This window comes from Mycobacterium sp. Aquia_213 (genome assembly GCF_026625985.1).
In the GTDB taxonomy this organism is placed as follows: domain Bacteria; phylum Actinomycetota; class Actinomycetes; order Mycobacteriales; family Mycobacteriaceae; genus Mycobacterium.
On sequence record NZ_CP113116.1, the window covers coordinates 3312426 to 3427768 of the forward strand.

92 protein-coding genes, 1 pseudogene and 1 riboswitch (2 of these 94 cut by a window edge) are annotated in these 115343 nt (G+C 66.1%); of the genes and pseudogenes, 36 read left to right on the forward strand and 57 right to left on the reverse strand.

The window, feature by feature from the left end:
* From pyk to LMQ14_RS15505, 9 genes are all read right to left on the reverse strand, one after another.
* On the reverse strand, positions 1 to 264 hold the 5' portion of the coding sequence (gene pyk / locus LMQ14_RS15465) for a pyruvate kinase (RefSeq protein ID WP_267730453.1). It extends 1155 nt beyond the left edge of the window; 264 of the gene's 1419 nt are visible here — the first part of the coding sequence; it begins with the start codon at positions 262 to 264; its stop codon lies off the left edge, out of view.
* Positions 265 to 372: 108 nt separating this feature from the next.
* Positions 373 to 801 (reverse strand): DUF2752 domain-containing protein, encoded by a 429-nt coding sequence (locus tag LMQ14_RS15470; RefSeq protein ID WP_267730454.1) that lies wholly within the window; start codon positions 799 to 801, stop codon positions 373 to 375.
* On the reverse strand, positions 791 to 1180 hold the full coding sequence (locus tag LMQ14_RS15475) for a TM2 domain-containing protein (protein WP_267730455.1): 390 nt from the start codon (positions 1178 to 1180) through the stop codon (positions 791 to 793). Before LMQ14_RS15475 ends, LMQ14_RS15470 begins: the two co-directional genes overlap by 11 nt.
* Before the next feature lie 53 nt (positions 1181 to 1233).
* The gene (locus LMQ14_RS15480; RefSeq protein WP_267730456.1) at positions 1234 to 2925 is read right to left on the reverse strand and encodes a prolipoprotein diacylglyceryl transferase; all 1692 of its coding nucleotides are present in this window, start codon (positions 2923 to 2925) and stop codon (positions 1234 to 1236) included.
* Positions 2922 to 3728, reverse strand: a complete 807-nt coding sequence (gene trpA / locus LMQ14_RS15485; RefSeq protein ID WP_267730457.1) for a tryptophan synthase subunit alpha — start codon at positions 3726 to 3728, stop codon at positions 2922 to 2924. Before trpA ends, LMQ14_RS15480 begins: the two co-directional genes overlap by 4 nt.
* Positions 3725 to 4990, reverse strand: a complete 1266-nt coding sequence (gene trpB, locus LMQ14_RS15490; RefSeq protein ID WP_420714517.1) for a tryptophan synthase subunit beta — start codon at positions 4988 to 4990, stop codon at positions 3725 to 3727. The genes trpA and trpB overlap by 4 nt, the downstream gene beginning before the upstream one ends.
* Positions 4991 to 5028: 38 nt before the next feature.
* Complete coding sequence (trpC, locus tag LMQ14_RS15495; RefSeq protein WP_267730459.1) at positions 5029 to 5847, reverse strand: indole-3-glycerol phosphate synthase TrpC; 819 nt, start codon at positions 5845 to 5847, stop codon at positions 5029 to 5031.
* A gap of 103 nt (positions 5848 to 5950) precedes the next feature.
* Positions 5951 to 6619: a TIGR02234 family membrane protein gene (locus tag LMQ14_RS15500; RefSeq protein WP_267730460.1), complete on the reverse strand. Its 669-nt coding sequence runs from the start codon at positions 6617 to 6619 to the stop codon at positions 5951 to 5953.
* On the reverse strand, positions 6612 to 8150 hold the full coding sequence (locus LMQ14_RS15505; RefSeq protein WP_267730461.1) for an anthranilate synthase component I: 1539 nt from the start codon (positions 8148 to 8150) through the stop codon (positions 6612 to 6614). Before LMQ14_RS15505 ends, LMQ14_RS15500 begins: the two co-directional genes overlap by 8 nt.
* A 51-nt stretch (positions 8151 to 8201) precedes the next feature.
* On the opposite strand from LMQ14_RS15505, the gene LMQ14_RS15510 reads away from it, so the two are divergent.
* Entirely contained in the window at positions 8202 to 8666 is a 465-nt protein-coding gene (locus tag LMQ14_RS15510; RefSeq protein WP_267730462.1) for a peroxiredoxin, read from the forward strand.
* Positions 8667 to 8685: 19 nt separating this feature from the next.
* Here the strand turns inward: LMQ14_RS15510 and LMQ14_RS15515 are convergent, their stop codons facing one another.
* Positions 8686 to 9780: a calcium:proton antiporter gene (locus LMQ14_RS15515; protein WP_267730463.1), complete on the reverse strand. Its 1095-nt coding sequence runs from the start codon at positions 9778 to 9780 to the stop codon at positions 8686 to 8688.
* Positions 9781 to 9899: 119 nt separating this feature from the next.
* Here LMQ14_RS15515 and LMQ14_RS15520 point away from each other — a divergent pair, with 119 nt between their 5' ends.
* Complete coding sequence (locus LMQ14_RS15520) at positions 9900 to 11408, forward strand: serine/threonine-protein kinase (protein ID WP_267730464.1); 1509 nt, start codon at positions 9900 to 9902, stop codon at positions 11406 to 11408.
* Here the strand turns inward: LMQ14_RS15520 and hisI are convergent.
* Genes hisI through hisD form a run of 8 tightly spaced genes read right to left on the reverse strand, consistent with a single transcriptional unit; the run spans position 11405 to position 17822 of the window.
* Positions 11405 to 11752: a phosphoribosyl-AMP cyclohydrolase gene (gene hisI / locus LMQ14_RS15525; protein ID WP_267730465.1), complete on the reverse strand. Its 348-nt coding sequence runs from the start codon at positions 11750 to 11752 to the stop codon at positions 11405 to 11407. The two genes, LMQ14_RS15520 and hisI, sit on opposite strands and share 4 nt — an antisense overlap.
* Entirely contained in the window at positions 11749 to 12534 is a 786-nt protein-coding gene (gene hisF, locus LMQ14_RS15530) for an imidazole glycerol phosphate synthase subunit HisF (RefSeq protein WP_267730466.1), read from the reverse strand. The genes hisI and hisF overlap by 4 nt, the downstream gene beginning before the upstream one ends.
* Before the next feature lies 1 nt (position 12535).
* Complete coding sequence (locus tag LMQ14_RS15535) at positions 12536 to 13336, reverse strand: inositol monophosphatase family protein (RefSeq protein ID WP_267730467.1); 801 nt, start codon at positions 13334 to 13336, stop codon at positions 12536 to 12538.
* 4 nt (positions 13337 to 13340) lie between these two features.
* A complete protein-coding gene (priA, locus tag LMQ14_RS15540) occupies positions 13341 to 14075 on the reverse strand; it encodes a bifunctional 1-(5-phosphoribosyl)-5-((5-phosphoribosylamino)methylideneamino)imidazole-4-carboxamide isomerase/phosphoribosylanthranilate isomerase PriA (RefSeq protein ID WP_267730468.1) in 735 nt (244 codons plus the stop codon).
* The gene (hisH, locus tag LMQ14_RS15545) at positions 14076 to 14696 is read right to left on the reverse strand and encodes an imidazole glycerol phosphate synthase subunit HisH (protein WP_267730469.1); all 621 of its coding nucleotides are present in this window, start codon (positions 14694 to 14696) and stop codon (positions 14076 to 14078) included.
* Positions 14693 to 15313, reverse strand: coding sequence for an imidazoleglycerol-phosphate dehydratase HisB (hisB, locus tag LMQ14_RS15550; RefSeq protein ID WP_267730470.1), 621 nt, complete (start codon positions 15311 to 15313; stop codon positions 14693 to 14695). Before hisB ends, hisH begins: the two co-directional genes overlap by 4 nt.
* A complete protein-coding gene (locus LMQ14_RS15555) occupies positions 15310 to 16509 on the reverse strand; it encodes a histidinol-phosphate transaminase (protein ID WP_267730471.1) in 1200 nt (399 codons plus the stop codon). Before LMQ14_RS15555 ends, hisB begins: the two co-directional genes overlap by 4 nt.
* Entirely contained in the window at positions 16506 to 17822 is a 1317-nt protein-coding gene (gene hisD, locus LMQ14_RS15560) for a histidinol dehydrogenase (RefSeq protein ID WP_267735533.1), read from the reverse strand. Before hisD ends, LMQ14_RS15555 begins: the two co-directional genes overlap by 4 nt.
* Positions 17823 to 17932: 110 nt before the next feature.
* On the opposite strand from hisD, the gene LMQ14_RS15565 reads away from it, so the two are divergent.
* The gene (locus LMQ14_RS15565) at positions 17933 to 18343 is read left to right on the forward strand and encodes a nitroreductase family deazaflavin-dependent oxidoreductase (RefSeq protein WP_267730472.1); all 411 of its coding nucleotides are present in this window, start codon (positions 17933 to 17935) and stop codon (positions 18341 to 18343) included.
* 89 nt (positions 18344 to 18432) lie between these two features.
* Here LMQ14_RS15565 and LMQ14_RS15570 read toward each other — a convergent pair whose 3' ends face one another.
* Genes LMQ14_RS15570 through nadA form a run of 4 tightly spaced genes read right to left on the reverse strand, consistent with a single transcriptional unit; the run spans position 18433 to position 22936 of the window.
* On the reverse strand, positions 18433 to 19461 hold the full coding sequence (locus tag LMQ14_RS15570; RefSeq protein WP_267730473.1) for an alcohol dehydrogenase catalytic domain-containing protein: 1029 nt from the start codon (positions 19459 to 19461) through the stop codon (positions 18433 to 18435).
* 6 nt (positions 19462 to 19467) lie between these two features.
* On the reverse strand, positions 19468 to 20322 hold the full coding sequence (gene nadC, locus LMQ14_RS15575; protein WP_267730474.1) for a carboxylating nicotinate-nucleotide diphosphorylase: 855 nt from the start codon (positions 20320 to 20322) through the stop codon (positions 19468 to 19470).
* Positions 20322 to 21887 carry an L-aspartate oxidase gene (locus LMQ14_RS15580; protein WP_267730475.1) on the reverse strand — a complete coding sequence of 522 codons (1566 nt, stop codon included), beginning with the start codon at positions 21885 to 21887 and terminating at the stop codon, positions 20322 to 20324. The genes nadC and LMQ14_RS15580 overlap by 1 nt, the downstream gene beginning before the upstream one ends.
* Positions 21887 to 22936: a quinolinate synthase NadA gene (gene nadA, locus LMQ14_RS15585; protein ID WP_267730476.1), complete on the reverse strand. Its 1050-nt coding sequence runs from the start codon at positions 22934 to 22936 to the stop codon at positions 21887 to 21889. Before nadA ends, LMQ14_RS15580 begins: the two co-directional genes overlap by 1 nt.
* A 46-nt stretch (positions 22937 to 22982) precedes the next feature.
* On the opposite strand from nadA, the gene LMQ14_RS15590 reads away from it, so the two are divergent.
* Both LMQ14_RS15590 and LMQ14_RS15595 read left to right on the forward strand, forming a co-directional pair.
* The gene (locus LMQ14_RS15590; RefSeq protein ID WP_267730477.1) at positions 22983 to 23705 is read left to right on the forward strand and encodes an NUDIX hydrolase; all 723 of its coding nucleotides are present in this window, start codon (positions 22983 to 22985) and stop codon (positions 23703 to 23705) included.
* Positions 23706 to 23818: 113 nt separating this feature from the next.
* Positions 23819 to 25159 (forward strand): lipase family protein, encoded by a 1341-nt coding sequence (locus LMQ14_RS15595; protein ID WP_267735534.1) that lies wholly within the window; start codon positions 23819 to 23821, stop codon positions 25157 to 25159.
* Here the strand turns inward: LMQ14_RS15595 and LMQ14_RS15600 are convergent.
* The 7 genes from LMQ14_RS15600 to LMQ14_RS15630 form a co-directional block, all read right to left on the reverse strand.
* The gene (locus LMQ14_RS15600) at positions 25154 to 25804 is read right to left on the reverse strand and encodes a DUF2567 domain-containing protein (RefSeq protein ID WP_420714518.1); all 651 of its coding nucleotides are present in this window, start codon (positions 25802 to 25804) and stop codon (positions 25154 to 25156) included. The two genes, LMQ14_RS15595 and LMQ14_RS15600, sit on opposite strands and share 6 nt — an antisense overlap.
* Entirely contained in the window at positions 25801 to 26028 is a 228-nt protein-coding gene (locus tag LMQ14_RS15605) for a hypothetical protein (RefSeq protein ID WP_267730478.1), read from the reverse strand. Before LMQ14_RS15605 ends, LMQ14_RS15600 begins: the two co-directional genes overlap by 4 nt.
* A 30-nt stretch (positions 26029 to 26058) precedes the next feature.
* Positions 26059 to 27096, reverse strand: a complete 1038-nt coding sequence (gene bioB / locus LMQ14_RS15610) for a biotin synthase BioB (protein ID WP_267730479.1) — start codon at positions 27094 to 27096, stop codon at positions 26059 to 26061.
* 185 nt (positions 27097 to 27281) lie between these two features.
* Positions 27282 to 27788, reverse strand: a complete 507-nt coding sequence (locus LMQ14_RS15615; protein ID WP_267730480.1) for a 2'-5' RNA ligase family protein — start codon at positions 27786 to 27788, stop codon at positions 27282 to 27284.
* A complete protein-coding gene (gene bioD, locus LMQ14_RS15620; RefSeq protein ID WP_267730481.1) occupies positions 27788 to 28468 on the reverse strand; it encodes a dethiobiotin synthase in 681 nt (226 codons plus the stop codon). The genes LMQ14_RS15615 and bioD overlap by 1 nt, the downstream gene beginning before the upstream one ends.
* On the reverse strand, positions 28465 to 29613 hold the full coding sequence (locus tag LMQ14_RS15625) for an 8-amino-7-oxononanoate synthase (protein ID WP_267730482.1): 1149 nt from the start codon (positions 29611 to 29613) through the stop codon (positions 28465 to 28467). Before LMQ14_RS15625 ends, bioD begins: the two co-directional genes overlap by 4 nt.
* 6 nt (positions 29614 to 29619) lie before the next feature.
* The gene (locus LMQ14_RS15630; RefSeq protein ID WP_267730483.1) at positions 29620 to 30924 is read right to left on the reverse strand and encodes an adenosylmethionine--8-amino-7-oxononanoate transaminase; all 1305 of its coding nucleotides are present in this window, start codon (positions 30922 to 30924) and stop codon (positions 29620 to 29622) included.
* A 62-nt stretch (positions 30925 to 30986) separates the two neighbouring features.
* Here LMQ14_RS15630 and LMQ14_RS15635 point away from each other — a divergent pair, with 62 nt between their 5' ends.
* The 8 genes and pseudogenes from LMQ14_RS15635 (at position 30987) to LMQ14_RS15670 (ending at position 43129) form a co-directional block, all read left to right on the forward strand.
* Positions 30987 to 31481 (forward strand): hypothetical protein, encoded by a 495-nt coding sequence (locus LMQ14_RS15635; RefSeq protein WP_420714519.1) that lies wholly within the window; start codon positions 30987 to 30989, stop codon positions 31479 to 31481.
* Between the two features lie 346 nt (positions 31482 to 31827).
* Positions 31828 to 32481: pseudogene (gene ripD / locus LMQ14_RS15640) on the forward strand (NlpC/P60 family peptidoglycan-binding protein RipD); the annotation flags it as partial.
* 281 nt (positions 32482 to 32762) lie between these two features.
* Positions 32763 to 34931, forward strand: coding sequence for an acyltransferase family protein (locus LMQ14_RS15645; protein ID WP_267735537.1), 2169 nt, complete (start codon positions 32763 to 32765; stop codon positions 34929 to 34931).
* An 85-nt stretch (positions 34932 to 35016) separates the two neighbouring features.
* On the forward strand, positions 35017 to 37182 hold the full coding sequence (gene glgX / locus LMQ14_RS15650) for a glycogen debranching protein GlgX (protein ID WP_267730484.1): 2166 nt from the start codon (positions 35017 to 35019) through the stop codon (positions 37180 to 37182).
* 3 nt (positions 37183 to 37185) lie between these two features.
* Positions 37186 to 39486, forward strand: a complete 2301-nt coding sequence (treY, locus tag LMQ14_RS15655) for a malto-oligosyltrehalose synthase (protein WP_267730485.1) — start codon at positions 37186 to 37188, stop codon at positions 39484 to 39486.
* Positions 39479 to 41200: a malto-oligosyltrehalose trehalohydrolase gene (treZ, locus tag LMQ14_RS15660; RefSeq protein ID WP_267730486.1), complete on the forward strand. Its 1722-nt coding sequence runs from the start codon at positions 39479 to 39481 to the stop codon at positions 41198 to 41200. Before treY ends, treZ begins: the two co-directional genes overlap by 8 nt.
* Positions 41201 to 41209: 9 nt before the next feature.
* On the forward strand, positions 41210 to 41860 hold the full coding sequence (locus LMQ14_RS15665; protein ID WP_267730487.1) for a class I SAM-dependent methyltransferase: 651 nt from the start codon (positions 41210 to 41212) through the stop codon (positions 41858 to 41860).
* Between the two features lie 39 nt (positions 41861 to 41899).
* On the forward strand, positions 41900 to 43129 hold the full coding sequence (locus LMQ14_RS15670) for a serine hydrolase domain-containing protein (RefSeq protein WP_267730488.1): 1230 nt from the start codon (positions 41900 to 41902) through the stop codon (positions 43127 to 43129).
* Between the two features lies 1 nt (position 43130).
* Here the strand turns inward: LMQ14_RS15670 and LMQ14_RS15675 are convergent, their stop codons facing one another.
* Positions 43131 to 44456: an aminotransferase class I/II-fold pyridoxal phosphate-dependent enzyme gene (locus tag LMQ14_RS15675; RefSeq protein WP_267730489.1), complete on the reverse strand. Its 1326-nt coding sequence runs from the start codon at positions 44454 to 44456 to the stop codon at positions 43131 to 43133.
* Positions 44457 to 44496: 40 nt separating this feature from the next.
* On the opposite strand from LMQ14_RS15675, the gene LMQ14_RS15680 reads away from it, so the two are divergent.
* A complete protein-coding gene (locus LMQ14_RS15680; RefSeq protein ID WP_267735538.1) occupies positions 44497 to 45141 on the forward strand; it encodes a pyridoxamine 5'-phosphate oxidase family protein in 645 nt (214 codons plus the stop codon).
* On the opposite strand, the gene ilvA is transcribed toward LMQ14_RS15680, so the two are convergent.
* The 3 genes from ilvA to LMQ14_RS15695 form a co-directional block, all read right to left on the reverse strand.
* On the reverse strand, positions 45142 to 46449 hold the full coding sequence (ilvA, locus tag LMQ14_RS15685; protein WP_267730490.1) for a threonine ammonia-lyase: 1308 nt from the start codon (positions 46447 to 46449) through the stop codon (positions 45142 to 45144).
* Positions 46450 to 46492: 43 nt separating this feature from the next.
* Complete coding sequence (locus LMQ14_RS15690; protein WP_267730491.1) at positions 46493 to 46930, reverse strand: nitroreductase family deazaflavin-dependent oxidoreductase; 438 nt, start codon at positions 46928 to 46930, stop codon at positions 46493 to 46495.
* 65 nt (positions 46931 to 46995) lie between these two features.
* Positions 46996 to 48846, reverse strand: coding sequence for a lysophospholipid acyltransferase (locus LMQ14_RS15695; protein ID WP_267730492.1), 1851 nt, complete (start codon positions 48844 to 48846; stop codon positions 46996 to 46998).
* Positions 48847 to 49043: 197 nt separating this feature from the next.
* Here LMQ14_RS15695 and LMQ14_RS15700 point away from each other — a divergent pair, with 197 nt between their 5' ends.
* Positions 49044 to 49889: a class I SAM-dependent methyltransferase gene (locus LMQ14_RS15700; RefSeq protein WP_267730493.1), complete on the forward strand. Its 846-nt coding sequence runs from the start codon at positions 49044 to 49046 to the stop codon at positions 49887 to 49889.
* Between the two features lie 6 nt (positions 49890 to 49895).
* Here the strand turns inward: LMQ14_RS15700 and LMQ14_RS15705 are convergent, their stop codons facing one another.
* On the reverse strand, positions 49896 to 50300 hold the full coding sequence (locus LMQ14_RS15705; protein WP_267730494.1) for a MerR family transcriptional regulator: 405 nt from the start codon (positions 50298 to 50300) through the stop codon (positions 49896 to 49898).
* Between the two features lie 60 nt (positions 50301 to 50360).
* On the opposite strand from LMQ14_RS15705, the gene LMQ14_RS15710 reads away from it, so the two are divergent.
* Positions 50361 to 50795, forward strand: coding sequence for a PPOX class F420-dependent oxidoreductase (locus LMQ14_RS15710; protein ID WP_267730495.1), 435 nt, complete (start codon positions 50361 to 50363; stop codon positions 50793 to 50795).
* 14 nt (positions 50796 to 50809) lie between these two features.
* Here the strand turns inward: LMQ14_RS15710 and dnaE are convergent, their stop codons facing one another.
* From dnaE to LMQ14_RS15730, 4 genes are all read right to left on the reverse strand, one after another.
* Positions 50810 to 54343: a DNA polymerase III subunit alpha gene (gene dnaE, locus LMQ14_RS15715; protein WP_267730496.1), complete on the reverse strand. Its 3534-nt coding sequence runs from the start codon at positions 54341 to 54343 to the stop codon at positions 50810 to 50812.
* Between the two features lie 65 nt (positions 54344 to 54408).
* Positions 54409 to 54840, reverse strand: coding sequence for an SRPBCC family protein (locus tag LMQ14_RS15720; protein ID WP_267730497.1), 432 nt, complete (start codon positions 54838 to 54840; stop codon positions 54409 to 54411).
* A 122-nt stretch (positions 54841 to 54962) separates the two neighbouring features.
* A complete protein-coding gene (locus LMQ14_RS15725; protein ID WP_267730498.1) occupies positions 54963 to 55766 on the reverse strand; it encodes an SDR family NAD(P)-dependent oxidoreductase in 804 nt (267 codons plus the stop codon).
* A gap of 4 nt (positions 55767 to 55770) precedes the next feature.
* A complete protein-coding gene (locus tag LMQ14_RS15730; RefSeq protein WP_267730499.1) occupies positions 55771 to 56790 on the reverse strand; it encodes an SDR family NAD(P)-dependent oxidoreductase in 1020 nt (339 codons plus the stop codon).
* A gap of 223 nt (positions 56791 to 57013) precedes the next feature.
* On the opposite strand from LMQ14_RS15730, the gene LMQ14_RS15735 reads away from it, so the two are divergent.
* The 4 genes from LMQ14_RS15735 (at position 57014) to LMQ14_RS15750 (ending at position 59682) form a co-directional block, all read left to right on the forward strand.
* Entirely contained in the window at positions 57014 to 57424 is a 411-nt protein-coding gene (locus tag LMQ14_RS15735; RefSeq protein WP_267730500.1) for a group I truncated hemoglobin, read from the forward strand.
* A 79-nt stretch (positions 57425 to 57503) separates the two neighbouring features.
* Complete coding sequence (locus tag LMQ14_RS15740; protein WP_267730501.1) at positions 57504 to 58136, forward strand: MliC family protein; 633 nt, start codon at positions 57504 to 57506, stop codon at positions 58134 to 58136.
* A gap of 18 nt (positions 58137 to 58154) precedes the next feature.
* Positions 58155 to 58919 (forward strand): class I SAM-dependent methyltransferase, encoded by a 765-nt coding sequence (locus LMQ14_RS15745; RefSeq protein ID WP_267730502.1) that lies wholly within the window; start codon positions 58155 to 58157, stop codon positions 58917 to 58919.
* A 4-nt stretch (positions 58920 to 58923) separates the two neighbouring features.
* The gene (locus tag LMQ14_RS15750; protein ID WP_267730503.1) at positions 58924 to 59682 is read left to right on the forward strand and encodes a methyltransferase domain-containing protein; all 759 of its coding nucleotides are present in this window, start codon (positions 58924 to 58926) and stop codon (positions 59680 to 59682) included.
* Here LMQ14_RS15750 and LMQ14_RS15755 read toward each other — a convergent pair whose 3' ends face one another.
* Positions 59683 to 60609: an RluA family pseudouridine synthase gene (locus tag LMQ14_RS15755; RefSeq protein ID WP_267730504.1), complete on the reverse strand. Its 927-nt coding sequence runs from the start codon at positions 60607 to 60609 to the stop codon at positions 59683 to 59685.
* Positions 60606 to 61262, reverse strand: a complete 657-nt coding sequence (gene lspA, locus LMQ14_RS15760; protein ID WP_267730505.1) for a signal peptidase II — start codon at positions 61260 to 61262, stop codon at positions 60606 to 60608. Before lspA ends, LMQ14_RS15755 begins: the two co-directional genes overlap by 4 nt.
* Positions 61263 to 61337: 75 nt before the next feature.
* On the opposite strand from lspA, the gene LMQ14_RS15765 reads away from it, so the two are divergent.
* The gene (locus LMQ14_RS15765; RefSeq protein ID WP_267730506.1) at positions 61338 to 62264 is read left to right on the forward strand and encodes an asparaginase; all 927 of its coding nucleotides are present in this window, start codon (positions 61338 to 61340) and stop codon (positions 62262 to 62264) included.
* Here the strand turns inward: LMQ14_RS15765 and LMQ14_RS15770 are convergent.
* Positions 62229 to 63644 (reverse strand): DNA polymerase IV, encoded by a 1416-nt coding sequence (locus LMQ14_RS15770; RefSeq protein ID WP_267730507.1) that lies wholly within the window; start codon positions 63642 to 63644, stop codon positions 62229 to 62231. The genes LMQ14_RS15765 and LMQ14_RS15770 overlap by 36 nt on opposite strands.
* Positions 63645 to 63684: 40 nt before the next feature.
* Here LMQ14_RS15770 and LMQ14_RS15775 point away from each other — a divergent pair, with 40 nt between their 5' ends.
* Positions 63685 to 64257, forward strand: a complete 573-nt coding sequence (locus LMQ14_RS15775) for a class I SAM-dependent methyltransferase (protein WP_267730508.1) — start codon at positions 63685 to 63687, stop codon at positions 64255 to 64257.
* Here the strand turns inward: LMQ14_RS15775 and LMQ14_RS15780 are convergent.
* Positions 64254 to 65204, reverse strand: a complete 951-nt coding sequence (locus tag LMQ14_RS15780; RefSeq protein ID WP_267730509.1) for a dTDP-glucose 4,6-dehydratase — start codon at positions 65202 to 65204, stop codon at positions 64254 to 64256. The genes LMQ14_RS15775 and LMQ14_RS15780 overlap by 4 nt on opposite strands.
* Positions 65205 to 65317: 113 nt before the next feature.
* Here LMQ14_RS15780 and LMQ14_RS15785 point away from each other — a divergent pair, with 113 nt between their 5' ends.
* The gene (locus LMQ14_RS15785) at positions 65318 to 66319 is read left to right on the forward strand and encodes a hypothetical protein (protein WP_267730510.1); all 1002 of its coding nucleotides are present in this window, start codon (positions 65318 to 65320) and stop codon (positions 66317 to 66319) included.
* On the opposite strand, the gene LMQ14_RS15790 is transcribed toward LMQ14_RS15785, so the two are convergent.
* Complete coding sequence (locus LMQ14_RS15790) at positions 66309 to 67529, reverse strand: peptidoglycan DD-metalloendopeptidase family protein (protein WP_267730511.1); 1221 nt, start codon at positions 67527 to 67529, stop codon at positions 66309 to 66311. The two genes, LMQ14_RS15785 and LMQ14_RS15790, sit on opposite strands and share 11 nt — an antisense overlap.
* Positions 67530 to 67617: 88 nt before the next feature.
* On the opposite strand from LMQ14_RS15790, the gene LMQ14_RS15795 reads away from it, so the two are divergent.
* On the forward strand, positions 67618 to 68421 hold the full coding sequence (locus LMQ14_RS15795; protein ID WP_267730512.1) for a class I SAM-dependent methyltransferase: 804 nt from the start codon (positions 67618 to 67620) through the stop codon (positions 68419 to 68421).
* An 11-nt stretch (positions 68422 to 68432) separates the two neighbouring features.
* Here the strand turns inward: LMQ14_RS15795 and ileS are convergent, their stop codons facing one another.
* The 4 genes from ileS to LMQ14_RS15815 form a co-directional block, all read right to left on the reverse strand.
* Entirely contained in the window at positions 68433 to 71558 is a 3126-nt protein-coding gene (gene ileS / locus LMQ14_RS15800; protein WP_267730513.1) for an isoleucine--tRNA ligase, read from the reverse strand.
* 282 nt (positions 71559 to 71840) lie between these two features.
* Positions 71841 to 72080, reverse strand: a complete 240-nt coding sequence (locus LMQ14_RS15805) for an Rv1535 family protein (protein WP_267730514.1) — start codon at positions 72078 to 72080, stop codon at positions 71841 to 71843.
* Positions 72081 to 72358: 278 nt separating this feature from the next.
* A riboswitch (M-box (ykoK) riboswitch) is annotated at positions 72359 to 72528 on the reverse strand.
* A 160-nt stretch (positions 72529 to 72688) separates the two neighbouring features.
* Positions 72689 to 73813 (reverse strand): NAD(P)H-dependent flavin oxidoreductase, encoded by a 1125-nt coding sequence (locus tag LMQ14_RS15810; RefSeq protein WP_267730515.1) that lies wholly within the window; start codon positions 73811 to 73813, stop codon positions 72689 to 72691.
* Positions 73814 to 73848: 35 nt separating this feature from the next.
* The gene (locus LMQ14_RS15815; protein WP_267730516.1) at positions 73849 to 74418 is read right to left on the reverse strand and encodes a carboxymuconolactone decarboxylase family protein; all 570 of its coding nucleotides are present in this window, start codon (positions 74416 to 74418) and stop codon (positions 73849 to 73851) included.
* A gap of 317 nt (positions 74419 to 74735) precedes the next feature.
* On the opposite strand from LMQ14_RS15815, the gene LMQ14_RS15820 reads away from it, so the two are divergent.
* Positions 74736 to 75659: a glycosyltransferase gene (locus tag LMQ14_RS15820; RefSeq protein ID WP_267730517.1), complete on the forward strand. Its 924-nt coding sequence runs from the start codon at positions 74736 to 74738 to the stop codon at positions 75657 to 75659.
* 34 nt (positions 75660 to 75693) lie between these two features.
* On the opposite strand, the gene LMQ14_RS15825 is transcribed toward LMQ14_RS15820, so the two are convergent.
* The 3 genes from LMQ14_RS15825 to LMQ14_RS15835 are packed head-to-tail and all read right to left on the reverse strand — an operon-like array spanning position 75694 to position 93904.
* Positions 75694 to 83358, reverse strand: a complete 7665-nt coding sequence (locus LMQ14_RS15825; RefSeq protein WP_267730518.1) for a non-ribosomal peptide synthetase — start codon at positions 83356 to 83358, stop codon at positions 75694 to 75696.
* A complete protein-coding gene (locus tag LMQ14_RS15830; protein ID WP_267730519.1) occupies positions 83358 to 93629 on the reverse strand; it encodes a non-ribosomal peptide synthetase in 10272 nt (3423 codons plus the stop codon). Before LMQ14_RS15830 ends, LMQ14_RS15825 begins: the two co-directional genes overlap by 1 nt.
* Before the next feature lie 44 nt (positions 93630 to 93673).
* On the reverse strand, positions 93674 to 93904 hold the full coding sequence (locus LMQ14_RS15835; RefSeq protein ID WP_085221865.1) for an MbtH family protein: 231 nt from the start codon (positions 93902 to 93904) through the stop codon (positions 93674 to 93676).
* Between the two features lie 1035 nt (positions 93905 to 94939).
* On the opposite strand from LMQ14_RS15835, the gene LMQ14_RS15840 reads away from it, so the two are divergent.
* From LMQ14_RS15840 to LMQ14_RS15865, 6 genes are all read left to right on the forward strand, one after another.
* On the forward strand, positions 94940 to 95350 hold the full coding sequence (locus LMQ14_RS15840; RefSeq protein ID WP_267735539.1) for an MmpS family protein: 411 nt from the start codon (positions 94940 to 94942) through the stop codon (positions 95348 to 95350).
* Positions 95347 to 98241: an RND family transporter gene (locus LMQ14_RS15845; protein WP_267730520.1), complete on the forward strand. Its 2895-nt coding sequence runs from the start codon at positions 95347 to 95349 to the stop codon at positions 98239 to 98241. Before LMQ14_RS15840 ends, LMQ14_RS15845 begins: the two co-directional genes overlap by 4 nt.
* A gap of 7 nt (positions 98242 to 98248) precedes the next feature.
* Positions 98249 to 101185, forward strand: a complete 2937-nt coding sequence (locus LMQ14_RS15850; RefSeq protein WP_267730521.1) for an RND family transporter — start codon at positions 98249 to 98251, stop codon at positions 101183 to 101185.
* A 161-nt stretch (positions 101186 to 101346) separates the two neighbouring features.
* Positions 101347 to 102294, forward strand: coding sequence for an ATP-binding cassette domain-containing protein (locus LMQ14_RS15855; protein ID WP_267730522.1), 948 nt, complete (start codon positions 101347 to 101349; stop codon positions 102292 to 102294).
* Positions 102291 to 103034 carry an ABC transporter permease gene (locus tag LMQ14_RS15860; RefSeq protein WP_267730523.1) on the forward strand — a complete coding sequence of 248 codons (744 nt, stop codon included), beginning with the start codon at positions 102291 to 102293 and terminating at the stop codon, positions 103032 to 103034. The genes LMQ14_RS15855 and LMQ14_RS15860 overlap by 4 nt, the downstream gene beginning before the upstream one ends.
* A 14-nt stretch (positions 103035 to 103048) precedes the next feature.
* Positions 103049 to 103822: an ABC transporter permease gene (locus tag LMQ14_RS15865; RefSeq protein WP_420714520.1), complete on the forward strand. Its 774-nt coding sequence runs from the start codon at positions 103049 to 103051 to the stop codon at positions 103820 to 103822.
* Between the two features lie 15 nt (positions 103823 to 103837).
* On the opposite strand, the gene LMQ14_RS15870 is transcribed toward LMQ14_RS15865, so the two are convergent.
* The 5 genes from LMQ14_RS15870 to LMQ14_RS15890 form a co-directional block, all read right to left on the reverse strand.
* Positions 103838 to 104611 carry a glycosyltransferase family 2 protein gene (locus tag LMQ14_RS15870; RefSeq protein ID WP_267730524.1) on the reverse strand — a complete coding sequence of 258 codons (774 nt, stop codon included), beginning with the start codon at positions 104609 to 104611 and terminating at the stop codon, positions 103838 to 103840.
* Positions 104612 to 104665: 54 nt separating this feature from the next.
* Positions 104666 to 105397 carry an FkbM family methyltransferase gene (locus tag LMQ14_RS15875; protein ID WP_267730525.1) on the reverse strand — a complete coding sequence of 244 codons (732 nt, stop codon included), beginning with the start codon at positions 105395 to 105397 and terminating at the stop codon, positions 104666 to 104668.
* A gap of 131 nt (positions 105398 to 105528) precedes the next feature.
* On the reverse strand, positions 105529 to 106491 hold the full coding sequence (locus tag LMQ14_RS15880; RefSeq protein WP_267730526.1) for a GDP-L-fucose synthase family protein: 963 nt from the start codon (positions 106489 to 106491) through the stop codon (positions 105529 to 105531).
* Between the two features lie 8 nt (positions 106492 to 106499).
* Complete coding sequence (gene gmd, locus LMQ14_RS15885) at positions 106500 to 107522, reverse strand: GDP-mannose 4,6-dehydratase (RefSeq protein ID WP_267730527.1); 1023 nt, start codon at positions 107520 to 107522, stop codon at positions 106500 to 106502.
* A 196-nt stretch (positions 107523 to 107718) separates the two neighbouring features.
* Positions 107719 to 108609: an FkbM family methyltransferase gene (locus LMQ14_RS15890; protein ID WP_267730528.1), complete on the reverse strand. Its 891-nt coding sequence runs from the start codon at positions 108607 to 108609 to the stop codon at positions 107719 to 107721.
* Positions 108610 to 109393: 784 nt separating this feature from the next.
* On the opposite strand from LMQ14_RS15890, the gene LMQ14_RS15895 reads away from it, so the two are divergent.
* The 5 genes from LMQ14_RS15895 (at position 109394) to LMQ14_RS15915 (ending at position 113832) form a co-directional block, all read left to right on the forward strand.
* On the forward strand, positions 109394 to 110359 hold the full coding sequence (locus tag LMQ14_RS15895) for a GDP-mannose 4,6-dehydratase (RefSeq protein WP_267730529.1): 966 nt from the start codon (positions 109394 to 109396) through the stop codon (positions 110357 to 110359).
* A complete protein-coding gene (locus LMQ14_RS15900; RefSeq protein WP_267730530.1) occupies positions 110356 to 111462 on the forward strand; it encodes a glycosyltransferase family 4 protein in 1107 nt (368 codons plus the stop codon). The genes LMQ14_RS15895 and LMQ14_RS15900 overlap by 4 nt, the downstream gene beginning before the upstream one ends.
* A gap of 242 nt (positions 111463 to 111704) precedes the next feature.
* On the forward strand, positions 111705 to 112478 hold the full coding sequence (rfbF, locus tag LMQ14_RS15905; protein WP_267730531.1) for a glucose-1-phosphate cytidylyltransferase: 774 nt from the start codon (positions 111705 to 111707) through the stop codon (positions 112476 to 112478).
* Positions 112466 to 113554, forward strand: a complete 1089-nt coding sequence (gene rfbG, locus LMQ14_RS15910; protein WP_267730532.1) for a CDP-glucose 4,6-dehydratase — start codon at positions 112466 to 112468, stop codon at positions 113552 to 113554. Before rfbF ends, rfbG begins: the two co-directional genes overlap by 13 nt.
* Entirely contained in the window at positions 113551 to 113832 is a 282-nt protein-coding gene (locus LMQ14_RS15915) for a dTDP-4-dehydrorhamnose 3,5-epimerase family protein (protein ID WP_267730533.1), read from the forward strand. The genes rfbG and LMQ14_RS15915 overlap by 4 nt, the downstream gene beginning before the upstream one ends.
* Here LMQ14_RS15915 and LMQ14_RS15920 read toward each other — a convergent pair.
* Together LMQ14_RS15920 and LMQ14_RS15925 are read right to left on the reverse strand one after the other, a co-directional pair.
* The gene (locus LMQ14_RS15920) at positions 113819 to 114766 is read right to left on the reverse strand and encodes an NAD-dependent epimerase/dehydratase family protein (protein ID WP_267730534.1); all 948 of its coding nucleotides are present in this window, start codon (positions 114764 to 114766) and stop codon (positions 113819 to 113821) included. The two genes, LMQ14_RS15915 and LMQ14_RS15920, sit on opposite strands and share 14 nt — an antisense overlap.
* A gap of 2 nt (positions 114767 to 114768) precedes the next feature.
* Positions 114769 to 115343, reverse strand: the 3' portion of a protein-coding gene (locus LMQ14_RS15925) for an NAD-dependent epimerase/dehydratase family protein (protein ID WP_267730535.1). The gene runs 388 nt beyond the window's last position; the window shows 575 of its 963 coding nt (coding positions 389-963); the start codon falls outside the window, past its right edge; the stop codon is at positions 114769 to 114771.

The following is a 115343-nucleotide window of genomic DNA, read 5'->3' on the forward strand; positions in this document are numbered from 1 at the left end:
CCCGTCGGCCCAGTAGGTGGACCCCGTGGCGAAGCGCCCGAGCCGGATCTTCGGGCCTTGCAGGTCGGCGAGCACACCCACGGCACGCCCGGTGGCGTCCGAGGCGGCACGCACCCGCTCGTACGCGGCTTTGTGGTCGGCGTAGTCGCCGTGGCTGAAGTTCATTCGGGCGACGTCCATTCCGGCCTCGACCAGGGCCAGAATCAGTTCGTCCGATTGGGTTGCAGGGCCAAGGGTGCAGACGATCTTTCCGCGTCTACTCACGCCGAACAGCTTAGTCGTGCCATCGGTTGTGGGGGTGACTCCAAGGTGGACGCGCATTGAGCCATCGGGAAATCACGACGGCGGGCGGCCATGCGATTTCGGGCCCGATTACCCACTGAGCATCGACGGAACCAGCGGAAAGCCCGGCATATTGCGCAGCACTGTCCACGCGATCGCCGCGACAGTGATGGTGATCACCGCCGGTATCGGTAGTGCGCGCCGGCCCTGCCGCCACCGCACCAGCAACCACACGGCCAGGACCGGGAGACCGGCCAGCAGAAAGACGTTGTCGTAGACGCTGGCCGTCAGGTGGCCGTGCAGCAGGTCATGTGTCATGCGAAGGCCGCCACAGAAGGGGCAGTTCCAGCCGGTGAGCCATTTGAACGGACAGTATGGGTAGGCCGAGTTCGCATTGTGCGGGTCTACGGATCCGACATAGCCGAGCGCTCCGGCCAGCAGCACGCCGGTACCGGCGGCGATGTAGCGACCGTGACGGTGACGCTGGTCTGCCGTACGGGAGTCAGAGTCAGGTTCCATCGCGCAGTGGGCGACCCTGCGGGTCGTTGACCTTGTCGGTCAGTATCAGCACGGCGTCGATGATGCTCCAGATCAATCCGATTCCGCAGGTGAGCAGACCCACGAGCAGTTGCGCGACGCCCAGTCCGATGTCACCGATGTAGAAGCGGCCGACACCGCCGATGCCGACCAGGCTGAGTAGCTGCAGCAGGCCGGCGATGGTCTTCGACTTGTCCGAATACGGCAGCCCCGACACCGGGTGACGGCCGTAGGGTGCCGCGGGGTCGTATCCGACGGCACCCGGGTACGGCTGGTATTGCGGGTATGGCGGTGGATATCCCGACGGCTGCGGTGGTGGTGCGCCTGGGTTTGGGGCATCGCTCCACGACGGTTCGGTCACCGTTTCAGCATGCCAGATGAACTGGGCGTACCCCAGCCCCGACGAAACGCTGGCTAGCGGCCCGAACGCCGGCTGCGCAGCCGCAACGGCCAGCGGCGCCGAGTCTCCGTGTCGTCCCCGGTGGTCGTTGTCTCGACTGCGGCCTTTTCAGGTGTGGGTTCTTCGGATTTCGGCTCGTCGGCCGAGGCGGACTCCGGCTCGGCTTCTTCGGCTTCTTCGGCCGCTTTTTCCGGTTCGCTGGACTCGGCCTCGGGCTCTTCCGTCTCGGGCTCCTCGGGCTCAGCCTCCGCTTCCTCGGCCCCAGCCTCTTCGACTTCGGGCTCCTCAGCTTCCGGCTCGGCGGCCTCGGGCTCCTCGGCTACTGCCTCTTCGGCTTCGGGCTCCTCAGCTACAGCCTCCTCGGCTTCCGGCTCTTCGGCTTCCGGTTCCTCCGCCTCAGCCTCGGGCTCCTCAGCTACAGCCTCCTCGGCTTCCGGCTCTTCCGCTTCGGGTTCCGCAGCCTCGGGCTCTTCTGCCTCAGCCTCAGCCTCTTCGGCTTCCGGCTCTTCGACTTCCGGTTCTTCAACCTCAGCCTCGGGCTCCTCAACTACAGCCTCTTCGACTTCCAGCACGTCGGCTTCCGGCACGTCGGCTTCAGGCGCTTCAGCTTCAGGCTCCTCGGCTTCAGGCGCTTCGGCTTCAGGCTCGTCAGCTGCTGCAGCCTCTTCGGCCGCAGGCTCCTCGACCTCCGCCGTTTCGACCGACTTCGCCGAAACCGCCGGGCCAGCGTCATCGTCCGCACTTGCCGCGGTCGCGGCCGTTGCCGCGGCAGCCGCAGCAACACTGGCGAGTTCCTCTGCCGGCTCGACTTCGGGCTCGGATTCCGCGTCGGCCACCTCGTCCTTGCCGTGCAAACTCTCGGGATCCTCGCGGCCCTTCGGTGCCAGCATGATGTAGACGACGGCACCGATGAACACGAAAGTTGATGTAAACGAGTTGATCCGGATACCGGCGATGTGCGTGGCGGTGTCGTCACGCATCAGCTCAACCCAGAAGCGCCCCACACAGTAGAGCGCGACATAAGCGCCGAAGAGCCGTCCGTGACCGATCGCGTACCGCCGATCGATGTAGATCAGTATCACGAAAACCAGGACGTTCCAGAGCAATTCATACAGAAACGTCGGCTGCACGACGACCGCGAGTTGCCCGGTCGATACGCCGTCCAGCGAATGCGGGTCGATGTATCCCGAGGGATCGCGACGATAGAAGATTTCCAGGCCCCACGGCAGCGTCGTCTCCCGGCCGTAGAGCTCCTGGTTGAAGTAGTTCCCGAGCCGACCGATGGCCTGCGCCAAGATGATTCCCGGCGCAATCGCGTCGAGGAAGGCGGGCAACGGGATTCCGCGCCGGCGGCAACCAATCCACGCTCCGAGCACGCCGAGGGCCACCGCGCCCCAGATGCCCAACCCGCCGTCCCAGATTCGGAACGCCCCGCCGAACCCCGCACCGCCCGGGCCCCAATACGTCCGCCAATCGGTGGCCAGATGATAGAGCCGGCCGCCAATCAGACCGAACGGCACCACCCACAGCGCGATGTCGTAAATCACCCCGCGCTCCCCACCGCGAGCTGCCCAGCGCCGGTCGCCAATCATCAGCGCGACCACGATCCCGGCGATGATGAACAGCGCGTACGCGCGAATCGGCAACGGCCCAAGGTGCCAGACACCTTGCGGTGGGCTAGGGAAATAGGTGGGCAACATCGTCATGACGTCGACACTCGCACACCTTCGGCCAATTCCTGGGTCAAGGCACGCAAGCTCGGCAGACCGTCGGCGAGTGCCGATACCAAGGCCGAACCGACAATCACGCCGTCGGCGTAGCCGCCGATCTGCGCGGCCTGCTCGCGCGAACGCACGCCGAGGCCCACGCCAACGGGAATGTCGGACACGGCTTTGACCCTGCTCACCAATTCGGGTGCGGCATTCGACACTGCGTCGCGTGCCCCAGTCACGCCCATCGTCGAGGCCGCATAGACGAATCCGCGCGACGCCTCGACGGTGGTCACCAGACGCTGCGGTGTCGACGAGGGCGCGACCAGAAAGATGCGATCCAGCCGATGCTCGTCGGACGCGGCCAGCCACTCGTCAGCCTCATCGGGGATCAGATCCGGAGTGATGAGCCCGTGTCCGCCGGCCGATGCCAGGTCGCGCGCGAACGCGTCAACCCCGTAGCGCAGCACCGGGTTCCAATACGTCATGACCACCGCACGACCGCCGGCCAGGCTGATCGCTTCGACGGTGGCCAACGTGTCTCGGACACGCACTCCCCCGCGCAACGCGGCCTCGGTGGCGCGGGCGATCGTCGGGCCGTCCATACCGGGATCGGAATACGGCACCCCGACTTCGATGAGGTCGCAACCCGATTCGACCAGGGCGACCATCGCGTCCACCGAGGTCCGCACGTCGGGGTAACCCGTGGGCAGGTAGCCGATCAGCGCGGCGCGGTTTTCGGCCCGGCACGCATCGAAAAGCGGCGCCAGCCTGCTCGCGTGGCTTTGCTCTACCGTCATTGCTTGTCCTGGGACTCCATCAGGCCGAACCATTTCGCGGCCGTTTCGACGTCCTTGTCGCCGCGGCCCGATAGGTTCACCACAATGACTGCGCCGCTGCCTAATTCATTGCCGAGCTGAAGGGCACCGGCGACGGCGTGCGCGGATTCGATGGCCGGGATGATGCCTTCGGTCCGGCACAGCAAGCCAAACGCATCCATCGCCTCGGCGTCGGTGATCGGCCGGTATTCGGCGCGCCCGGTCTCCCTGAGCCACGCGTGCTCCGGACCCACTCCGGGGTAATCCAAACCCGCTGAGATCGAATGAGATTCGATCGTCTGGCCGTCTTCGTCCTGCAGCAGATAGGAGAACGACCCCTGAAAGGCCCCGGGTGAACCGCCGGCGAATGTCGCCGCATGCCTGCCGGTCTCGACGCCGTCCCCGGCTGCCTCGTAGCCGACCAGCCGCACGCCGGGGTCGTCGATGAACGCGTGGAAGATTCCGATGGCGTTGGATCCGCCGCCGACGCAGGCCGTGATGGCGTCGGGCAGCCGGCCCGCCTGCGCCTGGATCTGAACGCGCGCCTCCAGCCCGATGATGCGCTGGAAATCGCGCACCATCGTCGGGAAGGGGTGGGGTCCTGCCGCGGTGCCGAAGCAGTAGTACGTGTTGTCGGCGTTGGTGACCCAATCCCGGAACGCCTCGTTGATGGCGTCCTTCAACGTCTGCGAACCCGTGTCGACCGAGACGACCTCGGCGCCCAACAGCCGCATCCGCGCCACGTTGAGCGCTTGGCGCGCGGTGTCGACCGCTCCCATGTAGATCACGCAGTCGAGGCCGAGCAACGCGCAGGCGGTGGCCGTGGCCACACCGTGCTGCCCGGCACCGGTCTCGGCGATCACCCGGGTCTTGCCCATTCTCTTGGCCAGCAACGCCTGACCGAGCACGTTGTTGATCTTGTGAGAACCGGTGTGGTTCAGGTCTTCTCGTTTGAGGAAGAGGCGTGCGGAACCGGCGTGTTCGCTCAGGCGGGTGGCCTCATAGAGCGGCGACGGCCGACCCGCGTAGTTGGCCAGCAAGTCGTCCAGCAGACCCAGAAAATCCGGGTTGACGCGTTCCTTCTCGTAGGCGGCGGTCACTTCTTCGATCACCGCCATCAGCGCCTCGGCGACGTAGCGGCCGCCGTACACACCGAAATGCCCGCCCGAGTCGGGGTCGTGTCGGGTGGGTTCGGAGATGGCCGCGCTCGAAAGCGGAAGGGCGGGGCGAGTTAAATCCACCATCACCAATGCTCAACGCGGGGATGGTTCATGAGGTTCAACTAGCGGGACGGTTTCGGACAGGACGGATGGGTGCCCGCCGTCACCAGATCGGCAACTGCGGCACGCGGGTCGCCGCTTTTGACCAGACCCTCACCGACGAGCACGGCGTCAGCGCCGGCGCCGGCATAGGCCAACAGGTCCGCCGTGCCGCGAACCCCGGACTCGGCGATCCTGATCACGTTGCTGGGCAGCCCGGGGGCGATCCGCGAGAAGCTATCCCGGTCCACTTCCAGCGTCTTGAGATCGCGGGCGTTGACCCCGATCACGTTGGCCCCGGCCTTCAGCGCCCGGTCGGCCTCTTCTTCGGTGTGGACCTCGACAAGCGCTGTCATACCAAGCGATTCGGTGCGGTCGAGCATTGCCGCCAGCGCCGACTGCTCCAGGGCGGCGACGATCAGCAGCAACATGTCGGCGCCGTGCGCACGCGCCTCGTGAATCTGATAGGGCTGCACCACAAAGTCTTTGCGCAAGACCGGAATCGACACGGCGGCCCGAACCGCATCCAGGTCGTCGAGCGAGCCGTTAAAGCGCCGCTCCTCGGTCAAGACACTGATGATCCGGGCCCCGCCGTCTTCGTAGGCACGGGCCAACTTCGCCGGATCGGCAATGGGCGCCAACGAACCCGCCGACGGACTGGCGCGCTTGACCTCGGCGATGACGCCGATCCCAGGCTCGCGCAGGGCGGCCATCACGTCGAGAGGGGGCGGCGCCGCAGCGGCGGCCGCTTTGATCTCGGAAAGCGAGATACGGGCTTCGCGCGCGGCAACATCGGCCCGGACTCCCTCGAGGATGGAGTCAAGGACTGTCGCCGGACTCATACCTGTCGTTTCCCTTCCCAGATGTCACTCACGGTCACCTAACCGGTTTCGAGCCGATTTCGACGACGTCAATGAAGGGTAGCGACCGTCGGCTCGCGACCCGTCACCGACCCTCGGTGTCAGACTCGCGGGGCCGATCGGTCGGGTCGTGCCCCTCATCGAGTGCGTCCCAGATCATCCGCTCCGACATCTCTGGGGCCCCCGACTCCTCCAGCATCGCCCCGTCGGCGCCTTCGCGTCTCGCATTTGAGCGGCGGGTCGCCGGCGCGGCGTATTTTTTTGCCCCGGCGCGTGCCGTCATCGCCGACCGCATCAACAGCACCGCGGCGATCAACGTGCACACCGCGGCGCCCACGGCGACGCCCGCGCCGGCGTAACGGCGCTCGCTGCCCACCAGCGTCACCAGCGAAATGTGGGCAAGTTCGGCTCCTCGCACCGCCACGTCCGGCAGCACCCACAGGCTCACACCCAGATAGCCGATCGCCAGGCTGATCACGGCCAGCAGCCCCGCCAGCGCCCGCAGCGCCCAGCCGCGCACCGCGAGCGCCGCGACGGCCGTGGCCAGCATCAGCAGCGCCGACGGCAGCAGGGCCGTCGACCACGACGAGCCGGCCAGAATGACTTCCTTGGGCGGTCCCAGCCCGTCGAACGATCGGATGACCACCCACGGCAGTCGCGAAGCCGTCCACAGCAGACCCGCGGCGATGACCAGCAGCAGCTGGGCGATGCCGATCGTCAGCCGGGCCCGCCGGTCCGGCCGGGCATCAGCCATTGCGGGTGGCGTCCGGCGCGCTCAGCGTCTGGGCGGCGGCGATGGCATTGAGCACCGCGCGCGCCTTGTTGCTCGCCTCGTTGTGCTCATAGGGGCCATTGGAGTCGGCGACCACCCCGCCGCCGGCCTGGACGTACGCGGTGCCGTTGCGCATCAGCGCGGTGCGAATGGCGATCGCGAAGTCGGCGTTGCCGGCGAAATCGAGGTACCCGAGCACACCGCCGTAGACGCCGCGGCGGGTCTTCTCCACCTCTTCGATCAGCTCCATGGCCCGCACCTTGGGCGCTCCGGACAGCGTGCCGGCTGGGAAACACGCCGTGACCGCGTCCAAGGCGGTACGGCCCTCGCCGAGCACGCCCGTCACCGTGGAGACCAGGTGCATCACGTGGCTGTAGCGCTCGATGTGGCTGTAATCCTCGACGCGAACCGTGCCGGGCGTGCAGACCCGGCCGAGGTCGTTGCGGCCGAGATCGACCAGCATCAGGTGCTCGGCGCGTTCCTTGTCATCAGACAGCAGCTCCTTTTCCAGCAGCTGATCTTCTTCCTCGTTGGCTCCCCGCCACCGGGTACCGGCGATCGGATGCGTGGTGGCGCGCCCGTCGACGACGGTGACGAGTGCCTCCGGGCTGGATCCGACGATCGAAAAGTCCGTCACACCAGCACTATTCGGCACATGCAGCAGATACATGTACGGGCTCGGATTGGTCACCCGCAGAATGCGGTAAACCTCGAACGGGTCGACGTCGGTGTCCATCTCGAAGCGCTGCGAGGGCACCACCTGGAAAGCCTCGCCGGCCGCGATCTGGTCGACGAGGTAGTCGACGATCTTCCCGTATTCCTCGACCGTGCGCTGCGCCCGGTATTCGGGCTCGGGCTTGCTGAAGGTGGCCACGGTCGACGGCAGCGGCTGGCCCAGCGCCTCGGTCATCACATCCAGGCGCGCGACGGCATCCTCGTAGGCCTCATCGACCCGCTCGTCGGTGCCGTTCCAGTTCACGGCGTTGGCGATCAGCGTGATCGTGCCCTCGTGGTGGTCGACCGCCGCCACATCCGTGGCCAGCAGCATCAGCATGTCCGGCAGCTGCAGATCGTCGACGGCCATTTCCGGCAGGCGTTCCAGGCGCCGCACCATGTCGTAGGCGAAGAACCCCACCAGGCCACCCGACAGCGGCGGTAGGCCCGGCACCGCGGCGGTGGCCAGCAGTTCGAGGGTGGCCTGCAGCGCCTCGAGCGGGTCGCCGCCGGTGGGCGCGTCCTGCGGAACCGCACCCAGCCAGACCGCTTCGCCGTCGCGCACGGTCAACGCTGAGGGTGCTCCAGCCCCGATGAACGACCATCGCGACCACGATCGGCCGTTCTCCGCGGACTCCAGCAGGAAAGTCCCGGGTCGATTGGCTGCGAGCTTGCGGTAGGCGGAGAGCGGCGTCTCGCTGTCGGCCAAGACCTTCCGGGTCACCGGAACAAAGCGGTGCCCGGCCGCAAGCAGGCGAAATTCCTCCCGTGAGGTCGTGTCGGCGAGGTGAGGATGCACCAAACCATCCTCGCAGATCCGTGTGCTCGGCTCGGGCGTAGCCTGACGGCCATGAAAACTGGTGACACAGTGGCCGACTTCGAACTTCCCGATCAGACCGGAACGCCCCGCAAGCTCAGCGCCCTGCTTGCCGACGGCCCCGTGGTGCTGTTCTTCTACCCCGCGGCGATGACCCCTGGGTGCACCAAGGAAGCCTGCCATTTCCGGGACCTGGCCTCCGAATTCGCGGCGGTCGGCGCCAACCGCGTCGGCATCAGCACCGATGCCGTGCAAAAGCAGGCCAAGTTCGCCGATAAGGAGAACTTCGACTACCCGCTGCTGTCGGACAACGAGGGCACGGTCGCCACCGCGTTCGGCGTCAAACGCGGTCTGCTCGGCAAGCTGATGCCGGTCAAGCGCACGACGTTCGTGATCGACACCGACCGCAAGCTGCTCAATGTGATTTCCAGCGAGTTCAGCATGGACACCCACGCCGACCAGGCGCTGCAGACGCTACGGGCCCGTTCTTCGGCGTAATCGCTTGCGCTGCTTGCCGTTACGGGATGATCGCCAGGAACACGTAGGCCGCGAGCAACACCAGATGCACCTCGCCCTGTAGCCGGGTCGCGCGGCCGGGCACCACGGTGAGCATGCTGATCACCACGGTCAATGCGAACAGCACCAGCTGGGTGGGGCCAAGACCGAGGATCAGCGGCCCCTTCAGCCAGATCGACGCCAGCGCGATGCCCGGGATGGTGAGCCCGATGCTGGCCATCGCCGAGCCGTACGCGAGGTTGAGGCTGGTCTGGATGCGGCCCTTCCGCGCCGCCCGCACCGCCGCCAGCGTCTCCGGCAGCAGCACCAGCGCCGCGATCACCACACCGACGAAGGTGTGCGGAAATCCCGCGGCGGCCACCAGATGCTCGACGGTCGGCGACTCCTGTTCGGCCAAACCCACCACCGCGACGAGCGCCGCCACCAGCAGTCCCAGGCTGCGCAGCGCCGCGGCGTTGCTCGGCGGCTCGGCATGGCTTTCCTCGTCAAAGAAGCTCTGCTGACCTTTCTGCGTGATCGGCAAAAAGAAGTCGCGGTGCCGCACGGTTTGAGTGAAGACAAACATCAGGTAGAGCAGCAACGAGGCGACGGCCGCAAACTCGAGTTGCCCGGGCGAGAACTCCTGACCCCCGCGAGTGGTGGTGAAGGTGGGCAACACCAGGCTCAGCGTCGCCAGCGTGGTGAGCGTGGCCAGCGCCGCGCCGCTGCCCTGCGGGTTGAACAACGTCACGCCATAGCGGTGCGAACCCATCAGCAGCGACAACCCGGCAATGCCATTGGTGGTGATCATCAGGGCCGCGAACGCGGTGTCTCGGGCCAGCGTCGCCGCCTCGTTGCCGCCCGACGCCATCAGTTCGATGATCAGGGCCAGCTCGATCACGGTCACCGCCGCGGCCAGCACCAGCGACCCGAACGGCTCCCCGGCCCGGTGTGCGACCACCTCCGCGTGGTGCACCGCGGCCAACACGGCGCCGATCAGAAGGATCGCCTCGATCGACGCCAGGGTCGGCCCAGGGTTCGCGCCGCCCCAGGTGACTGCCAGCGTGATGAGGGCGATCAGCGGCACCACGACGTTCCAGGACATCCGTTCGCGCATCGCCGCCCATTCTCACCGAAATCGCCGCCGAGTGCCCGCTCGAATCGCGGTGCACCGCTGTGGCCGCACCGTCGGCGATTAGCCGGCCGTCGGGGTCATCGCCTCAGTAGCATGCTCACATGCTGCAAAGCGAGGGGTTACCCGAAGGCGCGGCGTTCGCTGGATACACGATTGTTCGGCGGCTAGGGGTCGGGGGAATGGGCGAGGTATATCTGGCGCAGCACCCGCGGCTGCCTCGCCGTGACGCGGTGAAGATCCTGCCCGGCGAGCTCACCGGCAACCTCGAGTTCCGGGAACGCTTCAACCGGGAGGCCGACCTCGCCGCAAGCCTGTACAACGAGCACATCGTCGGCATCCACGATCGCGGCGAATACGAAGGGCAACTGTGGATTTCGATGGATTACGTCGAAGGCACCGATGCCGCACAGCTGCTGCGCCAGTACCCGTCGGGAATGCCGAAAGCCGATGTTGTCGAGATCATCACGGCCATGGCCGACGCGCTGGACTACGCGCATTCGCGCGGCCTGCTGCACCGCGACGTCAAGCCGGCCAACATCCTGCTCACCGACGCCACGCCCCGACGGCGCATCCTGCTGGCCGATTTCGGCATCGCGCGTGAGCTGGGTGAAATCAGCGGCCTGACAGCGACAAACATGATGATGGGCACCACCGCCTACTGCGCACCAGAGCAGTTGCAGGGTTTGGATCTCGACGGACGCGCCGACCAATACGCGCTGGGATGCACCGCGTTCAACCTATTGACCGGGTCCGCCCCCTTTCACGGCTCCAATCCGGCGGTGGTCATCACACAGCACTTGTCCGCGCCGCCACCGCCGATCAGTGAGCGCCGGCCCGAGTTGGCGGACCTCGACGGCGCGCTCGCCAAAGCGCTCGCCAAAAACCCCGCCGACCGCTATGCGACCTGTGCAGATTTCGCGGCCGCGTTGGGCAGCCAGCTCAGCGCGGCGGTGGCCGAAGCCGTGGCTCCGACCCAAGCGGCCCCGATTGCGACGGAAGTGATCGCTACACCGCAAACCACCTCGGCCACAACGCCGCCCGCGCGCAGTAACCGGCGCACGGCCGTGGCGGTCGCGGCAATCGTCGGTGTCGCGCTGGTCGGTCTCGCGGTACTCGTCGGCGTCCGACTGCTCGGCGACTCAAACCAATCCGGTAACAGCCGAGCCGCCTCGCAATCGGTTGCCCCGCCGAGCTCGGCTCCGTCGAAGCCGGCGATGCCGGCGATCAAGCTGGCCGGCCAAATCACCGACCCTGCGCATGTGCTTGGCCCCCTCGAGTACGACGCGGTGAACCGGGCGATCAGGAAGCTCTACGACACGCGCGGCACCCGGCTGTGGGTGGTGTACGTCAAGAACTTCGACGGCCTCAAACCGTTTCGATGGGCCGAGGACACCATGCGTGCCAACAACTTCAAGGACAATGACGCCATCCTGGCCGTGGCCACCGAGGAGCCGGCGTACGCGTTCCGGGTGCCGAACGCGGTGATCAACGGAAGGGCTATCGATCTCGAAGTCATTCGCCGCGACCGCATCTCGCCGGCAATCTTCCGGCACGAATGGCCCCGTGCGGCGATAGCCGCGGCCAACAGTTTGGACGTAGGTCCGAACTAATTCTCGGGTGCCAGCAGCACGTCGGCGTCGAAGCAGCTGTGGTCTCCGGTGTGGCAGGCGGCGCCGACCTGATCGACTGTCAACAGCACGGTGTCGCCGTCGCAGTCCAGGCGCACCGAGTGCACATGCTGGGTGTGGCCCGACGTCGCGCCCTTGATCCACTGCTCACCGCGGGATCGCGAAAAGTAGGTGGCCTCACGGGTTTCTAGAGTGCGGGCCAACGCCTCGTCGTCCATCCAGGCGACCATCAGCACGTCTCCGCTGCCCCGCTCCTGCACGACGGCGGTGAACAGTCCGTCGGCGTTGCGCTTGAGGCGCGTGGCGATGTTCGGGTCCAGCATCATCGCACCGTGATCCCCGCTGCGGCCATCGCGGCCTTCACCTGCCCGATGGTCAGCTCGCGGAAGTGAAAGACGCTGGCCGCCAACACCGCATCGGCACCGGCATCGACCGCGGGGGCGAAATGGTCCACCGCGCCCGCGCCGCCGCTGGCGATCACCGGAACCGTGACCGCGGCACGCACCGCGCGCAGCATCGCCAAATCGAACCCGGCCTTGGTCCCGTCGGCGTCCATCGAGTTGAGCAGAATCTCCCCCACCCCGAGGTCGGCGCCGCGGGCCGCCCATTCGACGGCGTCGATACCCGTTCCGCGACGGCCGCCGTGCGTGGTGACCTCCCAGCCGGACCGCGTGGGCGCCGAACCGGGCGGCACCGTGCGGGCGTCGACGGACAGCACGATGCATTGGGAGCCGAATTGCCTTGACATCTCGGCCAATAGGTCGGGACGGGCGATCGCGGCGGTATTCACCGAAACCTTGTCCGCGCCGGCCCGCAGCAACACATCGACGTCGGCCACGGCCCGCACGCCCCCGCCGACCGTCAGCGGGATGAACACCTGCTCGGCGGTGTGGCGCACCACGTCGAGCATCGTGGCCCGGCCCGACGAGGACGCGGTCACGTCGAGAAAGGTCAGCTCGTCGGCGCCTTCGGCGTCGTACGCCGCGGCCAGTTCGACGGGGTCGCCCGCGTCGCGCAGGTTTTCGAAATTGACTCCCTTGACGACTCGCCCGTCATCGACGTCCAGGCACGGAATCACCCGCACGGCAAGGTCGGTACCCGCATACATTTCAGTAGTCCTCCGGTCGGCCGGCACTGCGCAGAATCTCGAGGATCTCCCCGTAGGCGCCGGGGGCCGCGGCCAGCACCGACCGCGACGCGGGGGTCCAGGGTTGGCCGGCCAGATCGGTGACGGTGCCTCCGGCGGCCCGAACGTGCGCGACGCCCGCGGCGTGATCCCAGACACTTCCCCCGAACACAACTGCGCCGGTAAGTATTCCATCGGCCACGTAGACGAGGTCGATGCCGGTCGACCCGTGCATGCGCAATCGCGAGGACACGGTGCTCAGCTTCTCCAGCACCGCGACGCGATAACGTCCCGGGAATCGGCCCCGCGAATCGGCGTTGAACGTGCCGACACCGATGAGGCCGTCGGCCAACTGCGTGTGACTCAATGCAGGTTGTGCCACACCGTTTTTCATCAGCGGCCCCTCGGCGACGGCCGTGTAACGGTCGTCGGTGAATGGGATCCAGGTCAGACCGGCCACCGGCTCACCCTCGTGCAGCAAGCCGAGCAGAATCGCCGCCATCGGTGATCCGGCGGCGTAGTTGAAGGTGCCGTCGATGGGGTCCAGCACCCACACCCAGGGCGAATCGATCGGTGCGCCACCGAACTCCTCGCCGTGCACGCCGATTCCGGTGGCGGCTTCCAACGCGGCGACGACCTGCCGCTCGATCGCAAGGTCGACCTGAGTGGCGAAGTCGTCGCCCTTCTTCCGAACGGCTGAGTCGGCGCGATGGCCGGCCACGAATGGCTCTACTGCCGTGTCAAGGATTGTCGACGCCTCGGCCAGCAGTGCGTGCAGATCCATCGGTCTAGGCCCGTACCGCGTCCAGCGCCTGCGGCAACGTGAACCGCCCGGCGTAGAGCGCCTTACCCACAATGGCGCCCTCGACGCCGCGGTCGGTCAGAGTGGCGATGGCCCGCAAGTCGTCGAGGCTCGACACGCCGCCCGATGCGATGACCGGGGCGTCGGTGCGTTCGGTGACGCGGGCCAGCAGGTCGAGATTGGGCCCGCCCAGCGTCCCGTCCTTGGTGACATCGGTGACGACGAACCGCGAACATCCTTCGCCGTCAAGACGTTCCAACACATCCCAAAGGTCGCCGCCATCGGTTTCCCAGCCGCGCCCGCGCAGCCGGTGCTCGCCGTCCACGATCTGGACGTCCAACCCGACGGCGACCAAGTCGGCGTGCTCGGTGATCGCGCGTGCGCACCACTGCGGATTCTCCAGCGCCGCGGTGCCCAGGTTGACCCGGGCGCAGCCGGTGGCCAACGCCGCGGCCAGCGAGTCGTCGTCACGGATCCCGCCGGACAGCTCCACTTTCACGTCGAGCTTGCCCACCACCTCGGCAAGCAGTTCGCGGTTGGAACCGCGGCCGAACGCGGCGTCCAGGTCCACCAGATGGATCCAGTCGGCGCCGTCGCGCTGCCAGTTCAGCGCCGCATCCAGCGCCGAGCCGTACTCGGTTTCGCTGCCGGCCTTGCCCTGCACCAAGCGCACGGCACGACCTTCGACGACGTCGACGGCGGGTAACAAAATCAGTGGCATCTACAGTCCCTCAACCCAGTTGCTCAATACGGCCGCACCGGCATCCCCACTCTTCTCCGGGTGGAATTGAGTGGCGGCCAGCGGTCCGTCCTCGACCGCCGCCAAAAACGGCACCTGATGGGTGGCCCACGTCAGCACGGCCTCCGACGAACCCTCCCACCGCTGCGCGGCGTAGGAATGCACGAAGTAGAACCGGGCGGACGTGTCCAACCCCTTGAAAAGTCCACTGCCCGAACCGGATTGCACGACATTCCAGCCCATGTGCGGGATCACCGGGGCATCCAGCCGGGTCACGGCTCCCGGCCACTGCCCACAGCCTGTCGTCTCGACCCCGAATTCCACGCCGCGCGCGAACAGGATCTGCATCCCGACACAAACCCCCAGCACCGGGCGCCCGGCGGCCACCCGCTCGGCGATGATCCGCTCCCCCGCGATCTTGCGCAGACCGGTCATACACGCCTCGAAAGCGCCGACACCGGGTACCACCAGCCCGTCGGCGGCTGCTGCCGCACGCGCGTCGGCGGTGACTTCCACCGTCGCGCCCACCCGCTGCAGCGCACGCTGGGCAGACCGGAGATTGCCTGAGCCGTAGTCCAGCACCACGACCGATCGTGTTGTCACAAAACACCTTTGGTGGACGGCACACCCGAAACGCGCGGGTCGGGCTCGACCGCCTGGCGCAACGCGCGAGCCACCGCCTTGTACTGCGCTTCGGTGATGTGGTGCGGGTCGCGCCCGTACAGCACCCGCACGTGCAGGGCGATCCGGGCGTTCATGGCCAGCGATTCGAAGACGTGCCGGTTGATCACGGTGTGATAGGGCACCGAGTTTCCGGCGATCGTGGTGTGCTGCAGGTGATCCGGCTCGCCGGTGTGCACACAGTACGGCCGGCCCGACACATCGACGGCGGCGTGGGCCAGCGTCTCGTCCATCGGAATGAAGGCGTCCCCGAACCGGCGGATGCCCTTCTTGTCGCCGAGGGCCTGACCGAGCGCCTGCCCCAGCGCGATCGCGGTGTCCTCGATCGTGTGGTGTCCTTCGATCTCCACGTCGCCCTTGGTCCGCACAGTCAGGTCGAAACTGGCATGACTGCCCAACGCGGTCAGCATGTGATCGTAGAACGGCACACCGGTATCGATGTCCACCTGACCGGTGCCATCGAGGTCGAGCTCGATGACGATGTCGGATTCCTTGGTGCGGCGCTCAATTCGTGCGCGGCGAGTCGCAATTGTGGTCACGGGGCTCCTAATACATGGTCGCGACCCGCTGCACGCGGCGCCGCCGCGCTTGCGATCGCTCCTACGGGGCTGGAATTGGCTGGGGCCAGCTCGGTGGCGGCGATCTGGGCGCTCGCCTTGAGGAATGCGTCGTTCTCGTCGGCAAGTCCGATGGTGGTGCGCAGGTAGCCGGGAATGCCGACATCGCGGATCAGGACGCCGACGTCCAGGTAACGCTGCCACGCCGCGGGCGCGTCGGCGAATTCGCCGAACAGCACGAAGTTCGCGTCGCTGGGGATTACCCGAAAGCCCAAGCGGCCCAAGCCCGTCATGACCCGTTCACGTTCGGCGATCAGCGTGGCCACGCTGCCCAGAGTGTCGTCGGCGTGTCGCAGCGCGGCCCGGGCGGCGGCCTGCGTGACCGATGACAGGTGATAAGGCAACCGCACCAACAGCATCGCGTCGATCATCGCCGGCGTGGCGACCAGATAGCCCAGCCTGCCGCCGGCGAACGCGAACGCCTTGCTCATCGTGCGGCTGACCACCAGCCGGGTCGGGTACTCCTCGACCAGCTCCACCGCGCTGGGCTGCGGCGAGAACTCACCGTACGCCTCGTCCACAATCAGGATGCCGGGCGTCACTTCGAGCAGCCGGCGCAGGTCCGCCAGCGGAATGCTTTGTCCGGAAGGGTTGTTCGGGCTGGTGACGAACACCACGTCGGGTTTGCGTTCGGTGATGGCGGCGACGGCCGCATCGACGTCGAGGCTGAAGTCGTCGGCGCGTGCGGCCGTGAGCCATTCGGTGCGGGTGCTGCCGGAGATGATCGGGTGCATCGAGTAGGACGGGACAAACCCGATCGCGCTGCGTCCCGGCCCACCGAACGCCTGCAGCAGCTGCTGCAGGATCTCGTTAGAACCATTGGCGGCCCAGAGGTTTTCGACACCCAGCCGGGTGCCGGTTTGCGCGGTGAGGTAACTCGCCAGATCGGTGCGCAGCGCCACCGCGTCGCGGTCGGGGTAGCGGTGCAGGTCCGCGGCGGCCTCCTGCACGGAACGGACCACATCGTCGACCAGTGCCTTGCTGGGCGGGTGCGGGTTCTCGTTGGTGTTCAGCCGCACCGGGACCGCCAATTGCGGTGCGCCGTAAGGTGATTTGCCCCGCAAGTCGTCGCGCAGCGGCAGATCGTCGAGGGTGACCTGCCGTTCGGATGCGGTCATCGTTCGAACCTCCGCCGGACCGCCTCGCCATGTGCGGGCAGGTCTTCGGCTTTCGCGAGCGTAACCACATGTCCGGAGACGTCCTTGAGGGCCGACTCGGTGTAGTCCACGACGTGGATGCCGCGCAAGAAGGTCTGTACCGAGAGGCCGCTGGAGTGCCGGGCACTGCCCGCGGTCGGCAACACGTGATTGGACCCGGCGCAGTAGTCGCCGAGGCTTACCGGCGACCAGGGCCCGACGAAAATGGCTCCGGCCGAACGTATTCGGCCGGCGACCCGCGGCGCGTCGGCGGTCTGGATCTCGAGGTGCTCGGCGGCATAAGCATTGACGACCTTGACACCGGCGTCCAGGTCGTCGACCAGGATGATCGCCGACTGCGGGCCGCTGAGCGCCGTCGTCACCCGTTCGCGGTGGACCGTGGTCTGCAGCTGGGCCGCGACTTCGGTGTCGGTGGCCGCGGCCAGGTCCTCGCTCGCCGTCACCAGCACGCTGCCGGCCAGCTCGTCGTGTTCGGCCTGGCTGATCAGGTCGGCGGCCACATGCGCCGGATCGGCGGTGTGGTCGGCGAGGATGGCGATCTCGGTCGGCCCGGCTTCGGCGTCGATGCCCACCAGCGAGCGGCAGAGCCGCTTGGCGGCGGTGACATATACGTTGCCGGGCCCGGTGATCAGGTCGACCGGCGCCAGTTCGGCGCCATCGGTGTCCACGCCGCCGTACGCCAGCAATGCCACCGCCTGCGCACCACCGACGGCCCAGACCTCGTCGACGCCGAGCAGCCGGGCCGCGGCCAGGATCGTCGGGTGCGGCAGGCCGTCGAAGCGGGCCTGCGGCGGACTGGCCACCACCAGCGACTCGACCCCCGCGGCCTGCGCGGGCACCACATTCATCACCACGCTCGACGGATACACCGCGTTGCCGCCGGGCACGTACAGGCCGACCCGCTCGACGGGGACCCACCGCTCCGTGACCGTCGCACCCGGCCCGAGCACCGTGGTGGTGTCGGTGCGGCGCTGATCGGCGTGTACCGCGCGGGTCCGCTCGATCATCACCTGCAGCGCGTCGCGGACGTCGGCGTCCAGCTCGTCCAGCGCGGCCTGCAACGCGGCCTCGGGTACTCGGACGGCCGCGGGCCGCACGCCGTCGAACGTCGCGCCATATTCCAGCGCCGCCTCGGCCCCGCGCTCGGCGACGGCCTGCACGATCGGGCGCACCTGTGACAACACGGTCTCCACATCGGCCCCACCACGCGGCAAGGCCGCCCGAAGCCGAGCAGCCGTCAGCTCGGCGCCCCGCAGGTCGATGCGGGCCAGCACAGATGGGGGTGTGGCAGTCACAGCGTCCATTGTCCCAGAGGAACTCAAATCAATATCCGACCGGTACAGTGCGCGTATTCAGGCAACAGACGTACCGCCAAGGGAGCCGCATGTCCACAAAGGATCACCCGAACAACGCCCCGGGCATCCCGATGGTGTATCCGACGTGGTTTGAGAACTTCCAGGTCAAATACGTCAACCCGGCGCTGAAGCCGATCGCGCGCTTCCTGCCCGGAACGGGCACTATCGAGCACCGCGGCCGCACGTCGGGCAAGCCGTACAAAACCATCGTGACGGCCTACCGCAACGGCAACGTGTTGGCGATCGCGCTGGGCCACGGCAAGACCGACTGGGTGAAGAACGTACTGGCCGCCGGGCAGGCTGACCTGCACTTTGCCCGTAGCGTCGTGCACCTCACCAATCCCCGGATCCTGCCCGCCGGTTCCGATGGGACGGGCCTGCCCCGGCTGGTGCGCCTGCAGCTGCGCCGCATGGCGGTATTGGTCAGCGATATCGCCTGAGCCCCTTCGGCGGCCTCGAGTGTGCACTCAGGGTGGCGAATGCGCACTCACGCCGACCAGGATGCACACTCGACGCGAAGTGCTGCGGGCTACGCCCTGGTGAAGACGGTCTTGCCGGTCATCGTCGGCCATATCGACGGCGCTTCCGCCCAGGGCACCACGCGGTCGACGGCGGGAGACAGGTCACATCCGCCGGCCAGCAGTTCCAGCACCGCAGGGATGGCAGAGCGCGCGTTGACCCGCCCGGTGACGAACCTCACCCCGCGGGTGTACATCGGCAGCAGCGGCATCTCGACGACCGGCTGGTAGTAGATGCCGGTGTCGGTGCACACACCGTCCGGCCAGGTCGCCCGCAGCGCGGCGGCCAGCAGCGACGGATCGGCGGAGGTGTGCACGGTGACCGGATACGGCTCCCAGGACTTGTCCGGCTTGACCCGATCGTGGACCACCGCGCCGAGCTTTTCGGCGGCCGCCAGCCGGCGCACATCGTGGTCGACATAGTCGACACGAGCCCCCAGCGCGGCCGCGAAGGCCGCCGCGTACAGCCCGATAGACAGCTTGCCGATCACCAGCACGCGACGGTCCGCCGGATCGAGTGCGGCGAGTTCGGCCGCGTACGGGCCGACCGCCCGCCAGCCGTCGGGGATGTTGTCCGACAGTGAGGCAATGGCATTGGGCTGCACGCCATCCGGGACGGGGATCAGCATCGCGTCGGCGTAGGGCACCAACACCTCGTCCGACATGAATCCCCCGCCGTTCAGACCGGCGAGCGGGCCGAGACCGTACATCGCCATCAACGGCACCGAGGCGCATGAGCCGGTCACGCCGCGACGACAGTGCGCGCAGTTCCCGCAGCTGATCTGGAACGGCACCACCACCCAGTCGCCCGGCCGGACGGTGCGCACGGCGTCGCCGACGGCCACCACCTCGGCCAACCCCTCATGCCCGACGGCGTATCCGGGCGGCAGCGGCGCCTGGCCGCGTGCGACCGCGATGTCGAGGTCGCAGCAGGCCACCACCAGCGGCCTGACCAGCGCTTGTTCGGGTGCGGTGAGTTCCGGCTCGGGCACATCGCGCCACGCGTACCGGTCGACTTCTTCAAACGTCAGCTGCCGCATCTCGGCCTACATATCCAGGCCGATATCGAGCACCCGCACCGAGTGCGTCAACGCGCCGACGGCCAGGTAGTCCACCCCGGTGCCGGCATATTCGGCCGCGGTGTCCAGGCTGAGCCCGCCGGAGGACTCCAGCAGCACGGCGGGTGCGCGGGAGTCACGACGCTGCACGGCGATCTGCGTCTGCCACACCGGGAAATTGTCCAGCAGGATCAGCTCCGGCTTCTCCGGCAGCACCTCGTCGAGTTGCTCGAGCGAGTCGACTTCGACCTCGCACGGCAGATTCGGTGCGGCCTCGCGCACCGCCCGTAGGGCTTCGACGACCGATCCCGCGGCCGCGACGTGGTTGTCCTTGATCAACGCGGCGTCACCCAGGCCGAGGCGGTGGTTGACCCCGCCGCCGATCCGCACCGCGTACTTCTGCAGGGCCCGCAGGCCGGGCAGCGTCTTGCGGGTGTCGCGGACCTGGGCCTTGGTACCGCTCACGGCGTCCACCCAGGCGGCCGTCGCGGTGGCGATCCCGGACAGGTGGCAGATCAGGTTCAGCATCGTCCGCTCGGCGGTCAACAGCCCGCTGTTCTCCGCCCGCACGGTCAAGACCGGCTGGCCCGGCTGCACGCGGGCACCATCGGAGACGCGGTCGAGCACCTGATAGCCGTCGGCGCCGAGCACCTCGTCGAGCACCAGCAGGCCGACGTCCAGCCCGGCGATCACGCCCGCCTCCCGGGGCACCAACGTCGCAGTCGCCGCGCCGGCGGGCACCGTCGCGACCGTGGTGATGTCGGGCCCGTAGCGCAGATCCTCGTCCAGACCACGTCGAACGGTGTCTTGCGCGGCGGCGAGTTCGGCGTCGGACAGCGTCATCAAGACACCGCCGCCAGGTTGTCGGCGTCGACCGTGTCGGCCGACCGGACCGTGATGCTGCGGGCCTTTTCCGGCGCGGCGGCCGGGTACTCCGCCCGGTGGTGGCAGCCCCGGCTTTCGTTGCGGGCCAACGCCGCAGCCGCTACCGCGCGGGCGGTCAGCGTCAACGCGACGTCCTCGAAATCGCGACGGCCCTCGACGGCGCGAATCCGCGCCCGCGACAGCGTCTCGGACAGGCGCTGCAGCCCCGCCGCGTCGCGTACCACCGACGCGTCCCGGGTCATCGCCGTTTGCAGTTCGCGGCGCTTCGAAGCGGTGTGGGCGATCGGCTCGGGCGCGGTCGCGCGCACCCGACCCGCCGCCAGCGCATGTGTCGCCGCGGCCGTACCGGCGCGACCACCCACCACCAGGCCCTCCAGTAAGCTGTTGGACGCCAAGCGATTTGCGCCGTGCATCCCGGTGCGGGCCACCTCGCCCGCGGCGAACAGCCCGGGCAGTTCGGTCTGACCGTGCACGTCGGTGACCACGCCGCCGCAGCTGTAGTGCGCGCCGGGCACCACCGGGATGGGTTGGCGGACCGGGTCGACGCCGGCGGCCCGGCACGCGGCGGTGACATTGGGGAATCGGGCTTCAAAGCCCTCGATGCCGCGCGCGTCCAGGAAGACGCATTCGTCGCCGGTGGCCCGCAGCCGCGCGTCGATGGCCCCCGCGACGACATCGCGCGGCGCCAGATCGCCCATCGGGTGCACGCCGGCGGTGACCGAATTACCTTGCCGGTCAATCAATACCGCGCCCTCGCCGCGGATGGCCTCGGTGATCAGCGGCCGGCGACCGCCGGCTTGGCCACCGAACAGCATGGTGGGGTGGAACTGGATGAACTCGAGATCGCTGACCGCGACGCCGGCCCACAACGCCAAAGCTATTCCGTCGCCGGTGGATCCGTCGGGGTTGGTGGTCGCGCTGTAGAGATGCCCGAGGCCGCCGGAGGCCAGGATCACCGAAGGCGCGCTGACGATCCCGACTCCGTCCGGATTGCCCACGGCCACCCCGGTCACCGCCGTACCGTCGTGCAGCACGCGCAGCGCCACATGGCTGCTGCGGATGTCCAGCATCCGGGCGGCGTGGTCGAGTGCTCGCTGGACCTCGGCGCCGGTGGCGTCGCCGCCGGCGTGCACGATGCGCCGTCGCGAGTGCCCGCCCTCGCGGGTCAGCGCCCACTGGCCCGGCACGGCTTCGTCGAATCGCGCGCCATCGCCGACCAATTCGCTGACCGCGCGATAGCCGTCGGCGACGATCGAGTACACCGCTTGGGGATCGCACATGCCCGCGCCCGCGGCCAGGGTGTCCGCGACGTGGGCCTCGACGGAGTCGTCGTGGTCCGGCAGCACGACCGCGATCCCGCCCTGCGCGTAGTGCGTGGCGGTGACCCCGTGGGTTTCGTCGGCCTTGCTGAGGACGACGACGTTGCGCCCGGCACGATGGGCCGCCAGCGCGGCGGCCAATCCCCCGACACCCGTGCCGATCACGACGACGTCGGCGCTAGCGGTCCAAGCGGGACCGGTCATCATTCGCCGCCGCCCGGCCGGCCGATCTCGATCATGCGTTGCACGCTGCGCCGGCCCGCCGCCGCGACTTCCGGATCGACGTGAACCTCGTCCGCGCCCTCGACCAGGCAGCGCAGCAGCGCCCCGGGGGTGATCATCTTCATGTACTTGCAGGACGCGCGGTCGTTGACCGCGCGGAATTCGACTTCCGGTGCGGCCCGGCGCAATTGGTGCAGCATGCCGACTTCGGTGGCGACCAGGACCTTGCGGGCCCGGGTCTCGCGCGCCGCGTCGAGCATGCCGCCAGTGGAAAGAATCTTCACCCGATCGGCCGGGAACGCTCCCTCGCCGGCGAGGTACAACGCCGAAGTGGCACAACCGCATTCGGGGTGCACATACAGCTCGGCATCGGGATTGGCGCGGGCCTGCTCGGTGAGCTCGTCGCCGTTGATTCCGGCGTGCACGTGGCATTCACCGGCCCACACGTGGACGTTCTTGCGGCCGGTCACCCGGCGGACGTGGGCGCCGAGGAATTGGTCCGGGCAGAACAGCACCTCGCGGTCGGGGTCGATCGACTCGACCACGTCGACCGCGTTGGACGAGGTGCAGCAGATGTCGGTGAGCGCCTTCACGGCCGCGGTGGTGTTGACGTAGGAGACGACGACGGCACCGGGGTGCTCGTCTTTCCAGGCGCGCAGCTCGTCGGGCGTGATCGAATCGGCCAGCGAGCAACCGGCCCGCTGATCCGGAATGAGCACGGTCTTCTCCGGGCTCAGAATCTTGGCCGTCTCGGCCATGAAGTGCACGCCGCAGAACACGATGGTGTCCTCCGGCGCTTCGGCCGCGATCCGCGACAGCGCCAGCGAGTCCCCGACGTGGTCGGCGACGTCCTGGATCGCGGGCAGCTGGTAATTGTGCGCGAGCACGGTGGCCCCGCGCAGTTGCGCCAGACGGCGAATCTCGTTGGCCCACTGCTCATCACCGTCGACGCCGCCGTAACCGGCGGCGGAATTGGTAATGCTGGCAACCATGTCTTCGGCGAGCGTGTCCATGCGATTCATGACCGTCACGGCGGCTCCTTTCGACTTAGGAGGTTTTCGACTTATAATCGAAAACATGCCCAATGGTAGCACCGCCCACGAAGTGCTCGCGGTCGTGTTCCAGGTTCGGCAGGCCACCGAGCAGGTTAAGGGAGCCTCCCGAAAGGGAAAACCGCAGCTTAACGTGCTGTTATGGCAGCGTGCGCGCGATCCGCAACGGGGCTTCTGGTCGCTGCCGGGCGGGCGGGTGCGCAACGACGAGGACATGATCACCTCCGTGCGGCGTCAGCTGGCCGAAAAGGTGGATCTGCAAGAGCTGGCTCACCTGGAGCAGCTCGCCGTGTTCTCCGACCCACGCCGCGTCCCAGGCGCACGGGTGATCGCGTCGACCTTCCTGGGCCTGGTGCCCTCCCCCGCGACTCCGGAGCTGCCGCCGGACACCCGTTGGCACCCGGTGAGTGCGCTGCCGCCGATGGCGTTCGATCACGGCCCGATGGTGACGCACGCGCACGCCCGGCTGATCGCCAAGATGTCCTACACCAACATCGGATTCGCCTTGGCACCAAAGGAATTCGCACTGTCCACGCTGCGCGACATCTATAGCGCAACGCTGGGTCATCAAGTGGATGCGACGAATCTGCAGCGGGTGTTGGCCCGGCGCGGCGTAATCACGCAAACCGGCACCATCGCGCAGTCGGGTCGCAGCGGCGGGCGACCGGCAGCGTTGTACCACTTCACCGACTCGCAGCTGCGGGTCACCGACGAATTCGCCGCGCTGCGGCCGCCCGGCCAGCCTTAATCTGCATCACCCCCGGCCGGTGGGCGAGAAATGGCTCACAACCTGGCCATTACATTTTGGTTACCGCATGTTCATGCGCGAAAATGCCCGGTGGCCTAGAAGGGATCGGCGAATTGGTTGAACTCGGCAATTTGGCAGGCACCGACGGTGCGGAATGGATCGGTCGGCCGCCACATGAGCAACTGCGGCCCAAAGCGCGCCCGCTGCTGCCCGCAGACGACCCGTTCTACCAGCCACCTTCGGGCTTCCAACACGCCGAGCCCGGCACGGTACTGCGCTCCCGCGACGTCGAACTGGCCTTCCTCGGCCTGATTCCACAGGCGGTTGCGGCCATCCAGCTGCTCTACCGGACGACGGACATGAACGGCGCCCCGGAGGCCTGCGTCACCACGGTGCTCGTTCCCGCCGACCGTGTCGTCGGGCAGAACTGCCCGCTGCTGTCGTATCAATGCGCGATCGACGCGATGGCGTCGCGCTGCTTTCCGTCGTATGCACTGCGCAGAAGGGCGAAGGCGCTGGGTTCAATCGCCCAGTTGGAACTCGTCATGGTGGCCGCCGCGCTCGCCGAAGGCTGGGCGGTTTCGGTCCCCGACCACGAAGGCCTGCAAGGGATCTGGGGCGCACCCTACGCACCCGGCTATCGCGTCCTGGACGGCATCCGGGCCGCCCTGAACTCAGAGCGGGTCGCGTTGTCGCCGTCCGCCCCGATCGGGCTGTGGGGATACTCCGGCGGTGGGCTGGCCAGCGCCTGGGCCGCCGAGATGTGTGCCGACTATGCGCCCGAGCTCAACATTGTCGGCGCGGTGCTGGGATCGCCCGTCGGCGACCTGGGCCACACCTTCCGACGCCTCAACGGTGGTGTGTTCGCGGGTTTGCCCGCGCTGGTGGTGGCCGCGCTCGCGCACATCTACCCCGAGTTGGACCGGGTGATCAAGGAACACACCAACGCCGAGGGCCGCGCCCTGCTGGACCGGCTGGAAAACATGACCACGGTCGGCGCGATCCTGCGGATGGCCGGCAAGAACATGGGCAGCTACCTCGACGAACCCCTCGAGGACATCCTGTCCTCGCCCGAGGTGTCCTACGTCTTCGACAGCATCAAGCTGGGCGTCGCGACGCCCGCGCCGCCGGTCCTGATCGTGCAGGCCGTGTACGACTACCTGATCGACGTCCACGACATCGACGCGCTGGCCGATGCCTATTCGGCCGGTGGCGCCGACGTCAGCTACCACCGCGACGCGTTCAACGAACACGCACTGTTGCACCCGTTGTCGGCGCCGATGACGCTGCGCTGGCTCACCGACCGCTTCGCCGGCCGGCCGTTGAAGGACCATCTGATCAGGACCGCCTGGCCGACTGCCTTCAACCCGATCACCTACACCGGCATGCTTCGGCTCGGCGTGATCGCGGCCAAGGTCATCACCGGACGAAAGATTCGCCGCCGTCCGCTATGAGACGGACGCTTCCGGCTCCATCGGAAGCGAGTGCGTCGGCCGGCCGGCAAGCCCCGAGCTGCCCAAGTCGTCGTGGGCGCTTCCGGCCGCCAGCAGGGCATAGACCAGCGCGGCGATGGCGGCGGGCCATAACAGCGTGATGGCTATCTGCAACGGCCCGGGCCCGAAGAACACCGGCGGCGCCTGGACGACGTAGGACACCGCGGGGCTGCCCACCACCGGCACCTTGTCGACGTCCAGCGCGCCATAGCGCAGCAGAGCCAGCACCGCGCCCACCCCCGAGGCCACCCCGGCGGCGCCCACCATGCCGATCGTCAGCCCGATGACCATGCCCGGGCCGCGCAGCCGGCGCCACTGCCACGTCAACACCGGCGCCACGACCGCCAGCACCGTCAACAGACCCAGCAGCAGGCACGGCACGTCGAAGAAATGCTGGGACTCGGTGCCCAGGTAATCGTGCACCCGCTCGCCGGAGCGAGTCATCGCCACCACCAAATGAATCGGCGGGGCCAGCCACGCCCATAGGGCGCCGACCAATACTCCGGTCGCCGAAAGTCCAAGCGCCACAAGGATAATCGCGCGCAGGCGGGACGGGGCGACGCGACCGGTGGGCTCGGCGGGCGCGGCCACCCAGGGTTCGGTCACCGCTGGGTCTCCAGATCCGCCGAGTCGACCTCACCGTGCCGCGAACAGCGAGCGCGCCACCCGTCGGGGCGCACCTGCACGATCATCCGGCGCCCACATTCGGCGCAGAAGCGCGGGGGCTCAAGGCCGAGCCGGGCCGCGGTGGGCACTGTGGTACCCCCCAATTCCCCGGTGTAGACGTTGTAGACGCCGGCGCTGACCGGAGCTCCCAGATCTCCAACCACAAGACTCCAACCTAGCCGTTGACGGCTGGCTTAGAGAGTCGCATTGAGCGCCTTGATGGGCATCTGTAGATCCTCGAGCAGTTCCAGATCGGATTCGGCGGGACGGCCGAGTGTGGTCAGGTAATTCCCGACGATCACGGCGTTGATGCCGCCCAGGATGCCCTGCTTGGCGCCGAGGTCGCCCAGGGTGATCTCCCGGCCACCGGCGAAGCGCAGCATCGTGCGCGGCAACGCCAGCCGGAACGCGGCCACCGACTTCAGCGCTTCGCTGACCGGCATCACCTCGAGGTCGCCGAACGGCGTACCGGGCCGCGGGTTGAGGAAGTTCAGCGGCACCTCGTCGGGGTCGAGCTCGGCGAGGTCGGCGGCGAATTCCGCACGCTGCTCCAGCGTCTCCCCCATGCCGAGGATGCCGCCGCAGCACACCTCCATGCCCGCGTCGCGCACCATCGTCAGCGTCTGCCAGCGCTCTTCCCAGGTGTGCGTGGTGACGACATTGGTGAAGAACGACTTGGCGGTCTCCAGGTTGTGGTTGTAGCGGTGCACGCCCATCGCGGCGAGCTCGGAGACCTGCTCCGCGCTCAGCATGCCCAGCGAGCAGGCGACGTTGATCTCGACCTCGTTGCGAATCGCCTCGATACCGGCCGCGACCTGGGACATCAGCCGTTTGTCCGGACCACGCACCGCGGCCACGATGCAGAACTCGGTGGCACCGGACTTCGCGGTTTGCTTGGCCGCCTCGACCAGGCTCGGAATGTCCAGCCAGGCGCTGCGCACCGGCGAGGCGAACAGCCCGGACTGGGAACAGAAGTGGCAGTCCTCGGGACAGCCGCCGGTCTTGAGGCTGATGATGCCCTCGACCTCGACCTCGGGGCCACACCAGCGCATCCGCACCTCGTGGGCCAGCGCCAACAGCTCCTCGAGCCGCTCGTCGGGCAGCTGCAGCACCGCAAGGACCTGGTCCCGGCTCAATCCCTCGCCGCCCTCGAGCACCTGCCGGCGGGCTACCGCCAGGATGTCGTCGTCATGGCCGGCATCGGTGGTGGGTCGAGTTGCCGCTTGAGTCACCAAGTACTCCCCTGCATCTTTGTCGCGTCCGCGTCTGCGGTCACATCCGCCACAACGTCGTGGCAGCCTGAACGAAACGGTGTTCAAAGTAGGGTAACGGCCCGCGCGCACGCGCCCGCGACGTGGGCGAGCCCGGGCCGCGGATTCGGCTACCCGTTCACCGGCCTGTACCTGCTGTTCGGCGGTTAGAGCGGATGCTCGACGCGCTTGTTGCCGTCCCAGCGGCGCAGGCCCGCGAAGCTGCCCTCGATCTGCGCCGGCCGGCCCGCGATGCGCAGCGCCCGTCCCAGCTGCGCGCCACCGACCCGGCGGGCCAGCGTGACGTGTGCGGTCCACTGCCCGGGCAGGCTGTTGGCCATCGGCGCGGGCGCCAGATGCGGACGGCACAGCCGGTGCACCTCGGCGTGTAGCGCCAGCAGGTCGCTGGTCGGCACCAGCAGCCGGGCGAACACGGCGCTGGTCCGGCCGAACAGCACCGGCGCACCGATCAGGGCACCCAGCGGAAGCCGCTCGCGCACCGGACGCAGCAAGTCGTCGACGTCGGCCGAAATGCTTTCCGCGACGGCCAGCGTGACGTGCGGGCGGCTGGCCGGGGCCTGGCTGGGAATCCCGGCGCCGGCCAGCTCGTCCCAGATCCGCCGGATCGCGGCCTCGGTGTCGCGGTCGAAGACCAGCTCGATCGAATGCACCATCAGCGCACCAGCGAAGCCACCCAGTCACGATCGAACGCCGCGGCGCTCATCGACGCGAAGTCGTCGACGGCCAGCGCGCCGGACCCGGCGGGCAGCGCGGCCCGCACCGGCGCCAGCCGGTCCAGCGCGGACCGGTTCGAGGTCTCCACCGCTCCGGGATCCCGGGGCCAGCTGCCGATCACCACACCGGCGCACGAAAGTCCTTGTCCAGCAATTGATTCCAGAGTGAGCGCGGTGTGGTTCAACGTACCCAGCTCGGCGGTGACGGTGACCAGAACCGCCGCGCCCAGATCGACGGCGAGGTCGCGCAGGGTGACACCGGCGGCGCCGAGTTCGACCAGCAGCCCGCCGGCGCCTTCGACCAGGGTGAGCCGGGCCGGGCGATCCAGGTCGCGGATGAGCCGCAGCATCTGCTCGCCGGTGGGCAGCGGCAGCCCGGCCTGCTCGGCCGCGGCGACCGGCGCCAGTGGCTGCGGATAGCGCGCCAGCCCGGCAGTCTCGGTGACCCCGGACAACCGGGTGATCTCGGCGAGGTCGTCGTCACCGGAGTCGGTGCCGGTCTGTGCGGGTTTACACACCGCGACGTCGATCCCGGCCTGACGGGCGTGACAGGCCAGCGCGGCGACGGCGACCGTCTTGCCAACTCCCGTGCCGGTACCCGTGACAGCCAGGACGGTCAACGGCGCGCCACGGCAAGAACATCGGTCAGCACCCGGCGCGCGACCTCGAGCTCGGCGTCATCGAGCGACGCGCGCGCGGTCAGCCGCAGTCGCGACGTCCCGGCGGGCACGGTCGGGGGCCGGAAGCACCCCACCCGCACGCCGGCGTCCAGGCAGGCGGTCGCGGCGGCCACCGCCACCTCGGGGTCGCCCAGTATCACCGACACCACCGCCGACTGCGGTTCCTCGGGCACGCCGCAGATGTCGGCCAACTCGCGGGCGTGCCGCAGCACCGCGTCGGGCCGCCAGGCCTCGGCGCGCAGGACCTGCAGTGCGGCCATCGCAGCACCCACGGCGGCCGGCGCCAGGCCGGTGTCGAAGATGAACGGGCGGGCCGCATCGATCAGGTGGGCACGCACCTCGGGCGGCCCCAGCACCATGCCGCCCTGGCTGCCCAGCGCCTTGGACAGCGTGGTGGTCAGCACGACGTCGGGTGCGCCCGCGAGCCCGATCTCGTGCAGCAGTCCGCGCCCGCCGCCCCGCACGCCGAGCCCGTGCGCCTCGTCGACGATCAGCAGCGCCCGGTGGCGGCGGCACACGTCGTGCAGCTCGCGCAGCGGGGCCAGCACGCCGTCGGCGCTGAAGACCGATTCGGTGATGACGACGGCCCGCTCCTCGTCGCGGGCGCCCAGGGCCGCGTCGACGGCATCCACGTCCCGGTGCGGCGTCACCACCACCCGCGCGCGCGACAGCCGACAGGCGTCCACCAGCGACGCATGCGAACGGGCCTCCGAGACCAGCAGCGAACCCGGGCCGGACAGGCCGACCACGGCGCCGAGGTTGGCGGTGTATCCCGAGGAGAACAGCAACCCGGCGGCGGCGCCGACGTAGTCGGCGAGCTCGGTCTCGAACTGCTGATGCAGTTCGGTATCGCCGGTGACCAGGCGCGAACCGGTGGCGCCGGCACCCCAGAGCCGCAGCGCCGCGACGCCGCCTTCGATCACGTCGGGGTGTTGCGACAGACCGAGGTAGTCGTTGGACGCCAGGTCCAGTTCGGTGGCGACCGCCGGGCGCGGCCGCAACGAACGCCGCAGCCCGGCCTCGCGGCGCTGCTGCTCCACCGCCTCCAGCCAGGCCAGCGGGGAAACCTCGATCGGTGCCTTCATCGCCGTTCAGCCTACGAGCCGTGCGACCTCGACCATCGCGGAGGTGATCTGCGCGATCTCGTCGGGCCCGCAGATGTAGGGCGGCATCGCGTAGACCAGGTTGCGGAACGGGCGCAGCCAGATGCCGTGGTCCAGCGCGGCGGGGGTCGCCACGGCCAGGTCGACCGGCCCGGCGCATTCGATGACGCCGATGGCGCCGCACACCCGCACGTCGGCCACGCCGGGCAGGGCCCGGGCCGGCTCGAGTCCCGCCGCGAGCCCGGCCGCGATGTCGGCGACCCGCGACCGCCAATCCTGGCCCAGCAGCACCTCGACGCTGGCCACCGACACCGCACAGGCCAGCGGGTTGGCCATGAACGTGGGCCCGTGCATCAGCGCACCCGCCTCGCCGGAGCTGATCGTATGTGCGATGTCGGTGCTGCACAGCGTCGCGGCCAGGCTGAGGTATCCGCCGGTGAGCGCCTTGCCGACACACATGATGTCGGGGCTCACACCGGCGTGATCGGCGGCGAACAACTCGCCGGTGCGGCCGAACCCGGTGGCGATCTCGTCGAATATCAGCAGCACCTCGTGCCGGCGGCAGATGTCGCGCAGGTCGCGCAGATAGCGGGGATCGTGGACGCGCATGCCGCCGGCGCCCTGCACGACGGGCTCGACGATCACGGCCGCCAGCTCGGTGGCGTGTTGGGCGAGTTGCTGCTCGAACGCGGCGCTGTATGCGGCGTCGTAGTCGCGGGGCACCTGCGGGGCGAACACCTGGGCGGCCAGGATGTCGGTCCACAGCGAATGCATGCCGCCGTCGGGGTCGCAGACGCTCATCGGCGTGAAGGTGTCGCCGTGATAGCCGCCGCGCCAGGTCATCAGCCGGTGCTTGCCGGGCCGGCCGCGGCTGCGCCAGTACTGCAGCGCCATCTTGACCGCGACCTCGACGGATACCGAGCCGGAATCGCTGAAGAACACCGTCTCCAGACCGGCTGGGGTGATCTCCACCAGTAGCTGGGCCAACCGGGCCGCCGGTTCGTGGGTCAGTCCGCCGAACATGACGTGGTTCATCGAGCTGAGCTGCGCGGCCAGCGCCGCGTCCAGCACCGGGTGCCCGTGACCGTGGATCGCGGTCCACCAGGAACTCATCGCGTCCAGCACGTCGACCGGTTTGCCGTCTCTGACCAGCGTCAACCAGGCGCCGTGGGCCCCGACGGCCACCACGGGCGGGACGGATTCACTGCCGATCGTGCTGTAGGGATGCCACAGATGCGCGGCGTCGATCGCGCTGATTTGCTCGGGCGTCAACCCGGATCTCGCCGCAGGCATAGAGACCGAGCGTAAAGCAGCCGGCTCGCACAAAAGCCGACCATCGGGGAGCATCTATCGGCATGGCGTTGCCGTACCCGTTCGAGGACCCGCACCGCGACGACCGCGCCGGCTCCCCGCCGCCGCCCCAGGAGCCCCGCGAGCCGGCCGATTTCCGGCCAATGACATACGGCGACAACGACTCTGGCGACGAGAAGTCACACGTCATTCGCCTGAAGGTGGCGCCTTGGGACCTGGTCGCCACGGTCACGCTGGTGACCCTGCTCGTCGTGCTGGCCACGGCGACGACCTGGCCGACGCGGCTCTACGGCTTCCTCGGCGAGGTGTGCTCGGACGAGACGTGCGGACTGGTCCCCTTCCAGGTCGACATGTACATCTACCCGGTGGTGTGGGGCGGGATCGGGGCGGCGATCGCCGCGGCAGGCATCGGCCCGTTCGTTTCGCTCTTGAAGGGCTGGTACATGTCCTTCTGGCCGGTGCTGTCGCTCGCGATCATCATGGTGAGCTCCGTGGTCGGCGATTCGCTGACCGTCTTCAGCACGCGCTATTGGCACTGATTCTCGACTCCGCCGCCCACTGCGCGAAATATTGCGGCCGCGCAGCGGTGTGAGACCGAAATCACAACTGCCGATAAAGATTTGGGCTCGGCAGTCACCGTCCGGTCACGGTCCTACACCAAATCCTTCGTGGGCCTCACCAGCTATTTTCCGGGTGCAATTTCTGATGTAGAAGTTTCTGTAGTGACTGATGTGACTCAACGGGCCAACCGACTGATTCACGTCCCCGCAAGGAGGCGGCGTTCGACCCCGAACTCGAGGGTCGTCGCGAGTCATCGAACAGCGGCCGAGGCGCCCACCGCGCCGAGGCCCTAACCCGACAGAGTTCAGGAAGGTTGGAACTCCAATGAAGCGCATCTATTCGTTTGCTATCGGTCTCGCCATCTTGGCGGCCCCGATGGCCGCCGCCCCGGAGATCGCCGCCGCCGACCCCGGCGTCCGAGCGACCGACTACCAGCAGGCCACCGACGTGGTGATCGCCCGCGGTCTGTCGCAGCGCGGTGTGCCGTTCTCGTGGGCCGGCGGCGGCATCACCGGCCCCACGCGCGGCACCGGCACCGGCATCAACACCATCGGCTACGACGCCTCGGGCCTGATGCAGTACGCCTACGCCGGCGCCGGGATCAAGCTGCCGCGTTCGTCCGGTGCGATCTACCGGGTTGGCCAGAAGATCCTGCCGCAGCAGGCCCAGAAGGGCGACATGCTCTTCTACGGTCCCGAAGGCACCCAGAGCGTCGCGATGTACCTCGGCAACAACCAGATGCTCGAGGTCGGCGACGTCGTGCAGGTCTCGCCGGTGCGCACCAACGGCATGACGCCGTACCTGGTCCGGGTGATCGGCGCCCAGGCGCCGCTGCAGCAGGCTCCGCTGCAGCAGGTCCCGCAGCAAGCCCCCCTGCAGCAGGTCCCGGGGCAGCAGGCACCACTGCAGCAGCCGCCGACCCAGCAAGCGCCGCTGCAGCAGGTGCCCACGCAGCAAGCCCCGCTGCAGCAGGCTCCGTTGCAGCAGCTCCAGGGACAGGCACCGCTGCAGCAGGCACCGTTACAGCAGGTCCCGGCGCAGCAGGCACCCCTGCAGCAGGCACCACTGCAGCAACCGGCACCGGCGCAACCGGCCCTGCCGCAGCTGCCGAATCTCCAGACGCTGTTGCAGCCGGCTCAGCCGGGCGCCACGCGGTAGGTTTCGCGCGCGTTACAAAACGCCACTTGCTCCACTGAGCAGCATCGCCGGGCGGCGAGCGCTCAAGAGCAGGTGGCGTTTTTGGGTAAATTAACGTGACCATGCAGATCACGTCAGCGCCCCCGCCACCGGCCGCCACGGCGAATCCGGCTGGGTCAGGGGCGCGCGCGAACGGGTCTGCCGGGTTCTATCGCTACGATCTCGACGGCTTGCGCGGCATCGCGATCGCGCTGGTCGCGGTGTTCCACATCTGGTTTGGCCGCGTCTCCGGCGGTGTCGACGTGTTCCTGGCGCTGTCCGGGTTCTTCTTCGGCAGCAAGATCCTGCGCACCGCGCTCGACCCGGCCGTCACGCTGTCGCCCGTCGCGGAAGTGATCCGGCTGATCCGCCGTCTGGTGCCCGCTCTGGTCGTGGTGCTGGCCGCGAGTGCAGTGCTCACAATCCTGGTGCAGCCGCAGACTCGCTGGGAGACCTTCGCAGACCAGAGCCTGGCCAGCCTCGGCTACTACCAGAACTGGGAGCTGGCCAACAGCGCGTCGGACTACCTGCGGGCGGGCGAGGCCGTCAGCCCGTTGCAGCACATCTGGTCGATGTCGGTGCAGGGGCAGTTCTACGTCGCCTTCCTGCTGCTGGTCGCCGGCTGTGCCGTCCTGTTCCGGCGCGCGCTCAAGGCCCATCTGCGCACGATGTTCGTGGTGCTGCTCAGCGTCCTGACGGTCGCCTCGTTCGTCTACGCGGTCTTCGCTCACTCCGGCGACCAGTCGATCGCCTACTACGACAGCTTCGCGCGCGGGTGGGAGTTGCTGCTGGGCGCGCTGGTCGGTGCGGTGGTGGCCAACATCCGGTGGCCGATGTGGCTGCGCACCGCCGTCGCCTCCGTCGCACTGGCGGCGGTGGTGTCGTGCGGGGCCCTGATCGACGGCGTCGACGAGTTTCCGGGCCCGTGGGCCCTGGTACCCGTCGGGGCCACGATGCTGATGATCCTCGCCGGGGCCAACCTGCAGGGCTATCCCGGCGCCGACAGCCGGATGCCGCTGCCGAATCGGCTGCTGGCCACCCGGCCCCTGGTGGAGCTGGGCGCGATCGCGTACTCGCTGTACCTGTGGCACTGGCCGCTGCTCATCTTCTGGCTGTCCTACTCCGGCCACAAGCACGCCAACTTTTTCGAGGGCGCGGCGGTGCTGCTGATCTCGGGAGTGCTCGCGTACCTCACCACCCAGCTCGTCGAGGACCCGCTGCGCTACCGGGCGCCGCAGGGATCCGCCGCGGCCCCGGCGCTGCCGTGGTTGTCGCGGTTGCGCAGGCCGACGATGGCGCTGGGTGCGGTGGTCGTGTTGCTGGGCGTCACGCTGACGGCGACCTCGTTCACCTGGCGTCAGCATGTGACGGTGCTGCGCGCCGCGGGCAAGGAACTCAGCGTGCTCAACCCGCAGGACTATCCCGGCGCCCGCGCCCTGACCGAGCACGTGCGGGTGCCGACGCTGCCGATGCGGCCCAGCGTCCTGGAGGTCAAGAACGATCTGCCGGCGTCGACGGCAGACGGTTGCATCAGTGACTTCGTCAACCCGGCGGTGGTCAACTGCGTCTACGGCGACCTCGAAGCGACCCGGACCATCGCACTGGCCGGCGGGTCGCACGCCGAGCACTGGCTGCCGGCACTGGATGTCCTCGGACACGCCCATCACTTCAAAGTTGTGACATATCTCAAAATGGGCTGCCCGTTGTCCACCGAGCAGGTCCCGCTGATCATGGGTAACAACGCCCCGTATCCACAGTGCCGCGAGTGGGTGCAACGGACGACGGACAAGCTGGTCTCCGACCACCCCGACTACGTGTTCACCACCACGACCCGGCCCTGGAACATCAAGAGTGGTGACGTGATGCCCGCGACCTACATCGGGATCTGGCAGACGTTGTCCGACAACAACATTCCGATCCTGGGCATGCGTGACACCCCGTGGCTGGTCAAGAACGGCCAGCCGTTCGACCCCGCGGATTGCCTGGCCAAGAAGGGCGGCAACGCGACGTCGTGCGCGATCAAACGCTCCGACGTGCTGTCCGACCGCAACCAAACCCTGGATTTCGTTGAGCAATTCCCGCTGCTCAAGGTGCTTGATATGTCAGATGCCATCTGCCGCACCGATGTTTGTCGTCCCGTCGAAGGAAACGTGCTGATCTACCACGGTGCGCATCACCTGACCCCGACCTACATGCGGACCATGGCCCACGAGCTCGGCGTCCAGATCGCGGCTGCCACCGGCTGGTGGTAGCCCGGACAGGACCGTGCGCCGCGGATAAGGTCAACTGGTGCCGTCAACCAACCCGGCTTCCGGACCGGCCGCAGCATCGGGTGCTGTGAAACCGGACGAGGCCACGCCTACGCTGCCCACCGTTTGGCCAGGGGGCGCCTATCCCCTCGGGGCCACCTATGACGGGGCGGGCACTAACTTTTCGCTGTTCTCCGAGATCGCTGAACAGGTCGACTTGTGCCTGATCGACGAGCGCGGCAACGAATCGCGGATCCCGCTCGACGAGGTCGACGGCTATGTGTGGCACGCCTATCTGCCGAACATCACTCCTGGTCAGCGCTACGGATTCCGGGTGCACGGGCCGTTCGATCCGGCGGCCGGCCACCGGTGCGACCCGAGCAAGCTGCTGCTCGACCCGTACGGGAAGTCGTTCGACGGCGACTTCACCTGGGGTCAGGCGTTGTTCTCCTATGACCTGAAGGCCATCGACCCGAACGGCGACACCGCGATCACCGGCACTCCCCCGATGGTCGATTCCCTCGGCCACACGATGACCAGCGTGGTGATCAACCCGTTCTTCGACTGGGCTTTCGATCGCGCGCCGCTGACCCCATACCACGAGACGGTGATCTACGAAGGCCACGTCAAGGGCCTGACCAAAACCCATCCCGGCATCCCCGAGGGTCAGCGCGGCACCTACGCCGCGCTGGCCCATCCGGTGATCATCGATCACCTCAAGTCGCTCAACGTCACCGCGCTGGAACTCATGCCGGTACACCAGTTCATGCATGACGAACGGCTGATCGACCTCGGGTTGCGAAACTACTGGGGCTACAACACATTCGGGTTCTTCGCCCCGCACTACCAGTACGCATCCAACCGGCAGGCGGGCGGCGCGGTCGCCGAATTCAAGATGATGGTACGCAGCCTGCACGAAGCGGGCATCGAGGTCATTCTCGACGTCGTCTACAACCACACCGCCGAAGGCAACCACCTGGGGCCGACGATCAACTTCCGCGGCATCGACAACAGTGCCTACTACCGGCTGCTCGACACCGACCTACGGCTGTACAAGGACTACACCGGCACCGGTAACAGCCTCAACCCGCGCCACCCGCACGTCCTGCAGCTGATCATGGACTCGCTGCGCTATTGGGTGACCGAGATGCACGTCGACGGATTCCGCTTCGACCTGGCCGCCACCCTGGCCCGCGAGCTGCACGACGTGGACCGCCTGAGCGCGTTCTTCGATCTGGTGCAACAGGATCCGATCGTCAGCCAGGTCAAATTGATCGCCGAGCCGTGGGATGTCGGCGAGGGCGGTTATCAAGTCGGCAACTTCCCGGGTTTGTGGACCGAGTGGAACGGGAAGTATCGCGATACTGTGCGTGATTACTGGCGGGGCGAGCCCGCGACCCTAGGCGAGTTCGCTTCCCGGCTGACCGGGTCGTCGGACCTGTATGAGGCGAGCAGCCGGCGCCCAAGCGCCAGCATCAACTTCGTCACCGCGCACGACGGGTTCACCCTCAACGACCTGGTCTCCTACAACGAAAAGCACAACGAGGCCAACGGCGAGGACAACCGCGACGGGGAAAGCCACAACCGGTCCTGGAACTGCGGAGTCGAAGGGCCCACCGACGACCCGGAGATCGTCGAGCTGCGTTACCGGCAGATGCGAAACTTCTGGGCCACCCTGATGGTCAGCCAGGGCACGCCGATGATCGCGCACGGCGACGAGCTGGGGCGCACCCAGCAGGGCAACAACAACGCCTACTGCCAGGATTCCGAATTGGCTTGGATCGACTGGTCTTTGGTGGACAAGAATGCCGATCTGCTGGCGTTCGCTCGCAAGGTGACCAAACTGCGCAAGAAGCATCCGGTGTTTCGCCGGCGCCGGTTCTTCGACGGCGAGCCGATCCGCAGCGGGAACGAAGTCCGCGACATCGCCTGGCTGACGGCGACCGGCCGCGAGATGACGCATGACGATTGGAACCAGGGCTTGGACAAGTGCGTCGCGGTGTTCCTCAACGGCGAGGCCATCACCGCGCCCAACGCCCGTGGCGAACGCGTCGTCGACGATTCATTTCTGTTGTGCTTCAACGCGCACAAGCGTGAGGTGGAGTTCGTCACACCGCACGACGACTATGCCCGGGAATGGACCGTGGTGATCGATACCAACCATCCCGCCGGCAAGGGGGACCTCGTGGTGGCCGCCGAAGAAAAGGTTGCGATACCGGGCTGCTCGGTCCTGATCATGCGAAAGACCACCTGACATATGGGTTTTCCGGTGCACTCCACCTACCGGTTACAGTTGCGCGGACCCGCCAGCGGCAGCGCCTTCACCTTCGCCGACGCCGAGAATCTGGTGGACTACCTCGACGGGCTCGGGGTGTCGCATCTGTACCTGTCCCCGATCCTGACCGCGGTCAAAGGGTCGAGTCACGGATACGACGTCACCGATCCGACGACGGTGTCGCCGGAGCTCGGCGGTGCCGAGGGTTTGGCGCGATTGTCCGCGACGGCCAAGGCACGCGGCATGGGGCTGATCGTCGACATCGTGCCCAACCATGTCGGGGTAGATGCGCCCCAGCAGAACCCGTGGTGGTGGGATGTGTTGCGGCACGGCCGAACATCGGACTACGCAACGTTTTTCGACATCGACTGGGATCTCGACAAACAGGGCCGCATCGTGCTGCCGGTGCTGGGCTCCGACGACGACGCCGCCGATCTGACCGTCGACGGCGACCTGCTACGGCTCGGCGACCTGGCGCTGCCGATCGCCCCGGGCACCGGCGATGGCACCGGGCCGCAGGTGCACGAACGCCAGCACTACCGGCTGGTGGGCTGGCGCAGCGGCATCGTCGGCTATCGGCGATTCTTCTCGATCACCTCGCTGGCCGGGCTGCGTCAGGAGGATCGCGCGGTGTTCGACGCCAACCACGCGGAGATCGCGCGCTGGTTCCGCGACGGACTTGTCGACGGAGTACGCATCGACCATCCCGACGGATTGACCGACCCCAGTGGGTATTTGGCGTGGCTGCGCGAATTGCTCGGGCCCACGGCGTGGATCGTGATCGAGAAGATCCTGGCCGTCGACGAGGCACTGGAACCGACGTTGCCGATCGGGGGCACCACCGGCTACGAAGTATTGCGGGAACTGGGTGGCGTTTTCGTCGACCCCACCGGGGCGCCCGCGCTGACCGAGCTCGTCGAGTCCGCGGGTGTGGACTATCAAGGCATCCCGCAGGTGCTGGCCAACCTCAAGGTTGCGGTGGCCACCGAGGCCCTCGCCAGCGAGCTGGCCAGGCTGCGGCGGGCCATCGTGGCGGCCGCCGGTACCGATCACCCGCTGCTGCCCGAGGCGGTGGCCGCACTGCTCAGCCACATCGACGTCTACCGCAGCGACTACCTCGGGCTGGCCGCCATCCTGCCCAGCGCCCTCGCCGAAACCCAAGCCGCACAACCGGAACTGGGCCCGGCGCTGCAGGTGCTCACCGCGGCGCTGGCGCACGGTGGCGAACCCGCTGCGCGCCTGCAACAACTGTGCGGCGCGGTGACCGCCAAGGCCGTGGAGGACTGCTTGTTCTACCGCGACGCCCGGCTGATCTCGCTCAACGAGGTCGGCGGCGAACCGCACCGGTTCGGCGTCGGCGCCGCCGAGTTTCACCACAGCGCCGCCACCCGCGCCCGGCTGTGGCCGCACGCGATGACCACGTTGTCCACCCACGACACCAAGCGCGGCGAGGACGTGCGCGCTCGCATCGGGGTGCTGTCCCAGGTGCCCTCGCTCTGGACGGAGTTCGTCGCCCGCTGGGAAGCCGCGACGCCCTCCCCCGATGCCGCGACCGGACAGTTCCTGTGGCAGAACATCTTCGGGGTGTGGCCGCTGAATGGCGAGGTCACCGACGAGTTGCGGGCGCGGCTGCACGGATACGCCGAGAAGGCCATCCGGGAAGCCGCGCTGCACACCTCATGGAACGACCCGGACGCCGCGTTCGAGGACGCGATCCATCGCTGGCTGGACGCCGTGCTGGACGGGCCGGTGGCCGGCCAGCTGACCGAGCTTGTCGCCCAACTCAACCCGCACGCCGCCAGCGATGCGCTCGGCCAGAAGCTACTCGCGCTGACCGTGCCCGGCATTCCCGACGTCTACCAGGGCACCGAGCTCTGGGACGACAGCCTGGTCGATCCGGACAACCGGCGGGCGATAGACTATGCCGCGCGCAGAACCGCTCTCGCAGAACTACAACACCCGAAGCTGCGCGTCGTCACCACGGCACTGCGGCTGCGGCAATCGCGGCCGGACAGCTTCCGCAACGGCGGTTATGTGCCGGTGCTGGCCAGCGGCGAGGCCGGCGATCATGTCGTGGCTTTCCGGCGCGGCGACGACGTACTGGTCGCGGTCAGCCGGTGGACGGTACGACTGGCCGAAACGGGTTGGGGCAATACCGTATTGCCGTTACCCGAGGGCTCCTGGACCGATACGCTCACCGGCGCGATGGCGAGCGGACCGACGTCGACCGCCGAATTGTTCGCCAACCTCCCCGTCGTGCTATTGGAGCGAAACAATGGCTGAATTCCGGGTCTGGGCTCCCAAACCCGCTCTGGTCCGCCTCGACGTCGACGGCGCGGTGCATACGATGACGCGCGCGCAAGACGGCTGGTGGCACACAGAAGTCGATGCGCCGACAACTGCCCGCTACGGGTACCTGCTCGACGACGATCCGAAGGTGCTGCCCGACCCGCGATCGTCGCGCCAACCCGACGGGGTGCACGCCCGCTCGCAACTGTGGGACCCCAGCGACACCTGGACGGACGGTGACTGGGTCGGCCGATCGGTCGAAGGCGCGGTGATCTACGAACTGCACATCGGCACCTTCACCGCCGCGGGCACCTTCGACGCCGCCATCGAAAAGCTGGACTACCTGGCCGATCTCGGGATCGACTTTGTCGAGCTGATGCCGGTCAACTCCTTCGCCGGAACACACGGCTGGGGATACGACGGCGTGCTGTGGTACAGCGTGCACGAACCCTACGGCGGCCCGGACGGCTTGGTCCGGTTCGTCGATGCCTGCCACGCACGGGGTTTGGGCGTGCTGATCGACGCGGTGTTCAACCACTTCGGCCCATCGGGAAATTACCTGCCGCGGTTCGGCCCCTACTTGTCGTCGGGGAGCAACCCGTGGGGGGAAGGCGTCAACATCGCCGACGCCGACTCCGACGAGGTGCGCCGCTACATCATCGGCTGCGCGCTGCGCTGGATGCGCGACTTTCACGCCGACGGGCTGCGGCTGGACGCGGTGCATGCGCTGGTAGACACCACGGCCGTGCACATTCTCGAAGAGATGGCCACCGAAACCGATTGGCTGTCACAACAAGTGGGCCGGTCGCTATCGCTGGTCGCCGAGAGTGACCTCAACGACCCACGGCTGATCACCCCGCGCGATCACTACGGCTACGGGATCACCGCGCAGTGGGACGACGACATCCACCACGCCATCCACACCGCGGTGTCCGGTGAGCGCCAGGGCTACTACGCGGACTTCGGATCGCTGGCCACGCTGGCGGACACCCTGCGCCGCGGCTTCTTTCACGCCGGCACCTATTCGTCGTTCCGGCGGCGCCGACACGGCCGACCACTGGACACCAAAGCCATCCCGGCCGGCCGACTCGTTGCCTATACCTGCACGCACGACCAGGTCGGCAACCGCGCGCTCGGCGACCGGCCGTCTCAGTACCTGACCGGTGGCCAACTGGCCATCAAGGCCGCGCTGGCTCTCGGGTCGCCTTACACCGCAATGCTTTTCATGGGTGAGGAGTGGGGGGCGTCGACACCGTTCCAGTTCTTCAGTTCGCACCCCGAACCCGAGCTGGCCCGGGCCACCGCCGAGGGGCGCAAAGCCGAGTTCGCCGAACACGGCTGGGACGCCGACGACATCCCCGACCCGCAGGATCCCCAGACATTCGCGCGCTCGAAGCTGAACTGGGACGAGGTCGACGAAGGGGAGCATGCGCGGCTACTCGGTTTCTATCGGGACCTGATCGCCTTGCGGCACAGCGACCCCGACCTGGCCGACCCATGGCTCGAACACCTTGCCGTCGACTACGACGAGGAACAGCGCTGGATCACCCTGTCGCGCGGACAGTTACGCATTGCGTGCAACCTCGGCAGCGATCCGGTTACGGTACCGGTCGCGGGCGAGGTCGTCCTCGCGTGGGGCGAGCCGACCGCCAGCGGTGACGACACTGAGTTGGAAGGACATTCGGTCGCGATCCTGCGCCACGGATAGGCTCGGCGGATGGCCGAGCAACCCGCCAAGGACTTCGTGCCGGCGGCTCCGCAGTTGTGGACCTACGACGCACTGAGCTTTCTGCTGACGAGTACTCGGTGCTGGCGCCCGGCACTGCTCGCCCAACTGTCCCCGGCGCCCCGCGACGTGATCGCGGACGTCGGCTGCGGAACCGGAACCCAGCTGCGCCTGATCGCCCGCGCCTGCCCCGCGGCGACGCTGATCGGGATCGACCCGGATGCCGCGATTCGCGAGCGGGCCCGCGCCAAGCTTGCCGGGCTGCCGGTTGAGTTGCTGGCCGGATATGCGCGCGACGCCGCGCGGCTGTCGGCCGGACGCGGTGTCACAAAGGTGTTGTCGTCACTGGTGTTTCATCAAGTGCCGCTCGAGGAGAAGCGCGCCGGCCTCGCCGCGATCCGCGAGGCGCTGCCACCCGGCGGCAGCCTGCATGTCGCCGACTACGGTCTGCAGCGCACCGCGAAGATGCGCAGGCGATTTCGGCTCGTGCAGAAGGGGGACGGGTTCGAGAACACCGAACCCAACGCCCAGGGCGTACTGCCGGAGCTGATGACCGAAGTCGGTTTCGACCATGTCGAGGAAACACACGTATTCGAGACGATCAGCGGATCGATGTCGATCTACCGCGCCCTGCTCGACTAGCGCTACCATCACCGCACCGACGACTGCAACGGAGCAGAGATGGCGCAAAAGGTGCAGATTCCACCCGATCTGATCGGCGGCGACGTCGACGAGGGCTACGGCAAGGTCGCCGATGCGTTCCGTCGCAACCTGAACAGCGGCCAGGAGGTTGGCGCCGCAATCGCCGTTTATCGGGACGGCCGTAAGGTCGTCGACCTGTGGGGTGGCTATCGCAACGGGATCACCCGGGCGCCGTGGGAACAGGACACCCTGGTTAACGTCTTCTCCACCACCAAAGGCATTGCGTCGGTTGCCGTTGCGGTGGCCGTGTCCCGAGGCTATCTCTGCTATGACGCCAAGGTCACCGACTACTGGCCCGAATTCGCACAATCCGGCAAGGAAGCGGTGACGGTGCGGCAGCTGCTCGCGCATCAGGCCGGATTGCCCGTCGTCAAACCGCCGTTGACGTTGCAGGAACTGGCCGACCCACCGAGCATGGCGGCCAAGCTCGCGGCGCAGGCACCGGCGTGGACGCCCGGGACGCGACACGGCTACCACGGCATCACTCTTGGCTGGTACGAGGGAGAACTGATCCGCCGAACCGATCCCGCGGGGCGGACACTGGGCCGGTTCTTCGCCGAGGAGATCGCCGGCCCGTTGGAGCTGGACCTCTACATCGGGCTGCCCAACTCGGTGGACCGCGATCGCGTCGCGTACTTGGACGCCTGGTCCTTGCCGCAGCTGCTCTTTCATCTGAACACGATGCCGCGCCGCCTGGCCCTGGCGTTGTTCAACCCATTCGACCTCGCGGCGCCCTCACTCACGGTCGCCAAAGGCATCAACGACCTGGGCGACTTCAACCGCGACGAGCTGCGGATGGTCGAGATGCCCGCGGTCAATGGCACCGGCTCCGCACGCTCGATCGCCAAGCTGTACGGCAGCGCCGCCACCGGCAGCCCCGAGCTCGGGCTGGGCACCAGCACCCTCGATGCCCTGAAAAGCCCTGCCCAACCACCGACAAAGGGGTTGCGCGACAAGGTGCTACACGTCGATACCAATTTCACCCTGGGCTTCAACAAGCCCAGTCCGCTGTCCATCTTCGGTTCGTCAGCGCATGCCTTCGGAACGCCGGGAGCGGGCGGTTCGTTCGGATTCGCCGATCCCGACACCGGCATCGGCTACGGCTACGTGATGAACAAGCTGGGTTTCTACCTGGTGAGTGACCCCCGCGAACTGACCCTGCGCAGCGCGCTATTCCACGAAACCCTGGGCACCAGGCCACAGACCTGAGCTAGACGCTGGAGCGGCCGGCGGTGCGCATCGCCTCAGCGATGGAATCGGCGAGCGAATCGATCTCGGCGTCGGCCAAATCGGCGATGGTGACCCGGATTCCGGCCGGGCTGCCGATCCGGAACCGTGAGCCGGGCGCTGCGGCCCAACCCGAGTTGATCAGTCGGGTGATCGCGACCGTCTCGTCGGGCACCGGGATCCACACGTTGAGCCCGGAGCGGGCGTGCGCGGCGATCCCGCGGTCGGCCAATGCGGCGCACAGCCGCGTGCGGTTGTCGGTGTAGCGCTGCTCGGCTTGGTGGATGAGACGCGACGCCGCCTCGTCGGACCACAAACGCACCGCGAGGTCTTGCAGCAGATGGCTCACCCACCCGGGTCCCAGGCGCAGTCGTCCGTGGACGCGCTCGACGGTGCGCTGATCGCCGGCGAGCACGGCCACCCGCAGGTCGGGACCGTAGGCCTTCGACGCCGACCGGACGAATGCCCAGTGGTTGCTCGATCCGGCCAACGAGTGCAACGGCACACCGGCGATGCCGGCGCAGTGGTCATCCTCGACGACGAGAACGTCACGGCCGGTCAATAACGCGCTCAGTTCGCCGGCGCGTTGCGCGGACAGCGCCGCACCGGTCGGGTTCTGCGCGCGAGTGGTGATGACCAGCGCGCGCACCCCGCGATCCAGCGCCCGCGCGACGTCGGCGACCAGCGGGCCGTCGTCGTCCACCCGCACCGGCTCGACCGAAAGGCCCAGCGCGGCAAGCAGATCCAGCATGTTGGCCCAGCCCGGATCCTCGACGGCCACCCGGTCGCCGGGGCGCAGGTGCGCGGTGAGCGCCCGTTCGATGCCGTCGAGCGCTCCGCTGGTCACCGCGAGGTGGTCGGACGGGACACCGTCGGCGTTCAGCGCCGCACCGGCGCGGTCGACCAGTTCCGGCGACATGGCCGGCTCCCCATAGAGCACCGGGCGTCGCGGCGCATACGAATCATGTTGCGGTACAACAGCAATGGGCAGCAGCGTGGGGTTTGGATTTCCGGTGGACAGATCGCGCACGCCCGCGGGGATGTCCAGGCCGAGCAATGAGCGCGGCGTGGTCGCGGGGCGCCGGCGCACCCGGGTGCCGCGCCGGCCCGAGGTTTCGACGGCCCCGCGATCGCGCAGCAGGCGGTAGGCCGCGGCGGCCGTGTTGGCGTTCACGCCCAATTGCGCTGCCAGTTCCCGCACCGGGGGCAGCGCGTCACCGGGCGCCAGGGTGCCGGTGGAAATTCCTTCTTCGATGTTGGCGGCTATGGACTCCGCGCCCGTCCCGGCTATGCTGTGTTGCACTGGCACATTACACATTATGTACTATTACAATAGCGAAGGCAATCCGATGGACACCGCGTACCACCCCACGTCTCGCACGACGCCCACCCGCTACCGGGAACGCGCTCGCTACGACCGCGACACCGTCCATCGCATCCTGGACGAGGCCCTGATCTGCCACCTGGGCTACCTCAATGCCGGTCGGCCGGTGGTGCTGCCGACGACGCACGCCCGTCTCGGCGAGACCCTCTACCTGCACGGTTCCACCGGGAGCGGTCCTATGCTCGCCGCCAAGCTCTCCGACCTGCCCGTCTGCGTCACCACCACCCTGGTCGACGGGCTGGTGCTGGCCCGATCGGCGATGCATCATTCGCTGAACTACCGCTCGGTCGTCGTGATGGGTACCGCGCGCCTCGTCGACGACCCGGACGAAAAGCAGCGGGCATTTGGCGCGCTGCTCGACCATGTCCGGCCGGGGCGCGCCGCCGACTGCCGGCCCCCGAACACCCGTGAACTCGCCGCCACGGCGGTGCTCGCCCTCGACCTCGTCGAAGTCTCTGCCAAGGTTCGCGACGGCGGTGTGGCTGACGATCCCGAGGACACCGCACTGCCCTACTGGGCGGGGGTGGTGCCGCTGCGCCTGGCAGCCGAAACGCCGGTGCCGGCGCCCGATCTCGACCCCGCTACCCCGCTGCCGTCCTACCTGACCTGACTACAGCAGCAGATAGCGGTAGGCCGGCGAGCCCGGTTGCAGCGTCTCGAAGTGAATCTCGGTCTCGCGCATCCGGTCCAGCAGGTTGTCCAGGTCGGCCGACGAACCCAGTTGAATGCCGACCAGCGCCTCACCGGTCTCCCGGTTGTTGCGCTTGACGTATTCGAACAGGGTGATGTCGTCGTTGGGGCCCAGCACGTCGTCGAGGAACCGGCGCAACGCACCGGGCTCCTGCGGAAAGTCGACCAGGAAATAGTGCTTGAGGCCGAGGTGGACCAGTGAGCGCTCGAGCACTTCGCCGTAGCGCGATACGTCGTTGTTGCCGCCCGAGATCAGGCAGACGACCGTGCACCCGGGCTCGACGCCGGCTTCCAGCAGGCCGGCGACGGACAGCGCGCCCGCGGGCTCGGCGATGATGCCCTCGTTCTGATAAAGGTCCAGCATCGCGGTGCACACGGCGCCCTCATCGACGGCCGTGATCGACACCATGTCACCGGCGGCGGCCAGCGCGGCATGCGTCAGCGTTCCCGCCCGCTTCACCGCGGCGCCGTCGACGAACTGGTCGACGTGGTCCAGCGTTACCGGCTCTCCGGCGGCCAGCGCGGCCATCATCGCCGCGGCCCCGGCCGGTTCGACACCCAGCACCGACGTGTTCGTCGTCCGCTCGGACAGATAAGTCGTGATGCCCGCGATGCAGCCACCGCCGCCCACCGGAACCACCACCAGGTCGGGCTCCCCCAGACCGAGTTTGTCGAGCTGCTGCAGAATTTCCACGGCGATGGTGCCCTGGCCGGCCATGGTGCGCGGGTCGTCGTACGGTGGCACCAGCGTCGCGCCGGTGCGCTTCACGTCGTCGAGCGCCGCCTCGGCGGCGAGGTCATACGTCGACCCGCCCACGATCAGCTCGATGAAGCTGCCCCCGTGGTAGCGGATCCGGTCGCGCTTCTGTTTGGGCGTCTTGGCCGGCACGTAAACGCGGCCATGCACACCGAGGGTCCGGCAGGCGTAGGCGAACCCCTGCGCGTGATTGCCGGCCGAGGAGCACACCACGCCGGCACCGATTTCCGCGTCGGACAGTTGCACCAGCAGGTTGTAGGCGCCGCGCAGCTTGTAGGAACGCACGATCTGCAGGTCCTCGCGTTTGAGGTAAACCTGCGCACCCGTGATCGCCGAGAGTCGATCGCTGTATTGCAGCGGCGTGGGCGTGACTACCGCGGCAATCCGCTGCGCAGCGCTGTCAATGTCGGCCCCGGAAAGGAGAGGCAGCGGCGGTGACATGCTCGGGCTCTGGCTCGGTTCGGCGGACACCGATTAATGGTGCCACGCACCCCCCGTCACCTGCCTAATCGGCTCAGCTCACCGGGGTCAGCACGAACACCGGAATCTGGCGTTCGGTCTTCGTCTGGTACTCCGCGTAGTCCGGCCAGGCCGCGACGGCCCGCTCCCACCACACGGCTTTCTCGTCCCCGAACACCTCACGGGCGTCGTAGTCACGGGTGACCGAGCCGTCCTGCAGCTCGACCCGCGGGTTCTTGGCGATGTTGTAGTACCAGACCGGGTTCTTCGGGGCGCCGCCGAGCGAGGCGACGACGGCGTACTCGCCGTCGTGCTCGACTCGCATCAGCGGAGTCTTGCGCAGCTTGCCGGTCTTGGCTCCGACCGTGATCAGCAGAATGATGGGCTTGCCCTTCATGTCCGCTGCCTCGGCACCGCCGGATTCGGCGTACTTGTCGGCTTGTTCGCGGGACCAATCCCAGGGTGACGGTTCGTATTCTCCGGTAAGCGGCATGTCCACCACCTTAGGCCCGATCCAGCGCCACCGGCATGGCTCGCAGGCGGCCTGGACATCCGACATCAAGCCGGACGAACCACCGTATTTCTGGCGAGTTCGGCGATCGCATTCACGCGTCGCGTCGCCACCGCGATCTCGTCCGCGAACTCCTGGCGGCGCTTGGCCAGTTGCTCGCGATCGGAGCCGTCGACCAGCTCGCGATGGCGCGCCAGCCGCAGCGCCGTCTTGGAGAGTTCCATCGACCTCGACTCGGCGCTCGCGATTCTGCGCTGCAGCTCCCACTGTTTGCCCAACTCCAGACATTCGGCCAGGAAGGCGTTTTCGTCGAGTGACTCGTCCTCAAGGGCGGCCAGTCGGTCGGCCACGATGTGGTAGGCGTCCAGGAACGGCCGCAGCACCAAATGCGCCAACAGCAGATCGGCCGACTTCAGCAACCGTCGCACGTCGGCGGCCGCGGCGGCCTTACTGGTGTCCTCCACCGGTCCGATCAGGCGCACCTCATCGGCCAGCTCCTTCTCGAACTGGGCACGGCCGGAGAACAAGAACTCGAACTTGAGCAACTCACGCAAGCTCAGCGCCTCGTCGCGCACCGTCACCGGCGACACCATGCCGTCCGCGGAATTCTCGGCGTTTTCCACCGCCGCGAGCAACGCCGTTTCGGCGATCGCACGATCGACCAGGATGTGGATCGCGGTATTGCGGTAGAACGCCGCGACCAGGTGCTGGTCCTCGCCGATCCCCCAGACCGGTTCGGTGCCGGATTCATACACGCTGACCACCCCGGAGGCGACGAGCTGGTGCAAGGTCCACCGGATCGTCGAGCGGTTGGTCAGGTCCGCGGCCCCGGCGACCGCCCAGTTGCGTGCCGTGATGTAGCTGGCCAACGGTCGCACGGTCGCCAGCACCTCGCTGAGCGACAACGACCGGTCCGCGCCCAGCAACGCCAGGTTCACCACCGCAGTGGGAGTGACCGCTGTCGCGCGGTTGATCCGGTGTTCGACGTCCAGAGCGATGCGTTCGATTTCGGTGCCGGTCCCCGCTTCGTCGCCGCGCATTTCCTCGAGGCGTTTACGCAGCGGCAGCGGTTCGCCGAAGTCCAGGTAAGCACGACCGAGCCGCTTGCCTTGCTGGCGGGCCAAGCCGACCAGGAAGCGGAGGTCTTCGGGCCGCTTCTTCGCCCCGTAGGCCTCGGTGGTCATCGCCTCCACCTCGTGCAGCTGGTCGTACACGATCGAGGTCGGCACCAAATACACTTCGGGACCGTCGATTTCGTCGACGGCATCGGTGAGGTAGCGCAGAATGCCGAACACCGGAGGCCGCAGTTTGCCGGTCCGGGTACGGCCCCCTTCGATCGACCAGGTGAGGTTGGTGTGGTCTTGCACCAACTGCGCGGTGTAAGCGCGCAACACGAATCGGTAGACGGGAATGTCTTTGGTCTGGCGCCGGATGAAGATCGTTCCGGTGCGCTTGGCGAAGGCACCCATCGGGAAGAAATTCAGGTTGGCCCCGCCGAAGGTAAAGGCCGCCGACAGCCGGTTGGCCACGATCATTTCCGGCAGCAGCATGCCGTCCAAGTACGACCGGTGCGAAAAGGCAAAGGCCAGCGTCGCTTTGCGATCCAGTTTGCGCAGCTGCGTGATCTGATCCTCGTCGACCAGCACGTCGTAGGCGCGCATCAGCCAGCGGCTGAACCCGCGCCACCCCTGCACCGCCCGCTCGTCCAGCGAGGCCGCCATCTCGCGCAGATACCCCGCCGCCTCGGCGCGCACGTCGCCGGGGTCGCGGCCCAGCTCGTCGGCCAGCTTGGCCAGTTTCTCGTCGTACCACGGTGCGCCCAGCAATTGGGCCACGGCCGTCGGATCGGTCGACAGTGGCGTCACCGATTCAGTGATAATTCCACTGTGCTGCAACATCTTTCGCGCCCCAACGCGGCCGAGTTCACGCGCTGTCGCGAGCCGCCCCCCGCTCACGCCCGGTGCACCGTGGCGACGGATTCGGTTCTCGTCATTTCCGTAGCGTACGTCCGGTGTCGGGGGGCATGGAACACAATTCGCGATTTAGCGCAGCCGTCCGGCCTGCCCGATCGGCGGGCGCCGAGTACGTTCGGATCATGCGGCCCCGACCCGATACTGGCGCGAGTGACCTCACGCCACTCGAGCAGACCGCGTTGCTGACCCAATACGCGCGAGCACTGGACAGCCAATGGTCGCGGCCCATTCTCGGAGACTCGCTCGCCGCCGACATCGTCGACAAGATCGACTACGACTTCGCGGGACTCGGCGTCCCGGCCAGCGTGGTCTGCCAGACGGCGCTGCGCGCCAAGATGCTCGACGAACGGGTGCGGGCATTCACCGCCGAGCATCCGAACGCCGTCGTCGTCGATCTGGGCGCCGGGCTGGACTCGGGCCCGTTTCGGGTGCGCCCGCCCGCCACCGTCGACTGGTACAGCGTCGACCTGCCCGGAGTCAGCGCGCTGCGCCGCCAGCTGCTGCCGACCGGCACGCGAGCCCATGTGGTGACCGCGTCGGTGGCCGATCAAAGCTGGCCCAACACCATCCCCGCCGACCGGCCCGTGATGGTGATCGCCGACGGCCTGTTCGCGTTCCTGTCCGAGCCGGTGCTGATCGCCCTCTTTCGGCGCATCACCACGTATTTCACGTCCGGCGAACTGGCTTTCAACGACTACGGCCGCATCGGCTGGTTCTCCCGGCTCGCGGTGAGACTGGCACCGCAGCGCATGTTCGGCAGCGTCGGCGCCCAGTGGGGCTATCCGGGGTTCGAAGACCCGCGAGTGCCCGAACAATGGAATCCGGAGTTGAAGCTGGTCGACGAGGTCAGCCTGGCCCACCGACCCGAGGTTGAGCTGTTTCCGGGCTGGATTCGGTTCGCTACCAAGGTTTCCGGGCAGTTCGAGGTGTCCGCGCGCAAGGCCCGGATCTTGCGCTACCGGTTCTAGGCCGTGCTAGGCCGGATGGATGCCGCAGGTGCAGGCATCGATCGACGGACAGGTGCAGCTCATCCCCCACTCGATAACGGCCCGCGCCCGCGCCAGCGACGCCATTTGGTCGTCGATCTCGGCGAGTTTGGCCTCGGCCAGGGCGCGGCTGGCGGGGCGCCCCGGCGCATCGTCGGCGAACAACAGCTGGATTTCTTCCAGCGCGAAGCCGGCGGATTTGCACAGCCGAATGACCTCGAGACGGGCCAGGATCGAGTCGTCGTAGCGGCGCCGGCCGGCCAGCCGCGCCGGCGACGGCAGCAGGCCGATCTGCTCGTAGTAGCGCAGCGTCGTTGCGGCCACGCCGGCTTCGCGCGCGACCTCGCCGATCGTCAGCGTGGCCCGCGAGCGGGTGGTTGCCGCGGCAGCCATCGGGCCTCCCAGAATCACCGCACTTGACTTCGAGTCAACTCTAAGTCGTTGACTGGGACCATGCACAACAGCGCACTCGGCGATGCTCGCTACGCCCTGCTCCGGTCGTTCCGGCGCGACGGCACCCCCGCCGACACCCCGATCTGGTTCGCGATGGACGGCGACGCATTGGTGTTCCGCACCAAGGTGGGCCCCAAGACCAAGCGACTCACGGCCCGCCCCGACATCGAACTGCGGGCCTGCGACCACCGCGGCCGGGTTCGCGACGGTGCCGCGACGCTGGCCGGGCGCGCCACGCTGCTGTCGGGCGCCGATGCCGAACGGGCCAATCGGATCCTGCACCGGCGCTACGGCTGGCAGTGGAACATCGTCCCGCTGATCAAGGTGCCGGGCGTGACCAACGTGCACCAGAACCTGCCGCTGCCGGAGAAGCTGCGCCGGGCCCGCGCTCGCGGGGTCTGGGCCGACAGCGTCATCGTCCGGGTGCAGCTGTAGAACCCGGTCGAGCTTTAGCTGCCCAGGCAGCCCGGGCCGAGCAGTTCCTTCAAGTCGCCCATCAGCGCCGGCGACGGCGTCACCCGCAGCGACTGATCGAGCTCGAGCGTGGTGATCCGGTCTCCGCTGATCAGCCGCAGGTGCACCTGTGAGGTTCCCGGATGCCGCGCCAGCACCTGCTTGAGAGCGCTCACCTTGTCGATCGTGCACTGCCGGGTGGGCAGGCTGACCGCTATCGGCCGGTTCGGCTGAGCGTTGGAAAAGTCCGGCACCACAAGCTCATTGGCGATCAGCGAGATCCGGTCGTCGCGGATCGCGACCTTGGCGTTGACCAGCACCACCGCGTCGTCGACGATGTCGGCGCCGTAGGCCGAGTACGCGTGCGGGAAGAACATCACCTCGATGCCACCGGTGAGGTCTTCCAATTGGGCTGATGCCCAAGGCATTCCGTTCTTATTGACCCGCCGGTTCACCGAGGCCAGGATGCCGCCCACCCGCACCTGCGTCTCGTTGCTGACGTCGCCATCGAGGATCGCCGGGATTTGGGTGTCGACCTGAGCGGACAGCAGGTGCGCCACCCCGTTGAGCGGATGCCCGGATACGTAGAGCCCCAGCATTTCCCGTTCCAGGGCGAGTTTGTGCTTGTCTTCCCACTCGTCCTCGGGCACCCGGATCGTGAACGCCGCGTCGGCCGCGGCGTCGCCGCCGCCGAACAGGTCGAACTGGCCTATCGCCTCGGCCTTCTTGGTGCCCAGCACCGAATCGACGGCATCGGTGTGCACCAGAAACAGCCCCTTGCGGGCGTGCCCCAACGAGTCGAATGCGCCCGCCTTGATCAGCGATTCGGTGACCTTCTTGTTGCAGGCCGAGACGTCAATCTTGTTCAGGTAGTCCGAGAAATCGGTGAATTTGCTTTTCTCACTGCGGGTTTTGATCAGCGAGCCCACCACGTTGGCGCCGACATTGCGCACCGCGCCCAGCCCGAAGCGGATGTCCTTTCCGACCGACGCGAAGTTGACCAGGGACTCGTTGACGTCCGGCGGCAGCACCGTGATGCCGAGCTTGCGGCAGTCGGCCAGGTAGACCGCGGCCTTGTCCTTGTCGTCGCCCACCGATGTCAACAGTCCGGCCATGTACTCGGCCGGGTAGTTGGCCTTCAAATAGGCGGTCCAGTAAGAGACCAGGCCGTAGCCGGCGGCGTGCGACTTGTTGAACGCGTACCCGGCGAACGGAAGAATAGTGTCCCACAACGCTTTCACCGCTCTTTCGGAGAAACCGTTGGCGGTCATGCCTTCCTGGAAGCCCTTGTACTCCGCCTCGAGCACCTCGAGCTTCTTCTTGCCCATCGCCTTGCGCAGCGCGTCGGCCTTACCCATCGTGTAGGAGGCGACCTTCTGGGCGATGAACATGATCTGCTCTTGGTAGACGATCAGGCCGTGGGTCTCGGCCAGGATCTCGCGCAGCGGTTCCTCGAGCTCGGGGTGGATCGGCTTGACGGCCTGGCGGGCGTTCTTGCGGTCGGCGTAGTCGTTGTGGGCGTTCATGCCCATCGGCCCCGGCCGGTACAGCGCCAGCACGGCGACGATGTCGTTGAACTCGGTCGGCTGCATCCGGCGCAGCAGGTCGCGCATCGGCCCGCCATCGAGCTGGAACACACCCAGCGTGTCGCCGCGGCCCAGCAGTTCGTAGGTGGCCTTGTCGTCGAGCGGCACCGACTCCAGGTCGAGGTCAATTCCCCTGTTGGCCTTGATGTTTTCCAGCGCGTCGCCGATGATCGTCAGGTTGCGCAGGCCCAGGAAGTCCATCTTCAGCAGGCCGATGGCCTCACACGACGGGTAGTCCCAGCCGGTGATGATGGCGCCGTCCTGCGGCCGCTTCCACAACGGGATGGCCTCGGTCAGCGGCTCGCTGCTCATGATCACCGCGCACGCGTGCACGCCGGCGTTGCGGATCAGGCCCTCCAGGCCGCGGGCCGTCTGGTAGATGGTGCGCACGTCCGGGTCGGTCTCGATCAGGCTGCGCACCTCGGACGCTTCCTTGTACCGCTCATGGGCCGGGTCGGTGATGCCCGACAGCGGGATGTCCTTGGCCATGATCGGCGGCGGCAGCGCTTTGGTGATCCGGTCGGCGATCGCAAACCCGGGCTGCCCGTAATGGATCCGGGCTGAGTCCTTCAGTGCCGCTTTGGTTTTAATCGTGCCGAAGGTGATGACCTGGGCGACGCGGTCGGAGCCCCACTTGTCGGCGGCGTAGCGCACCATCTCGCCTCGGCGACGGTCGTCGAAGTCGATATCGATGTCGGGTGCCGACGGACGCTCCGGGTTGAGGAACCGCTCGAACAGCAGACCGTGCGGAATCGGGTCGATGTTGGTGATGCCCATTGCGTAGGCGACCAGCGAACCCGCCGCCGACCCACGGCCGGGCCCGACGCGGATATCGACCGAGCGTGCGTAGTTGATCAGGTCGGCGACGATCAAGAAGTAGGCCGGAAAACCCTTGTCGCAGATGACCTTGATCTCGAATTCGGCCCGGTCGAGGTAGTCCTGGGCGACACCGGACGGGAAGCGCCGCTGTAGTCCCGCCATCACCTCGTGGTGCAGCCAGGTCCCCTGGTCGTGCCCTTCGGGCACCGGGAAGACCGGCATCCGGTCGCGCGGCGCCCATACGTCGGCGTAGGACTGCACCCGCTCGGCGATCAGCAGCGTGGAGTCACAGGCGCCGGGAACCTCGCCGTCCCAGATCTTGCGCATGTCGGCGGCCGACTTCAGGTAGTAGCCGTCGCCGTCGAACTTGAAGCGGTTCGGGTCCGACAGCGTCTTGCCGGTCTGCACGCACAGCAGCGCCTCGTGGTTGTGGGCGGCATCGCGGGTGACGTAGTGGCAGTCGTTGGTGGCCAGCGGCGGGATGCCGAGCTTGCGGCCGATCTCCAGCAGACCCTCGCGGACCCGCGTCTCGATGGACAGCCCGTGGTCCATCAGCTCCAGGAAGAAGTTGTCGGCACCGAAGATCTCGCGCCACTTGGCGGCCGATTCCAGCGCTTCGCGGTCATGTCCTAGCCGAAGCCGCGTCTGCACCTCGCCCGATGGGCACCCGGTGGTGGCGATGATGCCCTCGGAGTTTTCGGCGATCAGCTCGGCGTCCATCCGCGACCACTTGCCCAGCTGGCCCTCGAACGAGGCCAAGGACGACAGCTTGAATAAGTTGCGCAAGCCGGTGGCGTTCTCGGCCACCATCGTCATGTGGGTGTAGGAACCGCTACCCGAGACGTCGTCGGACTTCTGGCCGGGGTCGCCCCACAGAATCCGCTTGGTGTCGAAACGCGAGGCCGGCGCGATGTAGGCCTCGACGCCGATGATCGGCTTGATCCCGACCTTGGTCGCCGCGGTGTAGAACTCGCTGGCGCCGAACATGTTTCCGTGGTCGGTCATTCCGACCGCGGGCATCTCCAGCCGCTCGACCTCGGCCAGCATCGGCGTGATCTTCGCGGCACCATCGAGCATCGAATACTCGGTGTGGTTGTGCAGGTGCACGAAGGACGACTGGTTCATAGGCACGCCAGTCTATGACCGACTACCGACGCTTCCTCGGCGTGTCGCGCATGTGTGTCTGCGAATTATCCGTACAACTCGACGAAGTTCTTCAGCGACTTCTCGACGTCGCCCTTGACGGCGCGCGCCGCCGCCGATCCGACCGGGCCGAACAGCGCCCGACCGCCCAGCTCAAGCCGCAAACCGAGGATCGATCCGTCGCCGGTGGGCCGCACGGTCAGGGTGACGCCGTATTTGGTTCCGCCCTTGCCCGAACCCGACATCGCGATCTCATGCGGCGGGTCCCAGCTGGTCACCGTCCAGGTGACGCGGTTGCGCATGCCCTTGGCCCGCGCCACGCCGATGATCTGAATGCCTTCGGCGATCTCGTCGGGCAGTTCGCTGCGCCACCCCTCATGCATCGTCAGCCAGTCACCCAGGTCCGACAGATCCGAGACGTGCTCCCACATGTCCTGCGGGCTCATCGGGACGTCGGCGGTCAGCTCCACAGCGGCCATCAAGCCAACCTAGCCCGACGGCCGGCTGCGGCGATGTGCGCTCACGCTTTGGGTGTGCACTCAGGACAGCGTGGATGCACACTCGCCGCCATAGGTGCACACTCGCGGCCCGGGAGGCGCCGCTAGTGGCTGGGCCCGCCGCGGAATCGGTTGCCGATCCGGATCGCCGGCAACAGCAAGCTGCGTGGCGTGTACCTGCCGCCGTTGCTGACGACCTTGGGCACGACGCCGGGGACGACGGTGCGCTTGCCGGACAGCATCCCGTCGATCGCCGCTTCGGCGACATCGGCCGGCGAGACTTGGGCTAGGGGCACGCTGAATCGCTTGGCGTTGGCGATCTCGGCCCACTCGGTGGGTACGGGGCCCGGGCACAGCGCCGTGACCGACACGCCCGTCCCGTGCAGCTCTTCGTGGACGGCTTCGGAGAAGGTCTGCACAAAGGCCTTGGTCGCCGAATACACCGCCATGAAGGGCAGCGGCTGAAACGCGGCGATCGACGCGATGTTCATCACCGCTCCGGCGCCGCGCTCGACCATGCCGGGCAGCGCCGCATGCGTGAGTTCCATCAACACGAGCGCATTGAGGGTGACCTCTTCACTCTCGCGTTCGACCGGCAACTCGTAGAAGACCCCGCTGGTGCCGAACCCGGCGCTGTTGCACAGGCCCGCGATCGGTTCGCTGCGCAGACGGCCGGCCAATTTCGCGCGCGCTTTGCTGTCGCTGAGGTCCAACGGCAATACCTCGATCGCGACCGAATGTTCTTCTCCCACATCGTTGGCGATCTCGTCGAGACGCTCGCGCCGCCGCGCGACGAGCAACAGCGGGAAGCCGCGGCGGGCCAGGCCGCGAGCCAGTTCGGCGCCGATCCCCGAGGAGGCGCCGGTGATGACGACGGTCGTCTGATCGCCGGATTTCGGAAGGCTCATCGCGTCACCAATGAATTCCGCGAGTCGCTTGCACGAACGTCTCGCTTCTTCTGTCGAATTCCGCTGTGCTGGTGGAGGATTCGTCGCCCTTGGCGGCGTGTGAGTCGTCGAACATGCCGAACGCCCGGTTGCGCACGCGATCCATCACCGCCGGGTTCACGGCGTCGGCGACGGCGGCGAACTGCCCGAACGGCGAGCTGGCCCGCCGCGGCCGGTGCACGATCGCGTCGGTGATCACCCCGGCCGCCTGATCCGGCGTCAACGCGGGGAATTTGTCGTACATCTTGGTCGGGCTGATCATCGGCGTTCGCACCAACGCCATGTGCACCGTGGTGAACTTGACGTCGTCGTTGACCACTTCGGCTTGCAGTGCATCGCAGAGACTGTCCAGCGCGGCCTTGCTGGCGATGTAGGCACCGAAACGCGGTGCGCGGGTCTGCACGCCGACCGAGGAGACGTTGACGATGTGCCCGAAACCGCGCTCGCGCATGCCGGGGATGAACTTGAGGATGAGCTGGACCGCGCCCAGGTAGTTCAACTGCATGGTCCGCTGGTAGTCGTGAATCCGGTCGTAGGAAAGTGCCAGCGAGCGCCGGATGGAGCGGCCCGCGTTGTTGATCAGGATGTCTACTCCACCAAGCTCGTTGAGCACCTTGTCGGCCATCGCGGCGATGGCATCCATGTCCGACAGGTCGCACGGGTAGACGTGAGCGACGCCGCCGCGGATCGCTCGGATTTCGGAGGCGACCTGTTCGAGGTTTTCCGGGGTGCGGGCCACCAGCACCACCGCGCCGCCGGCTTCGGCGATTTTCTTCGCCGCGGCCGCCCCGATGCCCGACGATCCGCCGGTGATGAGCACGGTTTTTCCGTCGACGGCCTCGCCGAGGCTGTGGCCTTGCACCGCGTCAAGCAGATTCCTCAGATAGAACGGTCGATATCGCCCGGCCGAGTTGGGGGTATTGATGATGTTGGAGACCACGGCAAATGGCTTTTCCACCAAGTTCGTTAAGTCACCAAGGTTCATCGGTTGTCGCTCCTTACGGCGGATGGTGTGACGTGGGTCATACTGCCAACCTAGGGCATTACGCGGCGGCGACGAACTGATGGCCGGCACCTGAACGAGGCGAGCCGTCTCACCCAGCAGCCGAAGATGCGGCTACCCGCCGGCAATCGGCTTGTTACGTCGGGCAATCCGAGCGTGATCGCTGACTAACTGAAGGGCAACGCCGAAATGGTCCGCTGGTTACATGAAACTCTCGGCAACGTTCCGCAAGTTGGAGCCGACAACCATCTACCACCGGATCGGCGGGCACGAGGCACTCGAAGTCGTCGTCGACGACTTCTACGTGCGCGTGCTCGCCGACGCCCAACTGTCCGGCTTCTTCACCGGAACGAACATGAACCGCCTCAAAGGCAAGCAGGTGGAGTTCTTCGCGGCCGCTCTCGGCGGACCGGAGCCCTACCTGGGTGCCCCGATGAAACAAGTGCATCAGGGTCGCGGCATCACGATGCACCACTTCAGCTTGGTGGCCGGGCATTTGGCCGATGCGCTGGCCGCGGCGGGAGTTCCGCCGAAAACGGTGACGGACATCCTCAGCGCCGTCGCACCGCTGGCACCCGAGATCGCATCCGGCGAGGCCGGCGCCACCGCGCTCTGAGCGGCGCAGCCCAGATGAATTTGGCGCCGCGCGGGCGTGTCGCGCGCGGTGATCGGGGCGCACCCGGTAGTCAGCACGTATGAGGCCGATCGCAGTCATCACCGCGGCACTGATGGTGGGCGCGTGCAGCGCTCCGACCAACCACCCGGCGTCCAGCCCGCCGTCCGCGCCGCCCACCAGCGCCAGCCCCGCTCCGACGCCGGCGGCGGTCGACTGCACCAAACCGGCGAACTCCGCGCAGCAGCTGATCTGCACCGACTCGCATCTCTTCGACCTCGAGCGACAGCTGCAGGTCGCCTACCGACAGGCGGCGGCCCGCCCCGGCACGGATCAGTCCGCGCTGACGGCCGCGCAGGCCAGCTTTGCGACCGGCCGCGATGACTGTGCCCGCAATGCCGATATCCACACCTGTGTGCTGGAGGCGTATCAGACCCGGCTGGTCCAGTTGGCCATCGCCGACCCCGCCACGGCGGCCCCGCCGGTCATCAGCTACCACTGCCCCGCCCAATTCGGCCCGCTGACCGCTCAGTTCTACAACCAGTTCGCCCCGCCGACAGCGGTGCTCAACTGGAAAGGCACCCAGGAGATTCTGTTCGTGCTGCCGTCCGGCAGCGGTGCGCGATACGGGCGACAGGACGCCGAATACTGGGAGCACCAGGGCGAGGTAACACTTGACTTCAATGGCACCAAGTTCGTCTGTTCCACGTCCTGATGCCCCACAATGCCTAGCGTGGGCCCCACATTCGAAGATCTGATCGCAGAAGCCAATTCGGTATCCGTCGATGGCTGGGATTTCTCCTGGCTGGACGGCCGCGCGACCGAGGAACGACCGTCGTGGGGCTACCAACGGCTGATCAGCCGTCACTTCGCTGCAGTGTCGGCCGCGCTGGACCTGCAGACCGGTGGCGGCGAAGTGCTCGCCGGCGCCGGACCTTTCCCGCCCACCATGGCCGCCGTCGAGTCTTGGCCGCCGAACGTCCCGCTGGCGACCAAGCTGCTGCACCCGCGCGGTGTGGTGGTGGTGGCCACGCCGGACGAGTCGGTCATGCCGTTCGCCGACGAGGCGTTCGACCTGGTGACCAGCCGGCATCCGCACACGCTGTGGTGGCCCGAGATCGCCCGGGTGTTACGGCCCGGCGGCCACTACCTCGCTCAACACATCGGCCCCGAGACGGTGGCCGAGTTGGTCGAGCACTTCATCGGACCGCAGCCGGAGGCATGGGCGCTGCGGCATCCGGACAACGAAAGCGCGGCGGCGCGCGCGGCCGGGCTGGAGATTGTCGGTATGCGTCCGGAGCGACTCCGGCAGGAGTACTTCGATATCGGGGCCGTGGTGTACTTCCTGCGCAAGGTGATTTGGACGGTTCCAGACTTCACCGTCGAGCGCTACCTCGATCGGCTGCGCGAGCTGCACGAACGCATCGAAGCCGAGGGGCCCTTCGTCGCGCACGCCACGCGGGTCCTCGTCGAGGCCCGCAAACCGACTGCCGGGTGACCCGATGCGGCGGCCGTTCAAGGAGTTGGTGGCCGAAGCCGTCGCGGCACCCGTGGTGGGCTGGGACTTCTCCTGGCTCGACGGCCGCGCCACCGAAGAGCGCCCCTCCTGGGGCTACCAGCGGCTGATCAGCGCTCGGCTCGCCGCGGTATCGGCCGCCCTGGACATCCACACCGGAGGCGGTGAGGTGCTCGGCGGCGTGCCGACGTTCCCGCCGACGATGGCGGCGACCGAGTCGTGGCCGCCCAACGCGGCGCTGGCCGCCCGGCGATTGCATCCGCGCGGCGTGGTGGTGGTCCAGGTCCGCCACGAGCCCCCGCTGCCGTTCGCCGCCGAGGCCTTCGACCTGGTGACCAGCCGGCATCCCATCGCCGTGTGGTGGAGCGAGATCGCCCGGCTGTTGCGGCCCGGCGGCACCTACTTCGCGCAGCACCCCGGGCCGGCGACGGTGTCCGAGCTGGTCGAATTCGTGATGGGTCCGCACCCCGCGCTGGGCGCCCACCTCGAGCCGGCCGTGCAGCGCGCCGACGCGCACGCCGCCGGGTTGCAGATCGTGGACATGCGCATGGAGAAGTTGCGAGCGGAGTTCTTCGACATCGGCGCGGTGGTCTACTTCTTGCGCAAGCTGATCTGGACGGTGCCGGACTTCACCGTCGAGCCCTACTACGGGCGACTGCGCGCACTGCACGACGTCATCGAGGCCGACGGTCGGTTCGTCACGCACCCCACGCGGGTTCTGGTCGAGGCCCGCAAGCCCGGCTGATCAGCCGTCGTCGCGCAGGACGCCCAACGCGTGCTGCAGGTCGGCCGGGTACGGGCTGACGAATTCCACCCATCGCCCGTCGGCCGGATGAGCGAATGCCAGCGACCGCGCGTGCAGCCATTGACGTTCCAGGCCAAGCGATTTCGCGAGCTTCGGATCGGCGCCGTAGACGAGGTCTCCACAACAGGGATGGTGCAAAGCGGCGAAATGCACCCGAATCTGGTGAGTACGACCGGTTTCCAGGTGTACGTCGAGCAGACTGGCGGCGACAAACGCTTCCACGGTGTCGTAGTGGGTGATGCTGTGCCGGCCGTCCTGGGTGACCGCGAACTTCCACTCCCCGCCGCGATGCCGACCGATCGGCGCGTCGATGGTCCCGCTGGACGGGTCCGGATGTCCTTGCACCAGAGCGTGATAACGCTTGTCGACGGTGCGCTGTTTGAACGCCCGCTTGAGCAGGGTGTACGCCCGCTCGGAGAGCGCGACCACCATCACCCCGGAGGTGCCCACGTCGAGGCGGTGCACGATGCCCTGCCGCTCGTGCACTCCCGAGGTGGTGATCCGGTAGCCCGCGGCGGCCAGGCCGCCGAGCACGGTGGGCCCGCTCCAACCCACCGAGGCGTGCGCCGCCACCGCCGCCGGCTTGTCGACCACGACGATGTCGTCGTCGGAGTACAGGATCGTCATGCCCTCGATGTCGACCGGGGTGTTCTCCAGCGGTGCCGGCGCCGCGGGCAACCGCACCTCCAGCCAGGCGCCGGGTGTCAAACGGTCAGACTTCCCCGCCTGCACACCGTCCAGCTCGACGCCGCCGTCCTCGGCGATGGCCGCCACCGCGCTGCGGGACAGCCCCAGCAGGCGCGACAACCCGGCATCGACACGCATGCCCGCCAATCCCTCCGGAACGAGCATCGAGCGGTCGGTCATTTGGGTTGGTCGGCCTGATCGCGGCCCTCGTCGCCCGCCCCGCCGGCATCACGAGTGGCCCCGCCGGCCCTACGCCGTCCCACGGCGTCGAAATCGTAGCCGAACACCGACAGCACCACGAGCAGGATCGCGCCGCCGACCACCGAGGGGTCGGCGACGTTGAACACCGGCCACCAGCCGATCGACAAAAAGTCCACGACATGGCCGCGCAGCGGTCCCGGTGCGCGGAAGAAACGATCGACCAAGTTGCCCGTCGCGCCGCCGAGGATCATGCCGAGGCCCACCGCCCACCACGGCGATACCAGCCGCCGGCCCATCCAGAAGATGCCGATCACCACACCGGTGGCGATCAGCGTCAACACCCAGGTGTATCCGGTCGCCATCGAGAAGGCGGCCCCCGAATTGCGCACCAAAGTCCAGGTCACGGTGTCGCCGATGATCGAGACCGGCTGCCCGGGGGGCAGCAGTCTGACGGCGAGCACTTTGGTCACGATGTCCAGCGCCAGCACGACGGCCGCCACCGACAGCAGCAACCGCAGCCGCCTCGGAGCGGACTGCGGCGCCGGGGCTTCCGGTGCTACCACTTCCCCGGACGTCGCAGCCTCCCCCGCTGACGTCACCGGCTCGGCCGATCCTGTTGTTTCTTCGGGCACCTCCCCATCATCCCCTAGCACCCGGCTCGGCCGGGTGCGGCCTCGCCGCCCCGGCGCGTGCGGGATGATTCGTCTATGGGTCGTCTCACCGTCATCGCCACCGGCGGCACGATTTCGACCAGCACCGGAGCCGACGGCGTGCGCCGCCCCAGCCGCAGCGGATCCGACCTCACCGCCGGCCTCGACGTCGACGTCGTCGACCTGATGGCCGTGGACAGCTCGGAGCTGACGACGGACGACTGGGACCGGATCGGCGACGCCGTGCGGGCCGCAGTCGCCGGCGGTGCCGAGGGCGTGGTCGTCGCGCACGGCACCGACACCATGGAGGAGAGCCTGCTCTGGCTCGAGCTCACCTATACGGGTGACGTGCCGGTCGTGTTGACCGGGGCGATGCGCAGCGCCGACGCCCCCGACTCCGACGGCCCCGCCAATCTGCGCGACGCGCTGGCGCTGGCGGCCAGCCCGGCCGCCCGCGGCCTCGGCGTGCTGCTGTCCTTCGCGGGCCGGGTGTGGCAGCCGCTGGGCCTGCACAAGGTGGCCACCCAGGATTTGAGCGGCTTCGCCGGCGAGCTGGTCGGCACGATCGCGGGCGGAGTGACGCTGACCGGCGCCAAGACCCGCCCCTTTGTCGGCGAGCTGCGGGCCGCCGACGCGCCGCGGGTCGACATTGTCGCGGCCTATCTGGGCAGTGACTCGGTGGCCCTGGACGCGTTCGTGGCCGCCGGAGCGCGTGCCGTCGTGCTGGAGGCGCTGGGCTCGGGCAATGCCGGGGCCGCGGTGGTCGACGGTGTGCGGCGACACTGCGCCAACGGAATCGTCGTCGCGGTGTCCACCCGAGTACCCGGCGGCGGCGTCAGCGCGGGCTACGGCCCCGGCCACGACCTGGTCGAGGCCGGCGCCGTGATGGTGCCGCGGTTGCGCCCGCCGCAGGCCCGGGTGCTGCTGATGGCCGCGCTGGCCGCGCGGTTACCGGTCCGCGATGTCATCGCCCGCTGGGGCTGACGTATCGCCGGTGGGCTCCTCGGCGCGCAGCGCGTCCGCGTAGTCCGGCCAGTCCAGGGAATCGATCGGGTTGGCGCCGGCGAGATCGGCGGTGCCGGCAGCGAACGTCCGGGCCAGGCCCGGCCCGGAACTCCGGGTTTCGAACCGAACGGTGACCACGCCATGGCCGGCGCCCTGCACCCAGCCGTGCCCGAGTTCGGGGTGCTCGACGTCGTCGCCGATCCGCCACGGCGAGGCGTCCGGGGCCGGCGCGAACATCGCCTCGGTCGCGGTTTCGACCGAATGCTGTGCCTCCGATTCCGGCGCCGCGAGCTCCAGGTCGGGAAACAGCGACTCCTGGCGCACATCGCTCAACCCCGAAAACCCCACGCCGAGTAGACGAATCGGGCCGATCTCGCGCGGATCGAGCAGCAGTCGCCGGGCCACCGCGCCCAGCGCGCCGGCCTCGGTCGTCGCGTAGGGCAAGGTCGCCGAGCGGGTCAGCGTGCTCATGTCGGACTTCTTGAGCTTCACCGTGACGGTGCGTGCGCCACGGCCGTCGCGCAGTAGGCGCTGATGCGCATGCTCGGCGATCGGGTCGATCGCTTCGTGCAGCTGCTCGAGGCTGGTCAGGTCGACGGCGAAGGTGGATTCGGCGCTGATCTGCTTGGCTTCGGCGCGCTCGGCGACGGGGCGGTCGTCGATGCCGCGCGCCAGCCGGTGTAGCGCCGGCCCGACCGTCGCGCCCAGGATGTTGGCGACCTCGGCGTCGGTCAACGCGGCCAGCTGCCCGATCGTCTCGATGCCGAGCCGATTCAGCTTCTCCTCGGCGACCGGGCCGATGCCCCACAGCCGCCGCACCGGCAACCCGTCGAGCAGCAATCGCTCCTCGGCGCGCCGGACCACCCGAATTCCGTCGGGCTTCGCCAGCCCGGAGGCGATCTTGGCGATCTGCTTACCCGAGCCCGCGCCGACCGAGGCGATCAACCCGGTCTCCTCGCGGACTCGTCGTCGCAACCCCTCGCAGAACTCCTCGACGTCGTCGGCCGACGCACCGGCGAGCTGCAGCGGCTCCCCGAACGCCTCGTCGAAGGACAGCTGCTCGACGACCGGCACCACGGCGCGCACCGTGTCGAACACCCGCCGGCTGGCGAGCCCGTACACCACCCCGCGCGGCGGCAGCACCACCGCCGTCACGCCGATCATGCGGCGGGCCTGATGCATCGGCATGGCCGAGCGCGCCCCGAACACCCGCGCCTCGTAGCTCGCGCCGGCCACCACTCCCCGGCCACCCAACCCGCCGACCAGCACCGGCCGGCCGCGCAGGGTCGGCCTGGTCAGCTGCTCGACAGAGGCGAAGAACGCGTCCATGTCCAGGTGCAGGACCCAACGCGACTCCATCCGATAAATGCTATTGCGCTACTGGGCTAACGTTTTCCACATGGCCATGAACCTCGCGCACCGACGGATCTGCAGCTCGGACCGCTGGGCTAAGGCAGTCGAAGACGATCTGCTGCCCTGGGCCCTGCGCGACGTAGACCTGGGCGACAACACCCTCGAGATCGGGCCCGGCTACGGCGCCATCCTGCGGGTGCTGGTCGACAAGACGCCGAAGCTGACGTCGGTGGAGATCGACACCCCGATGGCGCAGCGACTGCAGCGGCTGTACGGCGACCGGGCGCGAATCATCAACTACGACGCCACCAAGACCGGGTTGCCGGCCGACGAGTTCAGCTCGGTGGTGTCGTTCACGATGCTGCACCACGTCCCGACCGTCGAACTGCAAGACCGGTTGTTCGCCGAGGCTTTTCGGGTGCTGCGGCCCGGCGGCGTTTTCGCCGGCAGCGACAGCGTGACGTCGCTGCGATTCCGGATTCTGCATTTCCGCGACACCTGCAACACCGTCTCGCCGGACACTCTGCCGGATCGCTTGCGCGCGGCGGGATTTGGCTACGTCGAGGTCGAGGTCCGCGGCGGCCGGCTGCGCTGGCGCGCGGTCAAACTCGCGGCCTAGTTGGCGAGTTGTTGCGGCTGTTCTTTCGCCCATTCGATGTAGCGGTCGATTCCTTCCCAGATGCCGACCTTCGGTGCAAACCCGATGCTGCGCGCCAGGGCGATGCTGGCGGGGAATCGGCTCACTTCGCCCGGTCGGGCGGGCCCGTTGACCACTTGAGTGCCGAATTTCGCAGCGATGTATTCGGCGATGTCGCGGACCCGCGTATTCGTGCCGCTGGCGAAGTTGATGGCGCGGCCCTTGAGGTCCGGGGTGTCGAGCACCAGCCGGTAGGCGTCCACCGCGTCGCTGACGTGGAGGTAGTCCCGGGTGGCGCAGCCGTCGCCGAAGACGGTGAGGTCCTGTCCCGCGATGGCGCGACGCACCAGGATCGGAATCAGCGCGCCGAAGGCCCCGCTCTTCTGTCGCTCACCAAAGATGTTGAACGGACGGACCATCGCGACGTCCATGCCGTAGGAGCGAAAGTACGAGTAACAGAGCCGGTCGGCGCCGGCCTTGGAGGCGGCGTACGGACTGTTGGGTCTCAGTTCGGCCGCTTCGTCGAGCAACGCATCCGGGCCCAGCAGGTGCCCGTCCCCGTACACCTCACACGTCGACGCGAAGATGACTCGCGACCCGTGTTCGCGCGCGGCCTCCAGAACGTGGTGCGTGCCCATCACATTGGTCTCGAGAAAGCTTCGCGGATCGTCAAGTGATTTGTCTACGTTGACGTTTGCCGCCAGGTGGAAAATGACGTCGTGGTCGCGCACCGTCTTGCGGACCACTTCCCGATCGGTGACGGAGCCGAACACGATGTCCGCCGATTCGTTCTCCTCGAAAATGCGCAGATTTCGTTTGGCAGCAACGGACAACGTGTTGAGGACGGTCACGTGGTGTCCCAGCGCAAGCAAGGCTTCGGACAGATGACTGCCCTGGAAACCCGCTCCCCCGGTTACGAGAATTCTCACTGTATGGCACTCCCGGTTATTGCCTGTACGTAGAGTGTCAACCATCCAGACCGGCCACCCATGCGTTTTGAACAGCCCAATCGGACCAGTTTTCGAGGAACAAGGAACGCCACGTGTGTTCGTCGTATGCCGCTGTCGACGCTTCTGAACTCGAGCAGCAGGTCGCATCGTGGTCGGCCCACCCCGCGCTGGCCGAGCTGGTCGGGCTGTTCGGCGGCACGGTTCCCGACGGCCTGAGCTTGAGCGACCGGTTGGCGTTCCTCGACGAGTTCAGCAACGCCTGGGACTACCGGGGTAAGGCCCGCGCCGCCGCGGCGGAACGGCTCAGCAGCCAGGACGCCGCCGGGGCGGCCCGTTGGCTGATCCCCCGGTTGACCCTGCCCGTCCCGCAGCTGGACCGCATCGAGACGGCGGCGATCGCGTTGGGCGTGATGCACGAAACCACACCCGAGGGAACAGATTTCGATCACATCCTGGTGATCGGCGGCGCGCGATACACCAACGCACTTCGCGCGGGCTATGCGCGCGAGATGGCCGGCGGCCGGCGCATCGGCCACGTCGTGCTGGCCGCCGCGTCCCGGCCGGTGCTCGATTCGGAGCAGGACGCCATCGACGCGTGCGCGCCGGGTGCCCGCACCGAATTCGAGCTGATGACCGCGGGCGCAGCCGACGCGTTCGGGCTCGACACCCGCGAGCTGATGGAGTACACCCGCGAGCGGGTCGGCCGGCCCCAGGGGGACGAGACGGTATGGCGCTTCGCACCGGACAGCAACGAACTCGGGGTGCCGATCACGCTGCTCGAGACGCCGTCGCCGGACCCGGACCGTCGCCGGGCTAACTCCGCGGACACCTACGCCTTCGCCGCGCGGACGGTCGGCATGCGCGGCTCGTCATGTCTGATGGTGACCGGCCAACCCGTGGGCCGCTACCTGCACTTCGAGGCGCTGCGCTCGCTGGCGCTGCCGTTCGGGATACGAGTGGAATCAGCAAGTTTCGGCGTCGACCGCTACAACCGGCTCGGCGAAAAAGACGAGCAGCATCACGCCAAAGTGCTGCAAGAGGTCCGCTCGGCGATTCGGTCCGCCCGCGGGCTGGTCGAACAGCTCACGCGGTGATGGTGCACGGCGACGACGCCGGGAAGGTCCCCGACACCGGTCGCGGACGCCCCGCCGGAGGCCACGGCTGCAGCCCCAGGTTGGCGAGATAGCGCACCGGACTGGTGTGTACACCGTCGACGCGAACCTCGAAATGCAAGAAGCCGTCCCGGGATTGGACCTCCGGGCCCAGGGAGCCGACCCGTGCTCCAGCGGCCAGCCGATCGTCGACCGCGACGCGGAGGTCGTCGCCCGGGCGAAACACGTAGACGGTGTCGAGGTCGTCGCGCGAGACGGTCACCGATCGAAGCCCGCTGTCGTCGAGATCGTGGACGGCCGAGACGGTTCCTGAGGTCACCGCGTGGATCGGGGTGCCGGGATCCGCGGCGAAGTCGACGCCGGGATGAAACTTCGCGGACCGGCGCCCGTAGCCGGAACCGAGCGCCAGGCTGGCCCGGTCGATGGGTAGGCGGATGCCCGGCTCGGCCGGGTCGAAGTCGCCACGCACCCGCCGCTGGTAGTCGGCCTTGAGCAGGTCGATTTCCTCGTACGCGTAGCCGAACAGCAGGGCGCGGTCGTACGGCACGCCGTAGTTCATCTCGGAGTCCGGGTCGATCTTGCGGTAATGCTCGACCTTGCCGATCCGCTCTGCCAGGGTGGCCCACCCGGTGTGGTGCAACCTGATCTCGTTCACCAGGCCGATGCGGCCGTGCTCGGTGATGTTGGCGGGCCAGTGCGGGTTGTGGATCAGCCGGGTTCCGGCGCGCAGCCCGGGCCGCCAGCGCCAAAACGGCCCGCGCACCGATTCCGCCGTTCCCATGACGGGGATCATCTGTGGGTAATCCGGGTCGTTCCAGGCCGGGATCATCGGGCACATCAGCGCCGCAACGTCATCCGGCGTGTGCTGCAGAACCTCGCGGATGTCGACGTCGGCCTCGACGATTTGGTCGGAGTCGATCATCACGATCCAGTCCGGTCGGCAGAAATCGGCCATCCGGTACAGCAGTTCCAGCCCGGGTGGTTCGGGGATCAGCCACGGCGTGCGCGGCAGATCGAAGCGGGCCCGCACCAGGTTGGTCACCGCCTGGTGCTGGCGCAGGATCTCCGCGCTGTTATCGGTGCTGCGATCGTCGATCGCGTAGATGTCGTCACACCAGCCGGACAGGGCGTCCAGGACCCGAGGCAATACGTCCGCACCGTTGTGCACCCGGAACACACCCAGAATCCGCAACAATGCCTCCGTCTCAGCTTCGTTACCGGACGCTACCCGAATCGCTTGCTGACAGCGGGCTTTCAGCATCAAGGGGTAAGACGGAGAGATGCCCACTGTGTCGACTGAACCCTCGCCTTCTTCCGACCGCCAGCCGCACCTGCTCCGTGACGTCGCGGAGTCGTTCGGAGTGGACGCCGATCGGTACGACCGGGCCAGGCCCCGGTATCCCGACGCTTTGATACAACGCGTCATCGCCGCAAGCCCGGGCACCGAGTTCCTGGACGTCGGCTGCGGTACCGGAATCGGAGCGCGGCAGTACACGGCGGCCGGCGTCACGGTGCTCGGCGTCGACCCGGACGCCCGGATGGCCGAGGTTGCCCGTCGGACCGGGATCGAGGTCGAGATCGGCAACTTCGAAACCTGGGACCCGCGCGACCGGACTTTCGACGCGGTCGTCGCCGGGCAGGCCTGGCACTGGGTGGACCCCGTGCGGGGTGCGGCCAAGGCCGCACAGGTGCTGCGGCCACACGGGCTGCTGGCGCTGTACTGGCATGTCTTCGATCCACCCAGCGAGGTGGCCCAGCCTTTCGACGACGTCCTCGCGCGCGTGGCGCCCGACGGTCCGCTGCAGACGCCTGGCTTCGGACTGCAAGAGGCAAATGTCAAAAGGGCGGTGGAGGGCATTCGGGCCGCCGGCGGCTTCACCGAACCCGAGCAGTGGCGCTTCGAATGGCAGCGGCGGTACACGCGCGACGAATGGCTGGACCATCTGGCCACCACCGGCCAACTCACCCTGCTCGGGCCGGAGGAGATCGCAGCGGTGCGAGAAGTCGTCGGAGGCGTCATCGACTCGATCGGCGGCAGCTTCACGATGGACTACGTCACCCTGGCGACCGCCGCCCAGATTTAACTCCCCGCGGTTCAGGCTTTGGCGATCGTCACCCGCACGCCGTCACCGATCTCCGCGCCGTCTGTGGGATCACCGAATTCGAAGCTGGTGGCCAGGATTTCACCCGCAATCAGGTCGCGGTGAGTGCGCGCCCAGTCGGCCCGTTCGCCGGGCACCGACATCACCACACTGATGCGGTCGGAGACGTCCAGCCCGGTCGACTTGCGCAACTCCTGCAGCTCGCGGATCCGGTCCTTGGCCCAACCTTCGGCCTCCAGCTCCGGGGTCACCGTGCCGTCCAGCACGACCAGACCGGCTCCCCCGGGCAGCGCCGCGGTGAACTCCGGATCGGCGGCCACCAACCGCGAGCTGTACTCCTCGGGCTGCAACACCGCCGGGCCCGCGGTCAGGGTGCCGTCCGGGTTGACGACGCCCTCGCCGGCCTTGACCGCTTTGATGGCGGCTTGCACGTCCTTGCCCAGCCGTGGCCCGGCGACCCGGGCGTTGACCGTGAGTTCGAAGCGGCCGTAGGTGTCGATCGCGTCGGTCAGTTCCACGCTCTTGACGTTGAGCTCGTCGGCGATCAGGTCGGTGAACGGCACCAGCTGCTGCGGATCTTCTACTGCCACAGTGAGTTTCGGCAGCGGCAGGCGCACCCGCAATTTCTTGGCCTTGCGCAGCGACGACGCGGCCGAGCACACCTCGCGAACCTGGTCCATCGCGGCGACCAACTCGGCGTCCGCGGGCAGCCCGTCGGCCTGCGGCCAGTCCGTCAGGTGCACCGACCGCTCGCCGGTAAGACCGCGCCAGATGATCTCGGTGATCAACGGAAGCAGCGGGGCGGCCAGTCGCGAAGCGACCTCCAGCACGGTGTGCAGCGTGTCGATCGCGTCGTTGTCTTCTTCCCAGAACCGCGAACGTGACCGGCGCACATACCAATTCGTCAGCGCCTCGGTGAACTGGCGCAGCTGTTCGCAGGCCCCGGAGATGTCGCAGATCTCCAGCGAGCCGGTGAGCTCATCGCGCAGCACGGCCAGCTTCGCCAGGATGTAGCGATCGAGCACGTTGGTCGAATTGGTGCGCCAGGTACCGACTTTCGGCGCGTAGAGGACCAGGAAGCTGTAGGCGTTCCACAGCGGCAGCAGGACCTGGCGCACGCCCTCGCGGATGCCCTGTTCGGTGACGATCAGGTTGCCGCCGCGCAGGATCGGCGAGGCCATCAGGAACCAGCGCATCGCGTCGGATCCGTCGCGGTCGAACACTTCGCTGACGTCCGGGTAGTTGCGCAGCGACTTGCTCATCTTCTGGCCGTCGGAGCCCAGCACGATCCCATGTGCCACACAGGTTTTGAATGCGGGCCGGTCGAAGAGCGCGGTGGCCAGCACGTGCAGCGTGTAGAACCAGCCTCGGGTCTGCCCGATGTATTCCACGATGAAGTCACCCGGATAGTGGGTGTCGAACCAGTCGGCGTTCTCGAACGGGAAGTGCACCTGGGCATACGGCATCGAGCCCGAGTCGAACCACACGTCGAGCACGTCGGGAATCCGCCGCATCGTGCTGCTACCGGTGGGGTCGTCGGGGTTGGGCCGGGTGAGCTCGTCAATGTAGGGCCGGTGCAGATTGGTGGGCCGCACCCCGAAGTCGCGCTCCAGCTCGTCGAGGCTTCCGTAGACGTCGATGCGCGGGTAGGCCGGGTCGTCGGATTTCCATACCGGAATCGGGGTGCCCCAGTAGCGATTTCGCGAGATCGACCAGTCGCGCGCACCCTGCAGCCACTTGCCGAACTGGCCGTCCTTGACGTGTTCGGGGTACCAGGTGATCTGCTGGTTGAGTTCCACCATGCGATCCCGGAATTCGGTGACCGTGACGAACCACGACGACACCGCCCGGTAGATCAGCGGATTGCGGCACCGCCAGCAGTGCGGGTAGGGGTGCTCGTAGGTTTCGTGACGGATCAGTACCGGCTGGTTCACCGCCGCCGGCCCGCTCTGGTTCTTGAGGTCTCGGATGATCTGCGGGTTGGCGTCAAAGACGTGCTGGCGCTGGTAATCCGGGACGGTGACGTCGAAGCGGCCCTTGGAGTCGACCGGGGTGACCGGCACGATGCCCACCTTGTCGGTGGTCGCCATGTCGTCCTCACCGTAGGCCGGCGCCATGTGCACGATCCCGGTGCCGTCGTCGGTGGTCACGAAATCGCCTGGGAGCACCTGAAATGCGTTAGCAGTATCCATGAAATACGGGAACGGCGGCAGGTAGCGGGTCCCCAACAGGTCGGCGCCGGAATAGGTCCCGAGTACCTCGGGCTCTTCGCCGAGCTCTTTTTCGTAGGCGCCCAGTCGCGCCTCGGCCAGCACGAAGCGCCGATCCCCGACCTTGACCTGGGCGTAAGTCACGTCCGGGTTGACGGCAACGGCCAGGTTGGACGGCAGCGTCCACGGCGTGGTCGTCCACACCAGCAGATAAGCGCCGTCCAGCTCGCCACCGGTGACCTTGAAACCCACCGTGACGGCCGGGTCCTGGCGGCTCTGATAGACGTCGTCGTCCATCCGCAATTCGTGGTTGGACAACGGGGTTTCGTCGCGCCAGCAGTACGGCAGCACCCGGTAGCCCTCGTAGGCCAGGTCCTTGTCCCACAGCTGTTTGAACGCCCAGATCACCGACTCCATGTAGGGCAGATCCAGCGTCTTGTAGTCGTTGTCGAAGTCGACCCAGCGCGCCTGGCGGGTGACGTAGGCCTGCCATTCGTCGGTGTAGCGCAACACCGATTCCCGGCAGGCCTCGTTGAACGCGGCGATGCCCATGTCGTCGATCTGGGACTTGTCGGTGATGCCGAGTTGGCGTTCGACTTCGAGTTCGGCGGGCAACCCGTGGGTGTCCCAGCCGAAGCGGCGGTCCACCTTGTAGCCGCGCATCGTGCGGTACCGCGGGACAATGTCTTTCACGTAGCCGGTCAGCAGATGCCCGTAATGCGGCAGCCCGTTGGCGAACGGCGGTCCGTCGTAGAACACGTACTCTTCGGCGCCGTCGCGGTGGGCGATGCTGGCCCGGAAGGTGTCGTCGCGGGTCCAGTAATCAAGGACCTCGAGTTCCAGCGCCGGGAAGTCGGGCGCTCCCCCGGCCAGCTTGGGATAAGCCCTGGCGTCAGCGTTTTCGGTCACGGTGCGCGTCGTCTCCTGCGTGCCTACGGTCAGGCCGGGGACGAAGTCGCGCAATCTGCGCGAGCACCGCGGTACCACCCCGCTTGCCGCGCTCACGCGCGGCCGCTCGATTCAGGCTGTGACGGGCCTACCCGTTCGGGTCTACTGGGCCGCGCGGGCTGTTCTTCCGAAGGCTCCCCGGTGATGGCCGGATCGATGCCGCTCCACTTTACCGCGAGACTGCAACTGCCTACGCAAACGCCGAGTAAGAACGTCGGCAGATGCAGTCTCGCGTAGGCAAGCTCAGGCCTTGACTTCGAGCACACCGACTCGCCACAGCGCCGCGTAGACGTGCCGAACGGGGACGCTCAGCAGGCGAGCGGCACCGGCCACCAGCGGGTCGCCAGCGCCGAAGTATCCGGCGTCGGCGGGCCGGGCAACCTTCTTGGGCGCGGGGGCCTGCGTCGGGGTGGTGTCGCGCACGACGCGCAGGTTGCGGACGGGCGCTACGGCAACTACTTCGTCGAAGAGTACAGCGGTCATGATCGTCTCCTAACGGAATTGCAAACGGGTACTGACTGGACTGATATGTCCCGACCCGTAAGGGTTCCGATCCGAGAACGCTTGAGCAGTAAGCGGATTCGCTAGCTCGAGGCGTCGGGCCGGAGGTCGGATTGGGACGGCGCTTGTCCCGGATATCCATCCGGACTGCCACTGGAACTCATGCGTCCCTCACCTCCTCTACGGCCACGACGCGTGCGGGTTACCCGCGCCTATTTGCGCGCACCAGAAGGAGTTCAGAATCCGGCGACCGCCGGAAATCCGCACCCCTCTCGTCAGAGCTTTGGCACCACACGACGTGTCCGGAACTCCGGAAGCCACTTGGACTCAACCCTTAAGCCGGGAGGAGCTGTCCTGACCCGGGGCGTCTTTCGACGTTCGGGGTCAGTGGCCTGTGTTCGTGTAGCCGCCTCACCTAACGAGGTGCTGCTGTAAATACTCCACGAGGGGTCCAACCCGGTCAATGTGATCTGGCCCGTGTTGCGCAACTTTTAGGCATCTTCACAGCTTTCGCCCAGGCTTTGGGCCGCTGACCTGCGTAAATACGGATCTGTGGGATCGTTCACATCCGCCGAAATGCGCCCCGACGGTCAGTCGTCAGCTAAGTTCTCCAGCCGCCCGATGGTCTCGGCGAACTCCTCGATCATGTCGAGCATGACCGAACGGGTCGGCCGGACTCGGTCCAGCGAACCGACCACCTGGCCGACGAAGTAGGTTGCCAGCTCACGCGCTTTGGCGCCGGGATGGGCGGCCGCTTGGCTGATGCGCATTTGCGGTTCGGTGACCAGGGTGGTCTGCAACGGCATACCGAGCGGAGCCGGGTTTTCGGGCCGCTCCCATTCATCGGTCCAGGCCGTCCGCAGCATCCGAGCCGGCTTGCCCGTCATCGACCGCGATCGCACGGTGTCCGACGAACTGGCGGCCAGGAACTTCTCCTTGACCACCGGGTCGGTCTCGGCTTCCTCGGTGGTCAGCCAGACCGAGCCACACCACACGCCCTCGGCGCCAAGAGCCAGGGCCGCCGCGATCTGGCGGCCGCGGGCGATCCCTCCGGCCGCCAGCACCGGGACGGGTGCGGCCGCATCGACGACTTCGGGCACCAGAACCATGGTCGCCACCTCGCCGGTGTGCCCGCCCGCTTCGGTGCCCTGCGCGACGATCAGGTCTACTCCGGCCGCGGCATGCCGTCGCGCGTGCTCGGTGGTGCCCGCCAGCGCGGCCACCAACACGTCGTGTCCGTGCGCGCGTTCGACAAGGTCGGCCGGCGGCGGCCCGAGCGCACTGGCGATCAACCGAATGTCGTGCGCGAAGGCCACTTCCAGCAGCGGCTCGTAGCCCTTGGGCGAGATGTTGAGGCCGCCCACGGATGCCCGCGGCGGTTCGGCCGGTGCCGTGATGCCATATCGGGCGAGCAAGTCCTCGACGAACGCGCGGTGCTCCTGCGGGAGCAACTCCCTGACTTGCTTCGCGTCGATTCCGCCTTGCTCGGCGCCGACGTACTTGGGCGGCAACAGCAGGTCGACCCCGTAGGGCTTGCCGCCGGTCTGCTCCTCGATCCAGGTCAGCTCGTTCTGCAGCCGCTGCGGGCTATGCGCGACGGCACCGAGGACGCCGAAACCGCCCGCGTTGGTAACCGCGGCGACCACGTCGCGACAGTGGCTGAAGGCGCATATCGGGAACTCCACACCGAGCATCTCGGCGACTCTGGTCCGCATTCCTCGACGCTAGGAGTTATCGCGGGACATGGCAATCAACCCGCGGGTGCACACCCGTCGGGCGGCCAGCCCGCCACACCGTCCTCAAGCGGGACGTCGAGACTCTGCAGAATCGACGAGACCATTCGCCATGCGCTGATGGCGGTCACGAGTTCGACGAGAATCGTTTTGTCACTATGTAATTCGCGCTCACAGGCCGCCCAGCTCCGCGGGCTGACCGCACCGTCGCGCACCACATCGTCGGTGGCCGCCAGCACCGCGCGCTCGGTGGGCCCGAATCCGTCGTGCTGTTGCCAATCGCGCACACCGAGCAGGTCGTCGGTCGTGACGCCCAACCGGGTAGCGACGCGCCAATGCTGCGTCCATTCGTATTCGCACGCGGTGAGCCAACCGATCCGCATGATGACCAGCTCCCGTAACCGCGCGTCCAGCGAACCGTGCCACAGCATGGTCGCAAGCAGGTCGTTGACCGCGCGCGCCAACTGTGGATGATTCAGCAACACCTGGAAGATGCTGAGCTCGGCCATGTAGTCGGGTACGGCCGCCTCGTCGGCGGCGGCCTTGGCCTCGCCGAGCGGCAGTCCGGGCACGCGGGCTGTTGTCATCGTGTGAGCACTCCGATCAACTGGCGGAACGTCTTCGCGTTCACCGGTAATCGTAGTCAGCGGTACGCGTCGCCTTCGGGGTGCGGTGGGCGAATAGGCAACCCCCGGCCGAGCGCAGATAGACACGTGTTGAACGACGGGCGTTTACCGGTGAACGTTCCACGAAAATGCGGCTGTTCGCCCCGATGCTCAGCCGCCAAAACAACTACGGTTTTAAGAAAAGGGCGCAATGAATTGTTCGCCCTCACAGCTGAATTCGAGGCCGGCTGCCTATGGCGCTGGCTGTCCTCGCACGTCCGCAGATTGGTGTGTAAGCCATGGCGCAACAGCCCTCGGTCTCAATCGTCATTCCCGCGTATAACGAAGAACGGTTCATCGGCAAGTGCCTGGAATCGTGCATCAACCAGACCTCGGCGCCGGACGAGATAATCGTCGTCAACAACAAGTCGACCGACGACACCGCGTCGATTGTGCGCAGATATCAGGCACAGGCGCCGCACCTGGACATCCAGCTTCTCGACCAGAACACCCACCAGGGCCTGGCGCCGACCCGCGACCACGGGTTCGACCACGCGCGGGGTGACGTTTTCGGCCGTATCGACGCCGACACGGTCATTCCGCCGGACTGGGTCGAGACGGTTCGCCGCTGCTTCTCCGACCCCGACATCGACGCCGCGAGCGGTCCGATCGCCATTTACGACCTGCCGTTCCGGGGCTTCCTCTTCTGGGTGGATTCCACGCTTCGCCACCACTTGCACAAACACGTCCGCAGTGAGCGGTTTCTCCTCGGCTGCAACATGGCAATTCGCGCCACGGCGTGGAAGGGCGTCCGTCTTCAGACGCAACTGGATCCGGAAGTGCGCCTGCACGAAGACATCGACCTGGCGCTGACGTTGTTCAAAAACGATTTCGAGATTTCCTATGAGCCGGCGATGGTCGCCGACATCTCTGGCCGGCGGGTGGAATCCCCACCGCGCGAGTTCTACCGGTACGCCACGCGTTACACGCGGACGACCCAACTGCACGGCATCAAGAGCCCGACGGCCCACACGACGATTGCCACCCTGCTGTTGCTGTATTACCCGTTCCGGACGATGCGGTTCTTTTATGACGCAGACGAACAGAAATTCACCCTGGCAAAGCTGCGGGACCGGCTGCGCAACGTAGGCCGATCCGCCGCGATACGGTCGCGCGCAAACGTCCGGCGCGGGCTGGCCGTGACGCAGCCGCCGGCTGCCTAGTGATCAACTAGCTTGCGGCAGTTGATAATCGGGACTAGAGCAGGCCCACCAGCTGCAAGTCGGTGACGTACTTGATGATCACCGGTGCCGAAATGTGCGGGATGTCGTTGTCCGCGCCGATCTTGGCTTCCTGCACCGCGGCACGGAACCGGTCGGTCGGCGCGAACGATCCGCGGGTCGGCTCGAGCGGTTGTATCTGCTCGGGATTGTGCAACATCAACTGCAGCATCTGCAGCACGGAGTGCTGGCGCTGCCGGTCCGGCAGGGCCCGCAGGCCGGCCTCGAACTGCCGCACCCACTCCCCGAAGTCGTCGATGCGCTGGATCGGATAGCCGGCCTCGATCAGCCAGTCGACGTAGGTGTCGATTCCGATGCCGTCGTCGTGCGGGTTCATCACGTGATAGGTCTCGAACCCGTCGACCACCTGGGCCCCGAGGGTGGCGATGGATTCGGCGACGAATTCGACCGGCAGCGCGTCGTAGTGCGCCCGTTGCCGGTTGCCGTTTTCGTCGCGCGTGTAGAACGAACCGGGCGCGACGCCGGTGGCCACCAGGCTCAGGATCATCCGGGTGACGACGTCCGTCACGTTGAACTGGCCCGCGTAGCTGACGTCGGACAGGATCATGTCACTGCGGAACACCGAAACCGGAAGCCCGAACGCGTCATTGGCCTCGCGCAGCAGCACCTCACCGGCCCACTTGCTGTTGCCATAGCCGTTGGCGTAGCTGCCGTCGAGGACGCGGGTTGGGCTGATCGCCCGGATGTCGGCTTCCTCGGTGAACAACGCCGGCTCGATCTGGCGACCGAGGTCCGACGTCGACACATAGGCGTATGGCTTCATCCGCGAAGTCAGCGCAAACTTGATCAGTTCGCCGGTGCCAACGACGTTGGACCCGAACAGCTCTCGGTAGGGCAGCACACCGTTGACCACGGCGGCCGAGTCGACGATCAGATCGACGGTGTCGGTCAGCCGTTGGTAGGTCTGCTCGTCGAGACCCAGGTTGGCTTCGCCCTTGTCGCCGGCGACGACCTCGAGATGGTCGGCGGCCAGCTGGTGGAAGCGGTCCACCAGCTGCGGGTCGCCGCTGTCGAATGTCTTCTCCAGACGGCGCCATGCCTCCTGATCGGAGCCGGCTCGCACCAGGCAGATCAGTTTGCCGTCAACACGTTTCAGTTGCTTGAGCCACTCCAGGGCCAGGTAACGGCCCAGGAAGCCGGTCGCCCCGGTCAACAGCACGGTACGCGCTTCGGCGCTCGGGCCCGGCAGCGTCGGAGCACCGAGCAGCGTCGTCTCGTCGATGAACTTGTCCAGGGTGAGGTCGCTGGCACGCAGTTCCTCGGTGTCGCGTCCGTGCACGGCAACGTAACTCGGGCCGTTGGCATCGGTCTCGTCCGAGTCGACGTCACTGTCCAAACGCTGGCTCATGGCGCGAACCGACGGCGCCTCGAACAGCGTGCGCACCGACAGGTTGCCGTCGAACGCCGTGTTGATCGCGGCGACCACCCGCATCGCCGACAGCGAATCGCCGCCCAGATCGAAGAAGGAGTTCTCGACGCCGACCCGCTCGATACCGAGCACCTGGCCATAGATCCCGGCCACGATCTCCTCGGTGGGTGTCGCGGGCGGGGTGTAGCGGACAGCACTCTGGTATTCGGGTGCGGGCAGCGCTCGCTTGTCGAGCTTGCCGTTGACGGTGCGCGGCAACGTGTCGAGCACGACCACCGCCGTCGGAACCATGTAGCCCGGCAACCGCTCGCTCAGCGCATGGCGCATCTGGGCCGTGTCGACTTCGCCGGTGACGGTCACATAGCCCACCAGCCGCTTGTCGCCCGGCCGATCCTCGCGGGCGATCACGGCCGCGGCCTGCACCCCGTCGAGGGCGGCCAACGCCGCCTGAACCTCACCGAGTTCGATGCGATAGCCGCGGATCTTGACCTGCTCATCGGCACGGCCGAGGTACTGCAATTGCCCGTCGGAACCCCAACGCACCAGGTCCCCGGTGCGATACATCCGCGACCCAGGCCCGCCGAACGGGCACGCCACGAACCGCGACGCGGTCAGACCGGCCCGGCGCAGATAGCCAACCGCCACGCCGCGACCGGCGATGTACAACTCACCGACCACACCTTCGGGCGCCGGCCGTAACCACTTGTCCAGCACGAACAACGCCGCGCCCGGCACCGGCACACCGATCGGTGCGCCTTCGCCAGCCTTCATCGGCGCGCTGATCGCGGCATAGATCGTGGCCTCGGTCGGGCCGTAGGCGTTGATCATGACCCGCCCCGGCGCCCACTTGTCCACTATTTCGTTCGGGGACGCCTCCCCCGCCATCACCAGCGTTGCGGACTCCAGCCCTTCGCCCGGCATCATCGCCAGCGCCGACGGAGTCTGACCCACCACGGTCACTTGTTCGGCGATCAGCAGGTCGCGCAGCTCGTGCGCGGACGCCGCCGCCGAATCGGGCACCACGACCAGCCGCGAACCATGGAGCAGGGCATTGAAGATCTCCCACACCGAAACGTCGAAGCTGTAGGAGTGCCATTGCGACCACACCTGCCCCGGACCGGTGGGTGCGCCCGGATCGGGTGCTTCCAGTAGCGACGTCGCGTTGTGGTGGGTGATCGCCACGCCCTTGGGCACCCCGGTCGTACCCGAGGTGTAGATCGTGTACGCCAGATCCTCCGGCGCAGCCACCGGGAAGGTGATGTCCGAGGGGATGGCCAGGTCGGGATCGTCGACGTCGATGACCGCCAAATCGGCCCCGTCGAAGCGTGACCGCATGGTCGCGTTGGTGATCGCCGCGACCGGTGTCGCGTCGCCGAGCATGAACTCGAGCCGTGCGTCGGGCATTACCGGGTCGATCGGCAGGTAGGCCGCTCCGGACTTGAGCACCGCCACCATCGCCACGATCGCCTCGGCCGACCGGTTGAACAGCAGCGCCACGCACTCACCCGGGCGCGCACCTTGAGCGACCAGCGCCCGCGCCAACCGCTCGGCCGCCTCGTCGAGCTCACGGAAGGTCCACGACCGCTCGCCGTCCACCAGTGCTACCCCGTCCGGGGTGCGGGCTACCTGCGCGGCGAACATCTCCGGGATCGTCGTGCCCGCCGCCGGCTGGGTCAGCACCGCACGGTTGCCCCAATCGTCAAGGCGCGCATGCTCACCGGCGTCCAGCACGTCCATCGACGACAGCCGCTGGGTCGGGTCGGCGGTCATCGCCACCAGCACCCGCTGGAACCGCTCCACCAGCGTTTCGATGCTGGCCGGGTCGAACACGTCGGTGTCGTACTCGACGCGGATGCCCAATTCGTGGCCCGGCAAGGCCATTACGGAAAGCGGGTAGTGGTTGTATTCGCGGTTGGTGACGTCGGTGATCGCCAGTTCGTGGACGCCCACCGGCACGTTGGTGTCGATCGGGTAGTTCTCGTAGAGGAACAGCGTGTCGAACAACTGGTCGTGGCCGGTGGCGCGGTGAATGTCGCTCAGCCCCAGGTGTTCGTGCTCGAGCCTGTTGTTGTGCGCGGTCTGCAGCTGGTCGAGCAGGTCGCCGATGGTGGTGGACACGGTGGTGTTCGCCCGCACCGCAACGGTGTTAATCAGCAGGCCCACAATCGATTCCGAGCCGATCACTTCGGGGGGCCGGCCCGAGACCGCGGTGCCGAACGCGACGTCGCGCTGGCCGGTCAGCCACATCAGCAGCTGTGCCCACCCGGCCTGTAGCACGGTGTTCACGGTGGTGTGGCAGGAGCGGGCCAGCGTGCTGAGCGCGCGGGTCGTCTCGGCGGACACCCGATACGAGTCGACGCGTCGCCGCCCGAGCGCGATCCGGGTGGCGGGTCCGACCAGAGTCGGGTTGTCGAAACCTTCGAACATTTCGCGCCACGCCGCCTGGGCCGCGCCGCGGTCCTGCTCGGCAAGCCAGGTGAGAATGCTGCGATACGACGCGGGCGCGGGCAGCCGCTCACCGTAGTAGCTGGCGAAGATTTCGCGCAGCAGGATCGGCAGCGACCAGCCGTCCATCACGATGTGGTGGTTGGTGAGCACGAACCGGTGCTTGTTCTCCCCGATCCGGATCAACGCCGCGCGGAAGGCCGGCCGGCCGAGCAGGTCGCTGACCGCGTCGCGTTCGTCGGCGCAGAGCCCCTCGATCTGCTCGTCGTGGCCGGCTTCGTCGCTGTCGAGCTGGATGTACCGCCAGGCCATGACGGGCTCGGCGGGAATGACCTGCACCGGCTCGTCGAACTGAGCGGAGAATCGGGCCGCCAGGTTGGGGTGCCGGTTGACCACCGTCTGCACCGCTTCGCGCAGCCGCTGCGGCTCAATGGCACCGGCGATCGTGATACCAAGCTGCACCGCGTAGACGTCGTCGCCGTTGTCGCCGCCCTGGGCGACGCTGGCGTGAAACAGCAGACCCTGCTGCACCGGGGTCAGCGGCAACACGTCGGCAAGGTGGTACTGCTGATCGAGTTGGTCGAGCTGCTTTTGAGTCAGCCGTGTGGGCGCCAGGTCGGACGGCGTCAAGCCACCCCCGCCGTTGCGCACGTGCGCGCAGATGCCCGACAGCGCCTCGAACCACAGCTTGCTCAGCCGGCTGATCTGCTCGCCGTCCAGCGCCGAGGGCGCCCAGGTCCAGCTGGCGTGCAGGTGCGGGCCCGCTTCGGTGTCCATGGTGCCCGCGTTGAGGTCGACGGTGTGCATGAGTGGCAGCGGCACCGCGGTGGCCGCGCCGGCGACGGACAAACCTTCTTCGGAGATCCGCCATAAATCACCGGAGAGCTCCGCGGCCGTGCCGGCACCCAGCCGGCCCAGGTAGTTGAACCCGATCGCCGGGTCGTTGCCGTGCAGGTCCACTTCGTTGTTCGCGTAGCGCAGCAGTCCGTAGGTCAGCGGATCGGGCAGCCCGCGCAGCTGCTCCTTGGCCTCTTTGACCACCGGCCCCAGCGCGCTGCCGCCGGCCACCACCTGCGCCCAGTCCAGCTCACCGACCGACAGCGACACCGGGTATTTGGTGGTGAACCACCCCACCGTGCGCGATAAGTCGACGCCCCGAGCCAATTCCTCGTGGCGGCCGTGACCCTCGACGCCGATGCCGATCGGCGCGCCGCCGGTACCCAGGAACTCCGCCCAGGCCAACCCGAACGCGATCAACAGAATGTCTTGCACCCCAGCGTGAAACGCCGCCGGCACCTCACCCAACAGCAGCCGTGTCGTCTCGACATCGAGCTCGGCCGATAACTGTTCGGCGGTGACGTAGGTGTCCACCTCGGGGCGCACCGCCGGCAACGCGGCCGGCACCGCGGCAACTCGCCGCCACGCCTCGACATGCTCGGTCACCGCGGGGCGCTGCGCGTACTCCTCCAGCAGCGACGACCAGCGGGCAAACGACGTCCCGCCCGGGGGCAACTCCACCGGCTGCCCGCTGTGATGCAGGGCCCAGGCGATGTTCAAGTCTTCCAACAGGATTCGCCACGACACACCGTCGACCGCCAGGTGGTGAATGATCAGCACCAACTGAGACGTCGAGCTGACCCACAACGCGCTCAACATCACTCCGGCGGACGGGTTCAGCCGCGACCGCGCCGCGACGAGCGCCTCGTCGGACAACACCTCGACCGACTGCAGCAGACCCGCGGCATCCACGGTCCCGACTTCGGGTACCTGAAGCGACCACTCGCCCGCGTCGTCGTCCTCGACACGCAACCGCAGGGTGGCGTGCCGATCGACCAATGCCTGCAGCACGGGCGCCACGTCGGCCTCGGTCGCTGCGGTCGGAGCCTGCACCACCATCGTCTGGTTGAACTGCTCGACGGGGCCCACCACGCCTTGCAGCCAACGGATGATCGGGGTGGCGACCACGTCCCCGATGCCCTCGTCGACGACGCCGTCGGCGCCATCGGTCATCGTTGCTACCCGGGCCAGCCGGGCGACGGTCTGCTCGACGAAAATGTCACGGGGACGGCACAATACGCCCGCCGCGCGGGCGCGCGCCGATACCTGCATCGACAGGATGCTGTCGCCGCCGAGGTCGAAGAAGGAGTCGTCGACGCCGACCCGCTCGACACCCAGCACCTGAGCGTAAATCCCGGCCAAGATCTCCTCGACCGCGTCGGACGGCGCGCGGTATTCGCCGCCGCCGGCGTATTCGGGTGCGGGCAGGGCGCGTCTGTCGAGCTTGCCGCTCACGTTCAGCGGCAGCGTGTCGAGCACGACGATCGCCGTGGGGACCATGTAGGCCGGCAACCGCTCGGCCAGCGCGGTGCGCATCTGCGCGGGGTCCACATCCGCGGTGACGGTGACGTAACCGACCAGTCGCTTGTCGCCCGGGCGATCCTCGCGGGCGATCACCGCCGCGGCCTGCACCCCGTCCAAAGCGGCCAAAGCCGCTTGTACCTCGCCCAATTCGATGCGGTAGCCGCGAATCTTGACCTGCTCGTCGGCCCGCCCCAGGTACTGCAGCTGCCCGTCGGAACCCCAGCGCACCAGGTCGCCGGTGCGATACATCCGGGCGCCCGGCTCACCGAACGGGCACGCCACAAAGCGCGACGCCGTCAACGGAGCCCGGCGCAGGTACCCAGTGGCCACCCCGCGACCGGCGATGTACAGCTCACCGGTCACGCCCTCGAGAGCGGGCCGCAGGAACTTGTCCAATACGAACAGCGCCGCGCCCGGCACCGGCACACCGATCGGCGCCCCCGCGTCGGGGGTCAACGGCGAGCTCATCGCCGCATAGATGGTGCCCTCGGTCGGACCGTAGGCGTTGATCAACACCCGGCCCGGCGCCCACCGGTCCACCACCTCGGACGGCAGCGCCTCGCCGGCCACGAACACCGCAGTGGACTCCAAGCCTTCCGACGACAACATCGCTGCGGCAGAAGGGGTTTGGCAAAGAACGCTGACCTTTTCGGCGATCAGCAGCGCATGCAGGTCGTCGGGTGAACTCGCCACGGTTTCGGGAACGATCACCAGCCGCCCGCCGTGCAGCAGGGCACCGAAGATCTCCCACACCGAAACGTCGAAGCTGTAGGAGTGCCACTGCGACCACACCTGCCCGGGGCCGGCCGGCACGCCCGAGTGCAGTTTTTCCAGCAGCGACGTCGCATTCTGGTGGGTGATCGCCACACCCTTGGGCACCCCGGTGGTGCCCGAGGTGTAAATCATGTACGCCAGATCCGACGGTGCCGGCGCCGACAATTCGGTGCCGGGGTCGGCGCCGGGGTCGTCGAAGTCGACGACGACCAGATCGGCACCCTCGAACCGCGACCGCAAGGCCGCGGTGGTGACCGCCGCGACCGGGGTCGCATCGCCGAGCATGAACTCCACGCGCGCGTCGGGCAGCGCGGGGTCGATCGGCAGGTAGGCCGCTCCGGCCTTCAACACCGCCATCATCGACACGATCGCCTCAGTCGACCGCGAAAACAGCAGTGCCACAGTCTGACCCGGGCCCGCGCCATGTCCGGTGAGAACCCGCGCCAATCGCTCCGCGGCCTCGTCGAGTTCGCGGTAGGTCCACGACCGGTCCCCGCACGCCAGTGCCACGGCCTCTGGAGCATTCGCCACCTGCGCGGCGAACAACTCCGGAATCGTGACGGCCTGCACGGGCCGGGTCAGCACGGCGCGGTTGCCCCACTCGTCCAACCGCGCGACTTCGCCGCCGTCGAGGAGATCAATCGATAAGAGCCGCCGTTTTCCGTCGGCCATTACTCATCCCCTGCATCGTCAGTCATGGCTACCAGCACACGCCGTAACCGCTCGACCAACGTTTCGATACTGGCCTTGTCGAAGACATCGGTGTCATATTCGATGCGAAGACCCAGTTCGTGGCCCGGCACGGCTTGCACTGACAGCGGGTAGTGGTTGTACTCGCGGTTCGTGAACTTCGTGATCGTTAGATCCTGAACGCCCGACAACGCTGCGGTGTCGATCGGGTAGTTCTCGTAGACGAACATAGTGTCAAACAGCTGGTCGTGCCCGGTGATTCGGTGAATTTCGTTCAATCCCAAGTACTGGTGTTCGAGTGTTTCGGTGTAAGAGCCTTGCAGTTGGTCGAGCAGGTCGCCAATCGTGGTGGCCGAGTTGATGTTGGCCCGGACCGGCACCGTGTTGATCATCAGGCCGACGATGGATTCCGCGCCCGGCAGGTCTGTCGGCCGCCCCGACACCGCGGTGCCGAAGGCGACGTCGGGCTGACCGGTCATCCGCATCAGCAACTGGGCCCAGGCCGCCTGCAGCACGGTGCTGACGGTGGTGCGGCAGGACCGGGCCAGCTCGCTCAGCGCTTGGGTGGTCTCGGCGGACACCTGGAAGTCTTCGACGGCTCGCGCTCCGAGGCCCATCCGTTGCGGCGGCCCGACCAGGGTCGGGGTGTCGAAGCCGTCGAACACCTCGCGCCACGCCGCCCGGGCCGCACTGCGATCCTGATCGGACAGCCAGGTGACAAACCTGCGGTACGACACGGCCGCGGGAAGCTTGGCGCCGTAGTAGCTGGCGAAAATCTCTTGTAGCAGAAGCGGTTTCGACCAACCATCCAGCACGATGTGGTGATTGGTCAGCACGAACCGGTACTGGTCCTCCGCGGCGCGCAGCAACGCCGCCCGGAAGGCCGGCAAGGCGGCGAGATCGCAGACGGCGGCGCGTTCGGCCGCGGACACCTGCTCAACTTGCGCGTCGACGTCGCCGCCGCCCAATTCGAGGTACTGCCAAATCAATTCGGGCTCAGCAGGAAGGATCTGCAGTGGCTCGTCGAAGTCACCGCTGAAGCGGGCCACCAGGTGTGGGTGCCGGGTGACGACGGTGTGGACCGCATCGCGCAGCCGATCCGGGTCGACGGCGCCGCTGATGCTGATGTCGAGCTGCACCGCGTACAGATCGTCGCCGCTGACGCCGAGGTCCTCCGCGGTGCTGGCGTGGAAGAACAGGCCCTGCTGCAGCGGGGTCAGCGGCAACACATCGGCGAACTGATCGGTTTGCTGCAGTTCGTCGATCTGCTGCTGGCTCATCCGCGCCGGCGCCAGGTCGGACGGTGTCAAGCCGCCCCCGCCATTGCGCACGTGCGCGCAGATGCCCGACAGCGCGTCAAACCACAACTGGCTCAACCGATCGATCGCAGGCTCGTCCAGCGCTGAGGACGCCCAGGTCCAGTTGGCCTGCAGCTGCGGGCCACCCTCGGCGTCCATGGTGCCGGCGTTGAGTTCGACGGTGTGGGCCAGCGGCATCGCGACGGCCGTCGCCGCCGCCACGGCCGGCAGGTCGTCCTGCGAGATCTGCCACAGGTCACCGGAGAGGTCCGCGGCACCCGCGCCCAGCCGGCCCAGGTAGTTGAACCCGATCGCCGGGTCGGATCCGTCCAGGTCGACATCGGGGTTCAGGTACCGCAGCAGACCGTAGGTCAGCGGATCGGGCAACCCGCGCAGCTGCTCCTTGGCCTCTTTGATCACCGGCCCCAGCGCCGTGTCGCCGGCGACCACCTGCGTCCAGCCCAGCTCGCCGACGGCCAGCGACACCGGGTACTTGGTGGTGAACCAGCCAACCGTCCGCGACAGGTCTACATCTGCGGACAATTCCTCGTGGCGGCCGTGACCCTCGACATCGATACCGATCGGCGCGCCGCCGGTACCCAGGAACTCCGCCCAGGCCAAACCGAACGCGATCAACAGAATGTCTTGCACCCCAGCGTGAAACGCCGCCGGCACCTCACCCAACAGCAGCCGTGTCGTCTCAACGTCGAGCCCGACCGACAGTTGCCCGGCCGTGGCGAACGTGTCTGCCCCGGGCTGCGGCGCCGGCAGCGCGGCGGGCACCGCGGCCACCTGCCGCCATGCCTCGGCCTGGGCGACGACTTCGGGAACCCGCGCGTGCGCGTCTAGCAGCGACGACCACCGGGCGAACGACGTGCCGGGCACCGGCAACGCCACCTCTTGCCCGCTGTGATGCTGGGCCCAGCCAATGTTGAGGTCCTCCAACAGGATTCGCCACGACACGCCATCGACGGCCAGGTGGTGAACGATCAGCACCAACTGCGACGTCGAGCCAACCCACAAGGCGCTCAACATCACTCCGGCCGACGGGTTCAACCGCGACCGCGCCGCGACGAGCGCCTCGTCGGACAACACCTCGACCGACTGCAGCAGCGCGGCGGCATCGACCGAGCCGACCTCGGGTACCCACAACGACCAACCGCCGGCGCCGTCGTCGTCGACACGCAGTCGCAAAATCGCGTGCCGATCCACCAGCGCCTGCAGCACCACCGTCGCATCGGCTGCGGTCACCCCGTCGGGGGCCTGCACCACCATCGTCTGGTTGAACTGCTCGACCGGACCGTCGGTGTCCTGCAGCCAGCGAATGATCGGGGTGGCGATTACCTCGCCGAGACCCTCGTCGACCGCGCCATCGCCCTCGCCGCCCAGGCGGGCCACCCGAGCCAGCTTTGCCACGGTCTGTTCGACGAAAATGTCACGCGGACGGCACATTACGCCGGCCGCCCGGGCCCGGGCCACCACCTGCATCGACAGAATGCTGTCGCCGCCCAGGTCGAAGAACGAGTCGTCGACGCCGACGCGCTCGACGCCCAGCACCTGGGCGTAGACCCCGGCGAGGATTTCTTCGATCGCGTCGCTGGGGGCGCGGTAGCTGTCGGCGTCGGAGTATTCCGGCGACGGTAGGGCGCGGGTGTCGAGCTTGCCGTTGACCGTCAACGGCAGGGCATCCATGACCACCACCGCGACCGGCACCATGTACGACGGCAGCCGCTCGGCCACCTGGGCGCGGATCTCGGTCGGGTCCGCGGTACCGGTGACATAACCGACCAAACGCTTGTCGCCGGGGCGATCCTCGCGCGCGATCACCGCGGCCTGCGTCACCCCGTCCACGGCGGCCAGCGCCGCCTGGATCTCCCCGAGTTCGATGCGATACCCGCGGATCTTGACCTGCTTGTCCGCACGCCCCATATAACGCAGCTGGCCGTCGGTACCCCAGGACACCAGGTCCCCGGTGCGATACATCCGTGATCCGGGCCCGCCGAACGGACACGCCACGAACCGTGTCGTCGTCAGGTCCGGCCGGCCGATGTACCCGCTCGCGACGCCGGCGCCGGCGACATACAACTCCCCGACCACCCCGGGTGCGACGGGCCGCAGCCAGCCGTCGAGCACGAAGAACGCGAGATGCGCCAACGGCACCCCGATCGGGCTGGTGTTGCTGTCCACGTCGGCGTCGACGATCTCGCGGAAGGAGGCGTGCACGGTGGTCTCGGTGATGCCGTACATGTTGATCATCCGCGGCAGTCCCGGATGGTTGTGCAACCACGTCTGCAGGCGTTGCGGCTCAAGCGCTTCACCGCCGAAGACCACGGTCTGCAGCTTGAGCTGTTGTCCCAGTTCGGGGGCCAGCGCGTCGGCGGCTTGCAACGCGTAGAACGCCGACGGCGTCTGACTCAAGACGCTGACTTGCTCGCTGACCAGCAAGGCGTGCAGGTCTTCGGGTGAACGCACCACCGAGTCGGGCACCACGACCACCCGGCCGCCGTGTAGCAGCGCGCCCCAGATCTCCCATACCGAGTAGTCGAATGCCAGCGAGTGGCATTGCGTCCACACCTGTCCCAGTTCCATCTCGGCGTCGAGGGACTCCAGCAACTGCGTCACGTTGCGGTGGGTGACGGCGACGCCCTTGGGCTTACCTGTGGTGCCCGAGGTGTAGATGATGTAGGCGACATGGTCGGCCGCCGGGGTCGGCAACGCGGTGTTCGGCGCCGCAATGATGGCCGGGTCCTCGATGTCGATGACCTGCAGGGCAGCGTTCTCCAACCGCGGGCGCAGGTCCGCGGTGGTGAGGGCGGCGATCGGCGCGGAATCGGCCAGCATGAATTCCATCCGCGCCGTCGGGTGCGCGGGATCCATCGGCAGATACGCCGCCCCGGTCTTGAGCACCGCCAACAACGACACGATGGCTTCGGCAGATCGGTTGAGCAGCACCGCCACCCGCTGACCCGGTCCGGCCCCGCGATCGGACAACACGTGCGCCAACCGGTTCGCGGCCTCATCGAGCTCGCGATACGTCCACGACCCGTCTCCGCAATTGACGGCCACGGCCTCCGGGGCGCGCGCGACCTGCGCGGCGAACAACTCCGGAATCGACACCGGCGTGCCCGCGGGCTGGGTCAGCACCGCCCGATTGCCCCACTCCTCCAACCGCGCATGCTCATCACCGTCAAGCAAATCAATCGACGACAACCGACGCGTGGCATCGGCCGTCATCAACACCAACACCCGCCGCAACCGCTCGATCAACGAGTCGACGGTGGCGACATCGAAGACGTGGCTGTCGAATTCGACGCGCAGGCTCAGTTCGTGGCCCGGCGTCACGACCACCGACAACGGGTAGTGGTTGAATTCGCGACTGCTGAAATCGGTGATGGCCAGCTCTTGGACGCCGAACAGCGCCCCAGCGTCGACCGGGTAGTTCTCGTACAGGAAAAGCGTGTCGAACAGCTGGTCGTGACCGGTCACGCGGTGGATATCCCGCAGCGCCAGGTGGTCGTACTCGATCGTGTCGTTGTGGGACCGCTGCAACTGGGCCACCAGCTCGGCGATCGTGGTGGTCGCGGTGGCGGTGGCCCGCACTGGCACCGTGTTGATCAGCAGACCCACCAGCGCTTCCGCGCCGGGCAACTCGGTCGGCCGGCCGGAGACGGCGGTGCCGAAGGCGACATCGTGATGGCCGGTCAGCCACATCAGTACCTGCGCCCACGCCGCCTGCAGCACATTGCTGACGGTGGTGTGGTTCGAGCGCGCCAGCTCGGTCAGGGCCTGGGTCGTGTCGGCAGGCACCCGATACGATTCCACGCCGCGCTCGGCCGCCTGCCCGGGCGGACTCACCAGCGTGGGCGTGTCAAAGCCGGCCAGCACTTCGGCCCACGCGGCTTGCGCGGCATCGCGATCCTGCTCGGCCAGCCAGGTGACAAAGCTGCGATACGACGGGGGCGCGGCCAACCGTTGCCCGTAATAAAGAGTGAAGATCTCCTGCAGCAGGATCGGCAGCGACCAGCCATCGATCACGATGTGGTGGATGGTCAGCACAAACCGGTGCCGGTTGTCCCCGGTGCGGATCAAGGCGACCCGGAAAGCCGGCTGGTCGGCGATGTCGCAGACCGCGGCACGTTCGTCGGCGCACAGCTGTTGGACCCGCTCGTCGACTTCGGCTTCGCCGCCGGCCATTTCGACGTACTGCCACGCCATCACGGGCTCGGCCGGGATGATCTGGATCGGCTCGTCGAACTGTTGGCAGAACCGCGCCGCCAGGTTGGGGTGGCGGTTGACCACCGTCTGCACTGCCTCACGCAACCGCTTCTGCTCGAGCGGGCCGGTCACGGTGATGCCCAATTGCACCGCGTACAAATCGTCGCCGGAGCCCTCCGCGAGCGCCGTGTGGAACAACAGCCCCTGCTGCACCGGGGTCAGCGGGAGCACGTCGGCAATGCGCAGCTGCCGGGACAGATCGTCGATTTGCTGCTGACTCAGACGCGCCGGCGCCACATCGGACGGTGTCAGCCCGCCGCCACCGCGGCGGACGTGTGCGCAGATGCCGGCCAGGGCCTCGAACCACAGTTGGCTGAGCCTGTTGATCTGGGTGTCGTCCAGTGCCGACGGCGCCCAGGTCCAGTTGGCGTGCAAATGCGGACCCGCTTCGCCGTCGACGGTGCCGGCGTTGAGTTCAACGGTGTGCGCCAACGGCATTGGGATCGCCGCGGCCGCACCGGCCAGCGCGAGGCTTTCCTGGCTGACCCGCCACAGGTCCTCGGAGAGCTCGGCCGCCGAGGCGCCCATGCGGCCCAAGTAGTTGAAGCCGATCGCGGGGTCGGCTCCGGCCAGGTCCACGTCGGGGTTCAGATACCGCAGGAGACCGTAGGTCAGTCCGTCGGGCAGGGCCCGCAGCTGTTCTTTGACGTCTTTGATGACGGCGCCGAGTGCCGGGTCGCCGGCGACCACCCGCGACCAGTCCAGGCCACCCACGGCCAGCGACACCGGGTACTTGGTGGTGAACCACCCGACCGTGCGCGACAGGTCGACGTAGGGATTCAGCTCTTCGTGGCGCCCGTGACCCTCGACGTCGATGCCGAGCGGCTTGCCCGGGGAGCCCAGGAATTCCGTCCAGGCCAACCCGAATGCGATCAACAGAATGTCTTGCACCCCAGCGTGAAACGCGGCCGGGACCTCACCCAGGATCTGCCGGGTCGTGTCGACATCCAGGTCCACCGACAGCCGTCCGGCGTTGGCGTGCGTATCCACCGCCGGCTGTACCGCCGGCAACACGGCCGGGGTCGCCGCCACCTGCCGCCAGGCGTCCGCCTGCGCCACGACCGCCTCGCTACGGGCGTGCTCTTCGAGCAGTGACGACCACCGGGCAAACGACGTCCCCGGTGCAGGCAACTCCACCTCTTGCCCGCTGTGATGCTGGGCCCACGCGATGTTGAGGTCTTCCAACAGGATTCGCCATGAGACGCCATCGACGGCCAGGTGGTGAATGATCAACGCCAACTGGGAAGTAGAGGTAACCCACAGCGCGCTGAACATCGTCCCAGTGGCCGGATTCAGCCGCGAGCGCGCTTCGGTGAGCGCCTTGTCGGTCAACACGTCGACCGATTGCACATGAGCGCCGGCATCGACGGACCCGACGTCGGGCACCCACAGCGACCAACCGCCGGCGCCGTCGTCGTCGGCACGCAGCCGCAGGGTGGCATGCCGATCCACCAGCGCCTGCAGCACCACCGCAACGTCGGGCTCGGTCACTCCGGCCGGGGCTTGCACCACCATCGCCTGGTTGAACTCCTCGACCCGACCGTCGATGTCTTGCAGCCAACGGATGATCGGGGTGGACACCACCTCGCCGAGACCCTCGTCGGCCGCCCCGATCTCACCGGTCGCCACGCTGGCCACCTGGGCCAGCCGCGCTACGGACTGCTCAACGAAAATGTCGCGCGGACGCAGCAGCACACCGGCCGCCCGGGCCCGCGCCACGACCTGCATCGACAGGATGCTGTCGCCGCCCAGGTCGAAGAACGAGTCATCGATCCCGACCCGCTCGAGGCCCAGGATTTCGGAGTAGATACCGGCCAAGACCTCTTCGACCGCGGTCGTCGGAGCACGGTAAGCGCCACCGACGTTGTGGTATTCCGGCGCGGGCAGGGCGCGGGTGTCGAGTTTGCCGTTGGGCGTCAGCGGCAGCGTCTCCAAGACCACCACCGCGGCGGGAACCATGTATGCCGGCAGCCGGTCGGCCAGCCTGGCGCGGGCCGCGGCGGGGTCGACGGTGCCGGTGACATAGCCGACCAGGCGCTTGTCGCCGGGACGGTCCTCGCGGGCGATGACCGCGGCCTGCTTGACGTCGTCCAGCGCGGCCAGCGCGGCCTGCACCTCACCCAGCTCGATGCGATACCCGCGGATCTTGACCTGCTCGTCAGCGCGTCCGAGGTAAAGCAGTTGTCCATCGTCGCCCCAGGAGACCAGGTCTCCGGTGCGGTACATCCGGTCCCCCGGCTGCCCGAACGGGCATGCCACAAAACGCGACGAGGTCAAACCCGCCCGGCGTACATAGCCACACGCCACGCCGGCGCCGGCGACGTACAACTCACCGACCACGCCGGGCGGCACCGGCTTCAACCACCTGTCCAGGACGAACAACGCAGCACCCGGGACCGGCGAACCGATCGGCACCACACCGGATCCCGGCACCAGCGGGGCGCTGATCGCCACACACACCGTCGTCTCGGTGGGGCCGTAGCCGTTGACCATCACACGCCCGGGCGCCCACTGATCCACGACCTCGGCCGGGCAGGCCTCGCCCGCGACCACCAATGCGGCGGTCTCCAGCCCCTCTGGCGACAGCATCCCGACCGCCGAGGGGGTCTGGGTGAGCACGCTGACGTGTTCGCCGACCAACAAGGCGTGGAAGTCTTCTGGCGAGCGGGTCACCGACTCCGGCACCACCACCAGCCGTCTGCCCCCGAGCAGGGCGGCCCAGATCTCCCACACCGAGAAGTCGAAGGCCAACGAGTGGCACTGCGACCACACACCGGTCCGCGGCAGGCCGGCATCGAAGCAGGCGAACAGTTGCGTGACGTTGTGATGGGTAACCGCAACACCTTTGGGCATGCCGGTAGTGCCGGACGTGTAGATGACGTGGGCGACGTTGTCCGGGTCCGGCGTCGGCAGCGCCGTACTGGGCTGCGCCGCAATGCGGGGATCGGCGACATCGATGACCACCAGATCCTGTCCATCCAACCGCGACCGCAGGTCTGCGGTGGTGACCGCCGCCGTTGGCGCGGCATCGGCAAGCATGAACTCGGTGCGCGCTGACGGGAGTGCGGGGTCAATCGGCAGATATGCCGCGCCGGTCTTCAAAACGGCCAGGATCGCGATGATCGCGTCGGCCGAACGGGAAAACTGAAGCGCCACAACGTGGCCCGGGCCGACACCCTCGCTGACCAGCTGGTGCGCCAATCGGTTGGCGGCCTCGTCGAGTTCCCGGTAAGTCGTGGACCGACCCTCGAAAGTCACCGCGACTGCCTCGGGGGTGCGCTCTACGTGTTTGGCGAACGTCGCCGGAATCGACACCTTCGCCGGTGCGAGCTCCGTGAGGACAGCCCGATTGCCGATCTCGTCCAGGCGGTGCGTGTCATCGGCATCCAGCGCCTCGATCGACGAGAGCGGCGCCGTCGGGTCCTCGACCATCGCCAACAGCACCTGCTGGAACTTCGCCGCCAGATCGGCGACATCAAAGTTCGCAAACGGCTGCCCAGGACCGGCCGTGCTCAGGAAGAGTTGGTCGCCGGCGCCGAGGAAGAAGAACCCGAAGTGACCCACCGGGCCGTGGTTGGTGTACCCCGCATGTGCCGGCGCACCGGCAAGGTTCAGGGTCAGGCGGGACGGGATGAAATTGACACCCACCCGGTTTGCGCCCTGCCGGGCGCCGCCCTCGCCCTCCAGGACATGCACCGGGAAACGCTGATGCTGCAACAGCTCCCGAATACGTATGTCGACGTGGGCAACAAAATCGGCGACCGTCGCGTCCGGGGACGTCGACAATACGAGTGGAACAACCCCGGCAAGCATCGCGGGCAGTGTCTTCGACTCTGGAGTTACCCGCCGGCTGACCGGGAAGTCCAGCGTCACCTCGGAAGCGTTACCGGACCATCCGCGCACCAACAGCGCACACGCGGCGGTAATCGCCGAATACCGGCGCACCCGCAACTGTTTGGTCAACTGTTGCATTCGGCTCACAACGGCCGGATCCAACTGCACCGAGGCGGAAGTCAGATACGGGTCACGCTCTTCGGTGAGCTGAGGTAGCCGATAGTGGAATCCACTTTCGGTCGGCAGATGTTCCTGCCAATAGGCCTGGTCATCCTGGTAGTCGGCGGACGCCTCGTAACTGGACTCGCAGTCGATCAGGTCCTGCAAGGAACCGAAGTAGGCGTCCGGCACCGGTTCACCGGCGACCAGAGCCGTGTAGACGGTGGCAACCCGGCGGCTCACCAGCGCCATGCCCATGCCGTCTACCGCGATGTGGTGGCAGCACGCGAACAAATAGAATTGATTATCTTGTGTTTGGAATAACACGAAAATAAAAAGGGGACCCGAGAATGGCATTGGCGTGCGCTGAATTGAGGACGCCATTTCGCGGACTTTTTGCACCGGATCGTCCGAGCCCCTGAAATCATAGAAGCCCAGCTCTGTATCCGGATAATCGACAGCCTTTTGCAAAACGTGGCCGTCGGCTTCGAAGAACGCCGCCCGGCCCGACTCGGCCTCGGCAACGACTTGCCGGATCGCCTGCTGCAGCAAATCGCGATGTACGGCGCCCTCGATCAACACCAAAAGGCCAAGCTGCCACTCGGTACCCGCGAAACCGGTTTCCTGCGAGAGCCAAATATCGAGCTGTCCGCGGGTCAGCGGGTGTGCCCGCTCACCACGTTCCATATGAGTCCCCCAGAGCTCCACCCGAGTCCCCATACCCAGGCGGTTTACTTATCAAAACTCCGACCCGCTGCCAGCCGCTCGCGCAGACTCTTCGGCCGGATATCGGGCCAGTTCTGCTCGATGTAGTCCAGACACGCCGCACGGTCGGCCTCGCCGTATACCACCCGCCATCCAGCGGGAACATCAGCGAAGGTCGGCCACAGGCTGTGTTGCTCCTCGTCATTGACCAACACGAAAAAACTGCCATTATCGTCGTCGAACGGATTCGTGCTCACAGTTCTCCAGGCGTTCTCTCGATATACGTGGGGTCGTTCCAAACCATACTGGAGGCCTACAGGCTCGGTCGGAGGTTTCGACAAAGTTCCTGATGTGATCTGTTAAGCACTCGTTACACCTCTTGGCAATTCGGTGCGCGGCGCAACGCTCAGGCGTTGACGTCTCGGAGTGCAGTGACCTGCAGCGACGGTATGGGCGGTCTGCCGCCCGCCAAGAGTACGGTACCCGCGGTCAGAAAACGAACGAGTTACGCTCTCGTTGCTCGTTAGTTGCCGCGCTGGAATACCGGCGAAGCGGCCAGAGCAAGGACCCGCAGATCAGACCGGAAACGCCGGCGAGATGGCCACAGCAAATGCGCGTGCGCCGCGGTAGCTACCGGGGTGCGAGGGCCGATGGCATCGCGCGACTGCCCGGTTCCTCGCTGCCGCCCGGCCTCAACACCGGCCGTTGATCTGACGACGACAAATCAGGCGTACAGCCACCTCAGCGAACCACTCACACTTCGTTAGCTGGCCACGATTGGCGGATGACCTCTTGTGCACGGGATCGCGCCGGAATGTTATGTGTATCACCATTGCTCGGGACAATGACGCATACAACACCCGCTCCGCGGGCAGATTCCACGCATTGATACCGTGCCCTTACCCACGCGATACGAGTAACGATCCCGTACCGGGTTACGAAAGATCTGATGTCGGAGCCAATGGCATGGTTTACTCATCAAGATCTGGTCGCACGCGCCGAACGCCGCTCGTTTGAGCTGACCGCCGCAGGTCTGGCGTGGTGCGATGGAGGTTTGGGCAGGTGTTGGAGCGGTTAAATAGCGAGTCTGTGAACGGGTTGAAGGGGGTGCGGTGGTCGAACACGATGTTCGAGCCCGATCCGACGTCGCCACCGAAGGTAGCCAGGGCGTGAGCGAGCCCACTGGCCGCTTCCGGCGGTTCGGTCGCCGGTCAGCACCCGGATCCCAACCCGATGGAGCTCGAAAGGGTCGGCGGAATCCGGGGGCGGGAGCGTTCAAGCTTCTCGGTCGGCTGTGGATCCCACTGCTGATCGTCGCGGTCCTTACCGCCGGCGGATTCACGGTGTCGCGGTTGCACGGGATATTCGGCTCCGAGAAGCGCCAGTCGTATGCCGACTCCCGAGTCAAAGACAGCAAACCGTTCAACCCGAAGCATCTGAAATATGAGGTCTTCGGAGCGCCGGGGACGGTGGCCGATATCAGCTATTTCGACGTCAACGCCGACCCGCAGCACATCAACGCTGTGACTCTGCCGTGGTCGATGGATCTCTCGACGACACTGCCGTCGATCGTGGGAAACGTGGTGGCACAGGGTAATACAGACACGATCGGCTGCCGCATCATCGTCGATGGCGCCGTGAAGTCCGAGAAGGTGTCGCACGAGGTGAACGCCTTCACGTACTGCGTGCTTACGGCTGCATGAGCGACGAAAGCTTAGGCACGGAGCGGCCCGCGCGACCCTTCATCGCGCGGAACGTCCACCGGTTTTCCATACTCATCATCTTGGGTTGGCTCGGGCTCACCGTCTTCTTCACCGTCGGCGTGCCGCCGCTGGAGGTCGTCGAGCAAGGGCATTCGGTATCGCTGAATCCCGTAGACGCACCGTCCTTCAAGGCGATGGCACGCCTGGGCCAGGACTTCAAGGAATCGAATTCCGGCGCTCTCGCGATGATCGTGCTCGAGGGGGACCAACCCCTCGGCCACGACGCGCACCAGTACTACGACGAATTGGTGCGCCGGCTTGAAGCCGATACGAAGCATGTCCAGCACGTCCAGAACTTCTGGGGAGATCCCGTCACGGCGGCCGCCGCGCAAAGTATCGACGGCAAGGCCGCTTATGTGCAGTTGAACCTTGGCGGTCTCCAGGGCGCATCCGCGGGAGACGCATCGGTCGCGGCCATCCGCGGCATCGTGGCCGGCCTGCCCCCGCCGCCCGGACTCAAGGTCTATGTCACCGGCCCCGCCGCAACCGTCGCGGATATGAACAAAGCGGGCCAGCAGACAGTCACGACGGTCACGCTGGCGAGCCTTTCCGTGATCTTCATTACGTTGCTGCTCGTCTATCGTTCACTCTTTACCGTCATCTTGTTGTTGCTGATGGTCGGTCTGCAATTAACGATAGCCCGAGGAATGGTTGCATTTCTCGCCTATCACGGGCTCATTGGTCTTACCACTTTCGCAGTCAACCTCTTGGTGGCCGCGGTCATCGCCACGGGAACCGACTATGGAATCTTCTTTGTTGGGCGATATCAGGAGGCCCGGCAGGCCGGCGAAGATAAAGAAACCGCTTTCTATACCACATTCAGCAGTGTCGCCAAGGTTGTGCTGGCCTCCGGCTTGACGATTTCCGGAGCGGTTCTGTGCCTGAGCTTTACCCGGCTGCCCTATTTCCAGCCACTGGGACTTCCCAATGCTACGGGTATTGCCGTCGCTGTCCTGGTCGCGCTCACGCTCACGCCCGCGCTTCTCGCTGTTGGGGCCCGTTTCGGTCTGTTCGAGCCCAAGCGGAAGATCCGGGTGCGCGGGTGGCGCCGAATAGGCACGGCGATCGTTCGCTGGCCCGCGCCCATATTCATTGCCACATTGGCGGTCGCCCTCATCGGGTTGCTGACGTTACCCGGATACAATCCGAGTTACGACGACCAGAAATTCATCCCCGAAGATATCCCCGCCAGCATAGGAAATGCGGCCGCGGGGCGCCATTTTCCCGAGTCGCGCATGATGATGCCGGAAATTCTCTTGGTCGAAGCCGACCACGACCTGCGCAACCCCACGGATATGCTGGTATTGAACCAATTGGCCAAGGGCATCCTCACGGTGCCGGGTGTTTCCACGGTTCAGAGCGTGACTCGGCCCGAGGGAACCCCGCTCGCGCACACCAGCATTCCGTACATCATGAGCATGTCGCAGTCGTCTCAGCTGACGAATATGGCGTTCCAAAAGGACCGCATGGCCGACATGATGAAGCAGGCCGAAGAACTGGCCAAAATGATTGCGCTGATGCAGCACATGGTGGGAATAATGAAAGAGCTCACCGCCACCACTCATGACATGGTCGGCCAGACACATGAAATCCAAAAGACCACGGCGGAGTTGCGAGACCGCGTCTCGAACTTCGAAGATTTCTTTCGGCCATTGCGTAGCTACTTCTATTGGGAAAAACATTGCTACGATATTCCCGTCTGCTACGCGATCAGGTCGGTATTCGACGCAATCGATGGCGTCGACGAGGTCAATGACAAATTCACTGAATTGGTGGCAGACCTCGATAAATTGGATTTAATTCTGCCGCAGCTGGTCATACAAATCCCGCAAATGATTGAAACCATGCAAAGCATGCGGACCATGATGCTGACAATGCACAGCACCATGGAAGGAACCCTCGGCCAGATGGAGGTGAATGGCGGCCAGAACCCGAACGCCATGGGGCAGGCATTCGACACCTCCAAAAACGACGATAGTTTCTACATCCCACCGAGCATCATCGACAGCTCGGAGACGTTCAAGCGGGTCATGAAAATCTTCCTGTCACCCGACGGCAAGAACGCCCGCATGCTTATTGCCCAAAAGGGTGATCCGGCAACGCCCGAGGGCCTTTCCCGGGTGGAGCCAATCAGGACTGCCGCCGAGGAGGCGCTCAAGGGCACGCCGCTGGAAGATTCGAAGGTTTATCTCACCGGAACCGCTGCCGTGGTGAAGGACTTGGTCGAGGGCGCGCAATACGACCTCTTGATCGCGGGAGTCGCCGCCCTCTGCCTTATTTTCATCATCATGCTGATCATGACGCGTAGTTTCCTCGCCGCGCTGGTCATCGTGGGTACGGTATTGCTTTCGCTGGGCGCTTCCTTCGGGATGTCCATCCTGGTTTGGCAGTATTTGCTTGGGCTGCAAATTCACTGGACCGTTCTTTCGATGGCGGTGATCGTGCTCCTGGCCGTGGGTTCTGACTACAACTTGCTCCTGGTTTCCCGGATGAAAGAGGAATTGGGCGCCGGCATACACACCGGAATCATCCGCGCCATGGCGGGCACCGGAAAAGTCGTCACGAACGCGGGCTTGGTATTCGCATTCACCATGGCTTCGATGGCGGTCAGCGACCTGCGCAGCATCGCCCAGCTGGGCACCACGATCGGGATGGGCCTGATGTTCGACACCCTGGTGGTGCGCGCCTTCATGACACCGGCCGTTGCGGCGCTGCTCGGGCGCTGGTTTTGGTGGCCGCAACAGGTGCGCACCCGCCCCGCAAGCCAAATGCTGCGGCCCTTGGGATCTCGCCCGTTGGTACGTTCGCTGCTGCTGAAAGAATCGCGGTGAGGCGCGCATGACCACAGAACCAATACCTACCGCGCCCGCCGCGCCCCCCGTCCGGAAGCCGTTCGTAGCGCGCACGCTCCGCAACCTTTCGCTGGTCTTCGTCCTGGGCTGGGTGGCGCTGACCCTACTGGTGACTTTTGCCGTCCCGTCGCTGGAGCGGGTCGGCCGGGAGCACTCGGTGCCATTGGCGCCGCAAGACGCGCCGGCAGTGCAAGCGATGATGCGGATGGGCAAGGTCTTCAAAGAGTCCGACTCGGACAGCTTCGTGATGCTAGTGATCGAGGGGCAACAGGAACTCGGGGACAGCGCGCACAAGTACTACGACAAATTGATGCGCCTGTTAAAGGCCGACACGAAACATGTTGAGCACGTTCAGGATTTGTGGGGCGACCGGCTCACCGCGGCGGGCGCCCAGAGCGCCGACAGTAAGGCCGTCTACGTCCAGATGAATCTGGCCGGCAACCAGGGCACTACGCAGGGCCAGGACTCCATTGCTTCCGTCCGGGACATTCTCGCGAAGAATCCGCCGCCGCAAGGCATTAAGGCTTACGTCACCGGCCCGTCGGCGCTGTTCTCGGACATGCAGGAGGCCGGTGACAGATCGATTTTGAAGATGACCGCGGTCGGCGCGGCGATCATTTTCGTGGTGCTGCTTTTCGTCTATCGGTCGATCATCACGGTGGTTCTGTTGTTGATCACCGTCGGGATCGAGGTACTCGCGGCCCGCGGCATCGTCGCGTTTCTCGGCGATCACAGCCTGGTTCAACTGTCGACGTTTGCCGTCAACCTGCTGGTGGCCCTTGCGATGGCGGCTGGCACCGACTACGGGATCTTCTTCTTCGGCCGATATCAAGAGGCGCGCCAGGCCGGCGAGGATCGGGAAACCGCCTACTACAACACCTTCCGCGGGGTTGTCCCCGTCGTGTTGGGTTCGGGCTTGACGATCGCCGGAGCAATGTTGTGTCTTAGCTTTACCCGGATGCCCATCTTCCAGACCATGGGCGTGCCGTGCGCCATCGGCTTGGTCGTTTCCGTGGTGATCGCGCTGACGTTGGTGCCGGCGATCCTCACCATCGGGGGCCGCTTCGGGTTCCTCGATCCAAGGCGAGCCATCCGCTTCGGTCGGTGGCGCCGAATCGGCACGGCAATCGTCCGCTGGCCGGTGCCCATCCTCGTCGCGACCATTGCCGTCGCGCTGGTCGGTTTGGTCACGCTGCCCGGCTATCAGACCAGCTACAACAACCGGCTCTACATGCCCGACGACATTCCGGCGAACGTCGGCTATGCGGCCGCCGACCGGCACTTCACCCAAGCGCGGATGATGCCCGAGATTCTGATGATCGAATCCGATCATGACATGCGCAATCCGGCCGATTTCATCGTCCTGCACAGGCTGGCCAGAGCCATATTCAAGGTGCCCGGAATTGCCCGGGTTCAGGGCATAACCCGGCCCGAGGGAACACCGATCGAACACACCTCGATCCCCTTCATGCTCGCCATGCAGAATTCGGCCCAGTCACAAAACATCAAATATATGAAGGCTCGCATGGACGACATGCTCGAGCAGGTCCACATGATGGACATACAGATCGCGTCAATGAGACGCCTTTACGCATTGCAGTCGGAACTTACCGCCCTAACGCACGAATCGATCACCAAAACCGACGAGATGACGGCGCTCTTGTACGAGTTGAGAGACCATTTTGCCGACTTCGAAGATTTCCTCAGACCCATCAAGAGCTATTTTTACTGGGAAAAGCATTGCTTCGATATCCCCATATGCTTTGCGTTGAGGTCGATCTTTGACACGCTAGACGGGGTCGACGAGCTGAGCGACAAACTCAAGGATCTGTTGGTGGATCTCCACAAAATGGATGCCTTGCTGCCGCAACTGCTTGAGCAGTTCCCGCAGATGATTGCAAGCATGCAGTTTTTCAAGTCGACGACGCTGACGATGCACAGCACCATGGGTGGAATCCTCGGCCAAGTAGATGTCGACAATAAAGACGCCACCACCATGGGTCAGGCGTTCGACAACTCTAGAAACGACGATTCCTTCTATCTGCCTCCGGAGATTTTCAAAAACGCGGACTTCCAGAAGGCGATGAATCAATTCTTGTCGCCCGACGGGAAAGCCGCGCGGTTCATCATCTCCCACAAAGGAGACCCGGCATCGCCCGAAAGCGTGGACCGGGTAGACAAGATCAAGACGGCGGCCGAGGAGGCGCTCAAGACGACGCCCCTGGAAGACTCCAAGATCTGGCTCGCCGGCACCGCGTCGACCTTCAAGGACTTCAAAGACGGCTCGAAATTCGACCTCTTGATCGCGGGAATCGGCGCGCTGTGCCTGATCTTCACGATCATGCTCATCATCACGCGCAGCTTTGTCGCCGCCCTGGTCATCGTCGGTACGGTGGCTCTTTCGCTGGGCTCATCGTTCGGGCTTTCGGTCCTGATCTGGCAGTACATTCTGGGAATCAAGCTGTACTGGATGGTCCTGCCGATGTCGGTGATCGTCCTGCTGGCGGTGGGGTCTGACTACAACTTGTTGTTGGTATCCCGCATGAAAGAGGAAATAGGCGCGGGTATCAATACCGGCATCATTCGCGCAATGGGCGGTACCGGAAAGGTCGTGACCAACGCCGGTCTGGTGTTCGCCTTCACGATGGCGTCGATGGCGTCCAGTGATTTGCGGATCATCGGTCAGGTCGGTACGACCATCGGCCTCGGGCTGTTGTTCGACACCCTGATCGTCCGCTCGTTCATGACTCCCACCATCGCCACGTTGCTCGGACGCTGGTTCTGGTGGCCGCAGGTAGTCCGGCCGCGCCCGGCCAGTCAAATGCTGCGGCCGGAAGGCCCCCGTCCGCTGGTTCGCGCTTTGCTAGGCCAGGAGCACGCTGGGGACGCGCCTACGGCCGAAATCCCAAGGCAGTCAGTCTAGTTGGCGACGCCGATTGCGAGTGGGGAAAAGTTTGAGCACATTTCGCAAATAGAACAGTTGCGCGCTGGACCTTTTGCGGCGGCGCTCGAAAAGCACTGTCCTGGACCATTTAACAGCAAAACCGTCAACGCACTGGCGCCAACGATGGAATACTCCCTACCGTGAGCTCACTGGCAATCGAAGTCGACGGCCTTGCGAAGACATTCGGGCGAAACACGCCTGCGCTGAGTGGCGTCAGCTTCTCGGTTCCACCGGGAACAGTTTGCGGCCTGCTCGGCCACAACGGCGCCGGCAAGACCACCACGATCAACATCCTGTCTACGCTGATCCGTCCAAGTTCAGGCCGGGCCACTGTCGCCGGATACGACATTGCGCGCCAACCCGCGCAGGTGCGCGCCAGCATCTCGATGACCGGGCAGTTCATCACGTTAGACATGTTGCTCACGGGCCGGGAGAACCTAGTCCTATTCGGCAGACTTCGCGGGCTGCGTCGCAGCCAAGCGAAGGCCCGGGCTGACGAACTGATCGAACGGTTCGATCTTGTCGCTGCCGCCGACCGGGCAATATCCACCTATTCCGGAGGCATGCAACGGCGCGCTGACCTCGCCGCGGCACTAATGGTGTCGCCTAAGGTGCTCTTCCTCGACGAACCGACCGCCGGGTTGGATCCGCGCACCCGCCGCGATGTGTGGGCCCTGGTGAGCTCCTTGGCCGAGCAGGGAGTCACGGTGCTGCTGACCACGCAGTACCTCGAAGAGGCCGACATGTTGAGCGACTCGATCGTCGTCATCGATCAAGGAAAGGTGATCGCCAGTGGCACCGCCGAGGAACTGAAGCGCCGCGCCGGCACCGGCTATTGCCAGGTGAGCCCGGCAAATCCGGACGACCTGCCCCAGGTCGCGGCGGCTCTGACGGGACTAGACGGAGTCGTCGTCAACGGCGACACCAACTCGGTGTCGGTGGTTGCCCCCGCCGGAGTGGCTACCCTGGCCGACGTGTTTCGCCGCGTCGATGCGCTCGGTGTCGAACTGGCCGACATTTCGCTGCGTAAGCCGTCGCTGGACGAGGCGTTCCTGCACATCACGGAACGGACCGTCGCCCAATCGTGAGTGCCTTGGCCGCCCTCACCGAGCGTTCGCTGATATCCGCGGCGCGCGACGGCGAGATGATTTTCGAAATCGTGTCGCCTGTCGCGTATTTGGCGGGTTTCAGCGTCGCGCTGCACGGCCTGATCGACACCGGGCACCTGAGTTACTCGCAGTATCTGGTGCCCGCAGTGGTCGTCCAGTCGATGATCTTCGTCGGGCTACTGACCGCCGACCGCGCGGTGCGCGACCATCTGAGCGGTCTGGGCAAGCGTTTGCGGACGCAGCCGATCTCCGCGGCAACCCCCGTAACCGCGCGCATGGCGGCCACTCTGGTCCGGGCCGCGCTAGCGCTCATAGTGGCGATGGTCGCCGGCTATGCGTACGGATTCCGAATGACGGGCGGACTGACGAACGGCGTAGCCTTCGTGCTTATCGCGCTGCTATTGTGCCTGGCTGTCGGGCTGGGCGCCGACGCGTTGGGATCGAGTTCGAATAGCCTCCAGGGCGCCAGCTACACGTTGTTTGTCCCCCAGTTGCTGCTGTTTCTATTATCCACCGGGATTGCCCCCGAGAAGACATTTCCCGCCTGGTTGCGTCCGTGGGTTCGCAATCAGCCGGTATCCCAGGTTGTCGAAACGCTGCGCGGCCTCGGCGGCGGTCATGTATTGGTCAACAATTTGGCGGTCAGCTTGGCCTGGTGTCTGGGCATGGTGCTGGTCTTCGGCGTCATCACGGTGCGGATGCAGAGGCGGGGCTCGTGATATCTCATCCCGAAATGCCGGGCTCACTGCTGATCGAGAGCTGGCTGCAAGCCGGTCGACTCCTGATCCGGTGGCGGAGAGACCGAGCTGTGTTGATGGGTTCGTTGCTCTTCCCCATCTTCCTGCTGGTTCTTTACCAAGTGATCTTGGGCGAGCAGGTTCGTAGGGTCACCGGCATCGACAGCGCCTACGGCGTGGTCCCGTTCTGCGCCGTGCTGTCCGCGCTGTTCGGCACCCTGGGCAACGCGATCGGCATCACGATGGACCGCCAGTCGGGTGTGCTCAGCCGGATGTGGGTGCTGCCGGTGCACCGGGCAAGCGCACTCACGGGCCGGCTCGCCGCGGAGGCCATTCGGGCTCTCGTCGGTACGACACTTATCACCGCCCTCGGCATCATCATGGGGCTGCGATTCGCGCATGGCTGGGCGTCGGTACTGGTGTACGTCCTTATCCCGTCGATCGTGGCGGTCGGTTTCACGGCGGTGGTAATGGCCCTCGTCATCCGCACCAAAGGCCGTACCATCATGACCTGGCTGGTGGGCGCGACCGTCGCGCTCGCCTTCCTCAACCCCGCGACCACGCCGATTTACCTCTACCCGAGTTGGCTCCAACCGTTTGTCCGCGTGCAACCGATATCACCACCCGTCGAGACGATGCGGACACTGGCCCTCGGCGGACCAGTGTTGTGGCCCCTGATGATGACCCTTGCCTGGGCGATCTTGCTGCTCGCGGTCTTCGGTCCCTGGGCTGTGCGCGGTTACCGGCGTGCCGCCGAATCCAGTATGTGAGACGGTTTCCCAGGTCTAGCCCCTGGCTTTGGCCCGGACCAGCCATTGACGAAAAACGGATTGGCGAACTTCCTTTTGCTTGAAGAGCGCCAGCGTTCGGCCAGAAATCTCGAAGGCCGCCGCCCAAAAGAATATGGGCAGCCGTTTCCTGAACTCCTTATCGACCATGCTGCTGATGCCGGTCACGTCGTTGTACAACGTGACAACTATGTCCATGTAACGGGTAACGAGCGCCGGGTTGGAGAAGCAGCGGATGTTGAAGTCCCAGTCGGCCCAGATCCTGTAGCGCAGGTTGTAGGGCCCAATACCGGCGAAAAGCTCGCGGCGATAGAAGATCGCCTGGTGGCACATATTCGTCTCGAAGAGCAGACGGTCGAGATCGAACTCGCCGGCATGCCGGGTCCCGGTTGAACGGTTGATCACATCGCCGTATACCAGGTCGCTGGGCTGATGGTCGCCGACGAAGGTGGCGACCCGGGCCAGCGTGTCGACCTCGTAGAGGGTGTCGTCACCGCCAAGGAAGAGTAGCCAGGCCCCGCTTGCCATTGCCACTCCACGATTCATCGCGTCGTAGGGCCCCTGATCGGGACCGGAATGTATGACCAGTCGTGTACCGAGCTCGGAGGCAAAGCTTTTCGCGATGTCGAGGGTTCCATCCGTGGAACCACCGTCCACCAAGACCAGCTCAAAGTCGTTGCTTGTCTGTTGGACGACGCTGCGAAGACAGGCGTCAAGAGTCGCCGCAACATTGAACGTGGGAACGATGATCGAAAACATCGGCGCATTCATGGCGCTAGCTACGTTAGCAGCGTCAGCCCAGGCATGCGCCTCGCCCGCGCTGAATCAATCTTCCTGACGAAAAAAGATGCCGTCGGCCTGCAACATTTGGCCATCCCGCGGATCGACGAAGCACGGCAATAACCCCGTCAATATAAATCCCATCGAATACACCAGATCGAGCGCTTGGTTGATGAGCATTCCACCTTCGTACAAAGGGAGGAATGACAATTCGAGTTGCAAACCGGCGCAACGGTCTTTGATCGTCGATTCGCCACCAGCAAGCACGTGCTGTTCAAAACCCTGAACGTCAATCTTCAGAAAAGTTTTGTCGGTCGGCTTCAAGATTTCCGGCGCGACCGCGTCCAGCCGACGTATCGGCACTTCTTCGGCACCGACATAATTCGCCGGCGGGTAGGCGTCCTGATGGCGTTTCAACATTGGTAAGACAGAACTACTTTCGCCGGCATTGCCTGCGACATTGACCGAAATCGTGCCTTCGGTGTCTCCCAGGGCACAACGCCGGCAATCCCAAAGGGGATCGTCCGACGCATTACGCTCCAACCGCGAGAAAGGTTCCGCAAGCGGCTCGAAGGAGATCATTCGCCCCTTGAAGCCCGCCGAGCGTACACCGGCAGCATATTGCCCTGAGTTAGCGCCGATATCAAAAACTACATTCACCTCATGCGATTCAAGGTGCTTGACGAATTGGCGCTTTATATCCCGATCAGAATAGGAACGCGACAGCTGAAGTGCAACGCCACGTGCGATCAAGCCGGCACGACCAAACAAATTCATTCTGTGACACTAACACGCGAATACAGGGGCGGAATGGACTCCCCAACAACGTGACGACCCGAACGTGAACAACGGCTAACCGGCAGGGTTCCGACGCTCTCCCCCACCGCATCGCACCAGCGCCGGCGCGCTCAATTGCGCACCGCACCGGCGTTGGCGCGATACCACGCGACCGTCGCCCCGATACCCTCTCGCAACGCAATTCGGGACTGCCATCCGGTCTCACGCAGAACCGACACATCCAGCAGCTTGCGCGGCGTGCCGTCCGGTTTACTCGGGTCCCACCGAGTTTTGCCGCTGTAACCCACCGTCGTGGCGACCATTTCGGCGATTTCAGCGATTGTGTGGTCGATGCCAGTCCCCACGTTCACGTGGCTTGGACCGTCGTAATGTTCCAGCAGGTGCAGGCAGGCGCTTGCAAGATCGTCGACATGCAGCAACTCGCGCCGTGGCGTGCCGGTTCCCCAGTTCGTCACCTCCGGCACGCCGCCGGCCTTCGCCTCCTCATACCTGCGGATGAGCGCCGGCAGCAGATGCGAATCCGATTGGGAAAAGTTGTCACCCGGTCCGTAGAGATTGGTTGGCATCGCAGAGATCCAGGCCAGGCCATATTGTCGTCGGACGGCCTGGACTTGAAGGATGCCGGCGATCTTGGCAATGGCGTAGGCGTCGTTCGTCGGCTCTAGCGAGCCGGTGAGCAGCGAGGTCTCCTTGATCGGCTGCGGAGCGAATTTCGGGTATATGCACGACGATCCAAGGAATAGCAGCCGCGGTACTCGCGCAGCCACGGCCGCGTCGAGCAGATTGACCTGGATCTGCAGATTCTCGGAAAGGAACTCAGCGGGATAGGTGTTGTTGGCCATGATGCCGCCCACTCGCGCCGCAGCATCGATCACGACGTGTGGCTGGGCGTCCCGGATGAAGCCAAATGTCGCGGACCGATCCGTCAGGTCGAGTTGATCGTGAGAGCGCACAACTAGATTGGTGAATCCCGCCGCCTGTAGGCCACGCAGCAGAGCGGAGCCAACCAAGCCGCGGTGTCCGGCGACATACACCGGCAATCCGCGATCCAGCACTCCGACCCGAGTATCCATCCGGTTTCTCAGCTCCAACCTGAGAGGCTGGGCTTGTCAATCCAGGCTTTGCCGTCGCATTCCAATGCCGCGAGGTCCGCGTCCACCATGATCCGTGCGAGCTCCCCGGTGTGGACGGAAGCTTTCCATCCGACCGACTGCGCCGCCTTGGTCGCGTCGCCTATCAGCGAATCGACTTCGGTCGGACGCAGATAGCGCTCGTCGAATTTCACGTACTTCTGCCAGTCAAGCTCGGCATGCTCGAAGGCGGTCTGGACGAACTCGCGAACGGTATACCCGCGCCCTGTCGCGAGAACGAAGTCGTCGGGCTCCTTGGCCTGCAGCATCCGCCACATTCCTTCGACGTACTCAGGCGCGTATCCCCAGTCGCGGACAGCGTCGAGGTTGCCCAAGTAGACGTCTTCCTGGACGCCCGCCTTGATCCGCGCCACGGCCCGGGTGATTTTTCGAGTCACGAATGTCTCACCGCGCCTTGGTGATTCGTGATTGAATAGGATGCCGTTGACCGCGAACATCCCGTAAGCCTCGCGATAGTTGCGCGTTACCCAGTACGAGTAGACTTTTGCCGCGCCATACGGCGAGCGCGGATAGAACGGCGTCTGCTCGCTCTGCGGCGGCGGCGAGGCGCCGAACATCTCCGACGACGACGCCTGATAGAACCGGCAATCCACCTTGGACAGGCGAACCGCGTCCAGCAACCGGATCGATCCCATGCCGGTGGTGTCACCCGTGTGCACGGGTTCGTCAAAGCTGACGCGCACGTGTGACTGCGCCGCCAGGTTGTACACCTCGTCGGGTTCGATGGTGCTCAGCAAGGTGACGAGGCGGGTGCCATCGGTCAGGTCGCCGTAGTGCAGAAACAATCGAGCGTCCGGTTGGTGCGGGTCGACGTACAGGTGGTCGATCCGTGAGGTGTTGAAGGTCGAAGCCCTTCGGATCAGCCCGTGAACTTCGTACCCCTTCGCCAGCAGTAGTTCGGCGAGGTACGAGCCGTCCTGGCCGGTGATTCCGGTGATCAACGCTCGCTTCATCAGAGTCCCCCCGGGGCCGACGCGTCCTCGTCACCAAATGTCCGACATTCCATCATCGCGGCCGCTTCACTCCTCACGTTGCTGCATCTGTAAGGCCCCGCTGTCGACTCATAGTAAGTGTCGCGGGCTAGAGACGTTGAGCGATGGGCATACGGTCGCCGCGGCGGCTATGAATGAAGCGCTTCCAGGGCGCGGCTCAGAGCTTCTCTTCGGCGTTCGTCCGAGTATTGACCACAGGCAATCCTTTCAAAGAAGCCAGTCGCCGCTCGCCGCGCAGATAAGTCAGCCGGCCCTTGCTGTCCCTGGACTCGGCGAACTTGGATGTCACGTAGCCCTCCGCAGCGGTCAGGACCTTGAGTCCGTGCTGCAAGTCGGAGCGAACAAAATAAGCGTTGTTGCCTGCACTGTTGCTGCCGACAAAGTCATATCCCTTGGAACTAGCGAGGTCGCACATCGCCGGCAGCGAGGCGCCGAAGTACAGATTGTTGATGCTCGCTCTACTGAAATTCGGGTCGTAAGGGATCGTGATCGCGCGGTCGGCGCCGAACACGCTGTTGTACTCCATGATCGCGATCGCGGGTCGTACGGCAGTGAGGCCACGCCAGACCCAGTAGTCGTTGCCGTCAATGTCGATATGAAGAAGTCCGATCTCACCTTCGAACCCATGATCCAGCATCAATTGGTCGATATTTTCCACCGTCACGAAGGTGCACGCGCTCTGGAGATCATGGCGCCACGAAATCTCGTCGCGCTTGATGACGGCGACGTTGCGATCGGAGCTATCCATCACCAGTCCGCGCCAGTTGTCGTTCAGCAGCAGGAATCGGGTGTTGGACTCTCGATAGTCCCCGACGCCGAATTCTACGAAGGTCTCGCTCAATCCCGAAAGCCGATGGATGAGCCACTGAATGATGCCGTCGTCGCCGAATTGACTGAACACCGAGAATTCCACGTCGGCTAGGCCGTTGATCACTTCCCGTTCGCACACCTGCCACGTGAGCCCGCGGCCAATCAGAGTGCGCTGCTTAGCTTCGCCCGCGGTCAGGGCTTGCGCGAGGAGGGCCAGCGGATTGAGATTGAGTTGCACGTGAATCCTATTCCGCTGCCCACACCCGCCGCGGCCCGATCCGCGATCACTGAGTCAGCAACTCTATTCTTAGCAAAGCATCTCTATTCTTAGCAAAGCATCGACCCAAGAGGCAATGGGCATTGAGGGTCGTCACGCTGTCCGCTAAGTTGCTTCGAATATCAAGGTACCCAACGGCTTCCGTGACGACTTCCGCGCCAAACACCAGCCAGTAGTCGGATTTTGGCGCCGAGTCGAGAAGCGCTGACGAGGTTGATATCTCGCCATCGTGAACGCGAAAGGTGCTCTGCCGCAGGGGTAATCGGAATGATTTAAGACGCCGATATCCAAGATGGGAGTGCGCTTACCAGAAGCTGGCTACTTGGACCGATCGAAAAATGCTTTCGTCGAGGCTCGTGGCCGCGACGTGGTCCAGACGCATGAGCAACGCAATCCCCCGCGTGCTGCTGCCCGACGCAACAGGTCCGACCAGCGGCTTGTCCTCGGCGTACTTCCTTGGAGGAAAGTAACCCGGGGTACTCCCTTGGATTAGGCGGACGGCCTCGGGTGCGGCGGCCGTGCAGGTCGTGTGGTCCTCTAGGCGCACGCCGCGCCCGGCCATTGGGGCCTGTCGCAGCTCTCCATCAGAATTCATAGCATCGACTTTTGCGATGAAGCGGCGGTCCGTAAGGTGAGCGCCGCATCTAAGGTGGAAGCTTGCTCATCACGCGGAACGTACCGTACGTTCTGGTTGTCCTCCTTGCGCGTTTGCTGACGTGGCGGGAGACACCTCAGGAGGGTTTGATTGAGAGCGCTCATCTGCGGTATATCAGGCCAGGACGGCGCGTATTTGGCGCGGCTGCTCCTCGACAAGGGCTATCAGGTGTTCGGCACGTCGCGCGACGCACAGATTGGCACCTTCGCGAACCTGACGCGCCTGGGAATCCGTGACCGCGTGAACCTGGAATCCGTGGCCACCAATGACTTTCGCAGCGTGCTCAACATACTGCGCGAGACCGATCCCGAAGAGATCTACAATCTGGCCGGACAGAGCTCGGTTGGCCTGTCGTTCGAGCAACCGGTAGAGACCCTCGAGAGCGTCGCGATCGGCACGATCAACCTGCTTGAAGCGATCCGCTTCCTCGATAAGCCGATTCGCTTTTACAGTGCCGGCTCGAGCGAATGCTTCGGAGACACAGTGGGTGGCCCGGCGAATGAGCAGACACCGTTTCGTCCCCGCAGCCCTTACGCCGTGGCGAAGAGTACGGCGCATTGGCTCGTCGCGAACTACAGAGCGGCATACGGGCTCCACGCGAGCACCGGCATATTGTTCAATCACGAATCCCCCTTGCGCCCTGAGCGCTTCGTGACGAAGAAGATCGTGGCGGCAGCTGTCCGTATCGCCGCGGACGAGCGGTCCCGCCTGACGTTGGGCAACGTTCAAATCAAACGAGATTGGGGATGGGCACCCGAGTATGTCGATGCGATGTGGCGGATGTTGCAGCAGCCTGAGCCGTCTGACTTCGTGATAGCTACCGGCGAGAGTCACACTCTCGAGGAATTCGCGGCGACTGCGTTCAGCGAGGTGGGGCTCGACTGGCGCGAGCATACAGATCTCTCGGAGGCACTAAGGCGCCCTTCGGATCTCGCCGAAGGGCGCGGTGATGCTTCGAGAGCCAGGGAGGTCCTCGGCTGGTCGGCCACCTACCGGATGAGCGACGTCGTCAAGGCAATGGTCGAGGCCGAGTGCGAAAGGGCTCAACGCCCGTGAAAATTGCCTTTGATCACCAGATCTTCTCATTCCAACCGTATGGCGGCGTTTCACGCTATTTCTTCGAACTGGCGAGCCGCCTACCGAACCATGGCGCCTCCGACGTCTCCGTTGTCGCGCCATGGCACGTCAACAAGTACCTTGCTGATTCCGGCGGCAGCTTCACACGCGGTAGGTACGTAAATATACCGCCTCTGACGATCGGTGGGATTTCGCTTATTCCCAAGGCAAATCAGCTCGTCGCACCGTGGACGTGGCGGGGAACGAACCCCGACATCGTCCACGAGACCTACTTCTCCCTCAAGCCCGTCGGAAAGGGCCGTCGCCGCGTGGTGACGGTGTACGACATGATCCACGAGCTGCTCCCTGCAGAATTCCCGGACGCCAAACGGATGACCGCAGCCAAACGCGCCGCGGTCGATCGGGCAGACCATGTGATCTGCATTTCCGAGAACACGCAACAAGACCTTGTGCGTATCTACGGCGTCAACCCGGAGAAAACGAGCGTTGTCCACCTCGGCTACTCAATGACCGCGGGCGCCGACGCGACGACGACGCAGGAAGATCGCGAGAAGACCGCGCCCTTCCTTCTCTACGTGGGGAATCGCCGGGGCTACAAGAACTTCAGCACGCTGCTGCAGGCTTACGCGAGCTCCCCCGTCTTGCAAGAGTTCGAACTGATCGCCTTCGGCGGTCCTCCCTTGGTGCCCGACGAGCACGAAGAGATCGGGGCACTGGGCATCACTGATCGGGTGCGGTACGAGTCGGGATCTGATCAGAAATTGGCCGCCCGCTACCGGGCAGCTGCCGCGTTCGTCTGTCCCTCCAAATACGAGGGATTCGGGCTTCCTCCGCTAGAGGCGATGGGTCATGGCTGCCCGGTCGTGTGTAGCAATGGCGGCTCGATTCCCGAAGTAGTCGGGGACGCGGGCGTTTATTTCGACCCGAACGATCACGAAGAGTTGCGGGCGGCACTGGAACGTGTAGCTACAACCGACGAACTGCAGGCCGATCTACGCGCACGGGGCTATGCGCGCACCGCCGTGTTTCCCTGGGACAAGTGCGCGGCCGAGACGGCGCAAATCTATCGGGAAATCATCTGATCGCGTTCATTTGTCGACCGATATTAATGGAGGGTGTCGATTGTGAGACTCGTTCTGAACCTCCCCCCCTCAGCCCTGCGCCATCCATTTCGTGGCCGACGCAGAATGCTCAGGACGTTAGGGCCCGATCTTGCGTGCAAGCACCGAACCTAAGTAGCCAGTCAGATGCGGGGTGACAGAGTTGACCCGGGGCAGCGCTTAGACCCGGAAGTGGCCGAGCGGCACGGTTGGAAGGGGCACCAATGAAAGCCGTATTGTTGGCTGGCGGGTTGGGTACTCGCCTCAGCGAAGAAACCACGATCCGCCCCAAACCCATGGTAGAGATCGGCGGACGGCCAATCCTATGGCACATCATGAAGCTCTACTCCCACCACGGTATTCACGATTTTGTTGTGTGTTGCGGTTACAAGGGTTACGTCATCAAGGAATACTTCGCGAATTATTTTCTACACATGTCGGACGTCACCTTTGATATGTCCGCTAATAAAATGGAAGTCCACCGCCGCCACGCGGAACCCTGGCGAGTGACACTGGTGGATACGGGTGAGGACACCATGACAGGCGGGCGCCTCAAGCGAGTGGGATCCTATATCCGGGACGATGAGGCGTTCTGCTTTACGTATGGTGACGGGCTCAGCGACGTGAACATCGGCGCGAGCATCGAATTTCACCGCCAACACGGCCGCCTCGCCACGGTTACCGCGGTGCTCCCGCCGGGGCGGTACGGGGCCATAGAGTGCACGGGCGACCGGGTGACGCGGTTTGCCGAGAAACCACGTGGTGATGGCGGCCTCATCAACGGTGGATTTTTCGTCCTTTCGCCCGCCATACTCGATTACATTGAGGGCGACCAAACCTCGTGGGAAGGCCCACCCTTGGCTCGTCTCGCTGCCGATGGCGAAATAATGGCCTTCGAGCATTCCGGCTTTTGGCAACCCATGGACACGCTTCGGGACAAGAACATGCTCGAAGAACTCTGGAGTAGCGGCGAAGCGCCGTGGAAATGCTGGAATTGAACGCTTTCGGATCGGCGTATCGCGGACGCCGGGTGCTGGTCACCGGTCATACCGGCTTCAAAGGCAGCTGGTTGTGTCTGTGGCTGCAATCGCTGGGCGCCGAAGTCACTGGGCTCGCGTTGGATCCGACGTCGGAGCCCAACCATTGGAACCTACTGCAACTAGCGATCCAGGATCATCGCATCGACATCCGCAACGAAGCGGAAGTCCATCGAGTATTCGCCACCGCAAAGCCCGAGATCGTATTCCATTTGGCGGCACAGCCTTTGGTCCGTCGCTCCTACCGCGAGCCGATCACCACCTGGGCCACCAATGTGATGGGCACTGCGCATGTGCTCGAGGCCGCCCGCCACGCACCGGACGTGCGTGCCATCGTCGTCGTCACGACCGACAAGTGCTACGAAAATCGCGAATGGCCCTGGGCATACCGAGAACGAGATCGCCTGGGGGGCCACGACCCCTACAGCGCGTCCAAGGCCGGCGCCGAATTGGTGGCCGCGAGCTTTCGGACCGCATTTCTGCAACAGCCGTCGGCACCGCTGCTCGCAACGGCCCGGGGCGGCAACGTAATTGGCGGCGGTGACTGGTCCGAGGACCGGCTGATTCCCGACCTGGTGCGTTCGGTTGCCGCCGGCGAGCCGCTCGTCATTCGCTCGCCGCACGCCACGCGACCGTGGCAGCACGTACTGGATTGCCTCAGCGGCTACCTGCTGCTGGGTCAGCGACTCCTGGCAGGCGACGCTGGTGGCGCCGATGCGTGGAACTTCGGGCCGGACGGCGAAGGGAACCGGACCGTCGAGCAGGTACTCCACGATCTTGCGCACACCTGGCCGCAGCTGCGGTGGCAAATGACATCTGATCCCCAGCCGCACGAGGCGGGCCTGCTGCAACTGGACAGCGCCAAGGCGAGGATGCAGCTAGGGTGGCGTCCCGTGTGGACGCTTGACCAGGCAATCCATCACACAGCCAACTGGTATCGGCTCCAGTTGGAATCGGGTTCACTGACGAGCGCCGATGAACTGGCGGCCTACGTCGCCGATGCGGCCACCGCGGGATTAGGTTGGGCGACCACATGAAGATCCTCGACACGCCGCTGGCCGGCCTCAAGATTGTGCAGTCGGTGCCGCACCGGGATGCCCGCGGCGCCTTCACCCGCCTCTTCTGCGCCGAGGAATTGCAGCCCGTGCTTGGCCAGCGCCAGATCAGGCAGATCAATCACTCCCGGACCAGCAGCATCGGCGCCGTGCGCGGCATGCATTTCCAACACCCGCCGTACGCGGAAATGAAGATGATCCGCTGCCTTCGCGGCCGGGTCTGGGACGTCGCGGTCGACCGGGTGATCATCTCCGAGTGAGGCTGTCGTGGAGTTCCCTGACTGTATCTTCATAAGTCAGGCGGGGGGCATAACCTGTATCATTTTCCAACTCGGCAATGGAGAAATCTTCTTCAGTGAGTTTCACGTCATTGTAGGGAAGCTTTCCAAACTGCATCTCTATGCCTGACGGGTACAGGTTGTACATTCGTTCGACGTATTCCCTCAGAGGCTTTGGGTTTCCCGACCCGACCCAATATTCCTTGCCGGGCAGCCCTTTCTCGCAGATGAGTGCGTAGCCTCGCACGCAGTCGCTTGCGGACACGACGTCAAATAGCTGTTCGCCAGTCGAGAAGATCAATTCCTCGCCGTTGATGAGCTTCCCTAACGTGACTTGCAGGAACGAATCCTTGTCGTCATCTGGCGCCATGACGTGAGAATGCAGTACGTAAATAAAGTCTATGCCAAGTTGGCTGGCCTTCAACTTGAGCGCATATTTCGCGGCGATTTTGGCGACTGAGTAAATTACGTGACGGTTGTATTCGCTGTTCTTGTTATGATCTAACTCAAGATACCTGTAAGTGAATGCCTCCTCCATGGTCCCTACATGGAGGAATCTTTCGCACCCTATCGCGTAGGCGGCGTTGAGTGCATCTACTGCTGACATCACGTTGCTCAACTGCGCTTGCACGTTCAGGTCGGACAGCCGGGTGACGCCACCCCAGGCGAGATTAAAAAATACACACTCATCGCCGGTCTCCCATCCGAGGCTCGCCGAGGCTTCTGGGAGCCTTAAGATGTCACGCATATCGATCTGCAAGTATTCGGCTGCGCTGAGTTTCTGCCGCCTCAAAGGTCTGATCTCTTCGGGAGTCTTACGTCCGAGCGCCAGTACCTCCACGCCCATCTGCGTCAGATATTCGACGAATAGAGATCCGATGAAGCCTGTCGCTCCAGTTACGATTGCTTTTTTCATGCCTACACCAACGATCGAACGAAGTTTTCATATGAGATGGACGGAACGAAGCCTGTGTCGTCAACCAACCTTTGGATCGAGAAAAGATCATTAGCGGCACAACCTTTTCCTGAATCGGCCGGGAAGCTAAGATCGCCGTCTCTTATTCGCTCACAAATTTCAAAATATTCTCGCAGAGTCTTCGGCCTAGAGGTTCCGATAAAGTAGTCCGCCTTGTTTTTTCCTCGCTGGCCTAGTCGAAAGTATGCTTCAGCCACATCCTGAGTGATGATTATGTCGAATAGCTGACCGTTCAACGGCATTTGGTACGGCTCTCGCCTGAGAATCTTTCTCGTCGTCGAACATACATATCCGCCCCGGACTAGGAATTCGTCGAGCGGTACCGAGAGTCGCGTGTGGATGTAATCTATTTTCTCAAGATATGCGACCATTTTTGACATGTCTCGAGCAGCGAGTTTCGCAATCGTGTAATTAGCCTGTGAGGACTCGTATGATGAGAGTTGCGTACGTCCCGCCAGGTATAATTCTGCGAAGGTTTCCTCCATCGTCCCTGCGCTCACGAATTTTATGCAGCCTG

Bases quoted from the DNA above. Each gene is read 5' to 3' on its own strand.
- rfbG (WP_267730532.1), top strand. From the start codon at position 112,466: ATGCTGGAATTGAACGCTTTCGGATCGGCGTATCGCGGACGCCGGGTG.
- LMQ14_RS15805 (WP_267730514.1), bottom strand. From the start codon at position 72,080: ATGACCGCTGTACTCTTCGACGAAGTAGTTGCCGTAGCGCCCGTCCGC.
- LMQ14_RS15615 (WP_267730480.1), bottom strand. From the start codon at position 27,788: ATGGTGCATTCGATCGAGCTGGTCTTCGACCGCGACACCGAGGCCGCG.
- LMQ14_RS15520 (WP_267730464.1), top strand. From the start codon at position 9,900: ATGCTGCAAAGCGAGGGGTTACCCGAAGGCGCGGCGTTCGCTGGATAC.
- LMQ14_RS15480 (WP_267730456.1), bottom strand. From the start codon at position 2,925: ATGACGATGTTGCCCACCTATTTCCCTAGCCCACCGCAAGGTGTCTGG.
- hisI (WP_267730465.1), bottom strand. From the start codon at position 11,752: ATGATGCTGGACCCGAACATCGCCACGCGCCTCAAGCGCAACGCCGAC.
- LMQ14_RS15695 (WP_267730492.1), bottom strand. From the start codon at position 48,846: ATGTTGCAGCACAGTGGAATTATCACTGAATCGGTGACGCCACTGTCG.
- priA (WP_267730468.1), bottom strand. From the start codon at position 14,075: ATGCCACTGATTTTGTTACCCGCCGTCGACGTCGTCGAAGGTCGTGCC.
- LMQ14_RS15865 (WP_420714520.1), top strand. From the start codon at position 103,049: ATGCCGGGCTCACTGCTGATCGAGAGCTGGCTGCAAGCCGGTCGACTC.
- trpB (WP_420714517.1), bottom strand. From the start codon at position 4,990: ATGGTGGATTTAACTCGCCCCGCCCTTCCGCTTTCGAGCGCGGCCATC.
- LMQ14_RS15630 (WP_267730483.1), bottom strand. From the start codon at position 30,924: ATGCCTGCGGCGAGATCCGGGTTGACGCCCGAGCAAATCAGCGCGATC.
- LMQ14_RS15750 (WP_267730503.1), top strand. From the start codon at position 58,924: ATGCGGCGGCCGTTCAAGGAGTTGGTGGCCGAAGCCGTCGCGGCACCC.
- LMQ14_RS15875 (WP_267730525.1), bottom strand. From the start codon at position 105,397: ATGAATTTGTTTGGTCGTGCCGGCTTGATCGCACGTGGCGTTGCACTT.
- treY (WP_267730485.1), top strand. From the start codon at position 37,186: ATGGGTTTTCCGGTGCACTCCACCTACCGGTTACAGTTGCGCGGACCC.
- LMQ14_RS15720 (WP_267730497.1), bottom strand. From the start codon at position 54,840: ATGGCCGCTGTGGAGCTGACCGCCGACGTCCCGATGAGCCCGCAGGAC.
- LMQ14_RS15735 (WP_267730500.1), top strand. From the start codon at position 57,014: ATGAAACTCTCGGCAACGTTCCGCAAGTTGGAGCCGACAACCATCTAC.
- hisF (WP_267730466.1), bottom strand. From the start codon at position 12,534: ATGTATGCGGGTACCGACCTTGCCGTGCGGGTGATTCCGTGCCTGGAC.
- LMQ14_RS15565 (WP_267730472.1), top strand. From the start codon at position 17,933: ATGTCCACAAAGGATCACCCGAACAACGCCCCGGGCATCCCGATGGTG.
- LMQ14_RS15825 (WP_267730518.1), bottom strand. From the start codon at position 83,358: ATGGCCGACGGAAAACGGCGGCTCTTATCGATTGATCTCCTCGACGGC.
- LMQ14_RS15705 (WP_267730494.1), bottom strand. From the start codon at position 50,300: ATGGCTGCCGCGGCAACCACCCGCTCGCGGGCCACGCTGACGATCGGC.
- LMQ14_RS15820 (WP_267730517.1), top strand. From the start codon at position 74,736: ATGGCGCAACAGCCCTCGGTCTCAATCGTCATTCCCGCGTATAACGAA.
- LMQ14_RS15555 (WP_267730471.1), bottom strand. From the start codon at position 16,509: ATGACCGCATCCGAACGGCAGGTCACCCTCGACGATCTGCCGCTGCGC.
- LMQ14_RS15680 (WP_267735538.1), top strand. From the start codon at position 44,497: ATGGACACCGCGTACCACCCCACGTCTCGCACGACGCCCACCCGCTAC.
- LMQ14_RS15590 (WP_267730477.1), top strand. From the start codon at position 22,983: ATGCCCAATGGTAGCACCGCCCACGAAGTGCTCGCGGTCGTGTTCCAG.
- LMQ14_RS15815 (WP_267730516.1), bottom strand. From the start codon at position 74,418: ATGACAACAGCCCGCGTGCCCGGACTGCCGCTCGGCGAGGCCAAGGCC.
- LMQ14_RS15690 (WP_267730491.1), bottom strand. From the start codon at position 46,930: ATGCCGCTTACCGGAGAATACGAACCGTCACCCTGGGATTGGTCCCGC.
- LMQ14_RS15500 (WP_267730460.1), bottom strand. From the start codon at position 6,619: ATGGCTGATGCCCGGCCGGACCGGCGGGCCCGGCTGACGATCGGCATC.
- LMQ14_RS15535 (WP_267730467.1), bottom strand. From the start codon at position 13,336: ATGGATCTGCACGCACTGCTGGCCGAGGCGTCGACAATCCTTGACACG.
- dnaE (WP_267730496.1), bottom strand. From the start codon at position 54,343: ATGAACCAGTCGTCCTTCGTGCACCTGCACAACCACACCGAGTATTCG.
- gmd (WP_267730527.1), bottom strand. From the start codon at position 107,522: ATGAAGCGAGCGTTGATCACCGGAATCACCGGCCAGGACGGCTCGTAC.
- LMQ14_RS15775 (WP_267730508.1), top strand. From the start codon at position 63,685: ATGGCCATGAACCTCGCGCACCGACGGATCTGCAGCTCGGACCGCTGG.
- LMQ14_RS15845 (WP_267730520.1), top strand. From the start codon at position 95,347: ATGAGCGACGAAAGCTTAGGCACGGAGCGGCCCGCGCGACCCTTCATC.
- trpC (WP_267730459.1), bottom strand. From the start codon at position 5,847: ATGAGTCCGGCGACAGTCCTTGACTCCATCCTCGAGGGAGTCCGGGCC.
- LMQ14_RS15625 (WP_267730482.1), bottom strand. From the start codon at position 29,613: ATGAAGGCACCGATCGAGGTTTCCCCGCTGGCCTGGCTGGAGGCGGTG.
- LMQ14_RS15710 (WP_267730495.1), top strand. From the start codon at position 50,361: ATGCACAACAGCGCACTCGGCGATGCTCGCTACGCCCTGCTCCGGTCG.
- LMQ14_RS15830 (WP_267730519.1), bottom strand. From the start codon at position 93,629: ATGGAACGTGGTGAGCGGGCACACCCGCTGACCCGCGGACAGCTCGAT.
- LMQ14_RS15665 (WP_267730487.1), top strand. From the start codon at position 41,210: ATGGCCGAGCAACCCGCCAAGGACTTCGTGCCGGCGGCTCCGCAGTTG.
- LMQ14_RS15580 (WP_267730475.1), bottom strand. From the start codon at position 21,887: ATGACCGGTCCCGCTTGGACCGCTAGCGCCGACGTCGTCGTGATCGGC.
- LMQ14_RS15920 (WP_267730534.1), bottom strand. From the start codon at position 114,766: ATGAAAAAAGCAATCGTAACTGGAGCGACAGGCTTCATCGGATCTCTA.
- LMQ14_RS15740 (WP_267730501.1), top strand. From the start codon at position 57,504: ATGAGGCCGATCGCAGTCATCACCGCGGCACTGATGGTGGGCGCGTGC.
- LMQ14_RS15795 (WP_267730512.1), top strand. From the start codon at position 67,618: ATGCCCACTGTGTCGACTGAACCCTCGCCTTCTTCCGACCGCCAGCCG.
- LMQ14_RS15645 (WP_267735537.1), top strand. From the start codon at position 32,763: ATGCAGATCACGTCAGCGCCCCCGCCACCGGCCGCCACGGCGAATCCG.
- trpA (WP_267730457.1), bottom strand. From the start codon at position 3,728: ATGACGGTAGAGCAAAGCCACGCGAGCAGGCTGGCGCCGCTTTTCGAT.
- LMQ14_RS15515 (WP_267730463.1), bottom strand. From the start codon at position 9,780: ATGCGCGAACGGATGTCCTGGAACGTCGTGGTGCCGCTGATCGCCCTC.
- LMQ14_RS15700 (WP_267730493.1), top strand. From the start codon at position 49,044: ATGCGGCCCCGACCCGATACTGGCGCGAGTGACCTCACGCCACTCGAG.
- LMQ14_RS15850 (WP_267730521.1), top strand. From the start codon at position 98,249: ATGACCACAGAACCAATACCTACCGCGCCCGCCGCGCCCCCCGTCCGG.
- treZ (WP_267730486.1), top strand. From the start codon at position 39,479: ATGGCTGAATTCCGGGTCTGGGCTCCCAAACCCGCTCTGGTCCGCCTC.
- LMQ14_RS15810 (WP_267730515.1), bottom strand. From the start codon at position 73,813: ATGCGGACCAGAGTCGCCGAGATGCTCGGTGTGGAGTTCCCGATATGC.
- LMQ14_RS15765 (WP_267730506.1), top strand. From the start codon at position 61,338: ATGGGTCGTCTCACCGTCATCGCCACCGGCGGCACGATTTCGACCAGC.
- rfbF (WP_267730531.1), top strand. From the start codon at position 111,705: ATGAAAGCCGTATTGTTGGCTGGCGGGTTGGGTACTCGCCTCAGCGAA.
- nadC (WP_267730474.1), bottom strand. From the start codon at position 20,322: ATGACGCTGTCCGACGCCGAACTCGCCGCCGCGCAAGACACCGTTCGA.
- LMQ14_RS15570 (WP_267730473.1), bottom strand. From the start codon at position 19,461: ATGCGGCAGCTGACGTTTGAAGAAGTCGACCGGTACGCGTGGCGCGAT.
- LMQ14_RS15770 (WP_267730507.1), bottom strand. From the start codon at position 63,644: ATGGAGTCGCGTTGGGTCCTGCACCTGGACATGGACGCGTTCTTCGCC.
- LMQ14_RS15635 (WP_420714519.1), top strand. From the start codon at position 30,987: ATGGCGTTGCCGTACCCGTTCGAGGACCCGCACCGCGACGACCGCGCC.
- LMQ14_RS15470 (WP_267730454.1), bottom strand. From the start codon at position 801: ATGGAACCTGACTCTGACTCCCGTACGGCAGACCAGCGTCACCGTCAC.
- LMQ14_RS15915 (WP_267730533.1), top strand. From the start codon at position 113,551: ATGAAGATCCTCGACACGCCGCTGGCCGGCCTCAAGATTGTGCAGTCG.
- LMQ14_RS15670 (WP_267730488.1), top strand. From the start codon at position 41,900: ATGGCGCAAAAGGTGCAGATTCCACCCGATCTGATCGGCGGCGACGTC.
- LMQ14_RS15730 (WP_267730499.1), bottom strand. From the start codon at position 56,790: ATGAACCTTGGTGACTTAACGAACTTGGTGGAAAAGCCATTTGCCGTG.
- LMQ14_RS15725 (WP_267730498.1), bottom strand. From the start codon at position 55,766: ATGAGCCTTCCGAAATCCGGCGATCAGACGACCGTCGTCATCACCGGC.
- LMQ14_RS15510 (WP_267730462.1), top strand. From the start codon at position 8,202: ATGAAAACTGGTGACACAGTGGCCGACTTCGAACTTCCCGATCAGACC.
- LMQ14_RS15755 (WP_267730504.1), bottom strand. From the start codon at position 60,609: ATGACCGACCGCTCGATGCTCGTTCCGGAGGGATTGGCGGGCATGCGT.
- LMQ14_RS15880 (WP_267730526.1), bottom strand. From the start codon at position 106,491: ATGGATACTCGGGTCGGAGTGCTGGATCGCGGATTGCCGGTGTATGTC.
- LMQ14_RS15870 (WP_267730524.1), bottom strand. From the start codon at position 104,611: ATGAATGCGCCGATGTTTTCGATCATCGTTCCCACGTTCAATGTTGCG.